The organism is Flavobacterium sp., from assembly GCF_031537875.1.
Classification (GTDB): Bacteria; Bacteroidota; Bacteroidia; order Flavobacteriales; family Flavobacteriaceae; genus Flavobacterium.
Genome location: NZ_JAVKNB010000009.1, coordinates 173,014 through 288,356 on the forward strand (window position 1 = coordinate 173,014; position 115,343 = coordinate 288,356).

Annotated in this window: 108 protein-coding genes, 1 tRNA gene and 1 other RNA gene (2 of these 110 only partly in view); 45 read left to right on the plus strand and 65 right to left on the minus strand. The window is 34.4% G+C overall.

Annotation, left to right across the window (positions count from 1 at the left end; translation table 11 throughout):
- On the plus strand, positions 1-841 hold the 3' portion of the coding sequence (glmM, locus tag RMR09_RS04555) for a phosphoglucosamine mutase (protein WP_310594626.1). 548 nt of this gene lie to the left of the window's left edge; only the last 841 of its 1,389 coding nucleotides appear in the window; its start codon lies beyond the left edge, outside the window; the stop codon is at positions 839-841.
- Positions 842-893: 52 nt separating this feature from the next.
- Here glmM and RMR09_RS04560 read toward each other — a convergent pair whose 3' ends face one another.
- On the minus strand, positions 894-1,763 hold the full coding sequence (locus tag RMR09_RS04560) for a lysophospholipid acyltransferase family protein (protein ID WP_310594627.1): 870 nt from the start codon (positions 1,761-1,763) through the stop codon (positions 894-896).
- 112 nt (positions 1,764-1,875) lie between these two features.
- Between RMR09_RS04560 and RMR09_RS04565 the strand changes: the two genes are divergently transcribed.
- A complete protein-coding gene (locus RMR09_RS04565; RefSeq protein WP_310594628.1) occupies positions 1,876-2,514 on the plus strand; it encodes a rhomboid family intramembrane serine protease in 639 nt (212 codons plus the stop codon).
- Between the two features lie 18 nt (positions 2,515-2,532).
- Positions 2,533-4,542 (plus strand): sensor histidine kinase, encoded by a 2,010-nt coding sequence (locus RMR09_RS04570; RefSeq protein ID WP_310594629.1) that lies wholly within the window; start codon positions 2,533-2,535, stop codon positions 4,540-4,542.
- A gap of 36 nt (positions 4,543-4,578) precedes the next feature.
- Here the strand turns inward: RMR09_RS04570 and ssrA are convergent.
- Positions 4,579-4,975, minus strand: a transfer-messenger RNA (tmRNA) gene (gene ssrA / locus RMR09_RS04575).
- Positions 4,976-5,096: 121 nt separating this feature from the next.
- Positions 5,097-6,299, minus strand: a complete 1,203-nt coding sequence (locus RMR09_RS04580; protein WP_310594630.1) for a serine hydrolase domain-containing protein — start codon at positions 6,297-6,299, stop codon at positions 5,097-5,099.
- 245 nt (positions 6,300-6,544) lie between these two features.
- Between RMR09_RS04580 and RMR09_RS04585 the strand changes: the two genes are divergently transcribed.
- A complete protein-coding gene (locus tag RMR09_RS04585) occupies positions 6,545-7,591 on the plus strand; it encodes an alanine dehydrogenase (RefSeq protein ID WP_310594631.1) in 1,047 nt (348 codons plus the stop codon).
- Positions 7,592-7,995: 404 nt separating this feature from the next.
- Here RMR09_RS04585 and RMR09_RS04590 read toward each other — a convergent pair whose 3' ends face one another.
- Both RMR09_RS04590 and arsC read right to left on the minus strand, forming a co-directional pair.
- Positions 7,996-10,458 carry an outer membrane beta-barrel family protein gene (locus tag RMR09_RS04590; protein WP_310594632.1) on the minus strand — a complete coding sequence of 821 codons (2,463 nt, stop codon included), beginning with the start codon at positions 10,456-10,458 and terminating at the stop codon, positions 7,996-7,998.
- A 93-nt stretch (positions 10,459-10,551) separates the two neighbouring features.
- Entirely contained in the window at positions 10,552-10,893 is a 342-nt protein-coding gene (gene arsC, locus RMR09_RS04595) for an arsenate reductase (glutaredoxin) (RefSeq protein WP_310594633.1), read from the minus strand.
- A gap of 31 nt (positions 10,894-10,924) precedes the next feature.
- On the opposite strand from arsC, the gene RMR09_RS04600 reads away from it, so the two are divergent.
- From RMR09_RS04600 to RMR09_RS04610, 3 genes are all read left to right on the plus strand, one after another.
- Positions 10,925-11,887, plus strand: coding sequence for a CPBP family intramembrane glutamic endopeptidase (locus RMR09_RS04600; RefSeq protein ID WP_310594634.1), 963 nt, complete (start codon positions 10,925-10,927; stop codon positions 11,885-11,887).
- Positions 11,888-11,913: 26 nt separating this feature from the next.
- Positions 11,914-12,957 carry an AMP-binding protein gene (locus RMR09_RS04605; RefSeq protein ID WP_310594635.1) on the plus strand — a complete coding sequence of 348 codons (1,044 nt, stop codon included), beginning with the start codon at positions 11,914-11,916 and terminating at the stop codon, positions 12,955-12,957.
- A 132-nt stretch (positions 12,958-13,089) separates the two neighbouring features.
- Positions 13,090-13,506, plus strand: coding sequence for a hypothetical protein (locus RMR09_RS04610; protein WP_310594636.1), 417 nt, complete (start codon positions 13,090-13,092; stop codon positions 13,504-13,506).
- Positions 13,507-13,612: 106 nt separating this feature from the next.
- Here RMR09_RS04610 and RMR09_RS04615 read toward each other — a convergent pair whose 3' ends face one another.
- From RMR09_RS04615 to prfB, 3 genes are all read right to left on the minus strand, one after another.
- The gene (locus RMR09_RS04615; RefSeq protein ID WP_310594637.1) at positions 13,613-15,241 is read right to left on the minus strand and encodes a carboxyl transferase domain-containing protein; all 1,629 of its coding nucleotides are present in this window, start codon (positions 15,239-15,241) and stop codon (positions 13,613-13,615) included.
- A 268-nt stretch (positions 15,242-15,509) separates the two neighbouring features.
- Positions 15,510-16,508: a UDP-3-O-(3-hydroxymyristoyl)glucosamine N-acyltransferase gene (gene lpxD / locus RMR09_RS04620; protein ID WP_310594638.1), complete on the minus strand. Its 999-nt coding sequence runs from the start codon at positions 16,506-16,508 to the stop codon at positions 15,510-15,512.
- A gap of 139 nt (positions 16,509-16,647) precedes the next feature.
- Positions 16,648-17,746, minus strand: a protein-coding gene (gene prfB / locus RMR09_RS04625) for a peptide chain release factor 2 (protein ID WP_310594639.1) whose coding sequence is annotated in 2 segments (ribosomal slippage) — positions 16,648-17,682 and positions 17,684-17,746 — 1,098 coding nt in all. Because the reading frame shifts where the segments join, the coding sequence is not laid out codon by codon here.
- Positions 17,747-17,835: 89 nt separating this feature from the next.
- On the opposite strand from prfB, the gene RMR09_RS04630 reads away from it, so the two are divergent.
- Both RMR09_RS04630 and RMR09_RS04635 read left to right on the plus strand, forming a co-directional pair.
- Positions 17,836-18,861, plus strand: a complete 1,026-nt coding sequence (locus RMR09_RS04630; RefSeq protein ID WP_310594640.1) for a GntG family PLP-dependent aldolase — start codon at positions 17,836-17,838, stop codon at positions 18,859-18,861.
- 2 nt (positions 18,862-18,863) lie between these two features.
- Positions 18,864-19,544 (plus strand): VOC family protein, encoded by a 681-nt coding sequence (locus RMR09_RS04635; RefSeq protein WP_310594641.1) that lies wholly within the window; start codon positions 18,864-18,866, stop codon positions 19,542-19,544.
- 1 nt (position 19,545) lies between these two features.
- Here the strand turns inward: RMR09_RS04635 and RMR09_RS04640 are convergent, their stop codons facing one another.
- The gene (locus RMR09_RS04640; protein ID WP_310594642.1) at positions 19,546-19,866 is read right to left on the minus strand and encodes a YbaB/EbfC family nucleoid-associated protein; all 321 of its coding nucleotides are present in this window, start codon (positions 19,864-19,866) and stop codon (positions 19,546-19,548) included.
- Positions 19,867-20,006: 140 nt separating this feature from the next.
- Here RMR09_RS04640 and RMR09_RS04645 point away from each other — a divergent pair, with 140 nt between their 5' ends.
- Positions 20,007-22,067, plus strand: coding sequence for a S9 family peptidase (locus RMR09_RS04645; RefSeq protein ID WP_310594643.1), 2,061 nt, complete (start codon positions 20,007-20,009; stop codon positions 22,065-22,067).
- A 69-nt stretch (positions 22,068-22,136) separates the two neighbouring features.
- On the plus strand, positions 22,137-23,177 hold the full coding sequence (locus RMR09_RS04650) for a cysteine synthase family protein (RefSeq protein ID WP_310594644.1): 1,041 nt from the start codon (positions 22,137-22,139) through the stop codon (positions 23,175-23,177).
- 140 nt (positions 23,178-23,317) lie between these two features.
- On the opposite strand, the gene RMR09_RS04655 is transcribed toward RMR09_RS04650, so the two are convergent.
- Both RMR09_RS04655 and gcvT read right to left on the minus strand, forming a co-directional pair.
- Positions 23,318-24,028 (minus strand): YebC/PmpR family DNA-binding transcriptional regulator, encoded by a 711-nt coding sequence (locus tag RMR09_RS04655; RefSeq protein ID WP_310594645.1) that lies wholly within the window; start codon positions 24,026-24,028, stop codon positions 23,318-23,320.
- Positions 24,029-24,087: 59 nt separating this feature from the next.
- Positions 24,088-25,170 carry a glycine cleavage system aminomethyltransferase GcvT gene (gene gcvT, locus RMR09_RS04660; protein WP_310594646.1) on the minus strand — a complete coding sequence of 361 codons (1,083 nt, stop codon included), beginning with the start codon at positions 25,168-25,170 and terminating at the stop codon, positions 24,088-24,090.
- Positions 25,171-25,296: 126 nt separating this feature from the next.
- On the opposite strand from gcvT, the gene RMR09_RS04665 reads away from it, so the two are divergent.
- Complete coding sequence (locus RMR09_RS04665) at positions 25,297-25,635, plus strand: DUF6150 family protein (protein WP_310594647.1); 339 nt, start codon at positions 25,297-25,299, stop codon at positions 25,633-25,635.
- 46 nt (positions 25,636-25,681) lie between these two features.
- Here the strand turns inward: RMR09_RS04665 and RMR09_RS04670 are convergent.
- The 15 genes from RMR09_RS04670 to RMR09_RS04740 form a co-directional block, all read right to left on the minus strand.
- A tRNA-Ser gene (locus RMR09_RS04670) sits at positions 25,682-25,766 on the minus strand.
- Between the two features lie 167 nt (positions 25,767-25,933).
- Complete coding sequence (ribB, locus tag RMR09_RS04675) at positions 25,934-27,067, minus strand: 3,4-dihydroxy-2-butanone-4-phosphate synthase (RefSeq protein ID WP_310594648.1); 1,134 nt, start codon at positions 27,065-27,067, stop codon at positions 25,934-25,936.
- A gap of 5 nt (positions 27,068-27,072) precedes the next feature.
- A complete protein-coding gene (locus tag RMR09_RS04680; protein ID WP_310594649.1) occupies positions 27,073-28,512 on the minus strand; it encodes an LptF/LptG family permease in 1,440 nt (479 codons plus the stop codon).
- 7 nt (positions 28,513-28,519) lie between these two features.
- Positions 28,520-29,176, minus strand: a complete 657-nt coding sequence (locus RMR09_RS04685) for an outer membrane lipoprotein carrier protein LolA (protein WP_310594650.1) — start codon at positions 29,174-29,176, stop codon at positions 28,520-28,522.
- 7 nt (positions 29,177-29,183) lie between these two features.
- Positions 29,184-31,646: a DNA translocase FtsK gene (locus RMR09_RS04690; protein WP_310594651.1), complete on the minus strand. Its 2,463-nt coding sequence runs from the start codon at positions 31,644-31,646 to the stop codon at positions 29,184-29,186.
- A gap of 23 nt (positions 31,647-31,669) precedes the next feature.
- Entirely contained in the window at positions 31,670-32,041 is a 372-nt protein-coding gene (locus RMR09_RS04695; RefSeq protein WP_310594652.1) for a diacylglycerol kinase family protein, read from the minus strand.
- A gap of 10 nt (positions 32,042-32,051) precedes the next feature.
- A complete protein-coding gene (gene tpx / locus RMR09_RS04700; RefSeq protein ID WP_310594653.1) occupies positions 32,052-32,549 on the minus strand; it encodes a thiol peroxidase in 498 nt (165 codons plus the stop codon).
- 166 nt (positions 32,550-32,715) lie between these two features.
- The gene (locus tag RMR09_RS04705; protein ID WP_296682159.1) at positions 32,716-32,973 is read right to left on the minus strand and encodes a DUF6952 family protein; all 258 of its coding nucleotides are present in this window, start codon (positions 32,971-32,973) and stop codon (positions 32,716-32,718) included.
- A gap of 36 nt (positions 32,974-33,009) precedes the next feature.
- Complete coding sequence (locus RMR09_RS04710; protein ID WP_310594654.1) at positions 33,010-33,318, minus strand: thioredoxin family protein; 309 nt, start codon at positions 33,316-33,318, stop codon at positions 33,010-33,012.
- Positions 33,319-33,415: 97 nt separating this feature from the next.
- Positions 33,416-34,054, minus strand: a complete 639-nt coding sequence (locus RMR09_RS04715; protein WP_310594655.1) for a peroxiredoxin — start codon at positions 34,052-34,054, stop codon at positions 33,416-33,418.
- Between the two features lie 142 nt (positions 34,055-34,196).
- Entirely contained in the window at positions 34,197-35,789 is a 1,593-nt protein-coding gene (locus RMR09_RS04720; protein ID WP_310594656.1) for a glycoside hydrolase family 3 N-terminal domain-containing protein, read from the minus strand.
- A 7-nt stretch (positions 35,790-35,796) separates the two neighbouring features.
- Positions 35,797-37,068, minus strand: coding sequence for an MFS transporter (locus RMR09_RS04725; RefSeq protein ID WP_310594657.1), 1,272 nt, complete (start codon positions 37,066-37,068; stop codon positions 35,797-35,799).
- 11 nt (positions 37,069-37,079) lie between these two features.
- Positions 37,080-38,627, minus strand: a complete 1,548-nt coding sequence (locus RMR09_RS04730) for a family 10 glycosylhydrolase (RefSeq protein WP_310594658.1) — start codon at positions 38,625-38,627, stop codon at positions 37,080-37,082.
- Between the two features lie 65 nt (positions 38,628-38,692).
- Positions 38,693-39,901, minus strand: coding sequence for an anhydro-N-acetylmuramic acid kinase (locus RMR09_RS04735; RefSeq protein WP_310594659.1), 1,209 nt, complete (start codon positions 39,899-39,901; stop codon positions 38,693-38,695).
- A gap of 10 nt (positions 39,902-39,911) precedes the next feature.
- A complete protein-coding gene (locus tag RMR09_RS04740) occupies positions 39,912-41,420 on the minus strand; it encodes a sodium:solute symporter (RefSeq protein WP_310594740.1) in 1,509 nt (502 codons plus the stop codon).
- Positions 41,421-41,606: 186 nt separating this feature from the next.
- Here RMR09_RS04740 and RMR09_RS04745 point away from each other — a divergent pair, with 186 nt between their 5' ends.
- The 3 genes from RMR09_RS04745 to lpdA all read left to right on the plus strand — a co-directional run bounded on the left by RMR09_RS04745 (position 41,607) and on the right by lpdA (position 48,107).
- Complete coding sequence (locus RMR09_RS04745) at positions 41,607-44,519, plus strand: FAD-linked oxidase C-terminal domain-containing protein (RefSeq protein ID WP_310594660.1); 2,913 nt, start codon at positions 41,607-41,609, stop codon at positions 44,517-44,519.
- Between the two features lie 80 nt (positions 44,520-44,599).
- Positions 44,600-46,522, plus strand: a complete 1,923-nt coding sequence (locus RMR09_RS04750) for an amino acid permease (RefSeq protein WP_310594741.1) — start codon at positions 44,600-44,602, stop codon at positions 46,520-46,522.
- A 181-nt stretch (positions 46,523-46,703) separates the two neighbouring features.
- Positions 46,704-48,107 (plus strand): dihydrolipoyl dehydrogenase, encoded by a 1,404-nt coding sequence (gene lpdA / locus RMR09_RS04755; protein WP_310594661.1) that lies wholly within the window; start codon positions 46,704-46,706, stop codon positions 48,105-48,107.
- A gap of 110 nt (positions 48,108-48,217) precedes the next feature.
- Here the strand turns inward: lpdA and RMR09_RS04760 are convergent, their stop codons facing one another.
- Positions 48,218-48,589, minus strand: coding sequence for a hypothetical protein (locus RMR09_RS04760; protein ID WP_310594662.1), 372 nt, complete (start codon positions 48,587-48,589; stop codon positions 48,218-48,220).
- Positions 48,590-48,707: 118 nt separating this feature from the next.
- Positions 48,708-49,082 carry a DoxX family protein gene (locus RMR09_RS04765; protein ID WP_310594663.1) on the minus strand — a complete coding sequence of 125 codons (375 nt, stop codon included), beginning with the start codon at positions 49,080-49,082 and terminating at the stop codon, positions 48,708-48,710.
- A gap of 157 nt (positions 49,083-49,239) precedes the next feature.
- On the opposite strand from RMR09_RS04765, the gene RMR09_RS04770 reads away from it, so the two are divergent.
- The 3 genes from RMR09_RS04770 to RMR09_RS04780 are packed head-to-tail and all read left to right on the plus strand — an operon-like array spanning position 49,240 to position 53,876.
- Positions 49,240-50,526: an anthranilate synthase component I family protein gene (locus RMR09_RS04770; protein ID WP_310594664.1), complete on the plus strand. Its 1,287-nt coding sequence runs from the start codon at positions 49,240-49,242 to the stop codon at positions 50,524-50,526.
- A 27-nt stretch (positions 50,527-50,553) separates the two neighbouring features.
- A complete protein-coding gene (gene tilS / locus RMR09_RS04775; RefSeq protein WP_310594665.1) occupies positions 50,554-51,864 on the plus strand; it encodes a tRNA lysidine(34) synthetase TilS in 1,311 nt (436 codons plus the stop codon).
- On the plus strand, positions 51,864-53,876 hold the full coding sequence (locus RMR09_RS04780) for a cytochrome c biogenesis protein CcdA (protein ID WP_310594666.1): 2,013 nt from the start codon (positions 51,864-51,866) through the stop codon (positions 53,874-53,876). The genes tilS and RMR09_RS04780 overlap by 1 nt, the downstream gene beginning before the upstream one ends.
- Positions 53,877-53,990: 114 nt before the next feature.
- Here the strand turns inward: RMR09_RS04780 and RMR09_RS04785 are convergent, their stop codons facing one another.
- From RMR09_RS04785 to RMR09_RS04795, 3 genes are all read right to left on the minus strand, one after another.
- Positions 53,991-55,316: an ammonium transporter gene (locus RMR09_RS04785; protein WP_310594667.1), complete on the minus strand. Its 1,326-nt coding sequence runs from the start codon at positions 55,314-55,316 to the stop codon at positions 53,991-53,993.
- A gap of 257 nt (positions 55,317-55,573) precedes the next feature.
- A complete protein-coding gene (locus RMR09_RS04790) occupies positions 55,574-56,875 on the minus strand; it encodes an amidohydrolase family protein (RefSeq protein ID WP_310594668.1) in 1,302 nt (433 codons plus the stop codon).
- 40 nt (positions 56,876-56,915) lie between these two features.
- On the minus strand, positions 56,916-59,903 hold the full coding sequence (locus tag RMR09_RS04795) for an amidohydrolase family protein (protein ID WP_310594669.1): 2,988 nt from the start codon (positions 59,901-59,903) through the stop codon (positions 56,916-56,918).
- A 193-nt stretch (positions 59,904-60,096) separates the two neighbouring features.
- Between RMR09_RS04795 and RMR09_RS04800 the strand changes: the two genes are divergently transcribed.
- The gene (locus RMR09_RS04800; RefSeq protein WP_310594670.1) at positions 60,097-61,632 is read left to right on the plus strand and encodes a YifB family Mg chelatase-like AAA ATPase; all 1,536 of its coding nucleotides are present in this window, start codon (positions 60,097-60,099) and stop codon (positions 61,630-61,632) included.
- Here RMR09_RS04800 and RMR09_RS04805 read toward each other — a convergent pair.
- From RMR09_RS04805 to RMR09_RS04830, 6 genes are all read right to left on the minus strand, one after another.
- Complete coding sequence (locus RMR09_RS04805; protein ID WP_310594671.1) at positions 61,629-62,414, minus strand: hypothetical protein; 786 nt, start codon at positions 62,412-62,414, stop codon at positions 61,629-61,631. The genes RMR09_RS04800 and RMR09_RS04805 overlap by 4 nt on opposite strands.
- A gap of 68 nt (positions 62,415-62,482) precedes the next feature.
- Complete coding sequence (locus tag RMR09_RS04810; RefSeq protein WP_310594672.1) at positions 62,483-63,811, minus strand: aldehyde dehydrogenase; 1,329 nt, start codon at positions 63,809-63,811, stop codon at positions 62,483-62,485.
- 71 nt (positions 63,812-63,882) lie between these two features.
- Positions 63,883-64,572 carry an RNA pseudouridine synthase gene (locus RMR09_RS04815; protein ID WP_310594673.1) on the minus strand — a complete coding sequence of 230 codons (690 nt, stop codon included), beginning with the start codon at positions 64,570-64,572 and terminating at the stop codon, positions 63,883-63,885.
- Between the two features lie 41 nt (positions 64,573-64,613).
- Complete coding sequence (locus tag RMR09_RS04820; protein WP_310594674.1) at positions 64,614-64,967, minus strand: four helix bundle protein; 354 nt, start codon at positions 64,965-64,967, stop codon at positions 64,614-64,616.
- Positions 64,968-65,010: 43 nt separating this feature from the next.
- A complete protein-coding gene (gene panB, locus RMR09_RS04825; protein WP_310594675.1) occupies positions 65,011-65,829 on the minus strand; it encodes a 3-methyl-2-oxobutanoate hydroxymethyltransferase in 819 nt (272 codons plus the stop codon).
- A 114-nt stretch (positions 65,830-65,943) separates the two neighbouring features.
- Positions 65,944-66,393: a 2-dehydro-3-deoxyphosphooctonate aldolase gene (locus RMR09_RS04830; protein WP_310594676.1), complete on the minus strand. Its 450-nt coding sequence runs from the start codon at positions 66,391-66,393 to the stop codon at positions 65,944-65,946.
- Between the two features lie 182 nt (positions 66,394-66,575).
- Here RMR09_RS04830 and RMR09_RS04835 point away from each other — a divergent pair, with 182 nt between their 5' ends.
- Both RMR09_RS04835 and RMR09_RS04840 read left to right on the plus strand, forming a co-directional pair.
- Entirely contained in the window at positions 66,576-67,133 is a 558-nt protein-coding gene (locus RMR09_RS04835) for a YeeE/YedE thiosulfate transporter family protein (protein ID WP_310594677.1), read from the plus strand.
- A 2-nt stretch (positions 67,134-67,135) separates the two neighbouring features.
- Complete coding sequence (locus RMR09_RS04840; protein ID WP_310594678.1) at positions 67,136-67,549, plus strand: DUF6691 family protein; 414 nt, start codon at positions 67,136-67,138, stop codon at positions 67,547-67,549.
- Positions 67,550-67,598: 49 nt separating this feature from the next.
- Here the strand turns inward: RMR09_RS04840 and RMR09_RS04845 are convergent, their stop codons facing one another.
- The 8 genes from RMR09_RS04845 to RMR09_RS04880 all read right to left on the minus strand — a co-directional run bounded on the left by RMR09_RS04845 (position 67,599) and on the right by RMR09_RS04880 (position 73,946).
- On the minus strand, positions 67,599-68,270 hold the full coding sequence (locus RMR09_RS04845) for a lysoplasmalogenase (protein ID WP_310594679.1): 672 nt from the start codon (positions 68,268-68,270) through the stop codon (positions 67,599-67,601).
- A gap of 11 nt (positions 68,271-68,281) precedes the next feature.
- Positions 68,282-69,547, minus strand: a complete 1,266-nt coding sequence (locus RMR09_RS04850) for a sterol desaturase family protein (protein ID WP_310594680.1) — start codon at positions 69,545-69,547, stop codon at positions 68,282-68,284.
- 76 nt (positions 69,548-69,623) lie between these two features.
- The gene (locus RMR09_RS04855; RefSeq protein ID WP_310594681.1) at positions 69,624-69,899 is read right to left on the minus strand and encodes an ATP-dependent Clp protease adaptor ClpS; all 276 of its coding nucleotides are present in this window, start codon (positions 69,897-69,899) and stop codon (positions 69,624-69,626) included.
- A 33-nt stretch (positions 69,900-69,932) separates the two neighbouring features.
- Positions 69,933-70,766: a 50S ribosomal protein L11 methyltransferase gene (prmA, locus tag RMR09_RS04860; protein WP_310594682.1), complete on the minus strand. Its 834-nt coding sequence runs from the start codon at positions 70,764-70,766 to the stop codon at positions 69,933-69,935.
- Between the two features lie 107 nt (positions 70,767-70,873).
- Positions 70,874-71,626 (minus strand): triose-phosphate isomerase, encoded by a 753-nt coding sequence (gene tpiA, locus RMR09_RS04865; RefSeq protein ID WP_310594683.1) that lies wholly within the window; start codon positions 71,624-71,626, stop codon positions 70,874-70,876.
- Positions 71,627-71,657: 31 nt separating this feature from the next.
- Complete coding sequence (locus tag RMR09_RS04870) at positions 71,658-72,155, minus strand: TlpA disulfide reductase family protein (protein WP_310594742.1); 498 nt, start codon at positions 72,153-72,155, stop codon at positions 71,658-71,660.
- Positions 72,156-72,275: 120 nt separating this feature from the next.
- The gene (locus RMR09_RS04875) at positions 72,276-73,385 is read right to left on the minus strand and encodes a BT_3928 family protein (RefSeq protein ID WP_310594684.1); all 1,110 of its coding nucleotides are present in this window, start codon (positions 73,383-73,385) and stop codon (positions 72,276-72,278) included.
- 27 nt (positions 73,386-73,412) lie between these two features.
- Positions 73,413-73,946 (minus strand): DUF1599 domain-containing protein, encoded by a 534-nt coding sequence (locus tag RMR09_RS04880; RefSeq protein ID WP_310594685.1) that lies wholly within the window; start codon positions 73,944-73,946, stop codon positions 73,413-73,415.
- 89 nt (positions 73,947-74,035) lie between these two features.
- Here RMR09_RS04880 and folP point away from each other — a divergent pair, with 89 nt between their 5' ends.
- Positions 74,036-74,857, plus strand: a complete 822-nt coding sequence (gene folP, locus RMR09_RS04885; RefSeq protein ID WP_310594686.1) for a dihydropteroate synthase — start codon at positions 74,036-74,038, stop codon at positions 74,855-74,857.
- Positions 74,858-75,427, plus strand: coding sequence for a hypothetical protein (locus tag RMR09_RS04890; RefSeq protein WP_310594687.1), 570 nt, complete (start codon positions 74,858-74,860; stop codon positions 75,425-75,427). It begins immediately after the preceding gene.
- Between the two features lie 51 nt (positions 75,428-75,478).
- Here RMR09_RS04890 and rlmH read toward each other — a convergent pair whose 3' ends face one another.
- Entirely contained in the window at positions 75,479-75,952 is a 474-nt protein-coding gene (rlmH, locus tag RMR09_RS04895; protein WP_310594688.1) for a 23S rRNA (pseudouridine(1915)-N(3))-methyltransferase RlmH, read from the minus strand.
- A 212-nt stretch (positions 75,953-76,164) separates the two neighbouring features.
- Here rlmH and RMR09_RS04900 point away from each other — a divergent pair, with 212 nt between their 5' ends.
- From RMR09_RS04900 to priA, 5 genes are all read left to right on the plus strand, one after another.
- Positions 76,165-77,463 (plus strand): ammonium transporter, encoded by a 1,299-nt coding sequence (locus RMR09_RS04900; RefSeq protein WP_310594689.1) that lies wholly within the window; start codon positions 76,165-76,167, stop codon positions 77,461-77,463.
- A 135-nt stretch (positions 77,464-77,598) separates the two neighbouring features.
- A complete protein-coding gene (gene nadC / locus RMR09_RS04905; protein WP_310594690.1) occupies positions 77,599-78,456 on the plus strand; it encodes a carboxylating nicotinate-nucleotide diphosphorylase in 858 nt (285 codons plus the stop codon).
- A gap of 1 nt (position 78,457) precedes the next feature.
- Positions 78,458-79,390, plus strand: coding sequence for a YihY/virulence factor BrkB family protein (locus RMR09_RS04910; RefSeq protein WP_310594691.1), 933 nt, complete (start codon positions 78,458-78,460; stop codon positions 79,388-79,390).
- 11 nt (positions 79,391-79,401) lie between these two features.
- On the plus strand, positions 79,402-79,824 hold the full coding sequence (locus tag RMR09_RS04915) for a DUF2147 domain-containing protein (RefSeq protein ID WP_310594692.1): 423 nt from the start codon (positions 79,402-79,404) through the stop codon (positions 79,822-79,824).
- 14 nt (positions 79,825-79,838) lie between these two features.
- The gene (priA, locus tag RMR09_RS04920) at positions 79,839-82,289 is read left to right on the plus strand and encodes a primosomal protein N' (RefSeq protein ID WP_310594693.1); all 2,451 of its coding nucleotides are present in this window, start codon (positions 79,839-79,841) and stop codon (positions 82,287-82,289) included.
- A gap of 7 nt (positions 82,290-82,296) precedes the next feature.
- Here priA and RMR09_RS04925 read toward each other — a convergent pair whose 3' ends face one another.
- On the minus strand, positions 82,297-82,992 hold the full coding sequence (locus RMR09_RS04925) for a LytTR family DNA-binding domain-containing protein (protein WP_310594694.1): 696 nt from the start codon (positions 82,990-82,992) through the stop codon (positions 82,297-82,299).
- A gap of 167 nt (positions 82,993-83,159) precedes the next feature.
- Between RMR09_RS04925 and rpsF the strand changes: the two genes are divergently transcribed.
- From rpsF to ligA, 5 genes are all read left to right on the plus strand, one after another.
- Positions 83,160-83,501 (plus strand): 30S ribosomal protein S6, encoded by a 342-nt coding sequence (gene rpsF / locus RMR09_RS04930; protein WP_296682233.1) that lies wholly within the window; start codon positions 83,160-83,162, stop codon positions 83,499-83,501.
- Positions 83,502-83,506: 5 nt separating this feature from the next.
- Positions 83,507-83,803, plus strand: a complete 297-nt coding sequence (rpsR, locus tag RMR09_RS04935; protein ID WP_007138295.1) for a 30S ribosomal protein S18 — start codon at positions 83,507-83,509, stop codon at positions 83,801-83,803.
- Positions 83,804-83,865: 62 nt separating this feature from the next.
- Entirely contained in the window at positions 83,866-84,309 is a 444-nt protein-coding gene (gene rplI, locus RMR09_RS04940) for a 50S ribosomal protein L9 (protein WP_296682237.1), read from the plus strand.
- A 131-nt stretch (positions 84,310-84,440) separates the two neighbouring features.
- On the plus strand, positions 84,441-84,914 hold the full coding sequence (locus tag RMR09_RS04945) for a DUF6495 family protein (RefSeq protein ID WP_310594695.1): 474 nt from the start codon (positions 84,441-84,443) through the stop codon (positions 84,912-84,914).
- A gap of 75 nt (positions 84,915-84,989) precedes the next feature.
- Positions 84,990-86,987: an NAD-dependent DNA ligase LigA gene (gene ligA / locus RMR09_RS04950; protein ID WP_310594696.1), complete on the plus strand. Its 1,998-nt coding sequence runs from the start codon at positions 84,990-84,992 to the stop codon at positions 86,985-86,987.
- Here the strand turns inward: ligA and RMR09_RS04955 are convergent.
- The 3 genes from RMR09_RS04955 to RMR09_RS04965 are packed head-to-tail and all read right to left on the minus strand — an operon-like array spanning position 86,984 to position 88,918.
- Positions 86,984-87,190 (minus strand): hypothetical protein, encoded by a 207-nt coding sequence (locus tag RMR09_RS04955; RefSeq protein ID WP_310594697.1) that lies wholly within the window; start codon positions 87,188-87,190, stop codon positions 86,984-86,986. The two genes, ligA and RMR09_RS04955, sit on opposite strands and share 4 nt — an antisense overlap.
- 15 nt (positions 87,191-87,205) lie before the next feature.
- Complete coding sequence (locus RMR09_RS04960; protein WP_310594698.1) at positions 87,206-88,120, minus strand: metallophosphatase; 915 nt, start codon at positions 88,118-88,120, stop codon at positions 87,206-87,208.
- An 18-nt stretch (positions 88,121-88,138) separates the two neighbouring features.
- Complete coding sequence (locus RMR09_RS04965) at positions 88,139-88,918, minus strand: 5'-nucleotidase (RefSeq protein ID WP_310594699.1); 780 nt, start codon at positions 88,916-88,918, stop codon at positions 88,139-88,141.
- Between the two features lie 47 nt (positions 88,919-88,965).
- On the opposite strand from RMR09_RS04965, the gene RMR09_RS04970 reads away from it, so the two are divergent.
- From RMR09_RS04970 to fabV, 8 genes are all read left to right on the plus strand, one after another.
- Positions 88,966-89,490, plus strand: a complete 525-nt coding sequence (locus RMR09_RS04970) for a DUF6913 domain-containing protein (RefSeq protein ID WP_310594700.1) — start codon at positions 88,966-88,968, stop codon at positions 89,488-89,490.
- Position 89,491: 1 nt separating this feature from the next.
- Positions 89,492-90,373, plus strand: coding sequence for a 4-hydroxy-tetrahydrodipicolinate synthase (gene dapA / locus RMR09_RS04975; protein WP_310594701.1), 882 nt, complete (start codon positions 89,492-89,494; stop codon positions 90,371-90,373).
- A gap of 138 nt (positions 90,374-90,511) precedes the next feature.
- Positions 90,512-91,306, plus strand: coding sequence for an outer membrane protein assembly factor BamD (locus RMR09_RS04980; RefSeq protein WP_310594702.1), 795 nt, complete (start codon positions 90,512-90,514; stop codon positions 91,304-91,306).
- Between the two features lie 9 nt (positions 91,307-91,315).
- Positions 91,316-91,633: a DNA-directed RNA polymerase subunit omega gene (locus RMR09_RS04985; protein ID WP_026709525.1), complete on the plus strand. Its 318-nt coding sequence runs from the start codon at positions 91,316-91,318 to the stop codon at positions 91,631-91,633.
- A 10-nt stretch (positions 91,634-91,643) separates the two neighbouring features.
- A complete protein-coding gene (gene coaBC, locus RMR09_RS04990; RefSeq protein ID WP_310594703.1) occupies positions 91,644-92,885 on the plus strand; it encodes a bifunctional phosphopantothenoylcysteine decarboxylase/phosphopantothenate--cysteine ligase CoaBC in 1,242 nt (413 codons plus the stop codon).
- Positions 92,878-93,762, plus strand: a complete 885-nt coding sequence (locus tag RMR09_RS04995; RefSeq protein WP_310594704.1) for a DUF4835 family protein — start codon at positions 92,878-92,880, stop codon at positions 93,760-93,762. The genes coaBC and RMR09_RS04995 overlap by 8 nt, the downstream gene beginning before the upstream one ends.
- A gap of 25 nt (positions 93,763-93,787) precedes the next feature.
- Positions 93,788-95,440: a DNA repair protein RecN gene (recN, locus tag RMR09_RS05000; protein WP_310594705.1), complete on the plus strand. Its 1,653-nt coding sequence runs from the start codon at positions 93,788-93,790 to the stop codon at positions 95,438-95,440.
- Between the two features lie 64 nt (positions 95,441-95,504).
- Positions 95,505-96,695, plus strand: a complete 1,191-nt coding sequence (gene fabV, locus RMR09_RS05005) for an enoyl-ACP reductase FabV (RefSeq protein WP_310594706.1) — start codon at positions 95,505-95,507, stop codon at positions 96,693-96,695.
- Between the two features lie 736 nt (positions 96,696-97,431).
- On the opposite strand, the gene RMR09_RS05010 is transcribed toward fabV, so the two are convergent.
- The 7 genes from RMR09_RS05010 to tnpA all read right to left on the minus strand — a co-directional run bounded on the left by RMR09_RS05010 (position 97,432) and on the right by tnpA (position 103,173).
- The gene (locus RMR09_RS05010; protein ID WP_310594707.1) at positions 97,432-100,002 is read right to left on the minus strand and encodes a hypothetical protein; all 2,571 of its coding nucleotides are present in this window, start codon (positions 100,000-100,002) and stop codon (positions 97,432-97,434) included.
- Positions 100,003-100,097: 95 nt separating this feature from the next.
- Positions 100,098-100,511, minus strand: a complete 414-nt coding sequence (locus RMR09_RS05015; RefSeq protein WP_310594708.1) for a hypothetical protein — start codon at positions 100,509-100,511, stop codon at positions 100,098-100,100.
- An 80-nt stretch (positions 100,512-100,591) separates the two neighbouring features.
- A complete protein-coding gene (locus tag RMR09_RS05020; protein ID WP_310594709.1) occupies positions 100,592-101,392 on the minus strand; it encodes a M48 family metallopeptidase in 801 nt (266 codons plus the stop codon).
- Positions 101,389-101,823 (minus strand): DUF4870 domain-containing protein, encoded by a 435-nt coding sequence (locus tag RMR09_RS05025; protein WP_310594710.1) that lies wholly within the window; start codon positions 101,821-101,823, stop codon positions 101,389-101,391. The genes RMR09_RS05020 and RMR09_RS05025 overlap by 4 nt, the downstream gene beginning before the upstream one ends.
- Positions 101,820-102,236 carry a DUF2752 domain-containing protein gene (locus RMR09_RS05030; protein ID WP_310594711.1) on the minus strand — a complete coding sequence of 139 codons (417 nt, stop codon included), beginning with the start codon at positions 102,234-102,236 and terminating at the stop codon, positions 101,820-101,822. Before RMR09_RS05030 ends, RMR09_RS05025 begins: the two co-directional genes overlap by 4 nt.
- Positions 102,236-102,574 carry a TM2 domain-containing protein gene (locus tag RMR09_RS05035; protein ID WP_310594712.1) on the minus strand — a complete coding sequence of 113 codons (339 nt, stop codon included), beginning with the start codon at positions 102,572-102,574 and terminating at the stop codon, positions 102,236-102,238. Before RMR09_RS05035 ends, RMR09_RS05030 begins: the two co-directional genes overlap by 1 nt.
- 137 nt (positions 102,575-102,711) lie before the next feature.
- The gene (gene tnpA / locus RMR09_RS05040) at positions 102,712-103,173 is read right to left on the minus strand and encodes an IS200/IS605 family transposase (RefSeq protein ID WP_310594713.1); all 462 of its coding nucleotides are present in this window, start codon (positions 103,171-103,173) and stop codon (positions 102,712-102,714) included.
- Positions 103,174-103,821: 648 nt separating this feature from the next.
- On the opposite strand from tnpA, the gene RMR09_RS05045 reads away from it, so the two are divergent.
- Genes RMR09_RS05045 through RMR09_RS05060 form a run of 4 tightly spaced genes read left to right on the plus strand, consistent with a single transcriptional unit; the run spans position 103,822 to position 107,774 of the window.
- The gene (locus RMR09_RS05045) at positions 103,822-104,820 is read left to right on the plus strand and encodes a glycosyltransferase (protein ID WP_310594714.1); all 999 of its coding nucleotides are present in this window, start codon (positions 103,822-103,824) and stop codon (positions 104,818-104,820) included.
- A 3-nt stretch (positions 104,821-104,823) separates the two neighbouring features.
- Complete coding sequence (gene coaE / locus RMR09_RS05050; protein WP_310594715.1) at positions 104,824-105,420, plus strand: dephospho-CoA kinase; 597 nt, start codon at positions 104,824-104,826, stop codon at positions 105,418-105,420.
- A gap of 59 nt (positions 105,421-105,479) precedes the next feature.
- Positions 105,480-107,066, plus strand: coding sequence for a HAMP domain-containing sensor histidine kinase (locus RMR09_RS05055; protein WP_310594716.1), 1,587 nt, complete (start codon positions 105,480-105,482; stop codon positions 107,064-107,066).
- A 3-nt stretch (positions 107,067-107,069) separates the two neighbouring features.
- Positions 107,070-107,774 (plus strand): response regulator transcription factor, encoded by a 705-nt coding sequence (locus tag RMR09_RS05060; protein WP_310594717.1) that lies wholly within the window; start codon positions 107,070-107,072, stop codon positions 107,772-107,774.
- Positions 107,775-107,839: 65 nt separating this feature from the next.
- Here RMR09_RS05060 and argH read toward each other — a convergent pair whose 3' ends face one another.
- From argH to RMR09_RS05100, 8 genes are all read right to left on the minus strand, one after another.
- Positions 107,840-109,120 (minus strand): argininosuccinate lyase, encoded by a 1,281-nt coding sequence (argH, locus tag RMR09_RS05065; protein ID WP_310594718.1) that lies wholly within the window; start codon positions 109,118-109,120, stop codon positions 107,840-107,842.
- A 10-nt stretch (positions 109,121-109,130) separates the two neighbouring features.
- Positions 109,131-110,201, minus strand: a complete 1,071-nt coding sequence (locus tag RMR09_RS05070) for a M20 family metallo-hydrolase (RefSeq protein ID WP_310594719.1) — start codon at positions 110,199-110,201, stop codon at positions 109,131-109,133.
- Positions 110,198-110,983 (minus strand): acetylglutamate kinase, encoded by a 786-nt coding sequence (gene argB / locus RMR09_RS05075; protein ID WP_310594720.1) that lies wholly within the window; start codon positions 110,981-110,983, stop codon positions 110,198-110,200. The genes RMR09_RS05070 and argB overlap by 4 nt, the downstream gene beginning before the upstream one ends.
- The gene (locus RMR09_RS05080; RefSeq protein WP_310594721.1) at positions 110,973-111,920 is read right to left on the minus strand and encodes an N-acetylornithine carbamoyltransferase; all 948 of its coding nucleotides are present in this window, start codon (positions 111,918-111,920) and stop codon (positions 110,973-110,975) included. The genes argB and RMR09_RS05080 overlap by 11 nt, the downstream gene beginning before the upstream one ends.
- Before the next feature lie 93 nt (positions 111,921-112,013).
- Positions 112,014-112,394: a GxxExxY protein gene (locus RMR09_RS05085; RefSeq protein WP_310594722.1), complete on the minus strand. Its 381-nt coding sequence runs from the start codon at positions 112,392-112,394 to the stop codon at positions 112,014-112,016.
- Positions 112,395-112,617: 223 nt separating this feature from the next.
- Positions 112,618-113,388, minus strand: coding sequence for a glutamate 5-kinase (gene proB, locus RMR09_RS05090; protein WP_310594723.1), 771 nt, complete (start codon positions 113,386-113,388; stop codon positions 112,618-112,620).
- A complete protein-coding gene (locus RMR09_RS05095) occupies positions 113,372-114,568 on the minus strand; it encodes a glutamate-5-semialdehyde dehydrogenase (RefSeq protein ID WP_310594724.1) in 1,197 nt (398 codons plus the stop codon). The genes proB and RMR09_RS05095 overlap by 17 nt, the downstream gene beginning before the upstream one ends.
- Positions 114,569-114,572: 4 nt before the next feature.
- Positions 114,573-115,343, minus strand: the 3' portion of a protein-coding gene (locus RMR09_RS05100) for an aminotransferase class III-fold pyridoxal phosphate-dependent enzyme (protein ID WP_310594725.1). Its footprint extends 369 nt past the window's final position; 771 of the gene's 1,140 nt are visible here — the last part of the coding sequence; the start codon falls outside the window, past its right edge; the stop codon is at positions 114,573-114,575.

Below are 115,343 nucleotides of genomic sequence, written 5' to 3' on the forward strand. Positions count from 1 at the left end.
TAAAGTGGTTGTTGACGGTGTGAACTCATCAGGAGGAATTATTATTCCCAAGCTACTTGAATTAATGGGTGTGGAGGTAGTAAAACTATATTGTGAGCCTAACGGACATTTTCCACACAATCCAGAACCTTTAAAAGAACATTTGACCGATATTTCAGAATTGGTTGTTAAAGAAAAAGCTCACCTTGGAATCGTAGTAGATCCAGATGTGGATCGTTTGGCTTTCATTTCTGAAGATGGAGAAATGTTTGGAGAAGAGTATACTTTAGTAGCTTGTGCTGATTATGTGTTGAGTAAAACTCCGGGCAATACTGTTTCTAATATGTCTTCGTCTCGTGCATTGCGTGATGTTACGAATACGCATAAAGGAAGTTACGAAGCCAGTGCTGTAGGTGAGGTGAATGTAGTAGAGTTAATGAAGAAGAATAATGCCATCATTGGTGGTGAAGGAAACGGAGGAATCATTTATCCTGAACTGCATTACGGACGTGATAGCTTGGTAGGAGTAGCATTATTCCTGACACATTTAGCAAACAAAAAAATGACGGTTTCTGCTTTACGCGCTTCGTATCCAGAATATTATATGAGCAAAAATAAAATTGAGCTGACTCCTCAAATTGATGTGGATGCTATTTTAGTTGCCATGACTGAGAAATACAAGAATGAAGATATTACCACGATTGACGGAGTGAAGATTGATTTTGCTTCAGAATGGGTGCATTTGAGAAAATCCAATACAGAACCGATTATCCGTATTTACACAGAAGCTCCTTCGCAACAAGAAGCGGATGTGTTAGCGTTACGTATCATTGATGAAATAAAAGTAATTGCGGGAATCTAATCCCAAAGTCATTTAAATTAAAAATCCCCTTTCGTTACGAAAGGGGATTTTTTTATCTACGATGTTTCCATCTTTTGTGCGTCCAAAAATAGTATTCGGGAGCTTCTAAAATTTGTTTTTCGACAAGTTTTAAATAAGTATCTGTGATTTCAAAATCAGGGATTTGAGTTACATTTTCTCCGATTGGGATAAATGTAGCTTCATAAAATCCACGTCCCACTTTTTGTACATCAACAAAAAGTACATTCAAATCATATCGTTTAGCAAGCATTTCGGCTCCTGTGTGAACAGGGACTTCAATCCCCATGAATTTTTGCCAATGAAAGGCGCGATTCAATTTGGGAGATTGGTCGCTAGCAAGACAATATAGTGCTTGAACTCCTTTGGATTCATTATCAGAAATATAAGGAATTGTATTAAAAGTAGTTACCAATTCGGCATCATATTTCGCCCGAATTTTTCGCACTAACCGATCAAAATAAGGATTGGCAATTTTTTTATAGACCCCAATTCCTTTGAATTTCATATGGCTATTAATAGAAATTAACCATTCCCAACTGGCATAATGCGAAGCCAATAAAATCAAACTCTTTCCTTTGTTTTCGTATTCTTTGATTAACTCGATATTGGTAATGGTAAAACGTTTGTTCATTTCCTCAGCCGAAATAGACATGGTTTTAATCATTTCCAAAAACATATCACAAAGGTGATGGTAAAACTTTTTTTCGATTTGTAATCGTTCTTTTTCACTTAAATGCGGTAATGCAATAGACAAGTTATAACGAACCATTTTTTTTCGATAGCCTACTATATAGTATACAAGCACATAAACTAGGTCTGAGAACCAATAAAATACTCGGAATGGGAGTATTGAGATTATCCAAAGTAAAGGAAAGCTTATTATAAAAATCAGAAATTGCATGCAGTTATTTTTGGCAAATATAATTCAAAAAAAAATGTGAATTTAAATTTCGGAAGAACAAGGTCAATTTATCCGAATCATTATCTTTACCATTCACTATAAATGAAGTGATATGAATATGATACTAATTGGAATCATCGCTGTTACAGTTTTGATGAGCTATAAAGGATTTAACGATTTGTCTTTTTTTAGAAAATACGAATTCCACATAGGAAGTATTCAAAAAGGAGAACAGATCCGAATGCTATCGTCTGGATTTTTGCATGTTGACATGACCCATTTGCTATTTAATATGCTTACACTTTGGTTTTTTGCCCCTTTAGTTCTAGCGTATTTAGGGAATTGGACTTTTGTTCTAATCTATATGGGAAGTTTAATTTTCGGGAATCTATTGACGTATATTTTTAATAAAAATAATTACAGTTATCGAGCCGTAGGTGCTTCTGGAGCAGTTACGGGAGTGTTGTATTCGGCTATCTTATTACAACCCGATATGATGTTAGGACTTTTCTTTGTGATTCCTATTCCGGCCTATCTTTTTGGAATTTTATACTTGCTGTATTCTATTTACGGAATGAAATCTCAAAACGATAACATTGGACATTCAGCCCATTTTGGAGGGGCTGTTGGCGGCTATGTAATCACACTAATGGAACAACCTCAATTGTTAGTAGAACACACCTTAATGGTTGTCTTATTGACTATTCCTATTGTGGTTCTTTTTATAATGCAACGATTAGGGAAGTTGTAATTGGTAAAGAAATAAAGCATGAGAAAATACATTTTCGTCCTATTCATAATTAGTTTGTCTTCTTGTTATAATAAAGATAATAAGAGCTCAAAGACTATTGTTTTTCCTTATAATGAGTACAACCAATTGTTGGGAAAACAAAAAAAGCAATTTTTAGATTCGCTTTATAAAGTTGTTGAAACAGTTCCTAATAACGAGCAAGGAGTACAGTATCTTTTTGATTTGTCTACGGAGTATTATTACATCAATGATTTTCCGAAATCATTAAAAATAAGTAGAGATCTTCTTGAAATTGCAAAAGATAAATCGGACACATTAAATATAGCAAAATCGTATAGTTTTATTGGCGATACTTATGAACAAAATCATAAGGACAGTGCGTATTTTTATTATCAGAAGGCTCAAAAATTGTTTCAAATAATTGGAAATGAAGAGAATGTAGGAAAAATGATTTTCAATAAAGCATATATTTTATTTTATGAAGGGAATTATTTGCAAAGTGAAATAGAACTCTCAAATGCACTTCAGTTATTGAAATCAAATTCAAATCATCAACTTCTTTATACAGTGTATAATTTGATGGGCTGTAATTTAGAAAATCTAGGAGATTATGAAACTGCTCTTGAATATTTTAAACAAGCTAAAAATCAGTTAAACATGGCTCGTGAAGCTAGAATTGATTATAACGGTTATTCTAATTGTGATGTGGCTATAGCTTCTAATATTGCCAATATGTATGATAAAATGCATAAATACGGTAAATCTATTGAGATTTTAAAACCTTTGTTGAATAAAGAATTAGAAAATAGATGGCCTAACGATTATGCAATTGTATTGGGTAATTTAGGTTCTTCAATGATGAAAAAGGGTAATTTAAATGGAGTAGAATCGATGTTGTATAAATCTTTTAATATTTCATTACAACATGGTAATCAGACGACTATATTATATAAGTCAATCACATTAGGCGATTATTATTTAACCATTAAAGACACAGCTAAGTCTCTTCAATTTTTGAAGGAATCATTAATTTCAGGTAAAAAAATCAAAGCCAATAATGAAATAAAATTGATTTATGAATTATTAGCTAGAGCAGACCCAAATCAAGATTCCTATTATAAAGAGAAAATAATTCAATTGACAGATAGTTTAGCTAAAGCGCAAAGAAAAGTCAATAATAAATATGCACGAATAGCTTATGAAACTTCGGTAATTGAAGATGAAAATAAGATTTTGACTAAGAATAATTTATATCTTCTCATAAGTTCTTTTATTTTGATAGTACTCTTCATGGGAATCTTAGTTTTTAGATATTGGAAGAATAAAAGAAAAGAATTGGAATTCCAAAGCCAGTTACAATCAGCAGAGATAGAATTATTTGAGTTAATGCAACAGTATCAAATAGATTTAAATCATACAAAAGTGATTGAACAGAACAGGATTTCAAAGGAATTACACGATAGTGTAACCAATAAATTGTTAGGAGTCCATTTGGTTTTGAAAACACTAAATGAGAGTAACGAGATAGACATTAAAGAGAAAAGAAAGAAATATATCGAAGAAATTCATGCTATAGAAAATGAAATCCGCGAAATAACACATGATTTACGAACAGAAGAAATAGACCCTCATTTTGATTTTAAAATGTTGCTGCTTAATTGTATTCAACAAGCCGATGAAATGGGTACTACTCGGTTTAATCTTGATTGTAATCCGATGATAGATTGGGAGTCGGTTTCGGGTTTAATTAAAATCACTCTTTATCGTATTATTCAAGAAGCGTTGTCTAATGTGTCTAAATATGCTGAGGCTTCAGAATGCCAGGTAGTGATTTCTATAAAAGACAAACAAACGATAGATTTGTTAATTTCGGATAACGGGAAAGGTTTTGATTTAAATACAGTTACAACCCAAGGCATTGGTTTGAAGAACATGAAAGAAAGAGCTGAAAAGGTGAATTCTAATTTAAGTATTACTACCCAACTCGGTGAAGGAACACAAATCCAATGCAGTTTTACAATTGATTAATTATAAAAAAAAGTCCTGATGTTATCAGGACTTTTTTTGTGGAGTCGCCGGGAATCGAACCCGGGTCCAAACAAGCAACTAAAGAGCTTTCTACAGGCTTATTTCCTGATTGGATTTTCGATGTTTTGCTAGGCCAGAAACAGCCACAAAACACTTAGTCTCTTAATTTTCAAGTACCGCCCGAAACATACAATACTCTAGGTTTATATTTACGATTCCCCTAGATCAAATGCTATAAACCAAAGCCTTTGAGGAGAATCCTGCTTTCCTACCTGGTAGGACGAGGCTAATCTTACTATAATTCAGATTATGCAGCAAGAGCGTAGTTTCCTTCGCCGTGTAAAAAGTGTGAAGCCTTTTATTAACGAGAATTACTTCAGTTCTCGACCTGCTTACTTTTCAATTCGACTTGCTGTCAAAACCAGTCGACCCCATGTTGTTTTAGAATAGTCAATAACCGTTCCAAAAACCGAGTGGCAAAGGTAAATCTTTTTTAGGGATAAAACGAATTGATTTGGGTATTTCAAATCGTACATCGTATATCGTAAATCAAATCATTCTTCCGTATCTGTTTCAAATGGATAATCTCCAAATAAGGGCGCTAATTTTTTTACGTTGTAGGTGCTTTTATTCATTTTGTTGGACAAAGCAAGAATAGTCACATGTTCTTTTTGTAGTGTGATATACGCTGAGGTATTGCCATGCCACCACCCGTTATGGAAATAAAAATTTTGTCCCGTTTCCCAATTGACCATTCGAATTCCTAGACCGTAGTTTTTCTTTCCTTTGTGTTCGTTGCTATATCCCGTATAAACTTGTTTTAATAAAGCAGGTTCTAAAAATCCAGGTTTGTTTCTAGCGCGATCTAGTTTTAATAAATCACGCACAGTAGAGTAGATGTTTTTATCGCCGTACACTTCGTCTAAATAATCTTTTCCGATTTCCACTCGGTTGGCTTTGTATGACGGAACGATTTTGTCTTTGTCTTTTTCGTAGTCAAAAACAAATGTATTGTTCATGCCTAGTGGCTTGAATATCATCTCGGTCATAGCTTCTTTGTAGCTTTTTTTAGTGATCTTTTCAATAATAAGAGCCAGCATAGCATAATTAGTGTTGCAATATGCAAAACGGGTATTGGTTTTAGACTCCAACCCAATGTTTTTGGTAGCCAAAAGTGTCAATATGTCTTGATTAGTCAATCGCTTGTGCCTGTCCCAAACTCCGTCATTTCTGTCGGTAAAATAAGCATAGTTACGTAATCCGCTTCGGTGGTTCAATAGCATTCGAACGGTCACTTCTGGAAAAGGAAATTCTTTTAAAATCACGTTGACTTTCTGATCTAAATTCAGTCGGTTAGCATTGACTAATTTTAAAACGACCGTTGCGGTCAATACTTTACTTACAGAAGCAATGTGCAAAGGAGTATTAGGAGTAATGCTATCTTTTTTACTAAAATTAGCTAACCCATCGTATTTTTCAAAAATAATTTGTCCATTCTTAGCAACTAAAAACGCGCCATTCGCACTTTTTCCAGGCCAGTTTTTATTATAAAAATGAGCAATTTTTTGTCGGGTTGTTTTAATATAATCTTCACTAAGTTTTGGTTCCTCATTGGTGTAAGGTTTCATTTTAGGAAGTTCATTTTCAGGAAGTTCGGAGTCTTTGATGTCTGATTCTGTTTTGCCTTTGCCGCAAGAGCTCAAAACAAGAGATAAAACCAGTATTTGTAGTATATTTGCTTTCTTAAAATAGTTCATTTTCGTAGTGGTACTTGAGTCACAAATATATTGAATACATTGCTTTTACGAAGCTTTTTTTCGATTATCAGTAACTTTTTATCCACAATTCAATGTTATTAAAGTTGTATTGTACTGGATGCCAGCAAGTATCATTTTGATTGGAATTAAAAATTAACTCAAAATAGGGTCAAAATGAGATTTTGTTCTTTTTTGCGAAAGATAAAACAGTACAATAAGTATATCAATTAACAGCATTTATAAGTATGAAATTCGGAATTTTAAAAGAAATAAATGAGCCAATGGATCGTAGAGTTGTATTTTCTCCAGCCTTATTGGAGCAATTGCAAGATGATTTTTCACAAGCTCAATTTGAAGTCGAGAGTTCCTCTACTCGAATTTTTACTGATGAAGAATATACAGCAAAAGGCATAGCAGTAGTTGCAGATGCAACTAATTGTGATGTGTTAATGGGGATTAACCCAATTCCTGTAGCTGATTTAGCACCTAATAAGGCCTACTTTTTTTTAGGCACTACTACTAATCATTTGAATGATAACGAAAAGCGAGAATTAAAAGTTAAGGTTTACGATTATTTAGTCATGATTGAAACCAATAGTTTTCAAAATACAATTGGTTTGGTAGGCGCCTATAATGCTTTTCGTGCTTTTGGAATTAAATTTGAATTGTTCAAGTTGCCTAGTGTAACGACTTTCTTGGACCAAAGCAGCTTGTTTACGTATTTGAAACGTCCCGTTTTACCTCCTTTAAAAATTACTGTTATCGGAACTGAAGCAATTGTTTCGGGCGTGAAAGTAATTATGAAGGCAATGAAAATAAAGGAAGTGTCAGAAGACGAATTTTTGGTAAAAAATTATGCTCAGGCTGTTTTTACTGTGATAGAGAATGTAGATTCGAATGAATTGGCACCTTTTACAAAGGTTTCAGACATCATAATTGCAGATTCTCAAATGGAAGGAAAAGCAGTGGTTTTATCTCAAGAGTTACTAAATGCTAAAGATTGTAAACTAAGAGTTGTTGCTGATTTACATCCAGAAGCTTCCAATTCATTAGCCTGTACCTTACGTCAATCTAGTCAAGAAGAGACTTTTTATGGCTATTTGCCTAACGAAAATAGGGAAGTAGATGTGTTTCATCCAGCAGCTATTGTAGTGACTGCTGTTCCTAATTTAGAAGTTGAATTCCCTCGAGAGTCTAGCGAAGCCTTTGGTAAACAAGTATTGGAACAAATTATCCCCGCTTTTTTTAAAGGAGATCCACAAGGCATACTACAAAAAGTCAAAGTGTATTAATAGTAACCAAAATGTTTGTAAATCAAAATGTTAAATTGATTTTTAAGCTTTAGTAAAAATAGATTGGTTAGTTTTTTTATTTTTTGTTGTCTGGCCAAAATAATAAACTTACATTTGTACCTGTATACAAACAAATTCCGGAAAATATGTTTACTTTTTCACAGTACTTAGGCTTTTTACTTTTCTTAACCATTTTGACAATGGGATTCTGGCTAATGTTTTTCTTAGTTGGATTCGTGTCTTACTGGGTTGGTGGAGCTTCTTGGGAAGCTTACAAAGAAAAGAAAGCAAAAAAGAAAGAAGAACAATCAGTTTAATCTGATTGTTTGATAATAAAAAAGCTCCGAATTTCGGAGCTTTTTTTATGAACTATTTAGACTGCCTTTTCAGGCAGTCAGTTTGTATTATCCTTGGAATTCCATTTCGCCTCCGTTATCATTCATTCTCTTTGGTTGTTTTTCTCTTTCGTTTTTAGCTTTGTTAAAACGGTAAGTGAAAGATAGAGTTACTTGTCTTACTCTCCACTGCATTTCAGCTCTTGAACTCAATACGCCAGGAAGATACGTTTCCATAATTCTTTTTCTACCATTGAAAACGTCGTTTATATTTAAGGCTATAGTAGCTTTGTCTTTTAAAACATCTTTACTGAAAGCTAAGTTAGCACTGAAATTACCCAAAACTCTACCTTGAGCATTATTTTGTGGTCCCATGTACATTAAGTTAGTTTGCCAGTCAATTTTATTTGGCAAAGTAATTTTTGAGGATAAACGGCTAAACCAAGAACTAGCAACTTTGTCAAAATTTTGGGTTACTACTACATTGTTAAAATTGGTATATACAAAATCACCTTTGGTGTCACTTTGGAAGAAGTTGAAATTAGAGTTTAATTTCCACCATTTGTATGGAGAATAATTTAGGGTAAACTCAAATCCAGTTCTGAATTCAGTTGCTATGTTTATAGGAGACATTATAATCACAGGTGTCCCGTTGATAAAATTACCTGATTCTCTACGAGCAAATTGGAATACATCAGTCGTTTTGTTGTAATACAATGAAGTACTCAATGTTAATTTAGACCAACGTTTGATGTAGCCAAAATCTAATGCATCTGTCATTGATGGATTTAAGTCAGGATTCCCCACGAATATATTGATGTTACTCGATAAATTACTAAATGGATTGATCATACGACCTCTAGGTCTTTCAATTCGTTTGCTATAACTAATAGAAGCACTACTTTTGTCTGATATCTCATAAGTAAAGAAGGCACTTGGAAAAAAGTTACCATATTTCTTTGTGTTGAAACTATTAGTTGCTAATTGATTAATTTCAATATTCGAATCTTCGTAACGCATTCCTAAAAGGACTGATACTTTATTTTGTTTGAATCCGTATTGAGTGTAAAAAGCGTTTACTTTTTCTATATAATCCAATACATTAGTGAAATTAGGATTGATAACACCGTCATTTTTTACTTGATAATCAGTTGATAATTTAGAAAAATTACCTCTATAACCTGCTTCAAATTGACTTCCTTTCCCTAAAGGTAACACATAATCACTTTGAACCAAAACTCTGTTTTGCTTTTGGTTGTTGACGGTATTGTCTATGCTAAATGGATTACTACTAGCCCTAGTTGCTGTAACTACTGCAGTAGTATTATCATCATTGGAAGATACAGATCCATCAATACTAAACTTGTGTCCTTCTTTCTTGAAATTTTTGGTAAAATTAGTGGTGTATTCTAAGTTGTTACTGTAATTATCTTCTTGATTAGTACGGTTGATAGTATAATCAAATGCATGAGCTCCTGTGTAATAATTTTGTAATACGTAATCGGTATGGTCGCCATTACTTTTACGGTAGTTGATGGTATTAGTCCAAGAAGTATTCTTGTCAATCGCTAATTCGATTCCGAAATTTCCATTATATCCTTTGTCGTAACGTTTGTTATCTCTTGGTTCAACAATGTAATTTCGAATTGAATTATCCGTGTTTAAATAAGTAGTTTCGTTGGTCATATTCCCAGGATTACTTCTAAAGCTGTATCCTTGTGTAGTAAACAAACTTATATTTTTAGTTTTGTAGTTCACGGTTCCACTCAATCCATTGTTGTCAGGAATACCTCCGGTGCCAATGAAAGTTCCATTTAAACCCTGATTTTTTCCTTTTTTCAAAACAATATTTAAGATTCCGCCACCACCTTCAGCATCATAACGCGCCGATGGATTGGTAATCACTTCTACTTTGTCAATAGCATCAGCCGGAATAATACGCAAGGCTTCGGTAATGTTAATGGCATTGGATGGTTTACCATCGATTAAGATTTTTACATTATCGTTTCCTCTCAAACTCACATTTCCTTCCACATCTACAGAAACCGATGGGATATTCGAAAGAACATCGCTTACTGTTCCTCCTTTAACCATTAAGTCGTTTCCAACGTTGAAAACTTTTTTATCCAATTTAATTTCAACAGTTGTTTTTTCTGCACGAACCACCACTTCACTTAATTGTGCGGCATCTTCGTTTAAAGGAATGGTTCCAATATTAGTATTGGATTCAATATTTCTTCCTTTGATTTCGGTAGGTTTAAAAGATATAAATTCCACCGTAATGTCGTAGATTCCAGGATTTATATCAACTGAAAATTCTCCTTTAGCGTTAGTAATACCACCAGATACTGCTTTTGGATTGTTGGGCAATCTAAGCGTAATCGTAGCGTATTCTAGAGGTTGTCTACTTGTTTTTTCGATAACTTTTCCGGTTATTTTTAATTTGGCTTTTACAATTGGTGCTTGTTGACCAAAACTTAGTATACTGCTTAAAAACAGTACTATTAATGCAATCGCATTTATTTTTTTCATCAATAATGATTTTAGTTATTCCTTTTAGACTATGAAAAGCCTAAAAGGTTACATTAGGCAAATCATAAAAAAAAGTTAAAGCGGCTTTTTTTTTTAAATGAATTGAGCCACCTCTTCTGGAATTCTTCCAATGATGGCTTTGTTTCCTTTTATAACGATAGGTCTTTCAATTAAAATAGGATGCGCGGCCAAAGCTTCAATGATAGCATCGTCGCTTAGGGATTTGTTTTTATACTGTTCAATCCAAATACTTTCTTTAACACGAACCAATTGAATGGATTTTAAGTTCAATTTTTGAAGTAAATCAATTAATGCTTCTTTGCTAGGAGGCGTCTCTAAGTATTTAATAATTTCAACTTCGGTTTCTTTTTCGGTCACAAAAGCCAGACAATTTCTAGACTTCCCACAACGTGGGTTATGGTATATTTGTATCATCTTTTTTAAAATTTTCGCGAAGTAAAGCAAATTGAAATTAAAAACGTATTTTAGAGCTAAGAATCTTTTAACCACTACTATGTTTATAGAACAAGGAATACATTCAGATAATAAATTTTGGAAATACCTTTTTGGGTCGGTACTGATTTTTGGTGCTTCATTAATTGGTCAGTTACCACTTTTGATGGGTGTTTTGTATGAAACTTTGGTAAACAAAAAGACATATCCTAATTCTAATGCAGCAATCATGCATTTTTTAGAACCTAATTGGACGTTGTTCCTACTTTTGTTTTCGTTTGTTTTTGTGTTTTTAGGAATTTATTTTGTACTTCGAAATCTACACCATCAAACACTATTGTCTATTATTACTTCCAGAATAAGAATAGACTGGAAAAGAGTTTTTTTTTCTTTTTCACTTTGGACAGGTTTTACCATAGCTAGTACTGCAGTATTTTATTTTCTTAATCCAGAAGATTTTGTGGTTCAATTTCAGCTAGTCCCTTTTTTAATATTATTTGGAATAGGACTAGTTTTGTTCCCTTTTCAAATTGGTTGCGAAGAATTATTCTTTAGAGGTTATTTAATGCAAGGCTTTGGGAATTTAGCCCACAACAAGTGGTTTCCCTTACTGATGACTTCTTTAATTTTCGGATTGTTACATCTGGCGAATCCCGAAGTCGATAAAATGGGCTATAGTATTTTGATTTATTATATAGGTACAGGTTTCTTTTTAGGAATCCTTACCTTAATGGATGATGGTATGGAACTGGCTTTGGGTTTTCATTTTGCCAATAATTTTATAGGTGCTTTGTTAGTCACTTCCGATTGGTCTGCTTTTCAAACCTATGCCGTATTGAAAGATATTTCCAATCCGAGTAATTCTTTAGAGGTATTATTGCCGGTTTTTATTATTTTTCCTACCTTAGTGGTGCTTTTTGCAAAGCGCTACCAATGGGAAAATTGGACTGAAAAACTAACAGGAAAAATTAGCTAAAACAATCATACTTAAATTTTTATACGATGGATAATTTGACGTACCAAAACGTTCACAACAGGTTTAAATTAAACGGTTTTAATTTCACTAAAGACGATTTATTACGAGTTGCGTATTCTTTTCTTAAAGAAGGATCGGCTTATGAAAAACCATTAGGAATTTTTATTTTAGACTGGTTTGACTCTAAATCGTATTTAGAAATCAATACTTCAGGTTCAACAGGAACACCTAAAATTATTCGTGTAGACAAGCAAGCAATGGTCAATTCGGCTTTGGCTACAGGTGATTTTTTTGGTTTACAACCGGGGCAAAAAGTATTGCATTGTTTACCTACGGATTATGTAGCGGGTAAAATGATGTTTGTGAGAGCGTTTATCTTAGGGTTGGATATGGAATTTGTCGCACCTAGTTCACATCCATTAGAAGGAGTGAAGGGAAATTTTGATTTCTGTGGCATGGTGCCTTTGCAAGCTAAAAATTCGTTGAACCACTTGCACCGAATCAAGAAGTTAATTATTGGTGGTGCCAAAGTGAATAAGACTTTAGAACGCGAATTAGTTAACATAACGTCTCAGATTTACGAAACCTACGGCATGACTGAAACCATTACGCACATCGCTGCTAAACGAGTGGGAGAGTCCGCTTTTACGGTTTTGCCAAATGTAAAAGTCACTACTGATGACAGGCATTGTTTGGTCATTGACGCCCATAAAATTAGTGGTGAAAAAATTGTAACCAATGATTTGGTTGATTTGATTTCAGATACGCAGTTTGTTTGGAAAGGACGTTTTGATAACGTAATTAATAGTGGTGGTATTAAATTAATTCCAGAGCAAATCGAGGAAAAGTTGGCAACTTTAATTCCAAGACATTTCTTTGTATACGGACAAACCGATGAACTTTTAGGAGAAAAATTAGTTTTGTATGTGGAAGGTGAACCCATGAAAATAGAAGAATCTATTTTTGAGGCATTGGACAAATACGAAAGACCGAAAGAAATTGTATTTATTCCTGAGTTCCAACAAACGGCTACAGGAAAAATCATTAGAGACCAAAGTGTGGGGAAATAGATTTTAAATCACTTTTAGTAAAGGCTCAAAGTCAGGAGACTTTGCGCAGCTGGGTTTTATGACCACGCGAAAGGATTCGCTCGGTAGCGGGGGAGACGCTCGCACCAGCGAGGGGAATTAAATTTTAATATTATGAAAAAAATATCAAGCAAAACAACATACTTCCGAAAAAAAATTATACCAATTATATTATTAATTAACATATTAATATTGGTTTTTGGTTTCACTATTTTTGATTTAACATTAAAAAAATTGTCATTGATTTTTTTTCCAACTCTAATTTTTAGTTTTGCGTGGATATTTAATTTTAGAAAGTTAGAAGAAATTTATTTGGGCAATAAGTATTTGGTAATAAACAATGAAAAGATATTATTCGAGAGTATTATTTCAATTAATAAAAAAAGTTCTTTTCGTTACGAACTTAATTATCGAATAGACAATACATTAAAATCGATTGTTTTTATGGTTGATTCATTTCCTAATTATCCTTCTTCAACACCTGATTTTTTAAATGAAATTGATGGATTTTTAAAGAAAAAAACCGAATAAAATGAACAGTAGGAATGTGCATACCTGATAACGCGGATTTGCACACGAACGAAGTGAACTGACGAAGTAATCCGTGCGTACAAAAACAGTAATCTAGCCTTTCTTTTTACACCTGAATCACCCCTAAATTAAACGGTTTTTCAATAGGAGCGTGGTTGGCAGCTTCAATTCCCATCGAAATCCAAGTACGCGTATCTATAGGATCAATTATGGCATCCGTCCATAAACGGGAAGCTGCGTAATAAGGTGACACTTGTTCGTCATACCGTGCTTTTATTTTAGCAAACAATTCGGCTTCTTTAGCTTCATCGACTTCTTCTCCTTTTGCTTTAAGCGAATTGGCTTCAATTTGTGCCAATACTTTGGCGGCTTGTGTGCCACCCATTACGGCTAACTCAGCACTTGGCCAAGCTACAATTAATCTCGGGTCGTAGGCTTTGCCACACATGGCATAGTTTCCTGCTCCATAAGAATTTCCAACAATTACAGTGAATTTTGGTACCACCGAATTGGAAACGGCATTCACCATTTTGGCACCATCTTTAATGATTCCGCCATGTTCCGATTTACTGCCTACCATAAAACCGGTAACGTCTTGTAAAAACACTAACGGAATTTTCTTCTGGTTGCAATTGGCTATAAAACGCGTGGCTTTATCGGCTGAATCCGAGTAAATCACCCCACCAAATTGCATTTCACCATTTTTAGTTTTGACTACTTTTCGTTGGTTGGCTACAATCCCCACAGCCCAGCCGTCAATGCGAGCATAACCCGTAATAATCGTTTGACCGTAGCCTTCTTTGTAAGCTTCAAATTCGGAATTGTCCACCATTCGCTTGATGATTTCCATCATATCGTATTGATCGGTACGCGCTTTTGGAAGTACGCCGTACAATTCATTTTCGTCTTGAGCAGGTTTTTCTGATTTGATTCGGTTAAATCCCGCTTTATCATAATCGCCAATTTTATCAACGATATTTTTTATTTTATCCAAAGCGTCTTTGTCGTCTTTGGCTTTATAATCGGTTACTCCTGAGATTTCGCAATGCGTTGTTGCTCCACCTAAAGTTTCGTTGTCAATGCTTTCGCCAATGGCGGCTTTGACCAAATAACTTCCGGCTAAAAAGATACTCCCGGTTTTGTCTACAATCAAAGCTTCGTCACTCATGATGGGTAAATAAGCGCCACCAGCCACACAACTGCCCATCACTGCCGAAATTTGGGTAATTCCCATGCTGCTCATCAAAGCATTGTTTCTAAAAATGCGACCAAAGTGTTCTTTATCAGGAAAAATTTCATCTTGCAAAGGCAAATACACCCCAGCACTATCGACTAAGTAAATAATTGGAATGCGGTTTTCCATGGCAATTTCTTGCGCACGCAGGTTTTTCTTAGCAGTTATTGGAAACCAAGCACCTGCTTTTACGGTTGCGTCATTGGCTACCACAATGCATTGTTTCCCTTTGATGTATCCGATTTTCACTACTACACCACCTGAGGGGCAACCACCGTGTTCTTTGTACATTCCTTCACCAACAAAGGCGCCAATTTCAATACTTTTTTCATTGGTATCCAACAAATAATCGATACGCTCACGAGCTGTCATTTTCCCTTCGGCATGTAATTTTTGGATGCGTTTTTCACCGCCGCCTAATTTTACTTCGCCTAGTTTTTTTCGCAGTTCAGAAAGCAATAGCTTATTGTGGTCTTCGTTTTTATTGAAATTCAAATCCATTTGTAGTTGTTGTCAAGTATTGATGCGCTAAAATACAAAATCACCAAATGAATTTAACTATTCCTTTGATGATATTAATCTATGCTATTAAATTTCGTCCCTATGGGACTTTTTGAATTGTGATACGTATTTTTTATTACCAAAATCTGGTCCCTATCGGGACTTCGATGAATTATAATAGAAGATTACATTCAATTCACTAGTATTAAACTGTCCCGTAGGGATTATATTTATTTAGATACAAATAAAATTTTATAATATTAAAATCTTATTTTTTTGAATCTTCTACAAGACGTTTTAAAATGGCCCATTGTTTTAGCGCATCTCTTGCGTCAACGGCTGGGTAACCCAAAACAGTTTTGCCTGCACCTACATCGCCTACAACGCCCGAACCGGCACCTACAATAGCACCGTCTCCAAGTGTAGTGTGGTCTTTTATAGAAGCACTTCCGCCAATGATCACTCCGTTGCCTAAGGTTACTGAACCCGCTAATCCACTGTTGCCCGCCATGATGCAAAAACGACCCAATTTACTATTGTGACCAATTTGAACCAAATTGTCAATTTTACAGCCATCACCCAAAACAGTTGAGCTGAATTTTCCTCTATCGACACAAGAATTGGCACCAATTTCAACTCCGTTGCCAATGATTACATTTCCAATTTGGGGAATTTTTACCAAACCTCTTTGTGGGTCGGGTCTAAAACCAAAGCCATCCGCACCAATCGTAGCATTGGGATGAATAATGCATTCGTGACCGATATGACAACGCTCTCTAACTACGGTTCCAGACCAAATAACGGTATTGTTTCCAATAGTACATTCGTCCAATACGGTTACGTTAGGGTAAAGAGTAGTATTTTCTCCTATGGTTGTTTTGGGTCCTACATATACATTGGCACCAATTCGGCTCCCTTTTCCAATAGTAGCAGTAACATCAATAACAGCAGTAGGATGGATTTCTATCTGAAACACAGGACTCGGAGGAGCAAAAAGTTCTAGCACTTGTGACATTGCTAAATCAGCATTTTTCACTTTGATAAATACCCGATTGTCTCCAGGTTCAATGCTAATATCTTCGTTGACTACAGCAGCACAGGCTTTTGAAGTAGCCCAAATCTTTTCGTATTTTTTGTGTCCAATGAAGGAAATTTCGGTTTCCGAAGCTTCGTCTAATTGTTCTGGAGCAGTAATAGTTGGGTTGGTTAATCCCACAATAGTTCCCTGAAGTATTTCGTTAATTTCGTTAATAGAGTACGATTTCATATTTTTTGGTTGGTTTTTTGGTGGTATAGATTTCAAATAAACTCAATTCATTTTGAATTACCAACTATTTAAAACAAAACCTCCTCAAACTATTCTTTTTTAGAATGTTGAGGAGCCTTATTTTGAGTAATTATGAAGCTTATTCGTCTTCTTTTTGTCCCATCATCATCAGGTAGGCTTTTAAGAAATTATCAATTTCTCCGTTCATTACTGCATCGACATCAGTAGATTCAAATCCGCTACGAACGTCTTTCACTAATTTATACGGGTGCATAACATAGTTTCTAATTTGCGAACCCCATTCAATTTTCATTTTACCGGCTTCAATGTCGGCACGCTGTGCTAATTTTTTCTTCAATTCAATTTCGTATAATTGAGAACGAAGCATTTGCATGGCACGGTTTCTATTATCGTGTTGTGAACGCGTTTCGGAACACTGAATTTGAATCCCCGTTGGTTTGTGAACCAATTGGACTTTGGTTTCTACCTTATTAACGTTTTGCCCACCAGCACCACTTGAACGTGCAGTAGTAATTTCAATATCGGCAGGGTTAATTTCAATTTCAATAGTGTCATCCACTAATGGATAAACGTATACGGAAACAAATGAAGTATGTCTTTTGGCATTGCTATCAAAAGGAGAAATACGAACTAATCGATGTACCCCATTTTCTCCTTTTAGGTAACCAAAAGCATAATCGCCTTCAATTTCCAATGTCACCGTTTTGATACCCGCCACATCACCTTCTTGAAAGTTCAATTCTTTGATTTTATAGCCTTGTTTTTCGGCCCACATCAAGTACATACGCATGAGCATTTCTGCCCAATCGCAACTTTCGGTACCTCCCGCACCTGCAGTAATTTGCAATACGGCGCTCAAGCTATCTCCTTCTTCCGAAAGCATATTTTTGAACTCAATGCCCTCAATATGTGTTTCGGTAAGATGGTATTGTTCGTCTAATTCTTCTACTGAAAGTTCGCCTTCTTTGTAAAAATCATAAGCCAATTGCAATTCATCAGTCAAGGCGACTGCTTTGTTATAATCTTCAATCCATTTTTTCTTGTTTCTCAGATTTTTAACTACAATTTCGGCTTCTTTGGCATTGTTCCAAAAGTCGGGTGCAAACGTCTTTTCTTCTTCGTTTGTGATTTCAATTAATTTGGCATCAACGTCAAAGATACCTCCTCAACGCACCAAGGCGTTCTACAATACCTTTTATTTGTTCGGTAGTTGTCATAAATTATGTAATTTTGTGAGGCAAAAATAAGACTTTTTTAAGAAAAGACAATCCGAGTATTGTTCGTCCTTCATTATAAAAACATAAAAATGGAAATAAACTTAGTTAGCGATACGATTACCAAGCCTACTCACGAAATGTTACAATACATGTTCAATGCGGTTGTTGGAGACGATGTGTACAAGCAAGATCCAACGGTGATTGAATTAGAAGCGAAAGTAGCAGCGCTATTCGGAATGGAAGCAGGATTGTTTTTTCCTTCAGGAACGATGGCGAATCAAACGGCAATTAAATTGCATACCCAACCGGGCGAACAACTTATTGCAGATAAATATGCTCACGTTTACAACTACGAAGGTGGTGGAGTTTCATTTAACAGCGGGGTTTCTTGCTGTTTATTGGATGGCAATCGCGGGATGATTACAGCTGCTCAAGTAAAAGCGGCAATTAATGATCCTGAGTTTTATCACAGTCCGTTGACGAGTTTAGTTTGTGTAGAAAACACGACCAACAAAGGGGGAGGAGCTTGTTATGAACTAGACGATTTACGCCAAATCAAACAAGTTTGTGAGGATCATAATTTAAAATTTCATTTGGATGGCGCCCGAATTTGGAATGCTTTAGTGGCTAAAAATCAAGACCCGAAAGAATTCGGAAAATTGTTTGATACGATTTCGGTTTGTTTGTCCAAAGGATTAGGCGCACCTATTGGTTCTGTTTTGTTGGCTGACAAGAAAACGATTCATCGTGCCTTGCGTGTTCGAAAAATTTTTGGAGGCGGAATGCGTCAAGTAGGATATTTGGCAGCAGCCGGAATTTATGCTTTGGATAACAATATCGAGCGTTTGGCTGAAGACCACCGAAGAGCAAAAGAATTAGCTGCTATTTTGGAACAAAAGGATTGGGTTGCTTCGGTAGAGCCTGTAGAAACGAATATCTTGATTTTCTCTTTAGCACCTCAAGTGAGCGAATCCCAGTTGATTGATAAGTTAAAACAAAAAAATATTTTGATTAGTTCAATGGGTCAAGGTAAATTACGCATTGTAACCCATTTGGATTACCGAGAAGTAATGCATACGTATGTAATAGAAACACTTGAAAAATTAGTAGTTTAACTATGGAAAATCACATCAACCAAATTACTTTAGTGGTTAAAGACTATGACGAAGCGATTGCTTTTTATACCCAGAAATTGCATTTTGATTTAATTGAAGATACGGTATTAAGTGATACCAAGCGTTGGGTTGTTGTTGCACCAAAAAATTCGCAATGTCGCTTGCTTTTAGCCAAAGCGGCAAATGAAGTACAATTACAAGCTGTTGGTAATCAAACGGGAGGTCGTGTTTTTTTGTTTCTAAATACGGATAATTTTGATAGAGAATATCAAAATCTGATTACTAATAAAATCCAAATTGTTCGGGAGCCTACACAAGAATCGTATGGCAAAGTGGCTGTTTTTCAGGATTTATACGGTAATTTATGGGATTTGATTGAACCGCTTGTAAAACCCAATTCGGATTATTATTCCACTGCCATCTTGGCTATTAAACCTGAGGTTGATTTTGATTTGGCAATTCAAGCGTTGAAGCAATTACAAGCTGAGACCAAGTTGGAAGTTGGTAATTTTTTATTTGAACTGCATACTAATACTGCTGATGCAAAACAAATTATTGTTTGGGAAGGATTTTATTCGGAATCTGATTTCCAAACCCATTTGAATTCGGCACATTTACAAGATTTCCTGAAACAAAATGTAGTTGATTTTGTCTCAGGATATCCTGCAAAAAGAATAGTTTAATTTATTTAAACAAATTGTCCATTCCTGGAATCATTGGCATGTCCATTTTGGCCACGGCATCTAATTCGGCTTCGTTTACTTTAGTTGCTTTTTCTATGGCTTTATTTAAGACTAAAATCAAATAATCTTCTAGCTGTTCTTTGTCTTCTAAAAGGGCATCGTCAATGTGTATTGATTTGATGGCTCTATTAGCAGTTAGCGTTACTTTTAAAGTTCCATCGCTGCTTTGTTCGTCTATTAGGACTGAGTCCAATCTTTTTTTAGTGTCTTCTATTTTTTGTTGGGTTTCTCTTAATTTACCCATCATTCCCATTAAATCCATTTTGTGTCTGTTTATTAAGTTGAAGTACAAAATTAGCACATTCCTACTGTAATTACATAATAAAATAAAGTTAAAATAGCAGAATTCTCTATCGTCTTTACCTTATTTTTGTACCTTCATTAAATAAACAAGATCTTAAAATGTCGGTAAATCCTGAAGCTCCGAAAGCTAAAATAATTCCTAAGAAATTAAAGAAACATAACGAAATCCGAATTGATAATTATTTTTGGTTAAACGACAGAGAAAACCCAGAAGTTATTGATTATTTGAATCAAGAAAATGCCTATTACGAATCGATGACGGCGCATACCAAAGATTTCCAAAAGGAACTTTTTGAAGAAATGAAAGGCCGCATCAAAGAAGACGATCAATCAGTTCCGTATTTATACAACGGTTATTATTACATCACTCGTTTTGAAAAAGGACAAGATTATCCTATTTACTCTAGAAAAAAAGGAAGTTTAGACGCGAAGGAAGAAATTTTATTTGATTGTAATGAATTAGCCAAAGGATATTCTTTTTTCCAATTAGGAGGTTTAAGTGTTAGTCCAGATAATCGATTCGCCTCTTTTGGGACTGATATGGTAGGAAGGCGTATTTATACCATAAAAATTAAGAATTTAGAGACTAATGAAATCCTTTCGGATACTATTGAAAATACAACTGGAGGTTCGGTTTGGGCCAATGATAACCAAACACTGTTTTATACCAGACAGGATAAAGTAACCCTGCGTGCCGACACGATTTACAAGCATAAGCTAACTACAGATTCCAAAGATGATGTTTTGGTTTACGAAGAAAAAGACGAAACCTTTAATGTGTCAGTAGGAAAAGAAAAGTCCAAAAAATATATTGTTATTGGCGCTGAAAGCACCATGACCACAGAATACCGAATTTTAAATTCAGATACACCAGACGCAGAATTTAAGGTCTTTCAGCCTAGAGTTCGCGGACTAGAATACAGTATTTCTCATTTTGGAGATTCGTTTTATATTTTGACCAATAAAGATAAAGCGACCAATTTCAAGTTGATGAAAACTCCTGAAAATGCTACTGAGAAAAAGCATTGGAAAGAAGTTATTCCGCATAGAGAATCAGTGTTGATTGAAGATATTGAAATTTTCAGGAACTATTTGGTGGTAGAAGAACGCGCTAATGGATTGAATCATATTCGAATTATGCCTTGGAATGGGGAAGAGGAGTATTACTTGCCTTTTGGGAGTGAAACGTACAATGCGTACACGACTACAAATGTTGATTTTGATACTGATGTTTTGCGATACAGTTATCAGTCATTAGCAACACCTTCTTCTGTAATTGATTTCAATATGAAGACGAAATCAAAAGAAATCAAGAAAGAGCAAGCGGTTTTAGGAGGGAAATTCGATAAGAATAATTATATAGAAAAACGCATTTGGGCAACAGCCAAAGATGGAACTCAAGTTCCTATTTCGTTAGTGTATCATAAAGATTTGAAGAAAGACGGAACTAATCCATTATTGTTGTATGCATACGGTTCGTATGGTGTTACTATGGAGCCTTATTTCTCAACTACACGATTGACGTTGTTGGATCGCGGATTTATTTTTGCCATCGCCCATATTCGTGGAGGAGAAGATTTAGGAAGACAATGGTATGAGGATGGGAAGTTATTGAAAAAGAAAAATACCTTCACGGATTTCATCGATTGTTCACAATTCTTAATTCAAGAAAAATATACCTCTCCGGCTCATTTGTATGCTGAAGGAGGGTCAGCAGGTGGATTATTAATGGGAGCAATTATTAATATGGCTCCAGAATTGTATCATGGAGTCATTGCTCAAGTACCATTTGTTGATGTAGTGACTACGATGTTAGACGATAGTATTCCGCTAACTACAGGGGAGTATGACGAATGGGGAAATCCGAATACGAAAAAATATTATGATTATATGTTATCCTATTCTCCGTATGATAATGTAAAAGAACAAGTTTATCCTAATATGTATGTATCGACAGGATTACACGATTCGCAAGTACAATATTGGGAACCAGCAAAGTGGGTAGCTAAATTGCGTACACATAAAAAAGGAGATGCAGTTTTGTATTTGAATACAAATATGGATGCGGGACATGGCGGGGCTTCTGGTCGATTTGAAGCAATTAAAGAACTAGCAAAAGAATATGCTTTTTTGTTAGATTTAGAGAAAATAAAAAAATAATTAGAAATTTATTGTTAAATTTGCTCAAAGTTAGGGCGATCCAAAAAATGTCCTTAATCACCTTTTTTTATGAAAGAAGAGATAAATGCTTATGATTCGGTTTTAGACTTAATTGGGAATACTCCCCTAATTAAACTAAAAAAAGTAACTGAAGGTATAGAAGGTAATTTCTACGCTAAGGTTGAAGCATTTAATCCTGGACATTCTTCTAAAGACAGAATAGCGTTATACATTATTGAGCAGGCAGAGAAACAAGGAATATTGACTCCTGGCGATACTATAGTAGAAACTACATCAGGTAATACTGGATTCAGTTTGGCTATGGTGAGTATTATTAAAGGATATAACTGCATTCTTGCTGTAAGTTCAAAATCATCTAAAGATAAAATTGATATGCTTCGTGCTATGGGAGCCAAAGTATATGTTTGTCCCGCACATGTTTCGGCAGATGATGAACGCTCGTATTACAGCGTTGCAAAACGTTTACACGAAGAAACCAAAGGCTCAGTATATATCAATCAGTATTTCAATCAGCTTAATTTTGATGCGCATTACTTGAGTACAGGACCCGAGATTTGGAAACAAACCAACGGTAAGATTACTCATCTTGTAGCTTGTAGCGGAACAGGAGGTACTATCTCAGGGACAGCCAAATATTTGAAAGAGCAAAATCCTAACATTAAAATTTTAGGAGTTGATGCATTTGGTTCTGTGTTAAAAAAGTACCACGAAACTAGAGAGTTTGACAAAGATGAAATTTATCCGTATCGAATAGAAGGTTTGGGTAAAAACCTGATCCCATCGGTTACTGATTTTGAAATTATTGATAAATTCATGAAGGTAACGGATGAAGAAAGTGCACATTCTACTCGTGAATTAGCTAAAACAGAAGGCTTATTTGTTGGATATACTTCAGGAGCTGTGCTTCAAGCCATAAAACAATATGCCGAAGAAGGAGAGTTTGATGCTAATAGTAATGTGATTGCAATTTTTCCAGATCATGGTTCTCGATATATGAGTAAAGTATTTAGTGATGACTGGATGAATGAACAAGGATTTTTTGACAGTATTAATCAAGAAGAAGCTCAACGTATTGAATTTATAAAATAATACAGTTTAAGTAATAAAAAAAAGCTCCAGAATTTCTGGAGCTTTTTTATTTTAGTATCTATACAAATGAAAAAACTCTCGATGTAGTCGAGAGTTTGTATCTGAATTAATTGAGGCTTTAACCAATAAAATAATAATTATTACTCTTCCATAGTATGATATACGTTCATCACGTCATCATCTTCTTCAATTTTTTCGATGAGTTTTTCTACATCAGCCACCTGATCTTCAGTTAGCTTTTTAGTAATTTGAGGGATTCTTTCGAAACCAGAAGATAAAATTTCAAGACCTCTGTTTTCTAATTCTTTTTGAATAGTTCCGAAACTTCCAAAAGGAGCATAGATTAAAATTCCGTCTTCGTCTTCAAAAACTTCTTCAGCTCCAAAATCAATAAATTCTAATTCCAATTCTTCAGGATCTAAACCTTCTTTTGGAATACGGAAATTACAGGTATGATCAAACATAAATTCCACAGAACCTTGCGTTCCCATAGTCCCATTACATTTGTTAAAATAACTACGAATGTTAGCTACCGTTCTATTATTATTGTCAGTAGCAGTTTCAATTAAAAGAGCAATTCCGTGAGGTGCATAGCCTTCAAACAAAACTTCTTTATAGTTAGCAGTATCTTTTTCTGTTGCTTTTTTAATAGCACGCTCTACATTTTCCTTAGGCATGTTAGCAGCCTTCGCATTTTGTATTACCGCTCTTAATCGTGAATTAGCATCCGGATTTGGTCCTCCTTCTTTAACTGCCATTACGATGTCTTTACCAATTCTAGTAAAGGCTTTGGCCATTGCTGACCAACGTTTCATTTTTCTCCCTTTTCTAAACTCAAAAGCTCTTCCCATTTCTGATATTTTTTTAACGTTGCAAAAATACTATTATTTTGCAGTTTTCACAATCCTTGTTATTTTTTGTAAAATGGTAGTTTTACCACTTTGGCAGGCACATCATTTTTACGAATTCGGATATAGATATCGCTATCCACTCCACTAAATTCGGAACTCACATATCCTAAGCCAATTCCTTTATTCATAGAGGGTGACATGGTACCTGAGGTTACAATCCCGATTGCATTTCCTGCGGCATCTACAATTTCGTAATCGTGTCTTGGCACGGCACGTTCTTGCATTTCAAAACCGACTAATTTTTTGGTTACACCCGCTTCTTTTTGTTTTTTCAAATTGGCTGAATTGGTAAATTCTTTATTGAATTTGGTTATCCAACCCAATCCTGCTTCTAAAGGCGAAGTAGTGTCGTTGATGTCGTTTCCGTACAAACAGAATCCCATTTCTAGACGTAAAGTATCACGAGCAGCCAAACCAATCGGTTGGATATTGAATGCTTTTCCTGCTTCGAATACTTGGTTCCAAATGTTCTCTACATCGGCATTTTTACAATATATTTCAAAACCTCCAGCACCAGTATACCCTGTAGCCGAAACAATCACGTCATTCACTCCTGCAAAATCACCTACTTGAAAATGGTAGTATTCAATTTGAGATAAATCTAAAGACGATAAGGATTGCATGGCTTCGACCGCTTTTGGTCCTTGAATGGCTAATAGTGAATACTCGTCTGAAAGGTTTTGCATCTCAACGCCTAAATCATTGTGAGAACTGATCCAATCCCAATCTTTATCAATGTTAGAGGCGTTGACTACTAATAAATATTCGTCCTCTTTCATTTTATACACCAATAAATCATCTACAATTCCACCTTCAGCATTAGGTAAGCACGAATATTGCGCTCTACCAATAGTTAAAGTAGCTGCATCATTAGAAGTAACTTTTTGAATCAAAGCCAAAGCGTTAGGACCAGAAAGTAGAAATTCTCCCATGTGCGACACATCAAATACGCCTACGCCAGTTCTAACAATTTCGTGTTCAGCATTAACCCCTTCGTAAAGAATAGGCATATTGTATCCAGCAAACGGTAGCATTTTAGCTCCCAAACTCTCGTGAATGTGCGTTAAAGCAGTATTTTTCATCTAATTGAAGTGATTTTTTTGATGGCGCTAATTTATTGCTTTTTTATGGAGTGGCAAAAAATATACGAAACGGATTTCGAAAGCTATTTTTGTTTATTTTTAAATCCAATTTAAAACTGAACTTAAATGAAATCGATTTATTATAGCGTACTTTTAATTCTATTTTTTAGTGTTTCTTCCAAAGCTCAAAAAGTATTTTCCGTCAACTATCAAAATCAAGCTGACGTAAAAGTAGTGGTGGTCAAATATGAAAATCAAGCCGATTTAAAAGTGTACAAAGTAAAGTATCCCAATCAAGTGGGGCAAAATGATGGACGTTGGTTTTTTACCGACTATCAAAATCAAGCCAATAAATCTATTTTCTTTGTGGACTACGAAAACCAAGCTGACTTAAAAATATTTTTTGTGTCTTACGAAAACCAAGCTGGTTGGAGGAATAATGCCAAGAGACATTTGATGTATTAAATAGGCAATAAAAAACCGATTAGTTGCCTAATCGGTTTTAATGTTGCGGAGAAAGAGGGATTCGAACCCCCGGACCTGTTACAGTCAACAGTTTTCAAGACTGCCGCATTCGACCGCTCTGCCATTTCTCCAGTAAGAAACAATCATTTGTTGATTGCGAGTGCAAATATAAAGGCTTTTTTTGGTTATGCAAATCTATTTGAATAAAAAATGCATCAATTTTAGGCTACTTTTTTTAATTGTTTCATTTTCTTTGATTTAGAAAACAATACACTTAATTTATTTTTGACAAAGCCAACTAATAATTGACGTGTTCAATGATTTCTAAACCATACCCAATCATGCCCACACGTTTACTTTGGCTTGTATTAGTTACCAATCTAATTTTAGAAATATCCAAGTCGTGCAGTATTTGTGCGCCAATACCAAAATCTTTAGTATCAATAATAATGCGAGGAGCTTGCATTTCGCCTTCAGCTTGTAATGTTTTTAATTCGGCAATTCGATTTAATAAGTTCATCGACTGCATGTCTTGATTGATAAAAATCACCGCACCTTTTCCGTTTTCATTAATCGTCTGGAACATTTTGTCCAATTGATGATCGGCATTGTGGGTAAGCGTCCCTAATAAATCGTTATTCACTTGAGAAGAATTAATTCTCGTCAATACAGGCTCTCCCAAGTTCCAAGTCCCTTTAGTCAAAGCAATGTGTACTTGTTTATTAGTAGTTTGCTCGTAAGCACGCAATCTAAAAGTTCCAAAACGAGTCTCGATATCAAAGTCTTCTTTTTTTACAATCAAACTATCGTGTTGTACACGGTACGCCACTAAATCTTCAATAGAAACGAGTTTCAAGTCAAACTTTTTAGCTATTTCGTATAATTGTGGTAATCGAGCCATAGTTCCGTCTTCGTTCATAACTTCTACGATTACACCTGCGGGTTGAAAACCAGCAAGTCGAGCAAAGTCAATTGCGGCTTCAGTATGGCCAATTCTTCGTAAAACACCACCTTGTTTTGCAATTAAAGGGAAAATATGTCCTGGACGAGCTAAATCGTGTGGTTTAGTGTCCGGATTTACAAATGACATAACGGTTTTGGCTCTATCAGCTGCCGAAATGCCTGTAGTTACCCCATTGCCTTTTAAGTCTACAGATACAGTAAATGCCGTTTCCATAGGATCAGTATTATTGGAAACCATAGAGTGCAATCCCAATTCCTTGCATCTCTTTTCAGTTAATGGAGCACAAATCAAACCACGACCATGGGTAGCCATGAAATTAATAATTTCAGGAGTTACTTTTTCAGCTGCTGCTAGGAAATCACCTTCATTTTCTCTGTTTTCATCGTCTACTACAATGATGACTTTGCCTTGTCGAATGTCTTCGATGGCTTCTTCTATAGTATTGAGCTGTATTTTTGTTGTTGTCATTGTTGTTAGTTTTGGGGAGGAAATATTTTTTTAATTAATTTTTGAATTGGTGCTAATACTACATCCATGTTGATAAGTCCAATATCATTTGTAGCTCGGTAGGTGAGTAGCACTGCTAGGGGTGTTAAAATAAACGAAGACATCCACGAACCTACAAATGGACTTAAGCCACCTTCTTCTGAAATTCTTTTCCCAAAGGTATTCACAAAATGAAAGGAAATGAATATCAACATAGCAAATACTACCGGAAGTCCTAAACCTCCTTTACGGATAATTGCACCCAGTGGTGCGCCAATAAAGAACATAAGAAAACAAGCAAATGCAATGACAAATTTATCATACAATGCAATTAAATGTCCGTTAATATTTTCTTGTTTGGTTTTAAATTCAGTATTAGAATTTTCTACAGAATATTTAACACTTTCCAAATTACTATTAGCTAGGTTTAAAACATCCAATTGCTGTTTAGGAGTGAAGAGTTTTAATAACTGAGTCTGGAATGGTCTTTTTTTAATTTTTAGCTTTGTGATGGGTTGAGTAGATTTTTGTATTCCTACTCGCTGATTGATATTTTCTGAAAAAGAAATCACTTCGTTTTTCAATGTTTTTTTCAGGGAATCCAATGTGTAATTCAGCTCACTAGTAGTAAGCATAGTATTGGTATTCGTAATATTTTCATTATCAGTATCGATTTTATTAAGCTCTGATAAGTCAATATTGATAATGTCTTTTTTAAAAGCACTTTTTACAAAAGGCATTTTAGGTCTGTCCTCATAATTTTTAGGAACGATATCTTCATAATAATTACCATCATTCAAAACTAATTGCAATGTGTTTGAGTTTTCACTACTAATTAGTCTTCCGTGTTTGGCTTTGATTACAGTCCGACTTCCATCTCCTAAATCGGATTTTTTATGAATGGTAATGCCTGTTAGAATATTGCCATTTTCGCCAGATTTCTTATTGACTTTTATATTGTACAATCCTACATCGCTAAATTGCCCTTCAGCGATGGCTAAGGCAGGCTTTGCTTGTGCTATGTTTTTTCTAAAGTTGATGAATTTATATTCAGCATAAGGAATCACATTGTTGGCAAAAAAGAAGGCCGCAATACTCAAAAAAGTGATGAAAATAGTTAAAGGTTTCAAAGCCCTTTGTACTGAAATACCAGCTGATTTCATCGCAGCTAATTCATAGTTTTCAGACAAATCTCCAAACGACATAATAGAGGCTAAGAGTATTGATAACGGCAACACCAGTGGAATTAAGCGGGGCATAGAGAACAATAAAAACTTAATAATCATAGAAAAATCCAAGTCTTTACCCGCTAATTCTGCAATTAGTAGCCAAACCGTTTGTAGTATGAATATAAAAAAAAGGATTACAAATACGACAGTAAATGTAATCAGAAAGGTTTTTAAAATGTATTTATCAAGAATTTTCACCTAGGAATTAATCTAATTTATTGATGTAGTAATTTGGATATTTACTTTGCACAAAGGTAAATTGATTTTTTGATAAAGGTTGGTTGGTTTTAAAAGAATTAACAGTCAAGGTTGTTTTAGTTCCTTTTCGGCCTATTTCAATTAAGTTGTATATGTTTTTAGTTTGCGAATCAATACCTAACAAAATCTCTTTTCTCTGATCTTTTGAATTGTTTGGAATTAGTTTTACATATTGAATCTTTCTTCCCTTTATATTCGTTTGTTCATCCAAAGTGTATTTGTACCCTGAATTAAAAAAAGTAAGCATTTTTGAAGGAGTTACTGCGCCATTATCGTTTTCATTTACTTTTGAAATAGTTACTTCTTCATCTTCAGGAACAATAGTGTAAGTTTTCTTGCCGTCAAAAATTTTGGTAACACCCATAAAATTCAAAACATACTGATTCCCTTTTAAAATTACATTCCCTTTGCTGTCTTGATTGATGTTCTCTTTTGTATTCGAAAGCGAGTATTTAAAGTCGATTATGATGGAACTGTAACTTTTTATTTTATTCGTAACTTGATCCAAAAGCGCTTTAGCATTTTTATCTTGCGCTTGAGAAGTACTGCTCAATATTAAAAAGGTAATGAATAATAGGTTTTTAAAAGTATTCTTGTTTTGCATTGGGGTATTAATTTTGTTCGTTGTTGAAAAACTCATCGAGAGCCATCATATCTGAGATATTAACATTACGTGCTTTACTACCTTCAAAAGGCCCTACAATACCAGCCGCTTCTAATTGATCAATTAAACGACCTGCTCTGTTGTATCCTAATTTTAGTTTTCTTTGCAACAACGAAGCAGATCCTTGTTGTGCATTGACAATAATTTCTGCTGCTTCTCTGAATAATGAATCACGCTCTGAAATATCTATATCAAGATTAATGCCAGTTTCTTCTCCCACGAATTCAGGAAGTAGGTAAGCCGTAGCATATGCTTTTTGTGAACCGATGAATTCGGTAATTTTCTCTACCTCTGGTGTATCGATGAAAGCACATTGTACACGCACCACATCATTTCCGTTAGAATATAATAAATCCCCACGACCAATCAATTGATCAGCACCTTGAGTATCTAAAATAGTTCTAGAATCGATTTTTGATGTTACTCTAAATGCAATTCGAGCAGGAAAGTTAGCTTTAATTAAACCTGTAATTACATTCACCGACGGACGTTGAGTGGCAATAATTAAGTGGATTCCAATAGCACGGGCTAATTGAGCCAAACGCGCAATAGGTACTTCAACTTCTTTACCTGCAGTCATAATCAAATCAGCAAACTCATCGACAACCAAAACGATATAGGGTAAAAAACGATGTCCATTTTCAGGATTTAACTTTCTAGATTTGAATTTTTCGTTGTACTCTTTGATGTTACGCACCATAGCGTCTTTTAACAAAGAATAACGGTTATCCATTTCCACACAAAGTGAATTCAAAGTATTGACTACTTTGGCATTATCGGTAATAATGGCATCATCACAATCTGGTAATTTGGCTAAATAATGTCGTTCAATTTTATTGAAAAGCGTTAATTCTACTTTCTTTGGATCTACCAAAACGAATTTTACTTCGGCAGGGTGTTTTTTGTATAACAGCGACGTCAATACCGCATTCAATCCAACCGATTTTCCTTGCCCTGTAGCTCCAGCCATTAATAAGTGAGGCATTTTGGCCAAATCTACCACAAAGGTTTCATTAGAAATCGTTTTACCTAAAGCGATTGGCAATTCCATTTCAGCCTCTTGGAACTTTGTTGAACCAATGACGCTTTTCATGGATACCATCGTAGGATTCTTATTAGGCACTTCGATACCAATAGTTCCTTTTCCAGGAATAGGAGCGATAATACGAATTCCTAAAGCCGAAAGTGACAAAGCAATATCGTCTTCTAAGCTTTTAATTTTTGAAATACGGATTCCTGCTTCGGGAACAATTTCATATAAAGTTACTGAAGGACCAACGGTAGCCTTGATTTGAGCAATTTCAATTTTGTAGTTGCGAAGTGTATCTACAATTTTGTTTTTATTTTCTTCTAATTCTTCTTGATTAATAGTAATTCCGCCACTTGAATATTCTTTTAATAAATCAATGGTTGGGAATTTGTAGTTGGATAATTCCAGAGTAGGATCAAACAATCCAAAATCAGCTACTAATCGAGAAGCTAAGTTTTCTTCCACAATATCTTCTTCCTCTGCTTTTTCAATTACAAAAGCTTCATCACTTGTTGTAATGATAGTAGGCTCTTTAGGAGTAGTTGTCGGTAAAGCTTGTGTTACAACAGGTTCAACAATCGGTTTTGGCAACGTATCTAAATTGATTTCAGAAGACGAACTAATCGTTGGTTTTAAAGCTTCTTTGTTGATTTCGAATTGTGAAGTGGTTGATTTTAAATGAATGCCATCTAATTCGTCATCTTTTTCTTCTTCGGGAGTAGGAACAGCGTATTCTTCTAAATTATAGCTGCTATCCGAAGACTTTTCAGGACTAGCAGTTATTTTAGATTCAATTTCTTTTTTCGAATTCTCAATAAAATTATGAATGGAATCTGGCGAGACTTTTATTTTAAAAATTAAATAAATCACCAATCCGAAGATTAACAATAAGAGAGTACCCGTTTTTCCAATATAATCTTGCGAAAACAAATTCATTTCATACCCGATAATTCCGCCTAATTCTGGTGCTGAAGTAGCAAAGAATCCAAAAATTACCGAAACCACAATCATGGCAAACAAGTCCCAAAACCAAGTGTTTCTTAATTTCCCTAAAGGAATTCCTAAAAACAGATAAATTCCCGTTAAGAAAAATAGACGTACGAAAAGAAACGAAGCTACACCAAAACCTTGGTATACTAAAATGTCAGCTAAATAAGCTCCGAATTTCCCTAGCCAATTATCAACCACTACATTTCGGTCAGATAATTTAGCCACAGCGCTTTGATCTGCTTGACCATGGATATAAAAGGAAACAAAAGCAACCAATAAGGCAATTGAAAATAAAACCAAAAGGCTTCCAATTACAATTTTATATTGCTTCGATAATTTCCAAGATCTTTTTCCAGTAACTTCGGAATCGATTTTTGATTTCTTTGCCATTCTTTTATTTGAAAAGTACTTAGTTAGAATTTTGGTATGTAAATGATTAAACCAATAATGATAGCGGTTAAGGCGGCAAAAAAGACAGCACCCGCTGCGATATCTTTAATGAAACCAATTCTTTCGTGGTATCCAGGATGAATAAAATCTGCTATTTTTTCTACAGCAGTATTTAATCCTTCTACACTCATTACTAACCCTATGGCAAAGACTTGGAAAAGCCATTCAGTAGCAGTAATGTTGAAATAAAACCCAGCAATTGTCATCAAGATTCCTATAGAAAATTGAGTCATGACACTGTGTTCTGTCGTAATTAATTTGAAAGCGCCTTTATAAGCAAAAGTGACACTTTTTAATCTTCCTGAAACAAAACGATTGTCTTTTTGAAATTCCATTAATCAAGTATTATAGTACTGCTAATGCAGCTTCATAATTAGGCTCGTCAGCAATTTCTTGCACTTGTTCTGTGTGTAGAATTGTTCCTTTTTCGTCAATTACAATCACAGCTCTTGAATGTAAACCAGTTAGAACACCATCTGTAATTTCTAAACCATTTGCTTTGCCAAAACTTCCATTTTGAAAATCAGAAAGGTTCACTACATTTTCAATTCCTTCAGAACCACAAAAACGTTTTTGTGCAAAGGGTAAATCTCTTGAAATGCATAATACAACAGTATTGTTTAAGTTAGCTGCTGTTTTGTTAAATTTTCGTACTGAAGCAGCACAAGTTCCAGTATCGATACTTGGAAAAATATTAAGAACTGCTCTTTTGCCTGAAAAATCAGCAAGGGTAGCAATTGAAAGATCGTTTTTTACTAATTTAAAATCAGCTAGTTGTGTGCCTATTTTTGGCAATTCACCTGAGGTGTGCACGGGATTTCCTCCTAATGTTATAGTTGACATAATGTGTGTTTTTAATTGAGTTTCAAAAGTATGAAAATTAATTCAAATTTTAGATTACAGAGTTACTTTTTCTATGGAAAGTACTAAGGAAACAATGGGATAGGGATATAAAAAAACGCACCCAATACGAGTACGTTATTTCTTAACCTAATTTAAGGAATTCTATTTACTTATCAATAGAACCCAAAACGCGTTTCATAAAAGTATTCAAAGCTTCTTTTTTATCCACTCCGTCTTTTACTAATTTTTGTACTTCTAGCGCCCCATACATGTTAGAAATTAATTCACCAATAACATCTAATTCTTCATCTTTTAGTGAAGGAATTTCAGTCATAGCTTCTAGCACTTCAATCGTTTCAATGATATAATCTTGATCGTTTTCCTCGATGAATTGAGTCAAATGTTTGATAACAGGTAATTTCATAGTATTCAGGTGTTTGTATTCTTAAATAAAGTATAATTAAGCGATTTCGTTTACTAAATCGGCTAATACTTCTTGTTTGTTGGTTTGTGTTTCGTTTACTAATTTTCCGTTTACGAAAGTGGCAAAAGTAGGCAGGTTGCTTACGTTGGCTAATTTTCTTGATTCAGGAGAATTTTCAGCATCTACTAATACAAAAGTTAATGCCTCATTTTCTGAAGCCAATTTTTTGAATTTTGGTTTCATAATTCTGCAATTCCCACACCAAGAAGCTGAAAATTGAACAATCACTTTTTCGTTTTTGGATACTAAGTCTTGTAAAGTATCTTCGTTTAATTCGATTAACATAGTTTGATTTTTTAATATCAATGGCACTATCAAATAACAATCTCAATAACTTATTGAGATTGTTATTGTATTTTGATAGTGTAATTGAATTTTGTTATTAGTGAGATCCTAAATAAGCAGCAGTACTGTTTCTGTCAGCAGTCATAGCGTCTTTACCAGCTTCCCAGTTAGCAGGACAAACTTCTCCTTTTTCTTGAACGTGAGTATAAGCATCAACTAAACGTAAGTACTCATTTACGTTACGTCCTAATGGCATATCGTTAACACTTTCGTGGAAGATTTTACCTGTTTCATCAATTAAGTAAGTCGCTCTGTATGTTACGTTAGATCCTTTAACTAGTACAGTATCTAATTCTTCATTGTATTCAGCACTTTCTACATCAAGAATTCCTAAAATATTAGATAAGTTTCTTGTAGTATCAGCTAACAATGGGTAAGTTACTCCTTCAATACCACCATTATTTTTTGGTGTGTTCAACCAAGCAAAGTGTACTTCGTTAGTATCACATGAAGCACCAATTACGATAGTGTTTCTTTTTGCAAATTCTGGCAAAGCAGCTTGGAAAGCGTGCAATTCAGTTGGACAAACGAAAGTAAAATCTTTTGGGTACCAAAACAATAGTACTTTTTTGTTGTTTTTTGTAGCTTCTTCAAAAATGTTGATTCTTAAGTTATCTCCCATTTCAGAGATAGCGTCAACTGCAATGTTTGGGAATTTTTTTCCTACTAATGACATATTTTTTGTTTTTAAGTTAAAAATTTATTGATGCAAATGTACTCCACAAATAAAGGTAGTGAAATAAATTTTAATTATTAATATTTATTAAGTAATAATAATTTCTTATTGTTTGTAAGAAATTATTAGTTAAGTTTTTGATTTACAAACTTTTAATACTAACGGGAAGTTTCCCTTTGCAAGCTAATTTTTGAATTAATTGTTGTGCGGCAGCTTCTTGAAAGACTTCAAAATCTTGATATACCATCACAAATTCTTTGGCTAAAGCCAAGTTGGGTATGACTTGCAATGCATAAGGGTTGCCAAAAACGTAAACAACACAATCCTTGGTTTGCAATAATTCACTTAAATAAGTAAGCGTTTCGTCTTCTATTTCAAAATTATGTAGTGGTTTTGCTTTTGGGACAAATAATGAAATCAACAACGTTTCATAAGTTTCAATTTCACTTATAAAATTAATTGGTGTTTCTGATGTAATTGAAAAAACAGGAGCGTTGATCGATTGAGCCACTTTGGTAGCAAACCCATCGTTATAAATACTTAGTTGGGCAAAAGAATTAGTAGTACTCGCTTCCTGAATTCGATACGGAATACTATCAGTTATAATTTGAGTCAGACAGTTTTCGGCAATTTTTGAATTCAAAGCGGAACTGATTGAAAAGTCTATACTGTTACTATTTGTGTCTGGAAATAGGTTGTTGCCATTTAGAATTCCTACTTTTTCTTTGCATTTCATAATTCGAGAAAAACTAGCTTCAATTCGCTCAGGAGTTGCGTTTTTAAGTATCGCTTGAATTCCTTCAGCGACATGCTCTGCAAAACATAAAACATCATTTCCGGCATTAAAGGCCTCCCATTCTAATTCCCCTTTGGTTTCATATAAATCAGAAACACTTTTCATATTTAAAGCGTCTGAAATTACTAAACCTTCAAAACCTAACTGGTTTCGCAGTAGTTTTTCAATGATATTTTTAGATAAGGTTGCAGAAGTGTTTTTACCATCGTTTAATTCGGGTACTGCCAAATGTCCAATCATAATTGAATCGACATTATTTTCTATTCCTTTGATGAACGGATACAACTCGTTTTGCATCAATTGGTCTAAATTTTCATTTAAAATAGGCAATCCCAAATGTGAATCGACATTGGTATTTCCATGACCTGGAAAATGTTTGAGGCAGCCTAAAATTCCTGCATCCGACATTCCTTGTAGATAAGCCGAAGCGAAAAGTGCCACTTTCTCTTTGTTTTCACCAAACGAACGATACCCAATTACTGGATTATTTGGATTGTTATTGATATCTGCTAAAGGGGCTAAATTATACTGAATACCCGCGGCTTTTAAATCGAGTCCTATTTGTTTTCCCACTTCGTAAACCAAATCAATTTCAGACTCAGGCAAAGCGCCTAATGTAATAGCATACGGATATTGTGGTGTTTTTTCAATGCGCATAGCTAAACCCCATTCGGCATCAATGCTCATTAAAAGAGGAGTGGTCGCACATTTTTGATAGCGAACAATAAGCTCTTTTAATTTGGTATAACTGTCATCATTAAAAATCACTTTCTGTTTGCTTTCGTAATTAGTAGCGGCACTGGCGCGACTATGGAAAAATGTCAACCCACCAATATTGTGATTACGAATCAACGCTTCGGTAGCTTGAATATTCTCTTCAGTATCGTTGATGAAGACCGCAGGAAAGAAAAATTGTCCTATTTTTTGTTCTAAAGTCATACTCGTTTTAATGCTTGGATTCTGATTTTTTTCCAAATTCAGCAGGAAATTCCAAAAACCTGGAAATGATTATTCCAGGAATGGTAGCGCACAACACCCAGATGAAGAAGTTGCCGTAGCCTAAATATTCTTGAATATAACCGCTTATCATGCCTGGTAACATCATGCCTAAAGCCATAAAACCAGTAGCCAAAGCGTAATGTGAGGTTTTCGATTCGCCTTCAGCAACATAAATTAAGTACATCATAAAGGCAGCAAAGCCAAACCCGTATCCGAATTGCTCAATGATTACAGCCAAGTAAATAAACAGTGTATTTTCAGGATGAAAATGAGCTAATAAAATAAAACCGACAATAGGTAAGTGCATAATAAGAATCATGGGTAACATCCATTTGCCTAATCCTTGTTTTGAGATGGCAATTCCGCCCAAAGTACCTCCAATAAGTAATGCAATTACACCAAAAGTTCCGTAAATAATACCGACATCTTCGGTGGTCAGTCCCATACCGCCCACTTCTTTTCCGTCAATTAAAAAAGGCGTTAACATTTTCATTAATTGAGATTCGCCTAAACGAAATAAAAGAATGAATGCTAAAACCCATCCGATTTGTTTCTTTTTGAAAAAGCTGGTAAAAACAGTTACAAAATCTTTGTGTTGATTTGATTCCGCGGAGGTGGTCTCATTTTCTGAATTTGGAGTAGCTAAGAAATTGTAGACTGTGATTAAAGTCATTAATAATCCAACAATGATCATAGTATACGACCACGCTTTTGATTTATCTCCAAACTCGGTTTCTAAATAGCCACCAATGATAACAATTAATCCATTACCAGTAAGCATTGAAAGTCGGTAAAATGTACTTCTGATTCCCAAAAAGAAGGATTGTTGGTCTTTGGATAATGCCAATAAATAAAAACCATCCGTAGCCACATCATTCGATGCAGAAGCAAAAGCCGCCACCCAAAAAATAGCCAAACTTAAGATGAAAAAATGATTTAATGGAATGGAGAAACCAACAATTAGAAAAGCAATTGAAATCAGTAATTGCATGCCCAAGAACCATTTTCTTTTGGTACTATGTAAGTCGATAAAGGGACTCCATAAAGGCTTTATTACCCATGGAAGATAAAGTAAACTTGTATAAATTCCGATGTCTTCATTGCTGATTCCAAGGTTTTTATACATAATTACTGAAACTGAAATAATGATGGCATACGGAAAACCTGAAGCAAAGTTCAACAATGGAATCCAAAGCCAAGGGTTTTTCTCTGCTTTCATTTTTTAGTGTTTTAATTATTCTTTACGACTGATTTAGGTAGTTGTGTAATGATTTCTTTACTTTCATTACCATAATAATCGATGTAAGATAAAGCAAATTTTGATTTATTTTCAATGCTATTTATCGGAACTCGAATAGATAAGCGATTATTGTTTTTGTGAATAAAAAAACGATCAATGATTTGACTTGGATCGTCACTGTTGATCATTGAATTTGTATCCGTTCCGTAAAAAACAACATAACGAACATTGTTTCGAGTAGGCTGTAATGTAATGACCAACTCATTTTTTTCTTTTATTACGCTAGTAACTCTTGGAACATCAAAAACTAATTTTTTAAAATTAGGAACTGCTGCAGGAACCGCTGGAAATTTATATTGATTTTCGGCTAGTAATTGAGTTACATCTTGGTTTTTGTTAAGAAACCATTTGGCACTAAAGAAGGCATTGCCTTGTACATTGCCAAAAGTACGCGTGTAATCAATTTGATTTGGAATTTCTGTTGGCAAATCCCATTTTTTATCGGCATCGGCTTTAATCTTGTAGGTGCTATTGCCAATGTAAACTGCGCTATTTTTTGCGTTTTCTGACCACCATTTTAATAGTTTAGCGTAGGATGCTTTGGGATGGTCTAAACTCCAATACAATTGTGGCAAAATATAGTCAACCCAGTTGTTTTCCATCCAAACTAAAGGATCGGCATATAAGTCATCGTAATTGGTTTGTCCCGCTTGAGTGTCAGAACCTCTTGGGTCTACCGATTTATTACGCCAAACACCAAACGGACTGATTCCGAATTGTACCCAAGGTTTAATTTTTTTAATACTCGTTGAAATTTGTTTCACAAATGCACTGACATTGGCACGTCTCCAGTCGGCTAAATCAGCTCCATTCCCGTATTTATTGAACGAAGCAGTATCATTAAATTTTTCACCATCCACTGTGTAAGGATAAAAATAATCATCAAAGTGAATGGCATCGATATCGTATTTTTCAACTACTTCTTCCACCACTTTAGTGAGATGGTTTTGTACTTCGGGTAAAGCCGGATTATAATAATATTTTCCTGCATATTTAATCATCCAATCCGGATGTTTAATTAAGTCGTGTTTTTTGCTTAGTATTTCAGTATTGGAACCCGATGTTGCACGAAATGGATTCAGCCAAGCATGAAATTCAAAACCTCTATCGTGGGCCTCGTTAATCATCCATTCCAAAGTGTCAAAATAGGGTGAAGGTGCTTTCCCTTCTTTACCTGTTAAGTTGCGTGACCATGGGGCTAATTCAGAAGGATAAAATGCATCGCCATTACTGCGTATTTGTACAATAACAGCATTGTAATTCAATTTTTTATAAGAATCTAAAATTTCGATAAAATCGGCTTTTTCTTTATCAACACTATCGGTATTGTTTTTAGGCCAATCAATATTAGCCACAGTGGCGATCCACACGGCTCTAAATTCGTTTTTGGGATATAAAATGTTACTTTGTGCATTACTATAACCTATCGAAATCAAGGTAAACAAAAAGGCAAAAGTAAGCGACTTGAAATGAATCATTTTGGGGTTTATTTTAATGGATACAAAAATAGACTTTTTAGAATAGTTTTTGTGCTAAAAAAATATTAATCTGGGAAGGAGATTTTTCCCATTCGAATGGAAGGAATTCCTTTGCTACTTCCAAAATTAGTTTTGCCTCCAGCTACGGTTTCGTTTGCCAATACAGCAAAAAGAACAGCTTCTTTTGCGTCTCCTGTAATGCCTAAGTCGTTTGTGTTTTTAAAATGACAAGGAACTAATTCCTTCAGAAAATCCATTAATAACGGATTGTGCATTCCACCCCCAGAAACATATACGGTACAATTAGATGCAGATTGTCCACTTTGATTGATTGTATGTACAATTCCTTCGGCGGCAGTTTCAGCACTAAAACGGGTGAGTGTAGCCAAAGTATCCTCAATAGAAAGATTTTCGGTTTGACTTTGACTTTTTGCGTTTTCAATGTATTCTAAATTAAACAGCTCAGGCCCTGTTGTTTTTGGAAAGGAACCTTCAAAAAACGGATTGTTTTTAAGTGCTTTTAATACGTTTTGATTTACCTTCCCTTTTTTCGCAATTTGAGCATCTTTGTCATAATTCAAATCCGGAAAATTCAATTTTACATAGGCATCAATCAAAGTATTGCTAGTACCTGTATCAGTTACAAAAACCTGTTCTGGATTTTGATTTTTTGGTAAAAAAGTAAAATTGGCAATTCCTCCCAAGTTGAGCATAATTCGGTTTTCTTCAGGACTTCCAAAAAGATAATAATCGCCATACACAGCTAAAGGAGCGCCTTCGCCACCAGCGGCAACATGTTTTTGTCTGAAATCAGAAATGGTAATAATTCCGGTGCGAACAGCAATATGATCTCCATCTCCAATTTGCAAAGTAGCATTTGGAAATTGAGACTGTTGATGTAAGATTTTTGGCGCGTGCATTACCGTTTGTCCATGCGAAGCGATCAAATCGACTTCGGCTGGCGCGATATTCCATTCTTGCAAACAATCTAAAACTAAATTAGCGTGCAAAATCCCAATCCATTCGTTTAATACAACGAGGTGTTGGAAATTGATTGTTTTTTTTGCAAATACCTTGCGAATTTCAGCTTTGATTTCATCTGAATACGGGATAGTTTTAAATTGTTTTAATGAAACCCGAGTTTCTTTTTCTGAACCCGAAATTTCGCAAAGTGCCACATCCAAACCGTCCAAAGAAGTTCCAGACATCAAACCAATAATAGTTCGTGTGGTTTTTTGCGCAATTTTATAAAGCGATTCAATAGTATTATTCATCTGCTTGGATTTAAAAATGGTATTTGTTTTCTACCGTTTTGCTAGTCAGTAGTAGCCCAGTAAAAGTGATAAGCGTATTCACAATAATAAGTTCATTGTCAAAAACATAACCACCTAACCAATTGACAGAGTTTTCATTAACTAAAAAAGTCAGAGCAGGAGATAGTAAACAAATGAAGGGTACTAATTTGTCATTTACTTTCTTTGCCATCATAAATAAGCCAAATGCATATAGCCCTAATAGCGGACCATAAGTATAAGAAGCAACTCTAAATATCATTCCCACTACTGAACTATCATTGATAGAATTAAACAGTAGAATTATAAAAAACATAATTCCCGAAAAGGCAAAATGCACTCTATGACGGGTTCTAACTAGATTTTCTTTTTGGCTATTTTCCACTTTGTCCATTCCTAAAAAATCCACACAAAAAGAAGTAGTTAATGCCGTCAATGCTGAGTCGGTTGTAGCGAAGGTAGCCGCAATTAAACCCAACAAGAAAACAACGGCTGGAATTAGGGCTAAATGATTCAGTGCAATTTCTGGGAAAAGCAAATCGGTTCTTGGTTTGTTAGTTATTAAATCCAAAGGAACTTGAATGTTATTTTTGGCAGCGAAAATATAAAGCAAAGCTCCTACACTTAGGAAAAATAAGTTGATAATTACAAATATAGTTGTAAAACTGAACATGTTTTTTTGGGCTTCGCCAATGTTCTTACAACTTAAATTCTTTTGCATTAAATCTTGATCCAATCCTACCATAGCGATGGTAACAAACATTCCTCCTAAAATTTGTTTTACAAAATGGAATTTACTTCCAATAAAATCATCAAGGAAAAATATTTTGGAATAGTTGCTGTTTTTTACTTCTTCGAATGCACCCACAACACTTAAATCTAGGCTACTACAAATGAAATAAATGGTCATAAATACCGAAGTTACTAAGAAGAAAGTTTGTAAAGTATCGGTAATAATTATGGTTTTTAATCCTCCTTTATAGGTGTACGAAAAAATCAATAGTAGCGAAATTAATACAGTGGCTGCAAAAGGGATATTGTAATAATCAAATACGTAGCGTTGCAATACAATTACCACCAAATACAATCGAAAGGCGGAAGAAATGGTTCTACTAATCAAAAATATAGATGCGGCTGTACGGTAACTATAAAAACCCATTCGTTGTTCGATATATCCGTAAATTGAAGTCAAATTCATACGGTAATAGAGGGGTAAAAGTAATTTGGCTACAATGATGAATCCAATCGCGTTTCCTATGATAAATTGGAAGTATTTGAATTGTTCTCCGTTAGGCGAACCCACCTCGCCGGGAACTGAAATAAAGGTAACACCTGAAAGGGCCGTACCAATCATTCCAAAAGCGACTAAATACCACTTAGAGTTTTTATTGGCAGTAAAAAACACATCGTTTCCACTATCTTTTTTACTCACCGTATGAGAAATGTAGAATAATAGACTAAAATAAATAATAATGATGAGTAGAATTATACTTGGAGTCATAGTACTTGGATTGAAACGATGGATTCTAATTGTAGACAAATATGCTAAATTATTTCTTTATTCTTAATACGCTAGGACTACTTTTCTTCTCTTTGGGTCATTCTTCTAATTCTCTTCGATTTAAAACGCTAGAATTTTTATATTTGTCATCCAATACTGAATTCACAGTAATCACATTTGAATACAATGTCACAAATACTACCCTTACAACAATTATCAGATGCATTAGAAGGAGATCTTTTCTTTGATGAATTGCATAGAACAATATATTCAACCGATGCTTCGGTGTACCAAATTAAGCCCATTGCCGTAGCTAGACCGAAGTCGGTGGCCGACATCCAAACCTTGGTTCGCTTTGCCAATGAACATGCAATTCCGTTAACGCCAAGAACCGCTGGAACATCTCTTGCAGGACAAACGGTGGGTAGCGGAATTATAGTAGATGTTTCTAAATATTTTACCAAAATTGTTTCTTTTGATAAAGAAAACAAAACAGTTACCGTTCAACCAGGAGTGATTCGGGATGAATTGAATTTGTTTTTAAAACCACATGGTTTGTTTTTTGGTCCCAATACATCTACATCTAATCGATGTATGATTGGCGGAATGGTTGGAAATAATTCGTCTGGAACAACTTCCATTCGTTATGGTGTAACTAGAGATAAGATTGTAGAACTCAAAGCCATTTTGAGTGATGGTTCTGTAGCATCTTTTAAAGAATTTTCATCAGCTGAATTTATCGAAAAAACCAAAGGAGATTCATTAGAAAACAATATTTACAAAACCATTTACGAAGAACTATCCAATTCAGAAACACAAAACGAAATTGTAAAAGAATTTCCAAAACCTGAAATTCACCGAAGAAATACGGGTTACGCGGTTGATTTATTATTAAAATCCGATTTGTTTTCAGGAAAAGAAACTACTATTAATTTAGGTAAGTTACTTTGCGGAAGCGAAGGAACACTAGCTTTTACGACAGAAGTTACCCTGAAAGTAGATGATTTACCTCCTGCACATAATATTATGGTGGCGGCACATTTTCATACCATTCAAGAAAGTTTGGAAGCGGTAATGGTAGCAATGAAACATCATTTGTACACTTGTGAAATGATGGATGATACCATTTTAAATTGTACTAAAACCAACCGAGAGCAGGCTAAAAACAGTTTTTTTATTCAGGGAGATCCTAAAGCGATCATCATGCTAGAAGTGGCATCAGATTCTTTAGAGGAAGCCGAAAGACAAGCGGATGCTTTAATTGCAGATTTAGAAAAAAATAATTTTGGCTATGCTTTGCCTAAATTATATGGACAAGACATTGATAAAATTAATGATTTGCGAAAAGCAGGTCTAGGACTTTTAGGAAGTATTGTAGGCGATGATAAAGCGGCTGATTCTATTGAAGATACCGCAGTTGAATTGAGTGATTTGCCTAATTATATTGCTGAATTTGCTGCCATGATGAAAAAGTACGGACAAGAAGCTATTTATTACGCTCACGCGGGGGCTGGCGAATTGCATTTACGTCCAGTGTTGAATTTAAAAAAGAAAGAAGATTTAAAACTTTTCCGAACAATTGCTACTGAAGTAGCTGTTTTGGTCAAAAAATATAGAGGTTCCCTGAGTGGAGAACACGGAGACGGAATTGTACGTGGTGAGTTTTTGCCTTATATGATTGGCGAAAGTAATTATGAATTGCTGAAACGCATCAAAAAAGCATTTGATCCGAATGCTATTTTTAATAGAGGACGTATTACTGATACACCTAAAATGGACGAAAACTTGAGAGTAGAATCGGGTAGAGTAGAACCAGAAATTGAAACTATTCAGGATTTTTCAGATAGTATGGGGATTTTGCGAGTAGCTGAAAAATGCAACGGATCAGGAGATTGTAGAAAATTACCTTCGGCAGGTGGAACTTTGTGTCCAAGTTATCGCGCTACTCGAAATGAGAAAGATACAACTCGCGCCAGAGCCAATGCTTTGAGACAATATTTAACTGATTCGGATAAGGAAAATAAGTTTGACCAAGAAGAATTATACCAAGTTTTTGATTTGTGTGTCAGTTGCAAAGCCTGTGCAAGCGAATGTCCAAGTAATGTTGATGTGGCATCGTTAAAAGCGGAGTTTTTATACCAATACCAAAAAGTACATGGTTTTTCGAATCGAAATAAAACATTTGCTTACAATGCTAAGTTGAATAATTTAGGGAGTTTAACACCTAGATTGACCAATTGGTTTGCCAACTTGTCTTTTGTAAAAAAGAAAATGGGAATTGCTCCGCAACGAGTAGTGCCTCATTTGGCTCCCAAAACGTTTAAAAAATGGTTGGATAAGAATCATAAAGAATTAGAAGAAGGAACATTTCCTAATGGTCATGTCCTTTTATTTTGCGATGAGTTTACTAATTTTTATGATGTTTCAGTTGGTATTGATACCTACGAATTACTAACAAAATTGGGTTACCAAGTTTTGGTCATAGACCATCAGGAAAGTGGACGTGCTTTTATTTCGAAAGGATTTTTGGAACAAGCCAAAGCTATTGCCAATATCAATGTGGATATTTTTAAAGAATTAGTTTCGGCTGAAATGCCTTTGATAGGAATAGAGCCATCGGCCATTTTAACTTTCAGAGATGAATACCTTCGATTAGCAGATGACAAAGTTGGTGCAGAAGAATTAGCAAAACATGTTTTTACCATCGAAGAATTTTTCAAAAATGAAATTGAAAAAGGCGCAATTCGTACTGAACAATTTTCTGATAAAGCGAGAGAAATTAAAATTCACGGACATTGTCATCAAAAGTCATTGAGTTCAGTAGAAGCTACTTTTGCAATGCTCAATTTACCTCAAAATAATACGGTTACCATTTATAATTCAGGTTGTTGTGGTATGGCAGGGTCTTTTGGATACGAAGAAGAACATTATGAAATTAGTATGCAAATGGGAGAAGATACTTTGTTTCCAAAAATCAGAGCTACAGATACTAATGTCGCTATTGCTGCGGCAGGAACGAGTTGTCGTCACCAAATATTTGATGGGACGAGCAGAGAAGCACAACATCCTGTTACAATTTTAAAATCTTGTTTAAAATAATTGATTTTATTTAAAATGAAATTTTAAGTTTGCATACAATAATAGATACTTTAGTTTACTATTTGAATACCAATTATACTATGGCATTAAAAGGTTTGTTTAGGAAAAAGACGATTCATGATATCATGAAACAAGTTGAGCAAAATGAAAGTGACGGACACAATGCCTTAGGCAAACACTTAACCGCAAGAGATTTGACCGCTTTTGGTATTGCAGCTATCGTTGGGGCAGGTATTTTTAGTACGATTGGTAAAGCGAGTGCCGATGGAGGCCCTGCGGTTATTTTCTTGTTTTTATTCACTGCTTTGGCGTGTAGTTTTGCAGCTTTTGCTTATGCTGAGTTTGCTTCGATGGTTCCTGTTTCAGGATCAGCTTATACGTATTCGTATGTCGCTTTTGGCGAAATCATTGCTTGGATTATAGGGTGGGCTTTGATTATGGAATATGCCGTTGGTAATATAACTGTTGCGATTTCGTGGAGTGATTATTTCACAGGATTACTTCGAACGGCTAATATAGAACTCCCGCAATGGATTCAAATGGATTATTTGTCGGCGTCCAATGGATTTAAGGATGCAACAGCTTTAATGCAAGGTGGAAAATCCTTTGATAATTTGAGTTCTAATTTACAGGATGCTTATACTGCTTGGACTTCGTGTCCAGTAATTGGAGGTTTTCATTTTGTTGCAGATATACCAGCGATGTTGATTATCATTGTGATTACAGCATTGGTATACAGAGGAATGAAAGAATCTCGTAATGCAGGTAATTTGATGGTAATTGTTAAATTATGTATTATTCTGTTGGTTATTGCTGTGGGTTCTTTTTATGTTGACACTACGCACTGGAGTCCATTTGCTCCCAATGGAATTAGCGGTGTTTTAAAAGGCGTTTCGGCTGTGTTTTTTGCTTATATTGGCTTTGATGCGATTTCCACAACTGCTGAAGAGTGTAAAGACCCACAACGTGATTTACCTCGCGGTATGATGTGGGCTATTATCATTTGTACTATTTTATATATCGTAATTGCACTTGTTCTTACAGGAATGGTGAGTTATAACGAACTAAATGTAGGAGATCCATTAGCTTTTGTATTTGAAAAATTAGATTTAAAATGGATGTCGGGAATTATTGCGGTAAGTGCAGTTATTGCGATGGCGAGTGTGTTATTGGTTTTCCAAATGGGACAACCTCGTATTTGGATGAGTATGAGTAGAGACGGATTATTACCTAAAAAATTCTCTAGAGTACACCCAAAGTTTAAAACACCTTCTTACGCAACAATAGTTACAGGTTTTGTAGTTGGAATTCCTGCTTTGTTTATGAATTTAACTATGGTAACCGACTTATGTAGTATTGGAACCTTGTTTGCCTTCGTATTGGTATGTGCGGGTGTTTTGGTATTACAAAACAAAACGGATATTCCGAGAGGGAAATTTAAAACGCCCTACGTCAATTCTAAATATATTTTTCCAATAGCTTTAGTACTGGGTTTATTTTTTGCATTTACTTATAATAACAAAGCCACTATGGGATTTCTTACTAATGAAACTCAAGTAAATTCACCACAAGCAATTATTACGACATTAGATAAAGAAGATACAAACAAAGTATATCAATACTTGGTTGGACTAGAATCCAAACCATCGACTAATGATGTGGAAGCATTGTTAAGTCAGTATCAAGAAGATCAAGTAAAATATGAAGCAATCGTAGCTCGTTTACCAATTTCAGATACTATAAAATACGAAAGCGGATTTGATTTGTTCAAGCACAAAATACCGATGTGGATTTTTATTATTTCCCTACTTGGATTAGCGTTTTGGTCTTACAAAGAAAATTTATCCTTAATTCCATTATTAGGTTTGATCTCTTGTTTGTACATGATGGCGGAGTTGAGTGTTTGGAATTGGATTTATTTTACAGTTTGGTTGTTGTTAGGTCTTGTGATTTATTTTGGCTTTAGCCGAAAAAATAGTAAGTTGAATATAAAGAAAGACTAGAATTTTAGTTGAAATAGTATGAAAACGTTCTGATTTGTAATCGGAACGTTTTTATTTTAAGAATAATTCGGCTCCGATACACAAAAGAGTTACAATTCGTAACAAAAAATCATAAACTTTGAACATTAAACAAAACTTAATTTCTTAAATTTGCATCACTAAAAAAATAAATACTATTACTATGAGTTCATTTGACGTAGTCATTATAGGTTCTGGTCCTGGCGGATATGTATCAGCTATTCGTTGCGCACAATTAGGTTTTAAAACAGCCATTATTGAAAAATATTCCACTTTAGGAGGTACTTGCTTGAATGTAGGTTGTATCCCTTCAAAAGCATTATTGTCTTCTTCACATCATTATTCAGAAATTGCTCATTTCGCTGAACACGGAATTGAACTTTCTGGTGATGTAAAAGTGAATTTAGAAAAAATGATTGCGCGTAAACAAGCGGTGGTAGATCAAACTTCGGGTGGAATCAACTACTTAATGGACAAAAACAAAGTAACTGTTTTTAATGGTTTAGGGTCATTTGTAGATGCTACACATGTAGCAATTGCTAAAGCAGATGGTACTTCAGAAACTATTGAAGGAAAAAATATCATTATTGCTACGGGTTCAAAACCATCTTCTTTGCCTTTTATCAAAATTGACAAAGAAAGAATCATCACTTCTACAGAAGCTTTGGCTTTGAAAGAAGTACCAAAACATTTGGTTATCATTGGTGGAGGTGTTATAGGGATTGAATTAGGACAAGTATACCTTCGTTTAGGAGCGCAAGTTTCTGTAGTAGAATTCATGGATCGAATCATTCCAGGAATGGACAGTTCGTTGTCTAAAGAATTGACTAAAGTGTTGAAAAAACAAGGAATGAAATTCTATACCTCTCACAAAGTGCAATCAGTAGAAAGAGCAGGAGATGTAGTGACGGTTAAAGCAGAGAATGCTAAAGGAGAAATTATCACTTTAGAAGGTGATTATTCGTTAGTTTCTGTGGGTCGTCGTCCTTACACTGATGGGTTGAATGCAGACAAAGCAGGAGTTAAGATTACTGATAGAGGACAAGTAGAAGTAAATGATCATTTGCAAACTTCAGTTTCAAACATCTATGCTATTGGAGATGTTGTTCGTGGAGCTATGTTGGCTCACAAAGCGGAAGAAGAAGGAACTATGGTGGCTGAAATTATTGCGGGTCAAAAACCACATATCGATTATAATTTAATTCCTGGAGTAGTTTATACTTGGCCAGAAGTTGCAGCTGTTGGACAAACAGAAGAGCAATTGAAAGCGTCTGGAGTAGAATTTAAATCAGGAAGTTTTCCATTCAAAGCGTTAGGTCGTGCGAGAGCTAGTGGTGATTTGGACGGATTCGTGAAAATTTTGGCTGATGCTAAAACAGATGAGGTTCTTGGTGTTCACATGATTGGAGCAAGAACAGCCGATTTAATTGCAGAAGCAGTTACGGCTATGGAATTTAGAGCTTCAGCTGAAGATATTTCAAGAATGTCACACGCGCATCCAACCTTTGCGGAGGCTATCAAAGAAGCTGCTTTAGCTGCAACAGACAATAGAGCGTTGCACGTTTAAATCAAATAGTGTCATCCTGAGCTTGTTGAAGGATAAAAATCCCAAATTCTAATAGAGTTTGGGATTTTTTTTATTGGCGTTATTTAATTTTAGTCATTTTACAAGTTTGTTTAATCTGCACCTAGATATTTAGTCTTACCGTTTTTAATATCAACTTCAGCAAAACTATGTTTTCCAAAAACAATTAATAATTTATATGTTTCAGGTTTTATAACTCTTATTTCTGATTTTCCAACACTTGGTTTACCACAAACTGAAATTATATTTGTTTGCCATTTTAATTTTCCGTTTTCGTAAGCTGACAAAGTTTGAATATCTTTTTCAATGTAATAGACAACATTATTACTTTCTATTCCTCGCATTTTTGGTTCGAAAGACAGATTTAATTCTGTCTTTTTTGAAAGTAGTTTTTTATCAAAGTTTTGAGCAAAGCTTGTCTGAATAAAAACAATAAAAATTAAGAATTTAAAAATGTTATTCATAAGAAAAATCTTTCGTTATAATTACCGCTAACTTGTACATAAGTCTGACAAACGTCAGTCTTATCTTTTTTTTTAAATAATAAAAAAATTAAACACACTATTTGTCTTAATACAATGACTAGTCTCTAAATAAAACTTTATAGGAATCCCAATGTGCGTAAATTAGAAATAGATTTCCAACTAATAATACTAATGCAACAGGAAGATTTTCAGGAGCTAAAAAAGCATTGATAAACAAAATATTTACCGATACGGGTAGTAATACTAAATTGAATAATTTCATGAATTTACCTGAAACATAAGACAATCCTGAAAGTAGTTCTACCACTTTTGCTAATGGGAATAAATACTTGGTTGCCATAAATCCAGACATTACGACTGCCATTTCTCCAGTTGGAGTAGGTTGTTCTCCAAATTTAAAGAAGTAAGAAAGTGAAGCGAATAATAAAAACAATCCTAATAGCACTCGAACAATAATAGTTGCAATTTTCATAATTATTTGGTTTTAAGGTTAGTATTTCAAAATTACTCATTTTGTAAATACAAAATGAAACGGCAATTAAATAATTTCAAAATGGCCGTATTCTAGGTTAATATTCCGTTTTTAACAATGAATTTTGTTGTATTTTTGACATCCTAAACACAGTATATTGAGAACATTAATTCATAAAACTATCGAAAATCCTATTGTATTTAAAAAGCAAGTATTGGATTGGTCACAACAATTTCGTGAGATTGTTTTTATGGATAGCAATGATTATCCTCAAGAATTTTCAAGTTTCGATGCTATTTTAGCTGTAGATGCTTTTACTCTAATTCAAACCGATTATCACAATGCGTTTGAGGATTTACAACAATACCAACAAACTACAAAAGATTGGTTGTTTGGGTATTTATCCTATGATTTAAAAAATGACAGTGAGAACTTGCAATCCACTAATTTTGATGGATTGGGTTTCCCTGATTTGTTTTTCTTTCAACCCAAGAAATTATTTCTATTGAAAGGAGATCAAGTCACGATTCACTATTTAAATTTGTGTGACGATGAGGTTGAAGAGGATTGGAATGCGATTCTTAAATGTAATCCAATTGAAACCAAAGAGAGTTCGGTTGTAAGTGTTCAGCCTCGAATTTCAAAAGAAAAATATATTGAAAAAGTGAATGCGCTATTAGCTCATTTGCATCGAGGTGATATCTATGAGGCTAATTTTTGTATGGAATTTTATGCTGAAAATAGTAGCATTAATCCGTTAGAAAAATTTGAAAGACTGAATTCGATATCCCAAACACCTTTTGCGGTGTATTTTAAAAACAATCAACACTATTTGCTTTCGGCTACTCCTGAACGGTATTTGAGAAAGGAAGGAGAGCATTTAATTTCTCAACCCATTAAAGGAACTGCTAAACGATTTCAGGATAAAACTGAAGATGAACAGTCAAAAGCAAATTTGGCTTCCGACCCAAAAGAACGTGCAGAAAATATTATGATTACTGATTTGGTTCGTAATGATTTATCTCGAACAGCCCAAAAAGGAACGGTTCAAGTGCAAGAATTGTGCGTCATTTATTCATTTGAACAAGTACATCAAATGATCTCCACAATTACTTCAAAATTAGATGATAAGTATTCAAATATAGACGTATTACGAATGACTTTTCCGATGGGAAGTATGACAGGCGCTCCTAAGATTTCGGTCATGAAAATTATTGACGAATTAGAAGAAACCAAAAGAGGATTGTACAGTGGTGCCATAGGGTATTTTACTCCAGAAGGTAATTTTGATTTCAACGTGGTGATTCGAAGTATTCTGTATAACCAAGAGAAAAAATACATCTCGTTTTCAGTTGGAAGTGCTATTACTTCGCTGTCTAATCCTGAAAAAGAATACGAAGAATGTTTGCTTAAGGCCAAAGCGATGCATGAAGTATTGTGCTAAATTGCTATGAATTAATTACTTTTGAGCATGTTACAGCAATTTCAAAATCATTTGTCTATTCATTTTCCTTTTTTGAAAGGGAAGAAGCTCTTACTTGCTGTTAGCGGTGGATTGGATAGTATGGTTTTGTTACATCTTTTTCAGCAATTGGATTATGAAATAATGGTCTTACATTGTAATTTTCAATTGCGTGGATTGGAAAGTTTTGGTGACCAACAATTTATTCAAGACTATACAAGCCAGAACAATATTCCGCTGTCATTTACGCAATTTGATACAGAGACTTTTGCTAAAGATTATAAATTATCAACTCAGCTTGCTGCAAGAGAGTTGCGTTACAGTTGGTTTTACGAGCAACTTGAAATTCAAGAAGGCGATTACATTCTGACAGCACATCATGCTGACGATAATCTAGAAACTTTTTTTATCAATCTTTCAAGAGGAACGGGGTTAGACGGATTAAATGGAATTCCTGCCCAAAATGATACGATTATTCGTCCTTTACTTCCTTTTACAAGAAAAGAAATAGAAGAATATGCTGCGAAAAAAGACTTAAAATGGAGAGAGGATAGTAGCAATGCTTCGGATAAATACTTGCGAAATAAAATTCGTCATCATTTGATTCCGATTTTAAAAGAACTGAATCCTAATTTCATGAGTTCTTTCGAAAAAACACAGGGATATTTACAAGAATCAAAAGAATTAGTGGATGACGCTGCCGTTATGGTGTATCAGCAAGTTGCCAAAGAAAAAGGGGATGAAATTTACTTTGACTTGAATCAATTGTTGAAATTGTCGAATTACAAATCGTATTTGTACCAATGGTTAACTGAATTTGGCTTTACTGCTTGGGACGATATTTATGATTTGGCTACCAATCAGTCGGGTAAACAAGTTTTCGCACCACAATTCAGGTTGGTTAAAGATAGAGAATATTTGATTTTAAGCCCGTTACAAGAAAGTAAAGCAGAAAAAGAATTTTTGATTGAAGAAAACCAAACCAAAGTTAATTTTCCCTTAAATCTATTGTTTTCGAATGTAACTGAGATGGGAACTGTATCCAATTCGGCTATATTTGTAGATAAAGATACACTGCAGTTTCCGTTGACATTGCGCCATTGGAACGAAGGAGATGTTTTTCAGCCTTTTGGAATGAATGGACAATCTAAAAAAGTGAGTAAATTGTTCAAAGATGAAAAGTTATCCCTAATTGACAAGGAAAACATATGGTTGTTGTGTTCTGACAATCAAATTGTTTGGGTGATTGGTATTCGTCAGGATGAACGATTTAAAATAAATTCTAAAACAAAAACTATATTAAAAATAGCTATCGAATAATGAAAAAAATTATTGTTTTACTAGTGGTATTATTGGCTTTCGCCAAAGGAAATGCACAGCTGTTGAATCCAGTTAAATGGACTACTCAAATTGAGAAAAAAGCAGATGGAAACTATGTGCTTACGTTCAATGGAATGATTGATACTGGTTGGCATTTGTATTCGCAGTTCACAGCTGAAGGCGGTTCTTTGCCGTTAGAAGTGCTTTTTAAAAATCAAAAAGGGAATTTTGAATTGATTGGTAAAACCAAAGAAAGTAAAACAAAAACGGCGTACAATGATATATTTGAAGTCAACGAAACTTTTTTTGAAAAGAAAGCTCAATTGACGCAAGAGATTCATTTAACCAATCCAAAACTTGCAAAAGTAGAAGTGAGTTTAAATTATCAAGTGTGTAAAGAGGCTTGTATTAATTTGGAGAAGAATTTCACGTTTATCATTCCTTCTTCATCAAAAGAAGAAGCCCCTGTGTTATTGATAGATACTGTGACCGCTCAGCCTGTAACTACTCCAGTATTGAATATTAAAGAGGTTTCGGATAAAAACCAATCGGATACAAACCCTGCTCCAGTTCCTGCTCCAGAAAAAGGATTATTGTCTATTTTTATTATTGCTTTTTTCTCAGGATTTGCTGCTTTATTGACACCTTGTGTATTTCCAATGATACCAATGACTGTAAGCTTTTTTACTAAACAAAGTAAAACAAAATCGGCAGGGATTAGAAATGCTATTTTTTATGGAGTTGCTATTATTGTGATTTATGTGTTTTTAGGAGTTTTAGTGACTTGGCTTTTTGGTGCCGATGCACTCAATGCGCTTTCAACCAACGTTTGGTTCAATCTTATTTTCTTTATTTTATTAGTTGTTTTTGCAGCTTCGTTTTTAGGAGCTTTTGAAATTATGTTGCCTAATTCTTGGGCAAATAAAGTGGATAGTCAAGCCGATAGAGGAGGAATGATAGGAATTTTGTTTATGGCTTTGGCTTTGGCAATCGTTTCGTTTTCATGTACAGGTCCAATTGTTGGAACGCTTTTGGTACAGGCCGCTTCTAAGGGAGGGATTGCTCCTATAGTGGGTATGTTAGGATTTTCATTGGCTTTAGCGTTGCCTTTTATGTTATTTGCTATGTTTCCAGGTTGGTTGAATTCGCTTCCAAAATCAGGTGGTTGGTTGAATACGGTAAAAGTAGTTTTAGGCTTTTTAGAATTAGCACTAGCATTTAAATTCTTGTCGAATGCTGATTTGGTGTTACAATTACATTTATTAGAAAGAGAAGTGTTTTTAGCGATTTGGATTGCTATTTTCGGAACCTTAGCTTTGTATTTGTTTGGAAAAATTACCTTACCACACGATAGCCCAATGTCGCACATTTCTGTAGGTAGATTATCATTGGGATTGGTTGTGTTGTCGTTTACTGTGTATATGATTCCAGGTTTATGGGGCGCACCTTTACAATTAATCAATGCTTTTCCACCACCAATGGAATATAGCGAAAGTCCTTTAGGAATAGTGGGTAGCTCGGTTACTACTAATGCATCTGTTTCAGCTTTGCCTGATGGAGCTAAATTAGGACCGCACCAAATTGTAGTTTTTGATGATTATGAAAAAGGATTGGCTTATGCCAAAACGGTTAACAAGCCTATTATGTTGGATTTTACGGGTCATGCTTGTGTGAATTGTAGAAAAATGGAAAATAACGTTTGGTCTGACGAGCGTATTTTGACAATTTTAAAAAACCAAGTAGTTTTAATCTCGTTGTATGTTGATGATAAAAGAGCTTTACCTAAAAACGAACAATTAGTTTCTAAAATGACAGGTGAAAGTATTGAAACTATTGGGGATAAATGGACTGACTTTATGATTTCTACATACAAAACGAATACACAGCCTTTGTATGTTTTAACTGATTTAGAAGGGAATTCTCTTAATTTGAAACAGCCAACTATAAGTTTTGTAAGTATTGATGAATATGAGGTTTGGCTAAAAGAAGGGATAGCAAAATTTAAGAAGTAAGAATGATTATCAGATATTTAAAAACCGCAAATTATATAATTTGCGGTTTTTCTATATAAAAAAACACCCTAAGAAATTTTAGGGTGTTTAAAAAAAATATCAATAGAGTGTATATTACAAGAACTCTCCGTGTTGAGTAATGTCTAATCCTAATTCTTCTTTGTCTTCACTAACTCTTAGAGGCGTAATTTTGTTTACAATAAAGAATAAAGCATAAGAAGCAGAGAAAGCAAAGATAGATACCAATACTAATGCTTTTAATTGAATTAAAAACAAAGTAGCATCACCAAAAATTAACCCTTGATTATCACCTACAATTGGATTGATAGCTTTTGAAGCAAAAACACCAGTCAATAGCATACCTACCATACCACCAACACCGTGACAAGCAAATACATCTAAAGCATCATCAATTTTTCCTTTAGGGAATTTCATTACCATAAAGTTACTGATTATACTTGCAATGATACCAATAGCAATTGCGTGAGGAATACTTACGAATCCTGCAGCAGGAGTGATGGCAACTAAACCAACAACTGCTCCAATACAAGCTCCCATTGCAGATAATTTGTGACCTAAAATTTTATCTAAAAATACCCAAGCCATTGCAGCAGCAGCAGCAGCAACAGTAGTAGTTCCTAATGCTTGTGCAGCAAGTCCGTTAGCACCTACAGCAGATCCTGCATTGAAACCAAACCATCCGAACCATAATAAACCAGTTCCTAATAATACATAAGTAATACGTGCAGGGTTTACTTTTTGAACTTTTCTTTTTCCTAAGAAGATAGCACCAGCTAAAGCAGCCCATCCAGCACTCATGTGTACAACAGTACCTCCAGCAAAGTCAAGAACTCCCATTTTAAAGAATAATCCATCAGGATGCCAAGTCATGTGACATAATGGTGCGTAGATTACTAATATGAACAATACCATAAATAATAAGTAAGCCCAAAAACGAATACGCTCAGCAAATGCTCCAGTAATTAATGCTGGTGTAATGATGGCAAATTTCGCTTGAAAGAAAGCAAATAAAAGCAATGGGATTGTTGGGGCTAATTCCCAAGCAGTGTTAGCACTTACTCCATTAAAGAGTATGTTAGAGGAAGGATCTCCAATGATTCCTCCTATAGAAGGACCAAAACACAATCCAAATCCAACTAATACCCATAATACAGTTACGATTACCATAGCCATAAAACTTTGTAACATCGTACTAATTACATTTTTCTTTCCTACCATACCTCCGTAGAAAAACCCTAATGCAGGAGTCATAATCAATACCAAAGCAGAAGCAACAATCATCCATGCTGTGTCTCCAGTATCTAATTTTAATTCAACAATATGAGCTCCTAGTTTTGCTGATTCAACAACAAAAGAATTTGAGAAAAAAGTAAGTCCCAAAACAGTGATTAGAATCACACTTAAAACAATTTTACGCATAACTTTTAATTTTAAATTTTTGATAAAAGTATAAAAATATCACATTGACCCATAAAAAAATAGGGGGTAATTGTGCATTTTTATTAAATAATTAAATTACACCTATAATTTTTTAGGGTTTAACGTAATTTTTATCGGATATTTTGAATTTGATAATACAGATTTTGGTTTCAAAGAAGATTTTAGGGTATTTAGTGTCATAAAAAAAGCCAATTACATTGTAATTGGCTCTAATACTTAATGAAAATTAAAAGGAATTATTTTTGATTGTATTTTTCTTTATAACGATCGTTTAATTTTGTTTGGTGAGTTTCTAAACTAATGGCTCTTCCTTGAATAAAAGCAGCTGATAGTTTATTAGTTCTCATGTCTAATGCATCACCTTCAGAAATGAATAACGTAGCATCTTTGCCAACTTCAATCGTACCACAGAATGAGTCAATACCAAGTATTTTTGCAGTATTTGAAGTAATTAGTTGCAATGCTTGTTCTTTGTCTAAACCATAAGCAGCGCATGTTCCGGCTAAGAAAGGTAAATTTCTAGTAGCCATTCTTTCGTGTGCTCCACTATTTTCTAATCCTACAATTACTCCTTGATCAGTAAGTAGTTTGGCTAATTTATAAGGTAAATCAACATCGTCATCATCATTTTCTGGCATATCGTGAACACGTTTTAATAAAACAGCTACTTGATTTGTTTTTAGAAAACCACCTATTTTATAAGCTTCATAACCTCCAACAATAACAATTTTTAGGATTCCATTACTTTTAGCTAATTCAATAGCATCTACCATTTGTTTGGCTTCGTCTGCATGAATAAACAATGTCTGTTCTCCATTAAACAATCCTTTGGTTGATTCGAGAACTAAATTTCGCTCTTTAGGAGCAGTTGAATTATATGCTTTAGCATTAACGAAAAAATTATTGACCTCCTGGATTTGGGTTGTATAGTCTTTATTGGGTTCAATTGTCCCTGGTTCAAACCAAGATCCACTTCGTTTAAAACTTGAAGGAAATTCCATGTGTATTCCGTCATTTTCTTTGATTAAGGCATCACTCCAATGCCAAGCATCTAATTGGACTATAGAGGATGTGCCTGAAATCAAACCTCCTCTAGGTGTGATCTGTGCCATTAGAATTCCATTAGGTCTAACGGTTTCTACCACTTTAGAATCTGCAGTGTATGCAATTATACTTCGTACGTGTGGGTTGAAGGTTCCGATTTCGGATTCGTCATCGGATGACTTAACTGCATCAATTTCTACTAAACCTAAAGTAGAGTTTGGTGCTATGAATCCAGGATAGATTTCTTTCCCTTTAGCATCGATGATAGTTTCGTAATTTCCTTTAGCTACATTACTAGTAATGGTCACTACATCAATTTTACCATTTTTAAAACCAATCGCACTGTTTTCTATAACGGTTCCATTGCCAACATGTGTTTTTGCATTAATGATTAAAATCGATTTTGTTTGTTTTGGAGCAGGTGTTTGTTGTGCTGTACTAACAAATGATATACTCAGTACCAATGTTAAAAGAACTATTTTTTTATGTATCATAATTATCATAATTAATTTGTGAATAAAGAGAATCTTACTACTAGTATTCCAGCGTGTCACAATGATATTCTTTGCGCTCTGCTTTTTTAGGTTCTTGTGTAATCATTCCCTTGTTTTTTTCTTCCAATAATTGACCAATAAGTATATTTCTTTCTTTGGTAATTGCTTTTCTTTGTTCTTCATCTTTTTGAAGATCATAGTAAGTTACTCCTTCAATTATTGTTTTTTCTGCTTTCGCATAGATAGATAATGGATTATTGTTCCACAGCACGACATCAGCATCTTTTCCAACTTTAATACTTCCAACTTTGTCATCAATATGAAGCAATTTAGCAGGATTTAAAGTCACAAATTTCCAAGCCTCTTCCTCTGAGATATTACCATATTTCACTGCTTTAGCTGCTTCTTGATTTAAACGTCTTGACATTTCAGCATCATCTGAGTTATAAGCTACAACAATACCTTTATTATGCATGATAGGTCCATTGAAAGGAATTGCATCATTTACTTCAAATTTATAAGCCCACCAATCAGAAAAAGTAGAAGCGCCTACACCGTGTTCTTTCATTTTGTCAGCTACTTTATATCCTTCTAATATATGTGTAAAGGTATTGACTCTAAAATTGAATTTTTCTGCTACGTTCATCAACATTAAAATTTCAGATTGTACATAAGAGTGACAGGTGATGAAACGCTCTTTGTTTAAAATTTCAGCAAGGGTTTGTAATTCTAAATCTACTCGAGGTGCTTTTCCTTTTTTAGCGCTATTGTATTTTTTCCATGCCAAGTCATATTCTTTAGCTCTTTGGAAGTAATCAGTAAATACTTGTTCTACACCCATTCTGGTTTGAGGGAAACGAGTAGGGTTGATGTTACCCCAATTGGATTGTTTAACATTTTCACCTAAAGCAAATTTGATAAATTTTGGTTGGTTTTTGTATAACATCTCCTCTACAGAAAGTCCCCATTTCCATTTTACAATTGCAGAACGTCCTCCAATTGGATTAGCCGAACCATGCAATAATTGTGAAATAGTTACACCGCCTGCTAAGTCTCTATAAATATTAGGGTCTTCTGAATTGACTACATCTTGAATAGTAACTTCTGCACTAGAATTATGACCACCTTCATTAACTCCTCTAGAAATTGCAATATGTGAATGCTCATCTATAATACCACTAGTTAAGTGTTTGCCCTTAGCATCAATTATTGTAGCTGTTGCATCGGATAAATTTTTACCAACGGCAGCAATTTTTCCATCTTTAATTAATACATCTGTATTTTCTAAGATGCCTTCTTTTTCATTTGTCCAAATCGTTGCATTTTTGAACAATAAAGTCTGTGCGGTTAATTTTTGTTGATTCCCGAAAGGAACATTTGGAAAAGTAACAGGCTGTACAGGGTTTATTTTATCTTCTTTGTTTGCATCAGGTTCTGGTTTAAATTCAGCCGTTTTATTTGCAGTCCAAATAACTTCGTTACCTTCTTTAATAATTGCTTTCCCAGTCAGTTGGGGTTTAGTATCTAAAAAGGCACTTAAACGAATGAAATTTGTCTTAATAGAATCAGCAGGTTTGATTACAGCGGTTAACCATTGATTAGCAATAGTAATTTTAGAGTTTAATTTTTTTCCTTCCGAATTGGTAATTTCAGATTTCGGACTAGTTATTTCACCACCTATTTTCCATTTTAAAACTTCATTTTCTATGGTTAAATCATACGAACCACGAATATCTTTCGCTGTCATGTCGTTCACCACAAATCGATTTCCTTGAACCCAGTTTTCATAGATAACAGTTTTTTTGTCGAAATAATCTCCAGATGTAATAATGAAATTAGCTTGGCTACCATTGTTTAAAGTACCAATTTCATTGCTTTTACCTATGATAGCAGCAGGAATTGTAGTCATAGCTTCCAATGCTTTGGTGGTATCAAAACCATATTGGACTGCTTTGAGTAGGTTAGTTCTGAAATTTTCTAATTTTTTCAAATTATCAGTGGTTAAGGCAAAAACTACACCATTATCGGCTAATACTTTTAAGTTTGTGGGAGCTTGATTCCAAAAACGAAAATCTTTCAATTCCATTTGATTGGCTTGATTAGGATCAGAAACATCATAAGCTTCAGGGAAATTAATTGGAATGATAAATTTAGAATTGGTTTTTTTGATTTCTTCAATTCGTTCAAATTCATTTCCACTTCCTTTTAAAACATAATTAAGACCAAATTCTTTTGCGATTTTTGAAGCTCTTAAACTATTTAGTTTGTCTTCAGTAGCAAATAATTGAACTAGATTTTGATTTTCAATCAAGGCATCAAGAGAAATGTCTTTAGTGTCAGAGTTTCCTTTTTTATACCAATCCATATCTAAATACATTTGGCGAAGTAATGCCATCATTCCCATTAATGAACTAGGGTACGATTGTGCGCTTAGTGCGCTTTTGGTGAAACCAAAATGATTTGAAATTTTAGCTGCTAATAAGCGTTTGCTTTTTTCAAAATTATTCAGGGCTATCAATGTTCCTGTACCTCTTGCAATTCCGTCTTGAACATGGGTTCCAACCACACCAAATCCAGCTTTTAGGAATTCCTCTGCTTTAGCAGAATCGTATTTGTAATTCTCAAAAGCATTTACTTCAGATCGAATATGTTCATTCCAATAATAACCTGCGCGTTTTGTATCATATAATTCTCCTCGAGACATCGGAGTTAAGCTTTTTGGTTTTTCGATTCCAAAGCTTGTGTAAATATCTATGAAAGAAGGATAAATAGTTTTTCCTTCAAGATTTATTACAATTGTATTTTTTGGAAGAACGAGGTTAGTGCCAACATTTATGACTTTGCCATTTTGAACCAATAATGTTCCATCATTGATTATTTGGGTAGGGGTAACATAAATTTTAGCATTGGTAAACGCTGTTAAATTTTGATTTCTGTTTTGAACACCTTCATTATTAGGGAAATAATTTTGTGCCTGAGCTTTTGGCAGTAGTGTTGCCAATAAGATAATAAGTAGTATTTTTTTCATAACATGAATTTAAATATTTGTTAAATGTATAAAAAAAAGTATTCGTAGAGTTCAGTTTTTCAATTTTAACAGTTGTTATATTAAGTATGTTTGTAAGTATTAATTTTAAATTATCAGTAAATTTTAAAACATAACTCTTTTTGTTTGAAATTGTATGTAGTTTTTATTTAATTTTAGAAAAAGATTAGATGGTATGTTGACAAAAGTTTTTGGGAGTGCTGTTTTTGGAGTAGATGCTACAACAATCACTGTAGAAGTAAATATAGATAAAGGAATTGGCTATCATTTAGTAGGTTTGCCTGACAATGCCATTAAGGAAAGTAGTTATCGAATTGCAGCTGCTTTAAAAAATAATGGTTACGCTTTGCCAGGAAAAAAAATTACGATTAATATGGCACCTGCTGACTTGCGCAAAGAAGGTTCTGCCTATGATCTGACTTTGGCTATCGGTATTCTAATAGCGTCTTCCCAAATTAAAGGTGATGAAATTGATCGGTATATCATCATGGGAGAACTTTCGCTTGACGGAAGTTTACAACCCATTAGAGGCGCTTTGCCAATTGCGATTAAAGCGAAAGAAGAAGGGTTTAAAGGTTTCTTTTTGCCAAAACAAAATGTAAATGAAGCTGCTATTGTTGCCGACTTGGATGTATATGGTGTAGAGAATCTACAAGAAGTGATTGACTTTTTTGAAGGGAAAGGAACAATTACCCCCACAAAAATAGATACGAGAGCTGAATTTTATAAAACCTTGGAATTTCCAGAGTTTGATTTTTCGGATGTCAAAGGACAAGAAAGTATTAAGCGTTGTATGGAAATTGCAGCGGCAGGCGGACATAATATTATTTTAATAGGACCACCTGGAGCTGGAAAAACAATGCTTGCCAAACGATTGCCAAGTATTTTGCCTCCCATGACTTTGCGTGAAGCTTTGGAAACCACTAAAATTCATAGTGTAGCAGGAAAACTAAAAGAGGTAGGGTTAATGAACCAGCGTCCGTTTAGAAGTCCGCATCATACTATTTCAAATGTGGCACTTGTCGGAGGAGGAAGTTACCCTCAGCCAGGAGAGATATCGATGGCACATAATGGTGTTCTCTTTTTGGATGAGTTGCCCGAGTTCAAGCGGGATGTTCTCGAAGTGATGCGCCAACCTTTAGAAGATAGGGAAGTGACAATTTCAAGAGCGAAATTTACAGTGACCTATCCATCGTCCTTTATGTTGGTGGCGAGTATGAATCCTAGTCCGAGTGGTTTTTTTAATGATCCAGATGCGCCCCAAACTTCTTCGCCTCACGAAATGCAACGCTATATGAATAAAATTTCTGGACCATTATTGGATCGAATCGATATTCATATCGAAGTGACTCCTGTTCCTTTTGAAAAATTATCGGATGATAGAAAAGCAGAAAGTAGTGTCGAAATTCGAAAAAGAGTTACTCAAGCCCGCGAAATCCAGTCTGCTCGATTTGAAGAAATGCCTAATTTGCATTACAATGCTCAGATGAGTACGAAACACATTCGTGAATTTTGTGCTTTGGACGATACCTCAAAAGACTTATTAAAAAACGCAATGGAACGTTTGAATCTTTCGGCTCGTGCGTATGACCGAATTTTGAAAGTAGCACGAACCATTGCCGATTTAGAAAACGCGCAAAATGTATTGTCCAATCATATTGCCGAAGCCATACAATATCGAAGTTTAGACCGTGATGGTTGGTTGGGTTAGTTTTCTTCTATTTCGATAGGTTCTATTGTATCTTCTTCGATACCAATAATAGAGTCGTAAATTGCATATTGCATTGACATATTAAAAGGAATGGTGAATAGGACTCCAATACAAAATCCAATTAAACCAACTAAAGAACCAAAAAAGGCTACTACTAAAAGTAGAAAAAGCACCATAAATTGTTTGCTTGATAAGCTGATACTCGTTTTGATAGCATCCCATGCTTTTTGTTTACCAAAAATAATTAAAGGAGTACTTAATACCGAAAAGATTCCTATAACAAAAGATAACATTCCTCCTACAACTGGAATTTTAAATATAGCTAAAAAGCTATCGATTCCTGTACTTAAAAATGTAATGATAAAAGTAGCTATGAATAATTCTTTGAAATACGACCATTTGTAAAAATACAAGAACTGACGCATTTTAAATTCAACATCTTTGTTTGCTGATTCGGCCATTTTTAAGAATCCAGCACTAATAGGACTAAAAATAATATTGATTACTAACACCACTATAAATTGATAACCAATGTATTCCGGTTGAACCATCTTAGCCTCAAACTGTTTTATCGAATTAGGATTTAAATGTTCGGCACCAAAAATGGAAACCAACCCAATAGATGCTAGGATTACCAATAGGAAACCTAATACTAAAATAGCAAGTCCTGCGTAAAGAGCAATTTTTTTATAATTTTCAAATGCTTTATTGAATACATCTTCAAATTTCAATTCGTATCCATTTGCCTTTAGGTTTTCTATTTTTTGATTGATTGTTTCCATTGTGTATTATTAATTTGGGATTAAAACTAATTATTTTTAGTATTCAATGTATCTGTTTTTGGATTATTTTAAATCCAATTCAATATTTTTTTGATTGAAGCTAATTTGTCTTTATAAGGAGCATAGCGAAGAGGTAAGTCAATCCAAGTCGCTTTTTTAACTACTCCTTTGTGGTGAGAAAAAATATCAAAACTCAATTTACCATGATAGGCTCCTATACCACTATGTCCCACACCTCCAAAAGGCAATTGTTTGTTTGAGAAATGCACCATAGTATCATTCACACAACCTCCACCAAAAGAATGTGATGCGATAATTGTATTGCAAAAAGACTTTCGTTCGCTAAAAATATAAAGCGCTAAAGGCTTTTCATACTTTGCAATTATAGTATTGATTTCAGCTTCATCTTCATAACTAAGTAGTGGAAGTAAAGGACCAAAAATTTCCTCTTGCATGATTAGACTTTCTAAATTACTTTCGTCAATAAGTGTAGGGGAGATGTAATTCGTTTCGCTATTGTATTGGCCACCAAAAAGTACTTTCGTTTCTTCAATCATTCCGACTAATCGTGACCAATTTTTAGCATTGATAATTCGCGCATAATCAGGAGAAACTTCTGGATTGTCTCCATAAGCTAGAGTAATTTCGTCTTTTAAATATTGAATGAAATCAGATTTACTCTTTTTGTGAACCAAAATATAATCAGGAGCAATACAGGTTTGACCCGCGTTGATGAATTTTCCCCAAACAATTCTTTTGGCAGCCAATTTTAAATTAGCTGATTCGTCAACAATACAAGGATTTTTACCTCCTAATTCTAAAGTAACAGGAGTTAGGTTTTTTGCGGCAGCTTTGGAGATAATTTTACCCACAGCAACACTTCCTGTAAAGAAAATATAATCCCAACGCTGTTCCAATAGGTTAGTAGCTACTTGCACGTCGCCCTGAATTACTTCGACATGATCAAAAGCGAATGTTTTAGCTATTATTTTTTCGATTATTTCAGCAGTTCTTGGAGTTAATTCTGAAGGTTTTAATACTACTTGATTTCCAGCTGCAACAGCTGATATTACAGGGCATAATGCTAGTTGAAAAGGATAATTCCAAGGCGCAATTACTAATACTTTTCCATACGGTTCTTTATAGATATAATCTGATGAAGGAATGTTTAAAACAAAGGGAAAAACTCTTTTGGGTTTAGCCCAGCGAGAAATATTTTTTATGGTGTATTTTAAATCTGAAATTACATAACTGGTTTCGGTAACCACTGCTTCAAAAGCCGGTTTGTTGAAATCATCCTGTAGCGCGCTAATTATTTCATCTTCATGTGTGATGATAGTATTTAACAAACGAGTTAGAATTTCTTTTCGGTAACCAATGTCGGTTTTGTAATTCATATCAAACGCTACTTAAAATTAGTATGCAATATAAATTATATAATTCAATAAACGTTATTTGAGATTGAAAATTAGATGGTATTCCAAATCACATCGTCTGGAGTAGGAGCAATAATACTAATATTTTCTTTTGAAACGGGATGAACGAAAGTTAGTTTTCGCGCGTGCAAATGAATTCCTCCATCTGGATTACTTCGGTCAAAACCGTATTTTAAATCGCCTTTTATTGGCGAACCAATAACAGATAATTGAGCCCTGATTTGGTGATGTCTTCCTGTGTGAAGGTTGATTTCTAAAGCAGTATAATTGTTTAGTTCTTTGATAATTTGGTAATCCAAACTGGCTATTTTACTATCAGGCACTTCTTTTAGGTGTGCTTTTGAAGTATTGTTTTTTTCATTCCTTTTGAGGTAATGCACTAATTTAGCATTGGATGGATTTGGTTTGTTTTTTACAACAGCCCAATAGGTTTTTTGAGTTTCTCGATTACTGAAAAGTTCATTCATTCGAGAAAGGGCCTTACTAGTTCTGGCAAACACTATAATTCCGGTAGTTGGTCGATCTAATCGATGCACTACGCCTAAAAATACTTCTCCGGGTTTGTTGTATTTTTCTTTGATGTATTCTTTGACAACTTCACTCAAAGGTTTGTCGCCTGTTTTATCGCCTTGAACAATATCTCCTACACGCTTATTGACTACAATTAGATGATTGTCTTCATGAAGAATTTGGAGGTTATCTTTGTTAGAAACAATTTTCATTTAGATATTTTAGATTTTTAGAGCTTTCGATTATTAGAAAGTTAAGTTTTTAGTGTTGATCTAAATTTTGATATCATTTTGATAATTTCTTCTAGCTCATATAAAAGAATTTTCAGGGTGTCAAATTCTAAAAATTCTAAATCGTTTGAAATTAATAATTGAGTTTCAATTTCGTAAGCTGAACCAATCGCAATTTCAAGAAATCTAGAAAATTCTTTGTTTGATGCTCTTGAGGAACCTTCTGCAATATTAGATGGTATAGAAACGGAAGCTCTTCGTAATTGATTAGTAATTCCAAATTTTTCATTATCTGGAAAATTTGAAGTCACAGCATATATTTTAGAACAAAAGTACCTACTTCTTTTCCAAATTTCTAAATTTTTGAATTGGTGCATTTTTTCTAACTATCTAAACTATCGAATTTTCTAACTATCTAAATTAATATTGCTCGCTAGCATTAGGAAAATCAGATGTTTTAACATCATCAACATATTGACTTATTGCAGTAGTCATTCCTTCATATAAATTCATATAACGTCTTAAGAAACGAGGGCTAAATTCATTATTCATTCCTAACATATCGTGAATAACTAACACTTGACCATCAACACCTCCACCAGCGCCAATTCCGATTACAGGAATCGAAATGCTTTTGGCTACTTTTTCAGCTAAATGAGCGGGAATTTTTTCCAATACAATTGCAAAACAACCTAAGGTTTCTAATAGTTTAGCATCTTCAATTAATTGTTCTGCCTCGGCATCTTCTTTGGCACGAACAGTATACGTTCCAAATTTATAGATGGACTGAGGGGTTAAACCCAAATGTCCCATTACAGGAATTCCTGCGTTTAATATTTTTTTGATAGAATCTTTAATTTCGCTTCCTCCTTCTAATTTTACTGCATGTCCACCACTTTCTTTCATAATTCGAATAGCAGAACGCAAGGCTTCTTTTGAGTCTGATTGGTAACTCCCAAAAGGTAAATCCACAACGACTAAGGCACGTTCAATAGCGCGAACTACAGAAGAGGCGTGGTAAATCATTTGATCCAAAGTAATAGGCAAAGTAGTTTCGTGTCCCGCCATGACATTCGAAGCAGAATCACCTACTAAAATCACATCAACACCAGCAGTGTCCACAATTTTTGCCATAGTATAATCATAGGCAGTTAACATTGAAATTTTTTCGCCATTGGCTTTCATTTCAATTAAGGACTTTGTGGTTATTCTTTTATAATCTTTCTTTGCGACTGACATAGTTTTATTTTAAAGGTGTAAAGGTAACAAAATGGATTTTTTTTAACTCAAAATGACAAATTAATATTAATTGTAACCAATATCAGTTTGATGCACTTCAGTTAAACGAATCAATTAATTGTTTTTCAAGCGTAATCCAAATGGTACCATTACAATTCCTTTTTCGTATATGTTAAGGTATAAAAGAACAGGTTTTTTTTGCCCTTCCCATTTTAGTTCATAAACGTCTAAGAAACCCGCTCCCATATCACTTCGCTTAGTAGGGAAGGGACAACAACTTTCTAATTTAGAATAGGTTATTTTTTCTCCTTTTGGACCAGCCAAAGCATTCAGAAAACGTTCTTGATTAGCATCAGATTTACTGGTTTGATAAAAAATATTAATCGGGTAATCTTTGTCGTAACCGTATTTTTTATCCGTACTAAATAGTTTAATATCAAAGGTGTTATTGTTGTTTACTACTAAATCAGGTGCTGTATCATCTACGTTTTTTAAAGTTGATCTAGTACTCACACAAGAGTTTAGTAGTATTGATAAAGCAATAATTAGGATACTTTTTTTCATAATATTTTTGGTATTTATTTTTCTTTTTTAGGTTTAAATAAACAAATAGTACAAGAATTTAATTGGTTATACAAATATAATGAGAACTTCAGCAGTTTTATTCTTTTGAGCAACAATTATGCCTCTATAAAATGTTTTGTTTGCCAAATAGAATTCCTATTTTTACAAAAAATACAGAATTTATGAGTATCCTTTTTCAAACCTGGCCTTGGTATATTTCAGGATTTATTATAGGCATGATTATGCTTTGTTTGACTTATTTTGGTAAACATTTCGGAATGTCATCCAATTTGGAGTCTCTTTGTTCGATGTCTGGACTTGGAAAAAAAGTAGCTTATTTTAACTTCGATTGGAAAGCGAACAAATGGAATCTTACAGTAGTAGTAGGAGCGATGATAGGAGGTTTTCTGGCAGTGCATTTTATGAGTGATCCAACTAACGTTGCCATTAATCCAACAACAATTGAACAATTAGCGGCACTTGGTATAGATGCTCCCAATGGTAAACTAGCTCCAGATGTTCTTTTTGGGAATCAAATTTTTGAATCTCCAAAAAGTATTTTGATTTTACTAGTGGGTGGGATTTTGATTGGTTTTGGAACACGTTATGCGGGAGGATGTACCTCAGGACATGCCATTTCAGGATTGAGCAACTTGCAATTACCTTCTTTAAAAGCGGTTATCGGATTTTTTATTGGCGGATTGATTATGGTTCATTTATTATTACCCTTACTTTTTTAACGATGAAATTAATTAAATATTTAGTAGTAGGTTTTATTTTTGGGATTGTGCTGACTAAGTCTGAAGCGGTATCTTGGTATCGTATTTATGAAATGTTTCAGTTTCAATCATTCCATATGTATGGAATTATCTCGGTTGCTATAGCAACGGGTTTGATAGGGATTCAAATCATTAAAAGAAACAAAATAAAAGATATTGACGGAGCACCAATAGTTATAAAAGACAAAGAAAAAGGTGCAGCTCGTTATTGGATTGGAGGGATACTTTTTGGTTTAGGCTGGGGATTAGTAGGCTCTTGTCCAGGACCAATTTTTATATTATTAGGTGCAGGAGTTTTTCCAGTTATTTTGGTGCTAATAGGCGCTTTGGTAGGAACTATTTTGTATGGTCTTTTTAAAGAAAAGTTACCACACTAAATCACAATATACAAAATTTTTAATAGCATTTTCTTAGTTTAAGAGAATGCTATTTTTTTTGATTTAAGTGTAAGATTCCTTTGACTATACCATACTGAGCTAGTAAATAGGTAACCATGATTAATAAAGAAGCAGCAGGAATTGGCTTGTAAAATTTATTAAATGCCAAAATACTATCCGAACTAATAAACAATAGAGCGCCAATTAAAACAGAATGATTCGGAATCGCTTCCCATTGAAAGCTTCCTTTGAGGGCAAAATACAGCATGGTGCTTATTACTATAGCATAGATAACTACGGGTACTGTAAGTGAACCCAGTTTAGGCCCTAGCGTTGTAATCATCATCGAAAAATAGATCACAATCAATCCAATTCCAGCTCCAAAACTTAATTTATTGCTGATTGTCTTGCTTATGGTTTGCTTGTTAAAGAGTACAATATAAAAGATATGAGATAGTAAGAACGCAACTAATCCTAGTATAAAATAGATTTCTCCTCTATCTGCGAAGAGTAAAATAACATCACCTATCCATGAGAATGTTAATGCTGTTAGTAAGATTTTTTTAGTACTAAAGTTTTCTGTATAATATACTGCAACTAGTAAAATTGGAAGTAAAAATGGTTTTACCACTCGTACCATTTCTTCTTGGTTAAATGCAGTGATTAATAAGTAAATAGCACTTATAACGAGGTAGATAGATAAGTATAATTTGTTTTTCATATTGTGTTTATTTAGGCTAGAGCTAATTTTTCTGATTTGAATCCAAAGCTTACAAAATATACGTTAACTAGTAATGAAAGCACTAAATATCCCATAATCAAGTAAGTCCCGAAAGGAATAATACGATCAATTCCAAACCAATCTCCTATGTAAGTTACAATCCCAATTCCGAAAGTAAATCGAATACTTTCCCAAACCAAAGAAAATTTATTGGTATCCATTAATTCGGTATAACTATAAACACTAATAAAAATGAAAAATCCGTAAAGGAAAATATTTTGAAGATCTAGTTGTGCAATTGAAAGATATAAATAACTCACTAATGCTAAAGTGACAAACAATTGTAAAACAGACCAATTCATCAATGTTTTAGAATATTGTGTTCCGTATTTATTGAAGTCATACACATTGGTGATTTTGGCAACAGGATATTTTTCTTCAAAATTTTCTGGACGCCAACCCGTTGGTTGAAACCAAATGGTGAACTTGTCTTTCCAATTTTCGGCGCGCCAAGCATCACAGATTAATAGCCATAGATGTTGAAAATTGATTCGGAAAGGATTCCAAGTTTGTGCTGGCCTAGTAATGCCGAAAACGGCTGGAACACTGTCTAATTCTTCTTGATAGGTGCCAAATAATTTGTCCCAAAAAATAAAAATTTGACCGTGATTTTTATCCATGTATTCTGGATTAATGGCATGATGAACTCGATGGTGAGAGGGAGTAACAATAATTTGTTCTAAAACACCCATTTTTTTAATGTGTTTCGTGTGGTACCAAAATTGTAAAAACAAATGAATGGGTAAGGTAATCGCAATTACTTTTGCAGGTACTCCTAATACCGCAGCAGGGATTAATAAAAATGTGAATAGATTGACAAAACTCGAAATAGTTTGTCGCAAGGCACATGATAAATTGAATTCTTCGCTACTATGATGAATAGCGTGTTTGTTCCATAAAAAGTTGATTTGATGTGCCAATCGATGTGACCAATAGCCATAAAAATCAATAGCTATGAATCCAATTATATACGCAATGAGGTTGGGTTCTTGATGGAATAGAGCAATTCTGTTTACCATCCAGTCGTAAGAAAGTAGGGTTACACTCAATCCCAAAACATCTTTTAGGGAATTAATAATTCCAGAACTGATGCTGGATACCGAATCCATAGTGGGAGCAGTATCTTCACCTTTATAATAACCATACACTTTTTCTATGATTATTAATGCCAAAAAAAGAGGCATTGCAAATAACAAAACTGTAGCATATTCTTTCATAAACACCTATAATTTTAATCAAATATAGAATAAAACTATGTGTTTTGTAATAAAAATGAAAATATTTGGTTTTTTGTTATATGATTTCAGCACTTAATCCAGCTTCTAATAACTGGATACACTGTGGCTTAAGTTTGTCGTACACGTCAGTTTTTACAGTACATTTTCCATTGTAATGAATAATTAGCGAACATTGTTCAGCTTGTTCAGGAGTGTGATCACATACCCTCACTAAGGTGTCAATTACGTGATCAAAAGTATTGACATCATCATTGTACACCACAATTTCATTATTGACGGATGTTTGTTCTTTTAAACTGACTCTTTCTCTAACTTTTTCTTTAGTACTCATTTAGGTAGGTTTTGTACTTTGGTAATTACAACACTAATTTACATATTTTAACGAAACCCAATTGTTTCTTTGAAATTTTTTAACGTAAGTCAATCCTTTTTCAGTACAAGATTCATCTATAAACGGGATGTCTTCTTCGTAGAAACCGCTAAATAAAATAGTTCCACCAGGGTTCAAACAATCCACATACGATTGCATATCATTCAACAAAATATTTCGATTGATATTAGCAATAATTAAGTCGTACTTTTTATCTTGTAATAAAGCGGCATCTCCTTCATAAACACTAATGTGTTTGCAATGGTTACGTTCAGCGTTTTCAATGGAGTTCAAATAGCACCAATTGTCAATATCAATCGCATCAATAGGTTGAGCGCCTTTCATTTCGGCTAAAATGGCTAAAATAGCAGTCCCGCATCCCATGTCTAATGTTTTCAAACCTTTCACATCCATTTCTAATAAATGCTGAATCATCATGTGCGTAGTTTCGTGATGTCCGGTGCCAAAACTCATTTTAGGTTCAATTACGATATCAAATTGGGCTTCAGTTTTTGGATGAAAAGGAGCGCGAACATGGCATTTCCCATCCACTTCAATAGGTTCGAAATTTTTCTCCCATTCTTCATTCCAATTCACTTGTTCAATCTCCTCATAAGTATAGTCGATTTTGAACTCTTCAGACTGTAGTATGTAAACATCGTCAAGTATAGTATCGTCCCACAAATCTTTTTGTACAAAAGCATCAATTCCAGTTTCAGTTTCTGTAAAACTTTCAAACGCTTTTTCACCTAATTCGGCAATAAGAATTTCAGAACCTAGTTCTTTTGGTTCAATGGTAAAATGATATCCGATATAACTATTTGACATGTTTGTTTTTTTTGCAAAGGTACATTTTCTCTTCAGTTATGCGACTACTAGAAACAAAAAAAGAGGTTTGAATGAACAAACCTCTTTTTGAATAGGAATAGTAAAATTTAGATAGCGTTGATAATAGCTACAAAATCATCTGCTTTCAAAGCAGCTCCACCGATAAGACCTCCGTCTACATCTGGTTTAGAGAAAATTTCTTTTGCATTTTCAGGTTTCACACTTCCTCCGTAAAGGATTGAAACATTTTCAGCAACATCACTTCCGAAAGATTTACGTACAGTTTCTCTGATGAATTCGTGCATTTCTTGTGCTTGTTCTGGAGAAGCTGTTTCTCCTGTTCCAATAGCCCAAACTGGTTCGTAAGCCAAAACAACATTTTCCCAGTCGTTAGCATTAATGTGGAATAAACCATCTTTTAATTGGTTTTCAACAACGTTAAAATGATTGTTTGATTGACGATCTTTTAATTCTTCTCCAAAACAAAAAATAACAGTCATATCATGTTCTAAAGCAGCATCTACTTTACTTGCAATTAAAGCATCTGTTTCGTGGAAAATAGCTCTACGCTCAGAGTGTCCAAGGATTACAGTATTTACACCAACACTTTTTAACATATCAGCTGAAATTTCTCCAGTGAACGCACCGCTTTCTGCTTGGTGAACGTTTTGTGCAGCTACATCGATAGTAGTAAATTCTAAATGGTCTACTGCTGATGCTAAGTTAACAAATGTAGGAGCAACAATAACTTGTGCAGTACTTTCAGTTGGTACTTTAGCAATCAATTCATTCAATAAATCTTCAGTTTGCTCAGCGTTTTTATGCATTTTCCAGTTTCCTGCAACAATCTTTTTTCTCATTTTAGTTGTATTTATTATAATAGTTTTTAGTTTATTTAAGTTGGTTTAAAGTTGTATTTAGGAGTTCAAAATCAGTTTCGATAGCTCGATAGATGATGATTTTTCCTGTTTTATCCAAAATGATATATCTTGGAATCCAATCCAAATCAATGGCTTGTCCAAAAACACCTTTCATTTGGTCGTTAGCCATATAATGATCTCCTTTCAATTCGTGTTTTTCAATTCCAGCTTTCCATTTATCAGACGTTTTGTCCATCGAAATAAATGTAAAAGCTACTTCAGGATGATTCGCTTGTAATTCTTTAACTTTTGGCATTGCTTTTACACAATCGCCACACCAAGATGCCCAAACTTCAATTACGGTAGTTTTTCCTTCTTGCTTCTTGATAATGTCTTTAAAAGCTACTTGACTTCCGTCAGTTGCCAAAAGTGTTTCTGACAAAGCGATTGTAGAAAAAGTTTTTTTCTGTGCGTTGCTCGTGCAAGAAAATGTTGCAAAAGCGATTAGTAAGGCAATTAGTTTTTTCATCATTATAAATAGTAGCAAAGTTAATTTAAACTCAATTGATAGCGTGTTTTTGATTGAATATCACCTGTTTCAATAACGTTATAGTTAATAAATAAGCAACTTATTAACTGAAATTTCAAACTATAATTTCAAATCTTGAATGTCATTATAATGTACTTTTTGTTTCACAGTACCTTTGTCTAAAATTACGATACTTGGATTAGCTCTTTCAATAGTTTTTAAAGCGGTTGCATCACAGAAATAAAAATCAAATGTAAATCCGTATTCTTTTTTTGTTTTTTCAATTTGTTCTGGAGCTGAACCTGTCATTCCAATAACCGTGTACCCTTTTGCGGTAGCCTTTTGTTTTAGACTTTCTAATTGAGCCAATCCATCTTTGTTTGAAACAGCTAGGTCGTAAGTAACAAAAACTACTAGTTTTGGGTTTTGTAACAATTCGTCTTTATAGTCAGAACCGTCTTTTTCCATAGCAAAATCATGAATAGGAGGAACGTAACCTTCTACAATTACTTTGTCTTTTCGATCTACAAAAGTGGCTCCAGTTGGAATTTTCATTAAATCTTTTTCGGTAAATTCAGTGTCAACACCGTTTACTTTATAGATAAATGTCATTTCTACAACGGATTGTGGCGCTCCTTCTGGAATTTCCATTCCTTTTTGAATGTTGTTACCTACTTTAAAGGGTCTAAAATCAATGATTGGTAAATGATGCAACACCCAATACCCCATAAAACTGCACAAACCAATGCTTAAGATAAATAAGGTGTTTTGAATTTGCGCTTTGAATAAAGGTTGTATCAATTTGACATTAAAGAATAAAATCAAAATGAAAAACAATAAAACGACATCCTTAGTAAACGATTGCCAAGGTGTTAAATGCAACGCATCTCCAAAACATCCGCAATCTTTAACTACATTAAAATAAGCAGAATAGAATGTTAGAAAGGTGAATTTAACGATTAGTAGTAATAAAAGCCAAACCGTTAGTTTTGATTTAAAACCAATTAATAACATAATTCCCAAAACGACTTCGAGAATAACTAAAAAGAGCGCTATTGCTAATGAAAATGGGACGAAGAAAGGTAAGTTAAAAACAGGTTCGCCGAAATATTCGGCCAATTTGTATGAAAAACCTAGTGGGTCATTCAGTTTGATTAATCCTGAAATAATAAAGAGTATTCCAACAAAAATTCTTGAAAATTGGGTGATACTATTTTTGAGCTTTGTCATAATTTAGGAATTTGAGATACGGATGATTTATTTCATTAAAATTAATGCAAAAACAGCATAATTAATCATGTCTTGGTAATTAGCATCAATTCCTTCCGAAACTAATGTTTTTCCTTTGTTGTCTTCAATTTGCTTCACACGAAGTAATTTTTGAAGTATCAAATCTGTCAAAGAACTCACTCGCATTTCGCGCCAAGCTTCCCCATAATCATGGTTTTTATTTTCCATTAATTCTTTGGTGGCAGCGATTTTAGCATCGTACAATTGGGTTGCTTTTTCCACATCCAAATCAGGTTGATCAACAACACCTAATTCCAATTGGATTAAAGCCATAATAGAATAATTGATGATTCCGATGAATTCTCCTGATTCGTCTTCGTTAACTTTACGAACCTCGTTTTCTTGTAAACTTCTGATTCGTTGTGCTTTAATAAATATTTGGTCAGTAAGCGATGGCAATCGTAAAATACGCCAAGCACTTCCGTAATCTTTCATTTTTTTGGTAAATAAATCGCGACATACCGCAACAACGGCATCATATTCTTGTGAAGTATTCTTCATTATTGATGTATATTTGTATTCAAAATTTTTCAAAAATAAGAATAATTTTTCTGAAAGAAGAAAAACAAGCTCTTTAAAACCAGATTGAAATGACGATTAATTGCAAAGGACAGCTTATCGATTTAACGAAGCCTAAAGTAATGGGAATTCTAAACCTAACTCCGAATTCTTTTTTTGATGGTGGGAAGTATACAAATGAAGCCGAAATTATAGCTCAAGTTGGAAAAATGCTTTCAGAAGGGGCAACTTTTATTGATATTGGTGCGTATTCGAGTAAACCCAATGCCGAATTTGTTTCTGTCGAAGAAGAAATGGCGCGAATTGTTCCAATTGTTGAGTTGCTCGTACAGCAGTTTCCTCAAATTTTAATCTCAATTGATACTTTTCGCTCTGAAGTAGCTGAAGCTTGTATTCTAAAAGGAGCAGCTTTAATTAATGATATTGCAGCAGGCAAATTAGACGATACTATGTTAAATACTATTGCTAAACACAATGTGCCTTATATTATGATGCACATGAGAGGGAATCCTCAAACCATGCAATCGCTAACGGAATACCAGGATGTGGTCAAGGAAATGATTTTATATTTCTCAGAACGAATTGCGGCTGCCAGAAGTTTAGGTATTAATGATTTGATTATTGATCCTGGATTTGGCTTTGCCAAAACGGTAGAACAAAATTATGAAGTGCTTCAAAAAATGGAGTTGTTCCAACAATTGGATTTGCCAATTTTAGCAGGTATTTCTAGAAAATCAATGATATATAAAGTCCTGAATTGTAATGCTTCAGAGTCACTTAATGGAACAACGGTTTTAAATACAGTTTCCTTATTAAAAGGAGCGAATATCCTTCGGGTTCACGATGTGAAAGAAGCAGTGGAATGTGTCACTTTATTTAATGCAATCAACTAAATGAAATATTTAAGTTTAATCCTCTTGTTCGTTTTGTTTTCTTGCGGAAAAGATGCAACGATTTTATTGCCTAAGTCGGATATTTCGATTGTTAAAGACATTCAAGATTATTCGTCTATTTACTTGTTTTTTAGAACGAATGGTAAAGATACTTTGGTAGAAGTAAATAGGAAAAATTCGATTAGTTCGACTAATTGGATTTTTCATATTGATAAGCGTTTGCCTTTGCGATTGGTCGTGCCAGAAATTATAAAACTACAGGCTAAAAAGGAGGGAAGCGCCCATAAAAGTGAAACTTCAGAGAATTATTTTTCGTACTCAGATAGTGTTCATAAAAATTTAGCTTTTATTCCATTCACTAAGTTGCAATTTAAACTGACAAGCCCAAAGTCGGATTCTATTGTTTATTTTTCAAAGAATGGCGATGCGCTTCAAAAATTGAAAAATAGTTTAGGTAGAACTAGTTTAGGTTTTGATAAAAATATGAATTTTGAAGAGTATATTCAGTATAAAATAGCTATTCAACAATTGAATTTACAGAATGTCTCTGAAGCAGAATTTATCTATTGAAAAACGAATTCGTAATTCGTACATTTAATATCGTATATCGTACTTCGTAAATCACTGATGATGATACGGTTCGTTTCTTAAAATTGTAAACCCGCGATACAGTTGTTCGATAAAGAATAAACGCACCATTTGATGTGAGAATGTCATCAATGATAGAGAGATTTTGCCTTGCGCTTTAGCATAAACGGTATCCGAAAACCCATAGGGACCGCCAATTACAAAGACTAAGGTCTTGACTCCTGAATTCATCTTTTTTTGTAATTCTTCTGAAAAACCAACACTTGAAAAATTCTTTCCATTTTCATCCAATAAAATCAGTTGATCCGTTGGAGTGATTTTAGCCAAAATCAATTCGCCTTCCTTTTCTTTTTGTTGGCTTTCGGATAAGTTTTTCACGTTTTTAATATCAGGAATGATATCCAATTCAAATTTGATATAAAAAGACAAGCGCTTGGTGTAATCATCAATTAATGATTGTAGTGCTTTGTTATCAGTTTTGCCAATAGCGATGAGTTTGATGTTCATTATTGTGTTGATTTCAAAAGGCAAAGATAGGGTTTTGATAAAAAAATGCCGTTGTATTGTTAAATCGATTTTTAAAGATTATGTAGTGTAGCGATTTTTTTAATGACTTTTAATAATAACCCTATTTTTTGAAGGGGTTCAATTTAAGATTTGTTAATTGTTTTGGTAACACCCCTGTTTTTAAATTTAAAATTTCACAATTTTCGTAAAAAATGAAAAAAATATATTGTGTTGATTATTTATTTTTGCGCAACACTTTAAAAATGATAATTATGTTAGATGTAGGCTTAACTACTTTTATGATTCTTGCCACTAGTTTGGTAATGTTAATGACACCAGGACTTGCTTTTTTCTATGGTGGATTAGGATGTAATAAGAATATTTTGAGTATCATGATGCAAAGTTTTGTTTCTATGGGAATCAGTACTGTGCTGTGGTTTGCTTTTGGATATTCAGTTTGTTTTAGCGGAACGATGGATGCTGGAAATGATTTTTTTGGAATCATTGGAAATTTTAACAAGGCATTTTATCACGGGATTACTCCATCCACTTTGTATTCGTCAGACAAACGTTTTCCAGAGTACATTTTTATAGCCTACCAAATGATGTTTGCTATCATTACTCCAGCGCTGATAACGGGTGCATTCATCAATCGAGTGTCATTTAAATCGTATGTGGTTTTCCTTATCTTATGGCAAATATTTGTGTATTATCCTTTCGTTCACATGGTTTGGGGTGGCGGATTGTTAGCTGAGTGGGGTGTGTTTGATTTTGCAGGTGGAATCACAGTTCATGCAACGGCTGGTTTTGCTGCTTTGGCTTCAGTTTATTTTGTTGGAAAACGTCAAAAATCGCACGAACCTAACAATATTCCTTTAGTTGCTATTGGAACGGCTTTATTATGGTTTGGTTGGTACGGATTTAATGCAGGAAGTGAGTTGGCAGTGAATTCGGTAACTATTTCGGCATTTTTAAATACAGATACTGCAGCTTCATTTGCAGCGGTGACTTGGTTGTTAATTGAATGGAATACAGGTAAAAAGAAACCTACTTTTATTGGTTTAATGACTGGAGCAGTGGCTGGATTAGCAACTATCACACCTGCTGCAGGATATGTTGATATTTATTCTTCGGCTATTATTGGAATTATAGCTGCTGTTGGCTGTTTTGCAGCGGTAAAATACAAAGAACATAAAGGTTGGGATGATGCTTTAGATGTTTGGGGAGTACATGGTATGGGTGGAATTATAGGGACAATCTGTCTGGGATTCTTTGCTAATAGCCAAATTAATGCTCTTGTGCCAAATGGATTATTCTTTGGAGGTGATGGTATGCTGTTGTTTAAAGAATGTGTTGCCATTTTATTTGCTACGAGTTATGCCTTTATTTTTACAGTTTTATTATTTAAAATCATCAATAAATTTATTCCAGTTCGTGTGAACGAAGAAGATCAAACAGTTGGATTGGATATATTACATCACGGGGAAGTGGCTAGACAAACACACAACTAAAAATACTTCTCGAATTGAAAAGGGTAACATTTTATGTTGCCCTTTTTTTGTTTTTAGAGAGTGACAATTATACTAGCTTCAAATTTTTAAATCCCCAAAAATATGCTACTTTAGCAATTCATAAAAAAGGTAAAAATGATTAGTGATTCCCAATTCAAAAAAGAGTTAGCGCTTTTGATTGCCAATGCGATACGTGAAGATGTAGGTCCTGGAGATTATAGTTCGTTGGCTTGTATTCCAGCTTCTGCGAATGGAAATGCTAAACTATTGGTAAAAGAAGATGGGATTATTGCGGGTGTCTCTTTTGCAAAAATGATATTTGAATATGTGGATGTTGATTTGAAAATGGAAACCTTTATTGAAGATGGGACTTTTGTTGAAAAAGGGGATATAGTTTTTCATGTTTCGGGCAATTCGCAATCTATTTTGAAAGCAGAACGCGTGGTGTTGAATTCGATGCAACGCATGTCTGCTATTGCCACAAAAACCAACCAATACGTTCAATTGTTGGAAGGGACAAAAACTAAAATTCTTGACACTCGTAAAACGACTCCAGGTTTTCGTGCTCCAGAAAAATGGGCGGTCAAAATTGGAGGAGGAGAGAACCATCGTTTTGCCTTGTATGATATGATCATGTTGAAGGATAATCATATTGATTTTGCAGGTGGAATTACTTTGGCTATAGCCAAAACAAAAGAATATCTTAAAGCCAATAATTTAGATTTAAAAATTATTGTTGAAGCTCGTGATTTAGAGGAAATTGAAGAGATTTTGAAAAGTGATGGTGTACATCGCATTTTGATTGACAATTTTAATTATGAAGATACTCGTAAAGCAGTGGCTTTAATTGGAAATAAATGTCAAACGGAATCTTCCGGAAATATTAACGAAACCACGATTCGTCATTATGCAGCATGTGGTGTGGATTATATTTCCTCAGGTGCGTTGACGCATTCAGTGATTAATATGGACTTAAGTTTAAAAGCATTTTAATATGTCGATAGAGATAGAAAGCAGGCTTTTAAAGTTGCCACTACTGCGAAATTTAGTTCGCGTATTGCAACGCATTCAATTACCTTGGTTAGAGGGGTTATCTTTGTATGATTTGATGGAATTGTATATTCTTGGAATTGTAGAGGGCGGTTTGACCTATCACGCCAGCGCAGTCGCGTTTAGCTTTTTCATGGCTTTGTTTCCCTTTGCTTTATTTATATTGAACTTGATTCCATACATTCCCATCCAAGGTTTTCAAGCCGATTTTTTGGAGTTTGTAAAAGAAGGAGTTCCTCCCAATACCTATGACGCTATTTATAAAATTATTAATGATATTTTGAATAACAGTCATTCAGGATTGTTGTCCTCAGGTTTTTTATTGTCTATTTTCTTGATGGCAAATGGAATTTCTGGAATAATTAGTGGGTTTGAATCTTCTAAACATGTATTGGTAAAACGAGGCTTTTTACGACAGTATGTAGTAGCTTTAGGGATTTCAATGGTGCTGTCGGTGCTATTGATAGTTACCGTTGCTGCAATTGTTATTTTTGAGGTAATCATTCAGCAAACCATTATTCAAGACGTGTTGAGTGACCAAGTCCCTTTGATAGAAATGGGAAGGTATGCTTTTGTAATTCTAATGATTTTAATCACAAGTTCGATTTTGTTGCGTTATGGAACAAAGCAGTTTCATAAACCCCGTTTCATCAGTATTGGTTCTGTTTTTACAACAGTATTAATTATTATTTCTTCGTACTTTTTTGGGATTTGGGTAATCAAATTTTCAAAGTACAATGAATTGTATGGTTCTATAGGAACCTTGTTGATTTTAATGTTTTACATTTGGATCAACTGTATGATTCTTTTATTAGGGTTCGAATTGAATGCTACTATAGCTAAATTGAAGAAACAAAAAGCGGCGCAATTATCCTAAATCAATTACATATGAAACACTATTGCATTTTATTTTTACTATTCTTTTCAATAACTATGAATTCTCAATCCATAGTTGGAAAATGGAAAACTATTGACGACGAAACAGGCGAAGCCAAATCGATTGTAGAACTGTTTCTGAAGTCGGGAAAAATGTATGCCAAAGTAGTCGAAGTTTTAGATGTAGCCAATAAAAATAGTCTGTGCCAAAAGTGTTCTGGCGAAGATAAAAACAAACCTATTTTAGGACTGACCATTATAAAGGGATTGTCTAAAGAAGGTGCTGAATATACTTCAGGTGAAATTTTAGATCCTAAAAATGGTAAATTGTATAAATGCGCCATTTCTCTAGAATCAAAAGATAAGCTTAAGGTTCGTGGTTATATAGGTTTTTCTTTGTTAGGAAGAACTCAGTACTGGCATCGAGTTAACTAACAAGTATTCAACCCATGTATTTTGTCGAAGTAATTTTACCGCTTTCTCTTGCTAAAACCTTTACTTATGAGGTTTCTGAGGCCGAATTTCATTTTGTGAAAAATGGAATGAGGGTGGTAGTACCTTTTGGCAAAAGTAAAATGTATACAGCACTTATCATTGACAAACATCAAAATGAGCCGACGTTATACGAAGCGAAAGAAATCGATCAAATTTTGGATGAAAAACCCATTGTGACCGAATTCCAAATTGCCCATTGGCAATGGATTGCAAGTTATTACATGTGTGCGATTGGAGATGTGTATCGCGGCGCCATGCCAAGTGCGTTATTGTTAGAAAGCGAAACGATTATTACTCAAAAATCATCCGTTGTGGAGGAAGAAAGTTTACTTTCTGACGAGGAATTTCTTATTTATCAAGCCTTACAACAACAGAGTTCGTTAAAAATTCAGGATATAACGGCTATTTTGAATAAGAAAAATATTTTTCCAGTTATCCAAAAATTGATTGACAAAAATATTTTGGTGCTCCAAGAAGAAGTTCAGGAATTGTATAAACCGAAATTAGTACGTTATGTTCGCTTGCATTCTAAATACAATTCTAATTCAGGTTTGAATGATTTGTTGGAAATGCTTAAAAGCGCAGCCAAACAAAGAGAGGTGGTTTTGACTTATTTTCAGTTGAATGCAGTAGAGAAAAAGCCAATTTCGGTAAAGCAATTAGTAGAAGTTGCTAATTCGTCTTCAGCCATAGTGAAAGCACTAATTGAAAAAGAAATACTAGAAGAGTATCTTATTCAAGAAGACAGAGTCAATTTTGAGGGGAATGCACAAGAAACTGATTTGCAATTGAGCGTCGCTCAACAACGCGCTTTTGAGGAAATCAAAGGTCGATTCGCAGAAAAAGAAGTGTGTTTGCTGCACGGAGTGACATCGAGCGGAAAGACAGAAATTTACATTAAACTCATCGAGGAACAACTAGCAACAGGAAAACAAGTACTGTATCTCTTACCTGAAATTGCTTTAACTACCCAATTAGTTGGACGCTTACGAACTTATTTTGGAGACAAAGTAGGGGTATACCACTCCAAATACAGTAATAATGAACGGGTGGAGTTGTGGAGGCAAGTCCTAGAAAAATCACCTAAAGCACAAATAGTAATTGGTGCGAGATCAGCATTGTTCTTACCATTTTCCGATTTAAGTTTGATTATTGTCGACGAAGAACACGAGCAAACGTTCAAACAAGTAGATCCAGCACCAAGGTACCATGCCCGTGATGCAGCAATTGTTTTGGCTCATTCGCATCAGGCTAAAGTGCTTTTAGGTTCGGCAACGCCAAGTATTGAATCGTATTTTAATGCCCAATCCGATAAATATGGTTTGGTCGAAATTACAGAGCGTTTTGGTAGAGTGCAGTTGCCAGAAATTGAATTGGTAGATTTAAAAGACAGTTATTTCCGTAAAAAAATGACGGGTCATTTTAGTAATTCGTTGATTGAATCGATAACTACGGCTCTGTCTTTGGGAGAACAAGTGATTCTATTTCAAAATAGGAGAGGGTATTCACCAATAATTGAATGTCTTACTTGTGGGAATGTACCTCAATGCCAACAATGTGATGTGAGTTTGACTTATCACAAACACAAGAATCAATTGCGTTGTCATTATTGCGGTTATTCGATGGCTAAACCTACGCATTGTCATAGTTGTTCCAGTATTGATTTGGCTACCAAAGGTTTTGGAACGGAACAAATAGAACAAGAATTACTATCTATTTTTCCTAATGCCAAAACTGGACGTATGGATCAGGATACCACCCGAGGAAAATTTGGTTTTGAGAAAATTATTGATAGTTTTAAAAATCAGGAAATAGAAATTTTAGTTGGAACCCAAATGTTAGCTAAAGGCTTGGATTTTAACAACGTGAGTTTAGTGGGTATTATGAATGCCGATACCATGTTGTATCATCCTGATTTCCGAGCTTTTGAAAGAAGTTTTCAAATGATGACACAGGTTTCTGGACGTTCAGGGCGATCTGAAAAACGAGGAAAAGTAGTTATTCAGACCTATAATCCCAATCACAATACAATCCAGCAAGTGACTAATAATGATTATTTAGGGATGTATACGGAACAATTGTACGATCGTCAGATCTATAAATATCCGCCTTATTTTAGGTTAGTTAAGTTAACACTGAAACATCGTGATTTTGATAAGTTGAAAGAAGGGGCGATGTGGTTGTATCAAGTAATGAGTCAAAATTTAGCATTACCTGTTTTAGGTCCCGAAGAACCACCCATTAGTAGGATAAGAAATGAATATATAAGAACTATTTTAATTAAAATCCCTCATAATTTACCAATTGGAGGTACTAAAAAAACAATTCAAAAAATAATAAATAGTTTTGAGGCTGTTCCGCAATATAGGGCAATAAAAGTGTCAATAAATGTAGATTATTATTAGTTTTTGTTTAAGCAAAAGTTAGTGCTTTTATTAAATCTTCTTTTTTGTGTCGACTCAAAGGTATTTTAGAAGAACCAATTTCAGCAAATTTACTATTATAGCGCTCCACCTTGTCAATGTTAATAATGTACGATTTGTGTACTCGAACAAATTTCTCTTTACTTAAATTATTTTCAAATGATTTCATAGTCGAAAGAACCAGGTTGTTGCCTTCTTCAGTAACCACTTTTACGTAATCTCCAAAAGCTTCAATCCATTTTATTTTAGAAGTGAATATTTTTAATTTCTTGAGATTACTTTTAATGAAAATATGTTCTCCAGAATCTTCTTTAATCTCGTGTTCAAGAGAATGTAAATGCAAAGCACGTTTCACTGCGGTTTCAAACCGATTTAAAGCAACTGGCTTTTGAAGGTAATCGGTGGCGTCATAGTCAAATGCCCGAAGTGCATATTCGGCTTTAGCGGTTACAAAAATGATTTGCGGTTTCGTTTTGAGTCCTTCTAAAAAAGAGAATCCACTAATGACGGGCATTTCAATGTCTAAAAAAATTAAATCTACAGAATGAATAGCCATACAATTACGCGCCTCAATAGCATTAGAAAAATCACCTACTAAATTTAATTGCGGATGATTGTTAACTAATCTTGCTACAATCATTCGTTGAACCGCACTGTCTTCAATTATTAAACAATTTAATTTCATAATTTATTAAGTTACTGATTATCAATACTAAATTTAATTAAAAATTATTTAAAAATTACAAAAGCAGGAGAATATTTACACGAAAATATAATAAAACTAATTATCGCTTGTATATATAAAAGAATTGATTATTTTTGCACCCAATTTAACAAATAAATACATTATTTATGAATCATTATGAAACTGTTTTCATTTTAAATCCCGTTTTATCTGAAGTTCAGGTAAAGGAAACAGTAAGCAAATTTGAAGAATTTCTTACTAGTCGTGGAGCTGAAATGGTATCGAAAGAAGACTGGGGCCTTAAAAAAATGGCTTACGAAATTCAAAACAAGAAAAGTGGTTTTTACCATTTATTCGAATTCAAAGTTGCTGGTGAAGTATTACTTGCTTTTGAAACTGAATTTAGACGTGACGAGAGAGTTATGCGTTTCTTAACTGTAAGTTTAGATAAACACGCAATTTCTTGGGCTGAAAGAAGAAGAACTAAACTTAAATCTCAAAAAGCTTAATTATCATGGCTACATTACAACAATCTGCTTCAGGAAAAAAAGACGGAGATATCAGATATCTTACGCCTTTGAACATAGAAACTAACAAAACTAAAAAGTATTGTCGTTTCAAAAAATCAGGTATCAAATATATCGATTATAAAGATGCTGATTTCTTATTGAAATTCGTTAATGAGCAAGGAAAAATTCTTCCTCGTCGTTTAACCGGAACTTCATTGAAATACCAAAGAAAAGTGTCTGTTGCTGTGAAAAGAGCACGTCACTTAGCTTTAATGCCATACGTGGCCGATTTATTAAAATAATTTAAACTCAGTTGTTGGTTTCTCCCTAAAGAGAACCTAACTTCTATAACAAGGACAACAACATGGAATTGATTCTAAAAAAAGACGTTCAAAATTTAGGTTTTAAAGATGATGTAGTAACTGTAAAAAACGGTTATGGTCGTAACTTTTTAATTCCTCAAGGTTTCGCACAATTAGCAACTCCTTCTGCAAAGAAAGTATTAGCTGAGAACTTGAAACAAAGAGCGCACAAAGAAGCAAAAGTGGTAGCAGATGCAAAAGCATTAGCTGAAACTTTAAAAGCTATCGAAATTAAAATCACTGCAAAAGCAGGTGGTGAAAAATTATTTGGTTCTATTACTAACATTGACATCGCTGCAGCTTTGGCTAATGCAGGTCAAGAAATTGATAGAAAATTCATCACTAGCGGAATTGTTAAACGTACAGGAAAATATACTGCTTCAGTTCGTTTACACAGAGATGTTATCGTAGAATTAGCTTACGAAATTGTTGCTGAAAAAGCATAATTTCTTAACTTATATTTTAAAATCCCGATGTGAGTCGGGATTTTTTTGTTTAATGTCATTGCGAGGAACGAAGCAATCTCATTTTTATATTTTAACAATTTGGAACTAGTTTAAAATGTTCCCTTAATGATATGAAATACTCAAGATTAACCAAAGAACAATTCGAAGAATTACACCCAGAGTTCATCAACTTTTTGGCGAGCCAATCGATTGATAAAGCGGAATGGGATACTATTAAAGAAAATCAACCCGAAGTAGCGGAACAAGAATTAGATGTTTTTTCTGATTTGATTTGGGAAGGGGTATTGACCAAAGCGGAATATTTGGAACATTTTTCTAAAAATCATATTTTTCTTTTCCAATGTTTTGATACCTATGTCAATTCTATTGTGTTAAAATCATTGGTTCCAGAGGTTGATTTTTTAACTAAAGACGGCTTACAATGGTTGAGTGACAATATGTTTACCGAAACTATTGAAATGAAAATAGGTAAAAAAGTATTTACCGAAGAACGAAACGCGTCTGTATTTGCTTTAATTCAGCAAGGCGCTTTCTTAAGTGACGGACAATTATACCAACAAATAAATTCGATTATTGAATCGTAATTGTATTGGTATTTCTATTAATTTGGCTATTTTAGTACACTATTTCAAAAACTAAAATAGCCAATTTTATTTTCTATGGACATTCAAAATACGATTCAAAATTTACGAGAGGAATTAAATCAACACAACTATAATTACTATGTGTTAGATCAACCCACTATTTCGGATTATGAGTTTGATTTGAAATTGGTCCAATTACAAAATTTAGAAAATCAACATCCTGAATTCTTTGATGAAAGTTCTCCTACACAACGTGTTGGAGGTGCCATTACTAAAAATTTTGAAACGGTAGTTCACGAACATCGCATGTACTCTTTGGATAATTCGTATTCTAAAGAAGATTTGTTGGAATGGGAAAAACGAATTCAAAAAGTGTTGGGTGATGTGTCTTTGGAATATACTTGCGAGTTGAAATATGACGGAGCGTCAATTAGTATTACCTACGAAAATGGAAAGCTAAAGCGAGCTGTGACTCGTGGTGACGGTTTTCAAGGAGATGATGTAACCAATAATATCAAGACAATTAAATCGATTCCACTGCAACTGAAAGGTAATTATCCTCCCAAATTTGACGTGCGAGGCGAAATTATTTTACCTTTTGCTGGTTTTGAAAAAATGAATCAGGAATTAATTGAGATAGGCGAATCTCCGTATTCAAATCCTAGGAATACAGCTTCTGGAAGCTTGAAATTACAAGATAGTACTGAAGTAGCCAAAAGGCCTTTAGATTGTTTGTTGTATTTTTTAATTGGAAATCAACTGCCTTTTAATTCGCAGTTTGAAAGTTTAGAAACTGCTAGAGCTTGGGGATTTAAAGCCCCTAAAGAAGCAAAGTTGGCAAGTAATTTGGATCAAGTTTTTCAGTTTATAGATTATTGGGATACACATCGTCATAACTTGCCGTATGAAACGGATGGGGTAGTGGTTAAGGTAAATTCGTTTCAATACCAAGAAGAATTAGGCTTTACTGCTAAATCACCACGATGGGCAATAGCTTATAAATTCAAATCGGAACAAGTAGCAACTCGACTCAACTCTATTTCATACCAAGTGGGTCGTACCGGTGCAATTACACCTGTGGCTAATTTAGAACCCGTTCAATTGGCAGGTACTATTGTAAAACGTGCTTCATTACACAATGCCGACCAAATTGAAAAATTGGATATTCGTGTTGGCGATACTGTTTTTGTTGAAAAAGGTGGAGAAATTATTCCTAAAATTATAGCGGTTGATTTGGCGCAGCGCCCCTTATTTACTGAACCAACGCAGTATATTACCCATTGTCCTGAATGTCAAACTCAATTAGTTCGAAGCGAAGGGGAAGCCAATCATTATTGCCCCAATTTCTATGGTTGTCCGCCACAGATTATAGGGAGAATCCAACATTATATCTCAAGAAAAGCTATGGACATTGAAGGACTTGGGGGCGAAACGGTGGCTTTGTTGTTCAATAATGGTTTGGTTCATAATTATGCTGATTTATATGAATTGACGGTAGAACAAATTTTGCCTTTGGAACGCATGGCACAAAAATCAGCAGAGAACTTAGTAAATGGGGTTGAGCAATCTAAAAATATTCCATTTGAGCGTGTGTTGTTTGCTTTAGGAATTCGTTATGTGGGAGAAACAGTAGCCAAGAAATTAGCGAAACACTATAAAAATATTGATGCTTTACGCCAAGCTAGTTTGATGGATTTAATTTTGGTTGATGAGATAGGAGAACGTATAGCTCAAAGTGTCATTGACTTTTTTGACAATCAAGAAAATCAAATGATTATAGAACGATTGAAAAACTACGGCATTCAATTTGAAATTGTAGAAAAAATAAATCCAGATGCTACAGATAAATTACAAGGCAAAACCTTTGTCGTTTCTGGAGTATTCACTTTATTTTCAAGAGATGAACTAAAACAAGCTATTGAGGATAATGGCGGCAAAGTAGGAAGTTCTATTTCAGCCAAAACCGATTATGTGGTGGCAGGTGACAATATGGGGCCAGCCAAATTAGACAAAGCCAATAAACTCAATATTCCGATAATTTCAGAAGAGGATTTTAAAGCAATGATTGATTAATTATTTTGTTGCATCTTTTTTATCCACATGGTGACCGATACAATTACTGTGATAATAAAAATAAGAGCGACGAATTGCCAATATTCCTTAAAAAAATCAACAAAATAGATTCCTATTAAAATATAGGCAGAAGCAATGCATAATTTCAATGGAATGAATTCGGCATTAGTCCAAGTGGTTTTTATATTGAAGAAATTTTTCATAAAGTTCCGTTTGAATTACACCACAATCGATTTTCCTTTCGCAATATTTTGTTTGTTGCTATCAAAATAGAAGTCAATTCGCCCTAAGTTGATTCCGTAACACCCCACTTGATTTACTAATACGTCTTTCCCAGCTTTGTTTTTGACAATAGTAGGTTTATCTAAAAATGTATGGGTGTGACCACCGATGATTAAATCAATATCTTCAGTCAAGGCTGCCAGTTTCAAATCACTAATCTTGTCTGCATCTTCTTTGGTGTATTTATAACCCAAATGTGATAAACAAATCACTAAGTCACATTTTTGTTCTTTTTTCAAGATGCGAACCATGTCTTGACTGATTTCAACAGGATCGTTGTACACGGTTTCTTTGTATAGTTTTTTGTCTACTAATCCATCAAATTCAATTCCTAAACCAAAAACCCCAATCTTAATTCCGTCTTTGATGAAAATTTTATAGGGTTTTACAAAACCATCCATCACAGTATTTTTAAAATCATAGTTGGCTGAGATGAATTCAAAAGTGGCATGTGGCATTTGAGCGCGCAAACCCTCTACTCCGTTGTCAAAATCATGATTCCCAATAGCTGAAGCATCATATTTCATCATACTCATTAATTTGAATTCCAATTCGCCACCATAATAATTAAAATACGGTGTTCCTTGAAAAATATCACCTGCATCGAGAAGTAATACATTCGAGTTTTCTTGACGAATACTTTCTATCAATGCAGCTCTTCGGCTCACACCTCCCATATTGGCATTACGAGGATCATCGGCAGGAAAAGGGTCAATATGACTGTGAACGTCATTAGTATGTAAAATAGTTATCTTTTTTATATCAGTTGATTTAAAACTGCTCAATGACAATCCCAATCCTACAAATGCAGAACCTGCTGCTGTTTTTTCTATAAAATCTCTTCTTTTCATCTTTCTGTTTTTTGGAACTTATTCTTCAGTAATACGGATGTCTTTGATTACAGGTATAGTGTCTACTTCTTTGAAGTAGTCAATCAGGATATTTCGTAATTTATATTCTAAATCATATTTTTGAATTCCTTTTTTGAAGAAATTCATATTGTCACCGCCATTCGCTAAATAGTCATTCGTAGCAACATTATAAATAGCTGCTAAATCAAGCGGTTTTCCTTGAATAACAATATTTTTTGCGCTGTTGTTTTTTTGAATGGTAAAAGTGATACCTGCAATAGGGTGTGCTTTTTTAGTAGCAATAAAATAATCGACTAATTCTTGAATTTGTTCTCCTTTTAAAGTAATCACCACCAAACTATTTTCAAAAGGCATGATTTCAAATGCAGTACGCGCCGTTACATTTCCTTTAGGAAGAATAGCACGAATACCGCCGCTATTCAATAGACAGATGTCTACTGATTTTTTTTCTCTCAATTGGAATACTTTATTTCCAGCTTGAAGAGTAACATCGGCTAATAAATTACCCAATTGTGATTGCCAAGTGCTGCCACTTTTATCTAAAGTTTCTGGGCTATAGGCTAAAACACTACTTAAATCAGCATCAATATGTTCTCTGTAGGGATTGATATAGTTTTCAATTTCAGTCGTTTGACTTAATTTTTCTGTGATAGGAATGCGTTTGCCTTCAATCGTAGTTAATTGATAATTAGCCTTTGCGCACGAAATAATCAATGATGATGTTATAAATATAACAAAAAGTTTGAAAAATTGATTATACTTTTTTAGTTTTACCATTTCTAATGCCACTTTATTAATTAGTTTTGTAATCAGGTAAATGTACTATGTTTTTAAATTATTTAAAGAATTTTTTTCTAAAATATAAATTAAAAAGTAAATGGCAGGAGGTAAGCACTCAGGCTAGTACTAATGCTATACAAACTGTAGGATTGTTAGTAGATGAGAGTGTTTTTGTAGAAAAACAAGCGTTGATTCAAGCGTTAATCGCAAATGGGTTTTCTCAAAATAACATTACAATACTAGTTTACAGAGATCAAATAAATAATAAAGAATCGTTTTCTGAATTTACTTTTAGCTCAGCAATTGTAAACTGGAGTGGTGAGATTCAGAATACAGTTGTTACTGAATTTATTCAAACTGAATTTGATTTATTGATTAGTTATTATGCCATTGAAAAAGCTATTTTACTACTCATTACTAATAATTCTAAAGCACAATTTAAAGTTGGATTTTCAGCTATAGATAAAAAGTTCAATCATTTGATGATCACAACAAGACCTGAAAATTATTCCGTTTTTGTTCATGAGTTATTCAAATATTTAAAAATATTAAACAAAATAGAATCGTAATATGCAATCATTAATAGGAACTGGTGTTGCTCTTGTAACCCCTTTTAAAGCTGATTTTTCAATTGATACAGAGGCATTAACTAGAATTGTAAATTTTTCAATTGACGGTGGAATAGAGTATTTGGTTGTGCTAGGTACAACTGCCGAAAATGCTACCTTGTCAGCTGCTGAAAAAGAATTGGTCATTACTACTGTTGTCGAAGCAAACAAAGGGAGATTGCCTTTAGTTTTAGGAGTAGGAGGTAACAATACAATGGAAGTAGTATCTGAATTAAAAACCAGAGATTTAGCTGCATTTACGGCCATTCTTTCAGTTTCACCTTATTATAATAAACCAACACAAGAAGGGATTTATCAGCACTTCAAAGCAGTAGCTGAAGCATCCCCACTACCCGTGATTCTGTACAATGTACCTGGACGTACCTCAAGTAATATGTTGCCTGCAACGGTAGTTCGATTAGCGACTGATTTTAAAAATGTTGTTGCTATTAAAGAGGCTTCGGGAGATTTGGTACAAGGGTTTCAATTGTTAAAAACAAAACCAAAAGATTTCTTGGTAATTTCTGGAGATGACATGACCGCTTTGTCATTAATCTTAGCGGGTGGTTCTGGAGTAATTTCTGTTATTGGGCAAGGTTTTCCTGCTGCTTTTTCAGAAATGATTCGTTTGGGATTAAACCGCAAAGTAGATCAGGCATTCCAAACTCAATACCAATTGTCTGAATGCATTGACATGATTTTTGAACAAGGAAATCCTGCGGGAATCAAACAAGTATTTCAGTCGTTAGGAATTGCTGAAAACACCGTGCGTTTGCCATTGGTAAAAGTGGATGATTCTCTAGCGAGCAGAATTGATTCATTTGTTCGAAAAAGCAATAAATAAAGGCAATTTATTTCACATTTTTTTAACTCAAAAAATATTTTGTAGTCGCTAAATTAATACCTAAATTTGCGACCTTAACTTCGGTATGCTTATATCAGGTTGATATCAATCTGAAGTAAACATAATAAAAGTAAAAAAATGAAAAAAATAGTATCTCTCTTACTTGTTATTGCTTTGTTTTGTTCTTGTAACGAATACCAAAAAGCATTAAAATCCGAAGATGTAGCCGTTAAATTCGAGTCTGCAACAAAAATGTATGAGGCTAGAAAATACAATAAAGCAATCCGTTTGTTTGAGCAAATGTCTCAGGCATATAGAGGAAAACCTCAAGCAGAGAAAATGTTTTATATGTTTGCTCAATCGTACTACAAAACCAAACAATACTATTTAGCGGGTTACCAATTTGAAAGCTTTGTATCGAGTTATCCAAAAAGTGAAAAGGTACAAGAAGCGGCTTTTTTAGGTGCTAAAAGTTATTCTATGTTATCTCCTGAATACAGTTTGGATCAGGCAGATACAAATAAAGCGATTGAGAAATTACAAAACTTTATTGACACCTATCCTAATTCAGAGTACTTGGTTGAAGCAAATGCTTTAATGCGTAAAATGAATGAAAAAATAGAGAAAAAGGTTTTTGAAAATGCTAAAGGATACAATACAATTTCTGATTATAAATCAGCTATTGTTGCCTTAGATAATTTTGTTGCTGATTATCCAGGAACACCTTTCAAAGAAGAAGCTTTGTTTTACAAATACGATTCTGCGTATCAATTAGGAATTAATAGTGTACCAGCTAAAATGCAAGAACGTTTGAACGTGGCTAAACTAGCTTATGCTAATTTAATTAAATTCAAAGCAGATACTAAATACAAACAAAAAGCGGACGAAATGTTAGCTCGCATCGAAAAAGATTTACAAAAATTTACTAAATAAAATAAAGTCATGGATTTAAAAAAGACGAATGCTCCAGTAAATACAATAACATATAACAAAACTGTTATTGAAGAACCTACTGGTAACGTGTATGAAGCAATAACCATTATGGCTAAAAGAGCAAACCAAATCAATTCTGAAATCAAAAAAGAATTGACTGAGAAATTGGAAGAGTTTGCTACTTATAACGACAGTTTGGAAGAAGTTTTTGAAAACAAAGAACAAATTGAAGTTTCAAAATTCTACGAAAAATTGCCTAAGCCACACGCTTTAGCAGTTCAAGAATGGTTAGACGGAAAAATCTACCATAGAGACTCCAATAAGTAATACATTTACCATGTCAGTTTTAAACGGTAAGAAAATTTTGCTAGGAGTGTCTGGTGGAATTGCTGCCTATAAAACCGCTTCATTGGTAAGACTCTTTATAAAAGCAGGTGCACATGTCCAAGTGATCATGACACCTGCTTCTAAGGATTTTGTCACCCCACTTACTCTCGCGACATTATCCAAAAATCCAGTTTATTCTACTTTTTACGACACAAATGATACCACTGCTGAAGATGGACTACAATCCAAAGAAGAGGGGGTATGGAACAATCATGTTGAATTAGCACTTTGGGCTGATTTCATGCTCATAGCTCCAGCTACCGCCAATACATTGTCAAAAATGGCATCAGGAACTTGTGACAACCTGCTTTTAGCGACTTATTTGTCGGCAAAATGTCCAGTTTATTTTGCGCCAGCCATGGATTTGGATATGTACAAACACCCTTCAACACTAGCTAATTTTAAAACCTTGGCTGACTTTGGAAATACCATAATTCCTGCTGAAAGTGGCGAATTAGCGAGTGGTTTATCAGGAGAAGGTCGGATGGCTGAACCAGAGAATATCGTTTCTTTTTTGGAAGCAGACATAGCAAGTAAATTGCCTCTTAAAGGAAAAAAAATATTGATTACAGCAGGACCTACTTACGAAGCCATTGATCCTGTCCGTTTTATAGGAAATCATTCTTCTGGAAAAATGGGCTACGATATCGCTTTATGTGCGGCTCAATTAGGGGCTTCAGTTATTTTAGTTTCTGGACCTTCTCATTGTAAGGTACATCATTCAGCAATACAGTTGATTTCAGTCGTTTCGGCTCAAGAAATGTTGGACGAATGCCAACGCTATTTTCCACAAGTAGATGTTGCTATTGCAGCAGCAGCAGTTGCTGATTATAGACCCAAGACGGTAGCTTCGCAAAAAATAAAAAAATCAGCTGCGGAATTTGCTATTGAATTAGAAAAAACAACGGATATTTTAGCTGCAATGGGTGCGGTTAAGAATAATCAGTTTTTGATTGGATTTGCCTTAGAAACTGAAAATGAAATTGAAAATGCAAAGCTAAAAATTCAGAAAAAAAACTTAGATTTGATTGTTTTAAATTCGCTTCAAGATGAAGGTGCTGGATTTCGAAAAGAAACCAATAAAGTAACTTTCATCGACAAGGATTTTTCCATTGAACCAATGGAGTTGAAATCAAAAGAAGCAGTTGCCAATGATATTCTTACTAAAGTAATAGCTCATTTTCATGCGTAAAATAATTATTTTCTTGTTGTTTCTAGTGAGTTCGGTTGTGCAATCGCAACAGCTGAATTGTACTGTTACGGTCAATGCTCAGAAAATGACCAATCCCAATCAACAGGTTTATAAAACATTGCAAAGTGCTTTAACCGATTTTGTCAATAAAACGGATTGGACAGGGCAGGTAATGAAGCAAAATGAGAAAATCAATTGTTCTATTTACATCACGCTTTTGTCTGGTGGTACAGATGAGTTTTCGGGAACCATTCAGGTACAATCTTCAAGACCGGTTTTTGATTCCACTTTTTCGACACCCATCTTTAATTTTAACGACAAAGACTTTAATTTTAGATATACTGAATTTGAAAATCTAATCTACAATCCCAATTCGTTTGATTCTAATTTAGTTTCTGTTATTTCTTTTTATTGTAATGTCATTTTAGGATTAGATGCAGATTCGTTTGCAGAACAATCAGGAACTCCTCAATTAGAAGTGGCTCAAAATATTGCGAATATAGCACAGCAAGGCGGGTATAAGGGTTGGACGCAATCGGAGGAGAATCAAAACAGGTACTTTTTAATAAACGATTTATTGTCGCCTACTTATAGCGAAGTCCGTATTGCTTCATTCAATTATAATACGGCTTTGGATGGCATGAGCAAAGATTTGAAAGTAGCTAAAGAAAAAATTAAATTGGCCTTATTAGGTTTGAATAAAGTACATTCATTACGTCCCAATGCTTTTTTAACGCGAGTATTTTTTGACGCTAAGTCAGATGAAATAGTTTCTTTATTTTCAGGAGGACCTAGTTTGTCCATCACTGATTTAGTGGATAGTTTAAATAGAGTATCTCCAATGAATTCCAGTAAATGGAGTTCGATTAAATATTAAAGTTAACCTTCAAGTTTTTACTTAAATGATCACATCGCTATCGATAAAAAACTATGCATTGATTGAAAAATTGGCTATCGATTTTTCAAAAGGATTCTCTATTATAACTGGAGAAACGGGTGCAGGAAAGTCGATTATCTTAGGTGCGATGGGACTAGTTTTAGGGAAACGAGCCGATTTAACTTCGCTAAAAAATAAAGAAGAGAAATGCGTTATTGAGGCGTATTTTGATATTTCGAAATACAATTTACAATCGTTTTTTGAAGCCAATGACTTGGATTATGAAAACGAAACTATTATTCGTCGAGAAATACTTCCTTCAGGAAAATCTAGAGCTTTTATCAATGATAGTCCGGTGAATTTGCAGGAATTACAAGATTTGAGTTTATTTTTGATTGATATTCATTCGCAACAGCAAACCCAAGAATTGTCAGATGAAAATGTGCAATTCAAAATTATTGATGCTATTGCAGATAATCAAGACGAAATTCAAAGTTATCAAGCTCTTTTAAAAAGTTACAAAGAAGATAAATTCCATTTGAATTCGCTCTTAAAAAAGCAAGCCGAATCTATTAAGGAACAAGAATACAATACGTTTTTGTTGAACGAATTAGTTGCAGCTCAATTGAAATCAGGAGAACAAGAACAATTAGAAGCTGATTTTGAGAAATTGAACAATGTTGAAACAATCAAAGAATCCGTGGATAAATCGTTGGCATTAGCCAATGAAGAACAAATAGGAGTATTGGTTAATTTGAAAGAGATCAAAAATTCACTACAAAGAATTGCTTCATTTGCTCCTGAATATGCTTCGTTATTAGAGCGTATTACGAGTTTAGTAATTGAATTAGACGATATTTCAGATGAATTGACTAATTGTTCCGAAAAACTAATTAATGATCCAGAACAATTGGATTTGATTAGTCAAAAACTGCAGTTGATTTTCAATTTGCAAAAGAAACATCAGGTTACTACTGTTGACGAATTATTGGCTATCCAAAATACATTAGAAACGACTCTTTTTGAATTGGGTAATCTAGAAAGTGATATTGCTACTTTGACCCAATCCATTCAAGATAAAGCGAATCAATTGGATGCTTTAGCGTTGGCGATTCATCAAAAAAGAACAGATGCAGTACCCGTTTTGGCAAACCAATTAATAACTATTTTGGATCCATTAGGTATGCCTAATGTTCGTTTCAATATTGAAATTAAAGACACTGAAAGCTATCATCAAAATGGTAAAGACGAGATTCAGTTTTTGTTTTCGGCCAATAAAGGAACCGATTTTGGCTTACTCAAAAAAGTAGCTTCAGGAGGGGAGATGTCCCGAATCATGCTGGCTGTAAAAGCGATTTTAGCACGATACTCTAAATTACCAACCTTGATTTTTGACGAAATTGACACGGGAGTATCGGGGGAAATTGCCATCCGAATGGGGGAGATTATGAAAGAAATGAGTCAGACGATGCAGATTTTTGCGATTACCCATTTGCCACAAATAGCGGCTAAAGGAAATGCGCATTTCAAAGTATTCAAATCTACTATTGGAGACGATACACAATCGGAATTGAAATTATTAAATACTGAGGAACGAGTACTAGAAATTGCTCAAATGTTATCGGGAGCAGTAGTATCTGACTCGGCTCTAAATCACGCCAAATCCTTGTTGAACTAAAGATTTGGTTTATATTTGCACACAACTAAAAAAGAATAAATAGTAAATTATTAGAATTTAAGATATGATTATAGAACCTAGAATGAGAGGATTTATTTGCTTGACAGCTCACCCAGCTGGATGCGAGCAAAATGTAAAAAATCAAATAGCTTACGTACAATCAAAAGGCACTATTGATGGTCCTAAACGTGTATTAGTAATTGGGGCTTCAACAGGATTTGGATTGGCTTCAAGAATTACAAGTGCTTTTGGTTCTAACGCTACTACATTAGGTGTTTTCTTCGAAAAAGCGCCAGCTGAAGGGAAAACGGCTTCGCCAGGTTGGTACAATTCTGCGGCTTTTGAAAAAGAAGCGACTAAAGCAGGTTTGTATGCAAAAAGTATCAACGGAGATGCTTTTTCAAACGAAGTGAAACAACAAGCGATTGATTTAATCAAGACAGATTTAGGTCAGATTGATTTAGTGATTTATAGTTTGGCTTCGCCAGTGCGTATGCATCCAAAAACGGGTGTATTGCACCGTTCTACTTTAAAACCAATTGGAGGTACTTTTACGAATAAAACCGTTGATTTTCATACCGGAAATGTAACTCAAGTGTCTATTGAACCTGCTAATCAAGAAGATATCGATAACACCGTAGTGGTTATGGGTGGCGAAGATTGGGCGATGTGGATGGAGGCTTTAAAAGAAGCTAATGTATTAGCTGAAGGAGCTACCACAGTGGCCTATTCCTACATTGGGCCTGAAGTTACTGAAGCAGTTTACAGAAAAGGAACTATCGGTCGTGCCAAAGATCATTTGGAAGCGACTGCTTTTGAAATCACAAAAGACTTAGCTTCTTTGAATGGAAAAGCGTATGTTTCTGTTAACAAAGCTTTGGTTACCCAAGCGAGTTCAGCTATTCCAGTAATTCCATTGTACATTTCATTGTTATACAAAATCATGAAAGCCGAAGGTATTCACGAAGGATGTATCGAACAAATCCAACGTTTGTACCAACAACGTTTGTACACCGGACAAGCAGTTCCAACAGATGATAAAGGAAGAATCCGTATCGACGATTGGGAAATGCGTGAAGACGTACAAGCTAAAGTAGCAGCATTGTGGAAAGAATCTACTACTGAGTCATTACCAGAAATAGGTGATTTAGCGGGATACAAACAAGATTTCTTAAACCTATTTGGTTTTGGATTCGAAGGTGTTGATTATTTAGCTGATGCAGATGAAATGGTACAAGTACCGAGTATTTCGTAATTTCTGATTACATTTCTATATAAATGCACCCAATTGGGTGCATTTTTTTGTTTACTCCATAGCCAACGGATTGAAATCCGTTGTTATAAAAATCTCCCGTCCCGCTGGGACTACAAAATGGGTCATCCCTACGGGATTTTTCTTTTCCATTTTATATTTTCAACGGATTAAAATCCATTGCAACAAAATGGGTCATCCCTACGGGATTTGCAAATAACTTGTGAGAGCCATCGGCTCGGTCTATATTTAAAGGCAGGACTTCAGTCCTGTCGATATCTATCGTTATGCCTATTATATTATGTCATATATCCAACGGATTAAAATCCATTGCAACAAAATGGGTCATCCCTACGGGATTTGCAAATAACTGGTGAGAGTCATCGGCTCGACCTATTTTACAAGGCAGGACTTCAGTCCTGTCGATATCTATCGTTCTGCCTATCATATCATTTTATATTTTCAACGGATTAAAATCCATTGCAACAAAATGGGTCATCCCTACGGGATTTGTAAATAACTTGCGAGAGCCATCGGCTCGACCTATTTTACAAGGCGGGACTTCAGTCCTGTCGATACACCAATCAATGGAACTATAACATTATTTTCCAACGGATTAAAATCCATTGCAACAAAATGGGTCATCCCTACGGGATTTGCAAATAACTGGTGAGAGTCATCGGCTCGACCCATTTTACAAGGCAGGACTTCAGTCCTGTCGATATAATCATAGTGACTACTATTCCTTCAAAAAACCATATTCATACACCTTTGGTTTAATCTTATCCGCCAAAACAGCCAATTGACTTCGCAAGGCGCCAATTAATTCCATGTACCTTGTATCATCGCTTTTGGAATTCATGCGGCCTTTGTCGTTGCGACCTTGGAAATATTCTCGAATGTCGTACAAACTGGCATTCACGTTGTAAACGACATTACGATTTTGCGAAGCCGTCTGGTGGTAGTATTTCCATAATTCCCTTCCAGCATCGAAAACGGCGGTAGCTTCGGGTGAGAATATGAGTGGATTGTACTCTCTTTTTGTCATTCCGACAAAGGAGGAATCACATACCGTAGTAGTTGATTTATGTGATTCTTCACTGCGTTCAGAATGACAAAGTGTAGTGGGAGTTGTAGCCGTTTGTTGAAACAACGTTTGTTGCTCTCCCTCTCCTTTGGGTAGGGCTGGGCTTATTTTCCCTTTCATAAAATCAGTCATGAAAGCGCTTTCAAACTTGGCTTGGGCATTGACTTCTTGTTCTGTAAAGGGTATCCAGTGGTTGGTGCCTTCTTGGCTTGTGATTTTATTTTGACTATTGAATAATGTAAATGCCAAACAATCGTTTTGAAATTCAAAATCGTTTTGCCAACCGTCATTGGGATATAAAAATTGGTCTCTGTCGTTAAGCCAAGTCGCAGTAATGCAATGACGTACCGAAAAATATATTGAAGATGAAATTAAATTCTTAACAGTTATTTTTTTGCAATATCTTTTCTGTTGCTTTGTTAATATGGAAAATTTATTATTATTTTGAAAATCGGATGGATAAAATGAAAATAATCCAATATGATTTTCTTTTTCATCTTCAAAAAGTCCAAACCATTTATTCAAACTTACTGGCAACTCTCCATAAAAGTTTTTACCTGAATTATAATTTCCGTTTTTATCATAAACATCAGTAGAAATAGTACTGATTTTAGTTTTAATTGCAGTATTCCAAAGTGTAAAACCAATCGGAAATTTTCCTTTTACATTATCAAAAGTTTCCGCAGGAACAATAAAACCACTTATATAATCGGCTAAAAAATACTCTTTGAATTTTTTAAAATTAGAACCATTTACAAATTTCAAAGTAGAGAATTGACCCAAAATACAACCCGGTATTTTTTCGTATAGATTTGCCATAAATAAGGCGAAAATTTCATTGGTTGCAGCTCCAATTTTAGGTTTCAAATGTTCATTTATTTTAAAATTGGTTGTAACACCGCTTTTATTTTCGCCAGTTCCTGTAACTGTTTTTGTCGAAGTCGCCTCCGCATACGGCGGGTTAATATAAATCACCAACTTCTTTCGTTTTTCTTCGTCGTTGATAATGTCTTGTAGGCTTTGGGGTAGTTTGCTAAAATCATCATTTAAGAAATCAAACTGAAAGACGTGGTTTTTGAGTAGGTTGGCACCGTGGTCAATGCGTTCGTGTACCACACTTACATCGGCTTGATCTAAAGTGCTGGCGTAAATGTTGTATTTGTTGGTTAAACCTGCCAGCAAGTTGCCTGTTCCTGCGGCGCAATCCCAAATATAATAGTCGTCTTGCCAGTTTTCGCCCAAATAGTCCGTAAGGTATTTTTGAGACAGTTCGACCCATTTTCGGGGCGTAAAAAAAGCACCTTTTCGTTCTCTAATGTCTTGTGGAACCAACAAATCGCGGCGTTCAATAATGTAATCTTGAAACTCTTTGAGGGGCGGTCGTTTGTAATTTTTCCAAAATAGGAGGTAGGTCTCTTTCACTTTGAGGTTAATCGTGGCATCAAACATTTGCTTGATGTTTTCCTTGGCAATTTTATAGCCTTGGTTTTGGAACACCACAAATAAATTATCGCGAATGGTAGAATCATCTTCTAACGCTTGGGTGTCTTTGTCGTCCACAAACAAGTCGGCAAGGTAAAAGTCGCTATCTAGAATATTCGCTTTTTTGAGGTCGTCCCAATTGACATCAATAATGGGTTTCACCACATCCAACCATCGCAAATAAATAGGGATGAAGTTATTTTTGTCAATCTTAATTTTGTTCGAAGTAGTGGCCTTGGCTACATTGTTTTTGATAAACGTATGTAACTCTTTGGCGTCTTTTTCGTACTCAAAAACATAGGTATTTTGCTTTAGTGTGGACTCAATTCGGGTTTTAATGAGTTGGAATTCTTTGGTTTCGTGGTTGCTCGGCGTCACGTTCCAATTGAAGTCGTTCAAGTAAAAAATATCCTGCACGTTGATGTACGGCACAAACGCAATTTTCTTAAAGTCAAACGCACCCAAAAAAGCGGGAGGCATGGTTTTGTCAAAGGTTCGAGCTTTACCAATGGTTAAAATCAGTTGGACAAACATGGCAGGAATATCAAAGTTGCCAGTTTTGGCTTCCGCCCAAAGCAAAGGCGTAGCCCCACCCCAACCCTCCCCAAAAGGGAGGGGGCGTTGTTTAGGAAAAACAGTAAAATCAATATTTCCAAGTATTTCGGTGGTGTCGAAGGCGGCAAACCAGTCGGCACCCACTTTGTTCTTTAACTCTTCTTCACGAATGTTTTTGTATTTCATTTTTGGGGGCAGTATTTTCTATAAAAGGTGGGGAGCTTTTATGGATTTGGGGTTATCTGTTATCTGTTGTTGGTTGTCAGTTGTTGGTGAATTGTTTAATTATGAAATGGAGTTTTATCAGTGGGTAAATTGAATTCTTTTAAAACGGTATATAGTTCTTCAAGTGAATTGGGGTCAATTAATTCTGTATTGATTTTTAGCACTGTTTGTTCGGTAATCAATTTGTAATCTCCTGCAAACTCTTTGATTTGAATGATATCTTTCAGATTGATTTTTTTGTGGTAACCAAAAAATCCATTTTTTTGAAGTGTTCCGTTTTCAATGGTTAGGTATTGATTTCTTATTTCTAACAGAGAAGTTATTAAATAGATTAAACCAATTATGAAAAAGACGTATTTTGTCCATCTTGTATTTTCAAAATCGAGTATTTTTTCTAACCCAATTGCTATATAAAATGTACTCAATACTAAATTATATATTAATCTTTTTTTCTTGAATTTTATTTTCATAGTTGGGGGCTGTTTGGGTATTAGTTATGATGTTGGGATACTTTGTAGCTTTGGGATAGTTTAGGGGATAGAGCGTTTTTTTAATCTTTAAATTCGGTTTTTAATTCCTCCCACATTTTATTAGAAAGAATAGGTTTGTAAGAGGTAGATATACCTTTGCTGTATTCTACAATATACTCGGCTCTTTCTTTAGAATTGGGATGAGTGCTAATCCAAGTAAGGTTTTTTGAAGTATCACCTTCGTTATCAGAAAGCTTGAAGAGAAAATCAGCAAATGGTTTAGGATTCACTTTTGCGTTTACTAAATAATCTACGGCTTGGAGGTCAGCTTCTTTTTCTAAACTTCGATCAAATGCAGTTGAAGACAACATTTTTGCCGTTTGTTTAATAACTTCTGGACCGCCATCTTTTGTAGTCATGGATATTAAAACAGAAAGTCCTATTTCTTTGACTAGTTTCTTCATTACATGATTACGTTCTATATGTGCTATTTCATGACAAATAACACTTGCGAGTTCTTCGGGATTGTTGGTATCTTTAATTAGTCCGCTGTATACAATTAAGTGGCCATTTGGTAATGCAAAGGCATTGATTTCGTCTTTGTTGAGTACATGGATTTTTAGTTTGTTTTTGTCAATTTGATTGGCTTTGCAAATAGTTGTAGTGATGCTATCAATTGATTTGAGCACTTGAGGATTTTTATTTTCCGATTCGGATTTTTGGTACACTTCCCAAAATAGATCACCTAGCTTTTGTTCTGTTTTATTAGTAATTTGTTGAATTTTAAAAATTTTAACCCAATCAATTTGGGTTAACCCAATCCATGTTCCAAAAAATAAAAGAACAATTAAAATACCTTGAATAATTACTTTCTTTATCATTTTGATTTGCAAATTAAGTTAGTTAATGTGCCATAAAACCACCATTCAACATGAATCCCTTTTCTGGTTTGAATTGCGGTATAGATAGTTGAAATGAATTCAATTAAGTTAAAGAGTATTGCTGCCATTATATAAGCAACATAGTTACTTGTGATGGACTTATCTGTAAATAATATTGCTACAGTCCACCAAAATCCATAGCTATTGATGAATAGCATAGATAATTGGGATAATAAAGCTTGTGTGCAATGCCAACGAACAAAGTAGGTTGATTTTCGATTGCTCAAATAAAAAATTAATGTAGCAATTAAATTGACTATTGGTAACGGAAGGCCAACTATAATAGCTATTAAAGACATTAAATAACTACTAGAAGCAGTCTCAGCTTCATGTTCGCCAGGCTCATAACTAAATTTTTTTATGTTTGTCATAGTCCCTTAATTATATTCCAAATCCAATTGATAACTACGAGAACTAACAATGGAATTGCAAATATTGTTTTTTTAAGGTAGGTTTCTGTTTTTTGATAGAAAACCAATAATGAGATTCTGTTTCTTACGATGTCTATGCTTATCCAAAATGGAATAATTAGCAGTAAAAAAGCAGCGAGATAACCCAAGGGATTTAGAAATAAAGCTTCGCTAAAATTACCCTTAGATAATAAGACAACAGAACGCGTTGTGCCACAGGAAGGACAGGGTATAGAGGTCAGTTTTTTAAACAAGCAAACCGTAACCGATGAATTTTCATTAGTATTGTCTGTCAAATTATAGAAAAGCCAACTATACCCTGAAGCGCAAGCAATTAGCAATATTGCATACAACTGATTCCTGTTATGTGTCATTAATATAAAAACCCTTGAATTTTTTGCATGTTTTTTTCTCTTGTTGCCTTTTGAATTGAGAACCAGTCAATGATAGTCCAGATACCTAATCCACCACAAGTTAAAAGTTTTCCTACTCCAAGTCCTGTGTCGCCAATAATAAATCGGTCGATTCCAAAGCCTCCAGCTAAAATAGAAACAATTAAAGAAGTTGTGGGGTCTTTAAATTGAATCGTAGATAAATTGTCCCATTTTGAATCATCAAGAGCTAGTAAACGCTCTCTAATCATATTCATTTGATGGCTTTCAAAGAATTTTCCGTTTGACATGATAAACATATCTACTTTTTGTGCATCCATATTTTATTGTATTTTAATTGTCCTACTCGTATAGCTTTTCGGTTACGCCCCGTTTTTTAGTGGTTTCTGGACTCCACATCTATGGTTATTGGTTAGATGGTTTACTATCAGATGAGTATTGACTACAGCGATGGAACTCATTTTAATTGTTCAAAAAGATATTTTTCGTCATACTGAATCTCAAATTTTTCCAAAATAGCTAGATACTCTTCATTAAAAGTCTTTTTTGAATGATGTTTTTCTTGATTTTTGATGTATTTATACACAGCGTCTAATTGTTTATGACTGTATGAAAACACACCATATCCTTCTTGCCACTCAAACCGATTCAATAGAAAACGGTTGTCATTGATATATTTTGAAGATTTTGCTTTTACCACTTTCATTAATTCGGATATAGAAACCGTAGGTTTTAAACCCAAAAAACAATGCACATGATCTTCAACGCCATTCACAATGATGGTTTTGCAGCCTGTCTCATTAATCAGGTTTCCTATAACGCTGAAAACATGAGATCTCCACTCTTTATCAAGAACAGCAGCCCTATATTTTACTGCAAAAACAGCTTGTATGTACACTTGATGATACGAATTTGCCATTGTTTTAATTTATTTATTTCTCACTATTATTAACGGATTGAAATCCATCGCCAAAATATTTTTGTTTTTATTATTTTCAATAGATTAAAATCCATCGCAACAAAATGGCTCGTCCCTAAGGGACTACAAAATGCGTTATCCCTACGGGACATTTATTTTACGTTATATATTCGCAACGGATTGAAATCCATTGCTATAAAATGGGCCATCCCTACGGGATTTACAAATAACTTGCGAGAGTCATCGGCTCGACCTATATTGAACGGCTGGACTTCAGTCCAGTCGATATGCCCATCAATCTGATTATCGTATCATGTGCAAGAGCCATCGGCTCGATGCTCTTCGAAATGAAAATGCAAAAGCCTTTCCATTTCTAGATGCTGTTTATTTTACCTCTTTTTTGAAAAATACAGTAACAGAAAAGTCACTGTAGTGCAGCTGATTGTAGTGGGGGAGTTCAGCTGTGCAATTTCTTGCGTATTGAATTTCAAAAATAACAGAATTATTTTAATAAAATAAGATTTAGTGTGCTTTTTTTGAATCCTAGATAAGCCTCCAATCATGTACGAACTATTTTTTGCAACCAATACGCTATAAAGACTATATTTGTTCCACAATCCAAAAACAACACTATATTTTAATTAGAATATGCATTTTTCTCTTATTATACCCGTTTATAACCGTCCTGATGAAGTAGATGAATTATTGGAAAGTTTATCTAAAACTACTTATACCAATGATTTTGAAATTGTCATAGTCGAAGATGGTTCTACCATTCCTTGCGGAGAAGTGATTCAGAAATACATGGCACAATTGAATATTGCCTATTTTTATAAAGAAAATTCAGGTCCTGGTGATTCTCGTAATTACGGAATGGCAAAGGCAAGTGGTGATTATTTTATCATTTTTGATTCGGATTGCATTATTCCAGCACAATATCTTGATGAAGTGGATAAAGCCTTACAACAGGATTATGTGGATTGTTTTGGCGGACCCGACAAAGCCTTAGATAGTTTTTCAGATATTCAAAAAGCCATCAATTTTGCTATGACATCGTTCTTAACCACAGGAGGCATTCGTGGTGGATCAGAGAAAATCGGAAAATTCCAACCCAGAAGTTTTAATATGGGATTGTCCCGTAAAGCGTTTGAAGCCTCTAAAGGTTTTGGGAATATTCATCCAGGTGAAGACCCTGATTTGTCTATTCGTTTGTGGAATCTTGGTTTTGAAACTCGATTATTTTCTAAAGCATTCGTATATCACAAGCGAAGAATTGATTGGGATAAATTCTCGGTTCAAGTGAGTAAATTTGGTAAAGCCCGACCAATTTTGAATAGTTGGTATCCAGAACATAATAAATTAACTTTTTTCTTTCCAACGGCTTTTATATTAGGTTTCTTTTTATCGGTGGCCTTATTGTTGTTGACTTTTGATTATTTTTTACAACTCTATATGTTGTACTTCTTTATTTTGTTTGTAACTTCAAGTATTCAAAATAGAAGCGTGCGAATAGGGTACTTGTCTTTAATTGCCGTTTGGAAACAATTTTATGGTTACGGTTTAGGATTTTTAGAATCGTATATCAAAGTGATTGTTTTAAAACGCCAACCCCAAGTAGCTTTTCCGTATTTGTTTTTTAAAAAGTAATTCATGACAAAAATTATTGGTTTAACGGGAGGAATAGGTAGTGGTAAAACGACCTTAGCTACTTATTTGAAGTCTCTTGGGATTCCAGTATTTATTGCCGATGATGAAGCTAAAAAACTCATGCAATCCCCTGAAGTTGTAGCCGAAATACAAACTGTTTTTGGAACTGCTATTTTTGAAAATGGTGTTTTGAATCGCCAACAACTCGCGGCTATAGTATTTTCTAATCCAGAAAAGTTGAGCCAACTCAATGCTATTATTCATCCTGCTGTAAAAAAGCAATTTGGATTTTGGCTTGACCAATACCAATCAGAACCTTTTGTGGTGTACGAAGCCGCTATTCTATTTGAAAGTGGCAGCTATAAAAACTGCGATTCTATTATTACAATAACTGCTCCTTTAGAAGATAGAATTACACGAGTAATGCAACGTGATAACAACACTCGGGAACAGGTTCTACATCGTATTAATGCACAATGGACAGACGAGCAACGCATTGCTAAAAGTGACTTTGTAATTGATAATACCTACACTCAAAATGCAAAATTACAACTTGACGAAATTCTTAAAATTTTAAAGATTCAGCAAAATGAAGGGTAGATGTTAATATTTGGTTAATATATTATTTACTATATTGTTAAAATACTAAATTTGTGTTGATGAGTAAGCTTTTTTTTAGATTGTTGGTTTTGTTAATGAGTTTGTCCCTAATTGGGATTATTCTGGTACAGGTGTATTGGTTCAATACATCATTAAAAGACAATGACGAACAATTCAAATTTCATGTAAAACAAGTTCTTGGTAATGTAGCTGAAAAATTGCAAAAACAAGAGGCGTATAGTTTTTATGACCGCTACAATCATTTGAAAGATAGTACAGGTAAAATTCCAAAGAAAGATGACTTACTAGAATTTACCTACGTTCAAAAGAATTTGAAAACCAACAAGACGATTGTCTATTCCAATAGTATCATCGCAGAAGATTTTCATATTAATTCTTCGCTCTTTGACAAAAAAACGGACAACACAAAATTGTTTAAAAACTTTAGTTCTAAACGTGTTACAGAGATTTACAACAATAAACCTTTGGATAATTCGGTTTTGAACCAAAGTTTGATTCCCGATGAACGAATAGAAAAATCTGGAAATTTAGATGTGTTAGACAATGCCCAATTTGAAATTTTTTACAAAGATATTGCCACTGCAATGCCTTTACAAGAAAGGGTTTCGGCTGAAAATATTCGAAAGTTAATTAAAAAAGAATTGGAAGAATATGGTGTAAATACCAAGTTTGAGTTTGGAATTTATAGCAATGGATTGGCTACAAAAGTAAAATCAGCGGATTTTAAATACGATCAAAATGCCAGTTATTCGATTCCAATTTTAACGGACAACGAAGGGCATGAACAATACAAATTGATGGTCAGTTTTCCGCATAAAAAGCGATTCTTATTGTCGGAATTGGTCAGTATTACAATACTTTCCATCATTTTTACGTTGATTATTATTATTGCTTATACAAGTGCTTTGAGTCAGCTGATTCGTCAACGTCAGATTTCAGAAATCAAAACAGATTTCATTAATAATATGACGCACGAGTTCAAAACACCAATAGCGACGATTAATTTAGCTTTGGATGCAATTCGGAATCCAAAAATAATTGATGATAAGGAGAAAGTATTGCGTTACCTTCAGATGATTCGAGACGAGAATAAGCGTATGCATGCTCAAGTTGAAAATGTATTGCGAATTTCGAAATTGGAAAAAAAGGAATTAGAAATTGATAAGGAATCCAATTCAATTGAAGATGTAATTAACGATGCTATTGAGCATGTGAATTTAATTTTGGAAGATAGAGAAGGCTCTATTACAACGCATTTTGATGCGACAAGAACAACGGTTTTGATTAATGATAATCATTTTACCAATGTGATTGTAAATATCTTAGAAAACGCAATTAAATATTCGCCAGAGGCTCCAGTTATTGATATTTATACAGAGAATATTAAAGATATGGTGTTGGTTAAAGTACAAGACAGAGGACTTGGAATGAGTAAAGTGGCTCAGAAACGAATTTTTGAGAAATTTTATAGAGAACACACTGGAGATATTCATAATGTGAAAGGACACGGTTTAGGATTGGCTTACGTAAAACGAATTGTTGAAGACCATAACGGTCAAGTATATGTAGAAAGTGAAAAAGGGAAAGGAAGTACCTTCATAATAAAATTACCACTAATAAATTAGACTATGGAAAATACCAATAAAAAAATACTTTTAGTTGAAGACGATCTTAATTTTGGAGCGGTACTAAAAGATTATTTGATGCTAAATGATTTTGAAGTTGTTTTAGCAAAAAATGGAATGGAAGGTTTTGAGAAATTCAAAAAAGACAATTATGATTTGTGTATTTTGGATGTGATGATGCCTTACAAAGACGGTTATACTTTAGCCAAAGAAATCAGAGAGAAAAATGCCGAAGTGCCTATTATCTTTTTGACAGCTAAATCGATGAAAGAAGATGTGTTAAAAGGTTATAAAGCGGGTGCAGATGACTATTTGAACAAACCTTTTGACTCTGAAGTGTTGCTTATGAAAATCAAAGCGATTATCCAAAGAAAATCATCCGATGTAAAAGCAGAACAAGTACAATTTGAATTTAACGTGGGTAAATTCCATTTGAATTCTAAATTGAGATTCTTAACCTATCAAAATGAAGAACCAATTAAATTGTCTCCAAAAGAGAACGAATTATTGAAAATGTTGATTCTTCACGAAAATGATTTGATGCCAAGAGAATTGGCTTTGACTAAAATTTGGAGAGATGACAACTACTTTACTTCAAGAAGTATGGATGTGTATATTGCCAAATTGAGAAAGTACTTAAAATCAGATGAAAACGTTGAGATTTTAAACATCCACGGAGAAGGTTTCCGTTTGGTGGTAAAAAAATAACGAAATTTATTTCAATAAAAAAGCTCCAAGAAATTGGAGCTTTTTTTATGCATTAGTTTTTTGAATTAATACGAACGTTTCATTTTATCTTTTATCGCATCCAAGCATAAGTTATTTATGCTTCCCTCGTGAGTATGCTTAGTCGCTTTAGGCGATTGGAACGTACCGTTTTCTAATTGCTCAGCAACAGCTTTGTACGCATCTCTAAAAGGAACTCCAGCCACCACCATTTCATTCAAGGAATCTACTGTAAAGAGATAGTCGTATTTTTTATCATCTAAAATATGTTCTTTTACCGTAATGTCTTTGATAGCAAAAATCGCAATATCCAAACAGGCTTTTAAATTTTGAATAGCAGGAAATAAACCTTCTTTTAGTAATTGTAAATCTCTATGATAACCACTTGGTAAATTATTCGTAATCAAAGTGATTTCATAAGGTAAGGCTTGAATCTTGTTGCATTTTCCACGAATCAATTCAAATACATCAGGATTTTTCTTGTGCGGCATAATACTCGAACCTGTCGTTAGGTGAGAAGGTAAGCTAATGAAATCAAAATTTTGACTCATGTACAAACAAACATCCATAGACAATTTAGCCAAAGTAGCTGCAACACTGCTCATGGCAAATGCCACTGTTTTTTCGGCCTTACCACGACTCATTTGTGCAGCAACCGCATTGAATTTTAAAGTTTCAAAATTCAATTCTTGAGTGGTAAATGTACGATTGATAGGGAAGGAGCTTCCATAACCTGCAGCAGAACCCAATGGGTTTTGATCTACAATGGTTAAGGCAGCATTCAACATTGTAACATCGTCAATCAGGCTCTCTGCATAGGCTGAAAACCACATCCCAAACGAAGATGGCATCGCAATTTGTAAGTGTGTATAACCAGGTAACAATACATTTTGGTGTTTGTCAGCCGACTCCATTAATAAATCAAAGAGTACTTTTACTTGCTCTTTGAGTTCTTTGACAACATCTTTTAGATACAAATGAACATCTACTAAAACTTGGTCATTACGAGAACGTGCTGTGTGGATTTTTTTACCTGCATCGCCTAATTTGATTGTTAATAAATATTCAATTTTAGAATGAACATCTTCAAAACTATCTTCGATTTCAAAATTGCCTGCTTCTACGTCTTTAATGATTTCTTCTAATGCGGTAACTAATGAAGTTGTTTCCTCAGCAGTCAACAAACCAATTTGACCTAACATTTTAGCGTGAGCAATAGAACCTAAAGCATCGTATTTGGCTAAGACCAAGTCTAATTCTCTGTCGTTTCCAACCGTGAAATGTTCTATTTGTTTATCAGTAGTAATACCTTTTTCCCAGAGTTTCATGTTTGTAATTTTATTGTTTGAAAAAATCCGTTAATATTTTGATATACAACTCAATTCCTTCTTCTATTTCGTTAATAAATATAAATTCGTCAGCTGAGTGGGAGCGTAATGTTTCTCCAGGTCCTAGTTTTAAGGATTGGCAACTCAACACCGACTGATCGGATAAGGTTGGCGAACCGTAAGAAGTTCTTCCTAATGCAATTCCAGCTTGTACTAAACCATGTTGTAACGGAATAGACGAAGCGTTTAAATGCATGGAACGTGGATTTACTTCGGCTGCTACATGATTTTTTACCGTAGCCAATATTTCGGCATTGCTATAGCAATCATTCACTCGAATGTCGACAACCAAATGACATTCCGCAGGCACTACATTGTGTTGTTTTCCTGCACTAACTTGGGTTACGGTCATTTTTACAGCCCCTAACACCTCCGATATTTTTTCAAATTGATAGGTTTTGAACCAATCAATAACTGGCATAGCGTTGTAAATGGGATTATCTTCGTTTTGGTGTGCGGCATGACTAGCAGTACCTTTTACAATCACGTCCAACACTAATAATCCTTTCTCGGCAATAGCCAATTGCATCAAAGTAGGTTCGCCCACGATGGCGCAATCTAGTTCTGGCAAATGTTTTAAAACACTGTTCAAACCATTTTTACCACTGCTTTCTTCTTCTGCAGAGGCTACGATTACCATATTGTAAGGTAGATTTTCTTGTGCATAAAAATGGACAAATGTTGCTAGAAGCGAGACTAAACAACCTCCCGCATCATTACTACCTAATCCAAATAATTTGCCGTCTTCTACGATGGCTTTAAAAGGATCATTGGTGTATCCTTGGTTGGGCTTTACGGTATCGTGATGCGAATTCAATAAAAGGGTTGGTTTACTTTCGTCAAAATGTTGGTTGAAAGCCCAAACATTATTGTTTTCTCTTTGAAAAGGTATATTGTTTTGGTTAAACCAATTCTCAATTAACAACGCAGTTTGATCTTCTTCACTTGAAAAGGAAGGCGTTTCAATTAGCGCTTTTAATAAAGCTATAGCTTCTTGGGTAAGGATTTCTATATTCTTCATAGCGTTATGGTCGTATAAGTAGCTTTTGGATCTTGTAACATTCTATGGTGCCCAATTCGGATTTGTTTTACACCCTTAGACAAACTGTTGAAACAGTTGTCTAATTTAGGAATCATACCCGAATGAATTGCTTGTTCTGCTTTTAATTGAGCATACAAATCAGGATTAATGGCTTCTATTACAGAAGTGTCATCTTCAGCATCAAATAAAACGCCTGGTTTTTCAAAACAATACGTTAAGGTCACCTCAAATTGAGTAGCTAAGGCAATGGCTAATTCGCTAGCAATCGTATCGGCATTCGTATTTAATAATTGTCCTTTTCCATCGTGCGTAATAGCGCAAAAAACAGGTGTAATACCACTATCAAGTAAACTAGCTAATAAGTTAGTATTTACTTTTTTAACATCTCCTACAAAACCATAATCAATGGTAGGGTGATTTCTCTTGTCCGATTGAATTAAATTACCATCCGCTCCCGAAAATCCCATAGCATTTGATCCGTTAGCTTGTAATTGTGCTACTACTTCTTTATTAATTTGCCCAGCATAAACGCCAACAACTACTTCAAGCATGGGTGCATCTGTAATTCGGCGACCATCAATCATTTGTGGTGTAAGTCCCATACTTTGAGCTAATTTCGTAGCTGATTTTCCTCCACCGTGAACCAAAATAGTATTGCCTTTCAAAGCAGCAAAATCAGCTAGAAAAGCAGTTAACTCGGAAGGATTATCAATGATATTTCCTCCAATTTTGATGATGGATACCGATTGTTTATTTTCCATCTTTGAGTATTTTTTGTAAAACCAATTGTGCCGCGTAGGTTCTGTTATTGGCTTGTTCAATCACTACCGAATTAGCACTGTCAATCACTTCGTCTGCTACAATTACATTACGTCTTACAGGCAAACAGTGCATGAATTTAGCATTGTTAGTCAACTTCATTTTCTCTGCAGTTACCGTCCAATTCGGGTCTGAATTCGTTACTTTACCGTATTCTTTGTAATTACTCCAATTTTTGGTGTAAATAAAATCAGCATTTTCAAACGCTTTATTTTGGTCGTATTCAATTTTTGAATCTTTTGTAATGGCTGGATTCAGTTCATAGCCTTCAGGGTGCGTAATTACAAAATCAGCGTCTTGCAATTGCATCATTTGCACAAACGAATTGGCAACGGCTTGAGGCAACGCTTTTGGATGTGGCGCCCATGATAAAACCACTTTTGGGCGGTGTGCCGTTTTGTGTTCTTCCATAGTAATCGCATCCGCCAAAGATTGTAAAGGGTGTCCCGTAGCACTTTCCATGTTCACAATTGGCACGGTAGCGTATTTTAAAAATCCTGAAAGTACAGTTTCTGCATTGTCTTTTTCTTTGTCAGTCAATCCAGCAAAAGCTCTGATCGCAATAATATCGCAGTATTGTGACACTACTTGAGCGGCTTCTTTGATATGTTCTGATGCTCCTTGATTCATTACAGCTCCATCTTCAAACTCGAGTGTCCAACCTTCATTGGTAAAGTTCATCACCATCACATTCATTCCTAGATTAAGTGCCGCTTTTTGCGTACTCAAACGGGTTCTCAAACTAGGATTGAAAAACAACATTCCTAGGGTCTTATTTTCACCTAAGGCTTTGTTTTTTAATGGATTTTTTTTGATTGCAATCGCTTCTTTTACCCATTCTTGAAGCGAATCTATTTCTTGTATGTTGATGTAATTCATTACTTTAAGTTTTTTTTGGACGCTGATTAAACGGATTCGCTTTGCGAAGACGCAGATAATAGCGGATTACTTTATATATTCAATTTTATTATTTTACTTTCTATTATTTTCAAAAATTTTGCGTTTAAATTCGGGTTTCTTCCCAAAGTTTAGTAGCAATCCAACTTCACAATCTGTACCTCTCAAATAATTTAAAATTTGATTTTCAAACTCTTTTACTATACAATCAGCGGCTTTTAATTCTAATATTACTAAATCTTCTACGATTAAATCAGCATAATATTCACCAACCTCGACTCCTTTGTAATAAACGCTAATTTTCTTTTGAGCTTCAACTTTATATCCTTTATTTTTTAATTCTAAAAATAAAGCATTTTGATATACTTTTTCTAGAAAACCATACCCTAATTCGTTATAAACTTCATAAAATGTTTTTATTATCCTGTCTGTTAATTCTTGATGTAATAATTCCATTATATAATTTTTAAAATCCGTTTAAATCTGTGTTTTCACGAAGTGAATCTGTGTAATTAGTGTACTAATCTGGACGCTGATTACGCAGATTCGCTATGCGAAGACGCAGATAATAGCAGATTACTCTTTATATTCAATTGTTTGCTCTTTTATTTTCTATAATTTTTAAAATCCGTTTAAATCTGTGTTTTCACGAAGTGAATCCGTATCATCTGTGTTCCAATCAAATTATCTTTGTAAAAGGAATTTCGTTATTTAATGCTTTTAAAATAAAATTATCTTCTAATCCGTTGACAATCCAAGTTTCGATTTTGGCTGCTTTGGCGATGGCTGCAGAATCAATTTTAGACTGCATTCCACCCGTTCCATGAGACGATTTGGCTTCGCCAATTTCTTTTTCTAAAGTATGTAAATCCGTTACCAAACGAATCGTTTCTGGTTGTGCATCATGGATTGAGGCTTTGGTGTAAATTCCGTTCGTATTGGTGGCAATGATCAAAATATCAACATCCAATAAAACAGCAGTCAATGCGGCTAATTTATCATTATCTCCAAATTTAATCTCATCCGTTGAAACCGTATCGTTTTCATTGATAATTGGAATGTAATTGTTCTTGACTAAAACATCAATGGTATTTACAATGTTTACTTTGGTTTCATTTTTTTCAAAATCAGAATAGGAAAGCAAACATTGAGAGGTGTGTAATCCTAAATCACTGAAATTTTCATGGAAAATCCGCATTAAATGGGGCTGTCCAATAGAAGCTAGGGCTTGTTTCACGAAAATTTCATTGTCAGGGGCTTCCAATTTCACAAACTGTTTCGCCGCTGCAATAGCTCCCGAGCTTACAATTACAAACTCATAATTGTCTTTCAAGGCGGCAATTTGCATTCCAATATCTTCAATCTTTCCTCTTGAGATATGATTGGTTTCTTTGGTGAGCGTATTGCTTCCTATTTTTAATAAAATTCTTTTTTTATCTGATTTGTCCATTGCCGTAAATGTACCATTTATTAGTTACCAAGTGTTGTAAACCTATCGGTCCACGTTGGTGTAATTTATCTGTGCTAATCGCTAATTCGCCACCTAATCCAAATTGTCCTCCATCCGTAAATCGGGTAGATGCATTGTGATAAACGGCAGCTGAATCTACATTATCCATGAATTCTTGTGCTGTAGCCTCGTTTTCTGTGATAATAGAAGCAGAATGTCCCCCACAATATTGATTTATTTTTTCAATAGCTTCTTGGTCGGAATTGATCGTTCCAATCACGATTTTATAATCTAAAAATTCCTCGTACCAAATTAAATCTGATTCGATTGGAGCAACTCCTGTTACATCGGCTATTTGTTGGTCACCCAAAACAGTTACCTTGTGTTGTTGCAAAGCTTCAACTAATTGTTGAGCAAAAGATTTCCAATTGCTCAAATTAGTATCAATTAACACTTTATCCAGAGCATTGCAAACCGAAATATTGGATGTTTTGCCATTAATGATAATATTCAACGCTTTTTGTATATCAGCTTCTTGATTGACATACACAAAATTATTGCCACGACCACTCACAATAACAGGGCAAGTAGCATGCTGTTTTACAAAAGCAATCAATTGTTCGCCACCACGCGGAACAATTAAATCCACTCGTTGTGTTGGTTTTTCAAGAAAAGCTTGTGTTTCGGCTCTATTGAAATTGAGGTATTCTACCCAATTTTCAGAAACTTCATTTTCTTTCAAAGCTTGATGCCATAATTCGACAATTTTCAAATTAGAAAGCAAGGATTCTTTACCGCCTTTCAATAGAATTTTATTTCCTGACTTGAAAGCAATTCCACCAGCCTCAACCGTAACATCAGGGCGTGATTCGTAAATAATCATCACCGTGCCAAAAGCAGCAGTCTTGTTGGTGATTTTCATTCCTTTTTCATGAACAAATTGAAAACGTTCTACTCCAATAGGATCTTCTTGACTTGCCAATTGTTGCATTGATAAAATCATTCCGTCAATTTTAGCGTTGTCTACCAAAAGGCGTTTCTCCATCGCTAAATCGGCTCCAGAATAATTCTCCAAGTCTTGTTGGTTAACAGCTTTAAGATTGGCTCTTTCTTCTTCAAGAAGGGTTGCCATTCGGCTTAAAACTGCATTTCTTTTTTCTATTGGGAGTAGTGTACTCATGAAATTAGGCTTTGATTTCGTTCAAACTTTCTCTTAAAGCTATAATGAAAGTATCAATATCTTTCTTATTGATTGTCAAGGGCGGAAGAATTCTTAATAGATTTTTGTTATTGGCATTTCCAGTAAAAATATGCTTGTCGATAATCATTTTTTTACGCAGCTCATTGATTTCAAAATCAAATTCAACTCCTAGCATTAATCCTTTTCCTTTTACTTTTTTTACTTCAGGAATTTGTTGAATGGCTTCTAAGAAATAGGCATATACTTCGTTCGCATTATCCATCAATTTTTGGTCTTTAATGACATCCAAAACTGCAATTCCAGCAGCACAAGCCAAATGACTTCCGCCAAAAGTAGTTCCCAATAAACCATAACTGGCTTTGAATTTTGGTGAAATTAAAATCCCTCCAATTGGAAAACCGTTCCCCATACCTTTAGCTAAGCAAATAATGTCAGCCTTGATATTGTGGTGTTGGTGTGCAAAGAATTTACCTGTTCTTCCATAACCAGATTGCACTTCGTCTAAGATTAAAACTACATCGTATTGAGCGCAGACTTTTTCTAAGTTTTGGAAAAATTCAGTAGTACCTTCGTCTAAACCGCCAACGCCTTGAATCCCTTCAATAATAACACAACAAACATCTCCTTTTTTAAGTTCATCCTCTACCAGTTCAATTTGGTTCAAAGGCAAAAAGGTTACGACTTGCTGCGCATTTAAAGGCGCTACAATCTTTTTGTTATCAGTTACTGCAACCGCTGCGGATGTTCTTCCGTG

Coding starts and splice junctions, on each gene's coding strand:
- RMR09_RS04560 (WP_310594627.1), bottom strand. CDS start 1,763: ATGCAATTTCTGATTTTTATAATAAGCTTTCCTTTACTTTGGATAATC.
- RMR09_RS04565 (WP_310594628.1), top strand. CDS start 1,876: ATGAATATGATACTAATTGGAATCATCGCTGTTACAGTTTTGATGAGC.
- RMR09_RS04570 (WP_310594629.1), top strand. CDS start 2,533: ATGAGAAAATACATTTTCGTCCTATTCATAATTAGTTTGTCTTCTTGT.
- RMR09_RS04580 (WP_310594630.1), bottom strand. CDS start 6,299: ATGAACTATTTTAAGAAAGCAAATATACTACAAATACTGGTTTTATCT.
- RMR09_RS04585 (WP_310594631.1), top strand. CDS start 6,545: ATGAAATTCGGAATTTTAAAAGAAATAAATGAGCCAATGGATCGTAGA.
- RMR09_RS04590 (WP_310594632.1), bottom strand. CDS start 10,458: ATGAAAAAAATAAATGCGATTGCATTAATAGTACTGTTTTTAAGCAGT.
- arsC (WP_310594633.1), bottom strand. CDS start 10,893: ATGATACAAATATACCATAACCCACGTTGTGGGAAGTCTAGAAATTGT.
- RMR09_RS04605 (WP_310594635.1), top strand. CDS start 11,914: ATGGATAATTTGACGTACCAAAACGTTCACAACAGGTTTAAATTAAAC.
- RMR09_RS04610 (WP_310594636.1), top strand. CDS start 13,090: ATGAAAAAAATATCAAGCAAAACAACATACTTCCGAAAAAAAATTATA.
- RMR09_RS04615 (WP_310594637.1), bottom strand. CDS start 15,241: ATGGATTTGAATTTCAATAAAAACGAAGACCACAATAAGCTATTGCTT.
- lpxD (WP_310594638.1), bottom strand. CDS start 16,508: ATGAAATCGTACTCTATTAACGAAATTAACGAAATACTTCAGGGAACT.
- RMR09_RS04630 (WP_310594640.1), top strand. CDS start 17,836: ATGGAAATAAACTTAGTTAGCGATACGATTACCAAGCCTACTCACGAA.
- RMR09_RS04635 (WP_310594641.1), top strand. CDS start 18,864: ATGGAAAATCACATCAACCAAATTACTTTAGTGGTTAAAGACTATGAC.
- RMR09_RS04640 (WP_310594642.1), bottom strand. CDS start 19,866: ATGGATTTAATGGGAATGATGGGTAAATTAAGAGAAACCCAACAAAAA.
- RMR09_RS04645 (WP_310594643.1), top strand. CDS start 20,007: ATGTCGGTAAATCCTGAAGCTCCGAAAGCTAAAATAATTCCTAAGAAA.
- RMR09_RS04650 (WP_310594644.1), top strand. CDS start 22,137: ATGAAAGAAGAGATAAATGCTTATGATTCGGTTTTAGACTTAATTGGG.
- RMR09_RS04655 (WP_310594645.1), bottom strand. CDS start 24,028: ATGGGAAGAGCTTTTGAGTTTAGAAAAGGGAGAAAAATGAAACGTTGG.
- gcvT (WP_310594646.1), bottom strand. CDS start 25,170: ATGAAAAATACTGCTTTAACGCACATTCACGAGAGTTTGGGAGCTAAA.
- RMR09_RS04665 (WP_310594647.1), top strand. CDS start 25,297: ATGAAATCGATTTATTATAGCGTACTTTTAATTCTATTTTTTAGTGTT.
- ribB (WP_310594648.1), bottom strand. CDS start 27,067: ATGACAACAACAAAAATACAGCTCAATACTATAGAAGAAGCCATCGAA.
- RMR09_RS04685 (WP_310594650.1), bottom strand. CDS start 29,176: ATGCAAAACAAGAATACTTTTAAAAACCTATTATTCATTACCTTTTTA.
- RMR09_RS04690 (WP_310594651.1), bottom strand. CDS start 31,646: ATGGCAAAGAAATCAAAAATCGATTCCGAAGTTACTGGAAAAAGATCT.
- RMR09_RS04695 (WP_310594652.1), bottom strand. CDS start 32,041: ATGGAATTTCAAAAAGACAATCGTTTTGTTTCAGGAAGATTAAAAAGT.
- tpx (WP_310594653.1), bottom strand. CDS start 32,549: ATGTCAACTATAACATTAGGAGGAAATCCCGTGCACACCTCAGGTGAA.
- RMR09_RS04705 (WP_296682159.1), bottom strand. CDS start 32,973: ATGAAATTACCTGTTATCAAACATTTGACTCAATTCATCGAGGAAAAC.
- RMR09_RS04710 (WP_310594654.1), bottom strand. CDS start 33,318: ATGTTAATCGAATTAAACGAAGATACTTTACAAGACTTAGTATCCAAA.
- RMR09_RS04715 (WP_310594655.1), bottom strand. CDS start 34,054: ATGTCATTAGTAGGAAAAAAATTCCCAAACATTGCAGTTGACGCTATC.
- RMR09_RS04720 (WP_310594656.1), bottom strand. CDS start 35,789: ATGACTTTAGAACAAAAAATAGGACAATTTTTCTTTCCTGCGGTCTTC.
- RMR09_RS04725 (WP_310594657.1), bottom strand. CDS start 37,068: ATGAAAGCAGAGAAAAACCCTTGGCTTTGGATTCCATTGTTGAACTTT.
- RMR09_RS04730 (WP_310594658.1), bottom strand. CDS start 38,627: ATGATTCATTTCAAGTCGCTTACTTTTGCCTTTTTGTTTACCTTGATT.
- RMR09_RS04735 (WP_310594659.1), bottom strand. CDS start 39,901: ATGAATAATACTATTGAATCGCTTTATAAAATTGCGCAAAAAACCACA.
- RMR09_RS04740 (WP_310594740.1), bottom strand. CDS start 41,420: ATGACTCCAAGTATAATTCTACTCATCATTATTATTTATTTTAGTCTA.
- RMR09_RS04745 (WP_310594660.1), top strand. CDS start 41,607: ATGTCACAAATACTACCCTTACAACAATTATCAGATGCATTAGAAGGA.
- RMR09_RS04750 (WP_310594741.1), top strand. CDS start 44,600: ATGGCATTAAAAGGTTTGTTTAGGAAAAAGACGATTCATGATATCATG.
- lpdA (WP_310594661.1), top strand. CDS start 46,704: ATGAGTTCATTTGACGTAGTCATTATAGGTTCTGGTCCTGGCGGATAT.
- RMR09_RS04760 (WP_310594662.1), bottom strand. CDS start 48,589: ATGAATAACATTTTTAAATTCTTAATTTTTATTGTTTTTATTCAGACA.
- RMR09_RS04765 (WP_310594663.1), bottom strand. CDS start 49,082: ATGAAAATTGCAACTATTATTGTTCGAGTGCTATTAGGATTGTTTTTA.
- tilS (WP_310594665.1), top strand. CDS start 50,554: ATGTTACAGCAATTTCAAAATCATTTGTCTATTCATTTTCCTTTTTTG.
- RMR09_RS04780 (WP_310594666.1), top strand. CDS start 51,864: ATGAAAAAAATTATTGTTTTACTAGTGGTATTATTGGCTTTCGCCAAA.
- RMR09_RS04785 (WP_310594667.1), bottom strand. CDS start 55,316: ATGCGTAAAATTGTTTTAAGTGTGATTCTAATCACTGTTTTGGGACTT.
- RMR09_RS04790 (WP_310594668.1), bottom strand. CDS start 56,875: ATGATACATAAAAAAATAGTTCTTTTAACATTGGTACTGAGTATATCA.
- RMR09_RS04795 (WP_310594669.1), bottom strand. CDS start 59,903: ATGAAAAAAATACTACTTATTATCTTATTGGCAACACTACTGCCAAAA.
- RMR09_RS04800 (WP_310594670.1), top strand. CDS start 60,097: ATGTTGACAAAAGTTTTTGGGAGTGCTGTTTTTGGAGTAGATGCTACA.
- RMR09_RS04805 (WP_310594671.1), bottom strand. CDS start 62,414: ATGGAAACAATCAATCAAAAAATAGAAAACCTAAAGGCAAATGGATAC.
- RMR09_RS04810 (WP_310594672.1), bottom strand. CDS start 63,811: ATGAATTACAAAACCGACATTGGTTACCGAAAAGAAATTCTAACTCGT.
- RMR09_RS04815 (WP_310594673.1), bottom strand. CDS start 64,572: ATGAAAATTGTTTCTAACAAAGATAACCTCCAAATTCTTCATGAAGAC.
- RMR09_RS04820 (WP_310594674.1), bottom strand. CDS start 64,967: ATGCACCAATTCAAAAATTTAGAAATTTGGAAAAGAAGTAGGTACTTT.
- panB (WP_310594675.1), bottom strand. CDS start 65,829: ATGTCAGTCGCAAAGAAAGATTATAAAAGAATAACCACAAAGTCCTTA.
- RMR09_RS04830 (WP_310594676.1), bottom strand. CDS start 66,393: ATGAAAAAAAGTATCCTAATTATTGCTTTATCAATACTACTAAACTCT.
- RMR09_RS04835 (WP_310594677.1), top strand. CDS start 66,576: ATGAGTATCCTTTTTCAAACCTGGCCTTGGTATATTTCAGGATTTATT.
- RMR09_RS04840 (WP_310594678.1), top strand. CDS start 67,136: ATGAAATTAATTAAATATTTAGTAGTAGGTTTTATTTTTGGGATTGTG.
- RMR09_RS04845 (WP_310594679.1), bottom strand. CDS start 68,270: ATGAAAAACAAATTATACTTATCTATCTACCTCGTTATAAGTGCTATT.
- RMR09_RS04850 (WP_310594680.1), bottom strand. CDS start 69,547: ATGAAAGAATATGCTACAGTTTTGTTATTTGCAATGCCTCTTTTTTTG.
- RMR09_RS04855 (WP_310594681.1), bottom strand. CDS start 69,899: ATGAGTACTAAAGAAAAAGTTAGAGAAAGAGTCAGTTTAAAAGAACAA.
- prmA (WP_310594682.1), bottom strand. CDS start 70,766: ATGTCAAATAGTTATATCGGATATCATTTTACCATTGAACCAAAAGAA.
- tpiA (WP_310594683.1), bottom strand. CDS start 71,626: ATGAGAAAAAAGATTGTTGCAGGAAACTGGAAAATGCATAAAAACGCT.
- RMR09_RS04870 (WP_310594742.1), bottom strand. CDS start 72,155: ATGAAAAAACTAATTGCCTTACTAATCGCTTTTGCAACATTTTCTTGC.
- RMR09_RS04875 (WP_310594684.1), bottom strand. CDS start 73,385: ATGACAAAGCTCAAAAATAGTATCACCCAATTTTCAAGAATTTTTGTT.
- RMR09_RS04880 (WP_310594685.1), bottom strand. CDS start 73,946: ATGAAGAATACTTCACAAGAATATGATGCCGTTGTTGCGGTATGTCGC.
- folP (WP_310594686.1), top strand. CDS start 74,036: ATGACGATTAATTGCAAAGGACAGCTTATCGATTTAACGAAGCCTAAA.
- RMR09_RS04890 (WP_310594687.1), top strand. CDS start 74,858: ATGAAATATTTAAGTTTAATCCTCTTGTTCGTTTTGTTTTCTTGCGGA.
- rlmH (WP_310594688.1), bottom strand. CDS start 75,952: ATGAACATCAAACTCATCGCTATTGGCAAAACTGATAACAAAGCACTA.
- RMR09_RS04900 (WP_310594689.1), top strand. CDS start 76,165: ATGAAAAAAATATATTGTGTTGATTATTTATTTTTGCGCAACACTTTA.
- nadC (WP_310594690.1), top strand. CDS start 77,599: ATGATTAGTGATTCCCAATTCAAAAAAGAGTTAGCGCTTTTGATTGCC.
- RMR09_RS04910 (WP_310594691.1), top strand. CDS start 78,458: ATGTCGATAGAGATAGAAAGCAGGCTTTTAAAGTTGCCACTACTGCGA.
- RMR09_RS04915 (WP_310594692.1), top strand. CDS start 79,402: ATGAAACACTATTGCATTTTATTTTTACTATTCTTTTCAATAACTATG.
- priA (WP_310594693.1), top strand. CDS start 79,839: ATGTATTTTGTCGAAGTAATTTTACCGCTTTCTCTTGCTAAAACCTTT.
- RMR09_RS04925 (WP_310594694.1), bottom strand. CDS start 82,992: ATGAAATTAAATTGTTTAATAATTGAAGACAGTGCGGTTCAACGAATG.
- rpsF (WP_296682233.1), top strand. CDS start 83,160: ATGAATCATTATGAAACTGTTTTCATTTTAAATCCCGTTTTATCTGAA.
- rpsR (WP_007138295.1), top strand. CDS start 83,507: ATGGCTACATTACAACAATCTGCTTCAGGAAAAAAAGACGGAGATATC.
- rplI (WP_296682237.1), top strand. CDS start 83,866: ATGGAATTGATTCTAAAAAAAGACGTTCAAAATTTAGGTTTTAAAGAT.
- RMR09_RS04945 (WP_310594695.1), top strand. CDS start 84,441: ATGAAATACTCAAGATTAACCAAAGAACAATTCGAAGAATTACACCCA.
- ligA (WP_310594696.1), top strand. CDS start 84,990: ATGGACATTCAAAATACGATTCAAAATTTACGAGAGGAATTAAATCAA.
- RMR09_RS04955 (WP_310594697.1), bottom strand. CDS start 87,190: ATGAAAAATTTCTTCAATATAAAAACCACTTGGACTAATGCCGAATTC.
- RMR09_RS04960 (WP_310594698.1), bottom strand. CDS start 88,120: ATGAAAAGAAGAGATTTTATAGAAAAAACAGCAGCAGGTTCTGCATTT.
- RMR09_RS04965 (WP_310594699.1), bottom strand. CDS start 88,918: ATGGTAAAACTAAAAAAGTATAATCAATTTTTCAAACTTTTTGTTATA.
- RMR09_RS04970 (WP_310594700.1), top strand. CDS start 88,966: ATGTTTTTAAATTATTTAAAGAATTTTTTTCTAAAATATAAATTAAAA.
- dapA (WP_310594701.1), top strand. CDS start 89,492: ATGCAATCATTAATAGGAACTGGTGTTGCTCTTGTAACCCCTTTTAAA.
- RMR09_RS04980 (WP_310594702.1), top strand. CDS start 90,512: ATGAAAAAAATAGTATCTCTCTTACTTGTTATTGCTTTGTTTTGTTCT.
- RMR09_RS04985 (WP_026709525.1), top strand. CDS start 91,316: ATGGATTTAAAAAAGACGAATGCTCCAGTAAATACAATAACATATAAC.
- coaBC (WP_310594703.1), top strand. CDS start 91,644: ATGTCAGTTTTAAACGGTAAGAAAATTTTGCTAGGAGTGTCTGGTGGA.
- RMR09_RS04995 (WP_310594704.1), top strand. CDS start 92,878: ATGCGTAAAATAATTATTTTCTTGTTGTTTCTAGTGAGTTCGGTTGTG.
- recN (WP_310594705.1), top strand. CDS start 93,788: ATGATCACATCGCTATCGATAAAAAACTATGCATTGATTGAAAAATTG.
- fabV (WP_310594706.1), top strand. CDS start 95,505: ATGATTATAGAACCTAGAATGAGAGGATTTATTTGCTTGACAGCTCAC.
- RMR09_RS05010 (WP_310594707.1), bottom strand. CDS start 100,002: ATGAAATACAAAAACATTCGTGAAGAAGAGTTAAAGAACAAAGTGGGT.
- RMR09_RS05015 (WP_310594708.1), bottom strand. CDS start 100,511: ATGAAAATAAAATTCAAGAAAAAAAGATTAATATATAATTTAGTATTG.
- RMR09_RS05020 (WP_310594709.1), bottom strand. CDS start 101,392: ATGATAAAGAAAGTAATTATTCAAGGTATTTTAATTGTTCTTTTATTT.
- RMR09_RS05025 (WP_310594710.1), bottom strand. CDS start 101,823: ATGACAAACATAAAAAAATTTAGTTATGAGCCTGGCGAACATGAAGCT.
- RMR09_RS05030 (WP_310594711.1), bottom strand. CDS start 102,236: ATGACACATAACAGGAATCAGTTGTATGCAATATTGCTAATTGCTTGC.
- RMR09_RS05035 (WP_310594712.1), bottom strand. CDS start 102,574: ATGGATGCACAAAAAGTAGATATGTTTATCATGTCAAACGGAAAATTC.
- tnpA (WP_310594713.1), bottom strand. CDS start 103,173: ATGGCAAATTCGTATCATCAAGTGTACATACAAGCTGTTTTTGCAGTA.
- RMR09_RS05045 (WP_310594714.1), top strand. CDS start 103,822: ATGCATTTTTCTCTTATTATACCCGTTTATAACCGTCCTGATGAAGTA.
- coaE (WP_310594715.1), top strand. CDS start 104,824: ATGACAAAAATTATTGGTTTAACGGGAGGAATAGGTAGTGGTAAAACG.
- RMR09_RS05055 (WP_310594716.1), top strand. CDS start 105,480: ATGAGTAAGCTTTTTTTTAGATTGTTGGTTTTGTTAATGAGTTTGTCC.
- RMR09_RS05060 (WP_310594717.1), top strand. CDS start 107,070: ATGGAAAATACCAATAAAAAAATACTTTTAGTTGAAGACGATCTTAAT.
- argH (WP_310594718.1), bottom strand. CDS start 109,120: ATGAAACTCTGGGAAAAAGGTATTACTACTGATAAACAAATAGAACAT.
- RMR09_RS05070 (WP_310594719.1), bottom strand. CDS start 110,201: ATGAAGAATATAGAAATCCTTACCCAAGAAGCTATAGCTTTATTAAAA.
- argB (WP_310594720.1), bottom strand. CDS start 110,983: ATGGAAAATAAACAATCGGTATCCATCATCAAAATTGGAGGAAATATC.
- RMR09_RS05080 (WP_310594721.1), bottom strand. CDS start 111,920: ATGAATTACATCAACATACAAGAAATAGATTCGCTTCAAGAATGGGTA.
- RMR09_RS05085 (WP_310594722.1), bottom strand. CDS start 112,394: ATGGAATTATTACATCAAGAATTAACAGACAGGATAATAAAAACATTT.
- proB (WP_310594723.1), bottom strand. CDS start 113,388: ATGGACAAATCAGATAAAAAAAGAATTTTATTAAAAATAGGAAGCAAT.
- RMR09_RS05095 (WP_310594724.1), bottom strand. CDS start 114,568: ATGAGTACACTACTCCCAATAGAAAAAAGAAATGCAGTTTTAAGCCGA.